The organism is Mycolicibacterium austroafricanum (genome assembly GCF_000612725.1).
Classification (GTDB): domain Bacteria; phylum Actinomycetota; class Actinomycetes; order Mycobacteriales; family Mycobacteriaceae; genus Mycobacterium; species Mycobacterium austroafricanum.
On sequence record NZ_HG964450.1, the window covers coordinates 968,054 to 1,083,396 of the forward strand.

A 115,343-nucleotide genomic window follows, 5' to 3' on the forward strand; every position below is an offset into this window, starting at 1 on the left:
CCGCCGGGCGCGGCCGGAACGTTTCGTACAGTGCCGCGGCCGCATCGATCGATTTCGTGGACACCGGGGTTAGACGCAATCCGGTGATGCAGCGGCTGTACCAATCCATCGCCACCGTCAGCTCGGCATTGATCCACGTCAATGTGTGGGGGTCCATCGCGAACACGTCCAGGCGGGTCGTGTCCATCAGCAGGTACTCCCCCGGCCGCATCGGAGCAAGCTTGCCGTACACCTCCTTCGACCGAGCAGCGACGTCACGGTTACGTTTCGTGCTGTAATTGAACAACGGCTGCTGATCTTCGAGCTCACCCAGAATCCGGTACGCGGTCCGCTGCGACGGCATCTTCACGGCGCCGACACCGAACCGGGCCTCCAGCCGGGCGCGGGTGCGCCGAATGACCAGATCCTCGTTGGGCTTCGACAGATCTAAATACTCACCCATGACCTCCAGCGCCGTCTCACGCCACCGCGGATCCTGACGTCCGCCGATACCGGGCTGAACCTCACGTTGCGAGACCAACCCTGCCTCTCCATGAGCACGGTATAGCTGCACCCACCGTTCGATAGTGCGGTAGGCCACGCGCTCCCCTGCAGCGCGTAACTCGAAGGCCTTCGCGCGGTAGCGCTCCGTCACCGGAACCTCAGAACGGTATTCAGGTTTCGGCTCCCACGGCAACGCAGTCTCGGCACAGCCGGAGCGGTATCCGGTCAGCACCTCTCGCACGTGCGCAGCACGGTCACAAGCTCGCTGCCGCGCAGCGGCAGGTACCGCAGCCAACGTGATGCTGGCCGCTTCCCCAGCACCCAGAGCGACCTCATCAGCTGCAGGCAGGACCACGCTGCGGTCACTCATGAGTAGTTCACGCAATGACAGACGCCTGATCGTCTCACCGCGTAGCGCTTTAGCGAGAACTTCCAAAGAGTCACCGGCGACGTGCATCTCGACGATCTCGTGCGCCATACCCTCATACAGGAAGCGGGTTCCGGTACTGATCGAAGTCGACGCCCGCGTCACCGCGACCCACCTATCACAGAGCACGGGCGCAACGGACGTTCCAGGTCAATCGAAAACTCGTGATTCCACAACGTATGCAGCAGCGCGCTACACACCACCGGGCGAGCTCCCGCCCTATCGAGCACCCGTAGCGCGTCGTCGAATCGTAGGCCGAACAACTCTCTACGACGAAACCGTATTTCGCGCAGCGTATCTCGTGAGATGTAGCGTGAACGCCGGTACCCAGCGAGGAATCGGATGTTTCGCATGAGTACGGCGGGCGGCTCGCTGCACACCCGGTACTCCCAACCCAGCGAGTTGACTACCTCACGCGTCCACGAACATAGCTCGCCGGCAGCCGGATCCTCTGCAAGCCGCCGCGCCCGGACAACATCGACCACTACTAAACCCGTTGTCGTGCGGAGCAAATAGTCTGGAATATGGCGGCGACGGTGACCGTTAACCACCGCCTGCAGTAAGAAGGGCTGAGCGACGATCTTAAGCACCGTAGGGTCAAAGTCGGCCATCAGAAGCGCTGATAATTCTAACCGCGACTCGTAGACGACATGGCTGGCTTCCGTTGCCGCCCAATAGCTGCCCGAATAATGGCGTTGCCCCTCGTACCACCGAAAAGTCCGCCACGGACTCGCGGCGAATAAGGCGGACTCCGACACGCCCACTACCGACGAACGCTCGATTTCACCAGTCGAAGACCGCACATCGATGGTCGCCGTGAGCACATCTACGGCAAGCCCGTCAGCGAGGTTCCAAGCCTGCGGCAGCGATCCACCGACCCACGGCCGCTCACCAACCGCGGTTGCAGATTTCAGGCCAACCGACGCCGACATCAGACTCATTCCGCCAATCAAAGGCGCGCAAGAGCAGCGTGCTCCCTCTGGCCGAACAACGCAATAGCTCAACCAGGACTAGCAGTATCCGGATCTGCAATAAGGCATACGATTTGCCATCCAAATGGCGGATCCGCCAACATCCGCCATTTCAAATGGCAATCCGCCATCCAGAATGGCAACCGACATCAACGGTGTGCCGACGATGGCGTCGAACGGCGCGTTCATAAGCGCTACTAATCCATATGAAGAATCTTTAGCTGTACTGCACCACCCGGGATCCCTAACGTAAGCCGGGTGAACCCCGCCTACGTAGTCGTCCTCAGCGGCTTCGCCACCACCATGGCGCTCATCGCCGCAATCGGCGCGCAGAACGCGTTCGTGCTGCGGCAGGGCATCCGCGGCGAACACGTGTTGCCCGTCGTCGCGGTCTGCACGGTGTCGGACCTGGTGCTGATCAGCGCGGGCATCGCGGGGTTCGGCGCGCTGATCGCCGCCCATCCCGACATCGTGACCGCCACCAAGTTCGGCGGGGCGGCATTCCTGGTCGGCTATGGCCTGCTCGCGGCCCGTCGCGCGGTCAAGCCGGGTGTGCTCACGCCGGCCGACGCCGCACCAGCCCGCCTGACGGCGGTGCTGGCCACCTGCCTGGCGATGACGTTCCTCAATCCCCACGTGTATCTCGACACCGTGATCCTGCTGGGCGCGCTGGCCAACGAGCATCAGGACAGCAAGTGGCTGTTCGGCGTCGGCGCGGTCGCCGCGAGCGCGCTCTGGTTCACCGGTCTGGGGTTCGGCGCCAAACGGCTGCGCCACCTGTTCGCGTCGCCGAAGACCTGGCGTCTGCTCGACGGCGTCATCGCCGCGACGATGCTAGCCCTCGGCATCTCGCTGGTCGTGAGCTGAGCCGCAGCCGAAAAGTATCGCCATGTAACGCGAGGCGTTAGCCTCGTCGATGTGACTGTTGTGCAGGTAGTCAAAATCGCGGCCTTGAACGCGCTCCTCGGCGGCGCCGCTCTGGCTGCCGCGACCCAGGCCGGGGCCCAGCCGGCCCCGGTGGATCCGGCGCTGCCGCCGGCCCCGCCCGTCGTGGCCGCGCCCGCTCCCGGCGCCCCGGTGCCGGGTGTGCCGGCGCCGGGCTCGCACTCGGTCACCGTGACCCCGCTGGACGCGGGCAGCATCCCGCCGCCCGCACCGCCGCCGGTCGGCGCGCCCGTCATCCCGGCGGTGCCGAACGCGAACTTCGGCAACACCGGCCAGCTCGATTTCCTGCGCGAACTGTGGAACATGCGCAACTCCGCGGAGTTCTTCCAGTCGGTCGGCCCCGGCTCGCTGGATCCGGCGACGTGGCAGCCGCCCACCCCGTACGGCACTCCCCCGCCGCCTCCGGCGGCCGCGCCCGGTTCACCCCCGCCGCCGGCGTCGGCGCCGCCACCGGTATGGCCGCCCGTCCCGGTCCCGGCACAGGTGCCGTAGCACTCTCTACTTCCGTTCTGTGGCCACCTTGGTGCCCCGGCGCCGGTTTCTGACGATGAGCGCCGGCGCGGCGGCGTTGCTGACCGCCTGCGGCTCCGAGAAGCCCGGTGCGATCGCGAGCGACGGCTCGGTGACCGTGCGCCACGCGTTCGGCGAGACGAAGATCCCGAAGCCGCCCACCCGGGTGGTCAGCGCCGGCCTGACCGACGCCGACGATCTACTGGCCCTCGGCGTCGTGCCGATCGCGGTGACCGATTGGTTCGGCGCCGAGCCGTTCGGTGTGTGGCCGTGGGCGCAGCCGCGACTCGGCGGGGCGCAGCCGGTGGTGCTGTCGCTGGCCGACGGAATCCAGGTCGAGCAGATCGCGGGTCTGACCCCCGACCTGATCGTCGCGACCGATGCCGGCCTCGATCAGGACACCTACACCCGGCTCTCGGAGATCGCGCCGACGATCGCGCAGTCGGGTTCCGCGGCGTTCTTCGAGCCGTGGCGCGATCAGGCCGGGGCGATCGGCCAGGCGGTGTTGCGCCACGACGACATGCAGAAGCTGATCACCGACGTCGACGCGAAGTTCACCGGCGTCAAGGACAGCCATCCGCAGTTCGCCGGGAAGAAGGCCCTGCTGCTGGCGGGCACGCTGTTCCGCGACAGCGTGCAGGTCAGCGGCCCGTCCTGGCGGCACGAGTTCCTGACCCAGATGGGGTTGACGGTCCTCGAGACCGACGACGCCCTGATCCCGCGCGACCGCATCGCCGAGGTGCTGGGAGCCGCCGACGTGCTGATCTGGACCACCGAGAGCGACCAAGAGCAGGCCGCGCTGCTGGCCGACCCGGCCATCGCCGGCATTCCGGCGCGGCGCCACGTGTTCACCGGCAAGGAACTCGCGGGCGCCATCGCCTACGCCTCCACGCTGTCGTATCCGGTGGTCGCCGACCGGCTGCCGCCGATGCTCGCCGCCGCCGTCGGCTGATCTAATGGGCCGGTGACAGACTCCACCGTCGACCAGGACCAGCACGCCTCGTTCGCCCGCGTCGGGTCGGCCTACTACCCGGTTCTGGTCGCGATCTTCACCGCGCTGGTGATCATCTCCAACGTCACCGCGACCAAGGGCGTCGAGTTCGGGCCGATCATCACCGACGGCGGGTTCATCGTGTTCCCGCTGACGTACGTGATCGGCGACGTGCTGTCCGAGGTGTACGGGTTCAGGGCCGCCCGGCGCGCCATCTACACCGGCTTCGCGATGAACGCCCTTGCCGCCCTCGCCTTCTGGGCCACCATCTACCTTCCCGCGGCCGACTTCTACCCGAACCAGGAGCACTTCGAGAACGTCGTGCACGCGTACACGGGCCTGATCGTCGCCGGGCTCGCCGGCTTCCTCGTCGGCCAGACCCTCAACGCGTGGTCGCTGGTCCTGATCAAGGAGCGCACCAAGGAGAAGTATCTGTGGGCCCGGCTGATCGGGTCGACGTTCGTCGGGCAACTGGGCGACACCGTGGTGTTCTGCGCGATCGCCGCAAGCGTCATCGGTATCACGTCGTTCAGCGACTTCCTGACCTACACGGCCCATGGCTGGCTGTACAAGACCCTGGTCGAAGTCGCGATCCTGCCGGTCACCTACCGCGTGATCGCGTTCATCAAGCACCGCGAGCCGAGCTACCAGCCGCTGACCGTTTGACTCCCGTCCCGCCGAAATTGCATTCCACGGGCGTTGTCAAGCTGCGTGGAGTCGGTTGGGGTCTTTTTCGGTGGGCAGGTTGATGCCGACGATGGCCGCGGGTGATTTGGTGTGCGGGCGTGCTCGGAATCGTTCGGGGTGGGCGTGGTAGTAGGCCTGCAGGATGTGGTCGCGGTGCATCCACTGTCGTGTCCACGATCCGTTGTGGACCTCGTCGGGGGTGAATAACGCGATGCCGCTGTGGCGGTGGTGCTGGTTGTACCAGCGCACGTAGGCCTGCACCCAGGCGTGAGCGGTGTTGAGATCGTCGAACACCCCGGGGTAGTTCGGCCGGTACTTCATGGTCCGAAACTCCGATTCGGAGAACGGGTTGTCATTGCTGACGTGTGGCCGGATGTGTGTCTGGCCGATGCCGAGGCCGGCGAGCAGGTCCTTGAGCACGGTGGAACGCATCGCCGGTCCGGAATCGGCGTGCACGACCGCTGGTGGTCCGTGTTCGGCGATCGCAGTCTTGAACATCTCCACAGCCAGGTCGTCGCACTCGCGTTCCTCCACACGCCAGCCCACGATCTTGCGGGAGAAAATGTCGACGATCGAGTACGTCTTGAACGACACACCGCGCCACGGACTGTGCAGGTCGGTGATATCCCAACTCCAGATCTGTTGCGGACCAGTGGCTTTGAGCACCGGCGCCGACCGGGGCGTCTTGTTCGTCGCGCGGGTCGGCGCGACCGGACGCAGGCTCTGGTCGATGACCGCCGCGATGCGCCACCACGACCGCCGCGAGGCCAACAGCACACCGGCATCCCACATCGTGGCGAAGGACTGGTCCACCGACACCCCCGCCAGCCAGCCGGCGATGATCTGTTCGGCGATTACCGCGCGGTCGGCCACACCGATGCGCGACGGGTAGGCCCGATCCTTGTGCGGCATCGGGTTGGCCACGCGCGGGCGCGGGTGTGATCGGTAGTGCCACGTCGAGCGCGACAACTCGATCATCGCCAGCGCGCGGCGCTGCGACCCGATCGCCGCGGTCAGCTCGGCGACGAGTTCGTTCTCGAGGTCGAGGAATCGTCGGGATCGTTGGTCATCGGGGTGGTGTCGGGCTCGTCGACGTTCATCTCGTGCAAGAGCCCGATAGCTTTTCCCAGGGCCTCATTGGTCGCCTCAAGCTGGCGCACCCGCTCTCGTAGCTGAGCGAGTTCGGCCTCGTCGCGCTCCTGTCTGGCCGCATCAACGTTGGCTAACGCTTTGCGCAGCGCCGGGGGAACTGTCATCGCACCACTGTCTCGCGGAATCAGGCCGCGGTCGAGGTCGCCACCAAACACCGCCGCCTGCCACCGCCTGAATCGACCGTTCGAAACCCCCTGAGCAGCAAGCCACGGCCCCTTCTGCCCATGAGGCACCCGCTCGTACTCAACAACGAACTCACGAATCTCGGCAACACTGAACCCTGCACTGATCGACACAACCCAACCCCTTCACACCGGCTCCAACTGACTCACATCGAGCCTGGCAAAGAGGGCCACCAGCGAAAGTTCGAGTGGCGACCTTGGGGTTGACCCCTGATGGTGGACACCTGACTGGTGGGACTGCTGGTCTCACGGGAAGGATGTCCGTATGTCGGGCAAGCGTAAGAAGTACACCCCGGAGTTTCGGGAGCAGGCTGCCCGCCTGGTGATCGAGACGGGTCGTCCGATCGCTCATGTGGCCGCCGAGATCGGTGTCGGTGAGCAATTGCTGGGCCGCTGGGTGCACCAGGCTCGGCGCGCCGCCTGCGCCGGGGATAATGGCGCGGTGCTTGATGCTGATGAGCGGGCCGAGTTGGAGCGGTTACGCAAGGAGAACGCCGAATTGCGTTTGGACCGGCAGTTTTTGAAAAAAGCCGCGGCCTTCTTCGCCTCCGAACAGAACCCGTAGACGCCTACGTTCTGATCGAAGCGGAGAAGGCCACCTACGCGATCACCCGGATGTGCGAACTGCTGGAAGTCTCTCGCTCAGGGTTCTACAAATGGCGCAAAACCCAGGCCGCGGGACCCTCGCTGGCGGCGCAGCGGCGTGCCGAGCTCGACGCCAAGGTCGCGGCCTTCCACAAGGCCTCTGACGGCGTGTACGGCGCTCCACGGATCCTGGCCGACCTGCGCGATGGCGGTGAGACGGTGTCGCGCAAGACGGTGGCCGCCTCGCTGCGTCGCCAGGGCCTGGCCGGGATCAGCCCACGTACCTTCGCGCCGGCGACCACGATCGTCGATCTGGATGCCCCGGTGCCCAAAGACCTGGTCAAACGCCGGTTCGACGTCGGCGAACTCGACCGGGTCTGGACGTCGGACATCACGTATTTGCGCACCGGTGAGGGCTGGCTGTACCTGTGCGCGGTCCGCGACGGCTGCAGCCGGCGGGTGATCGGCTGGGCCATCGATGAGCACATGCGCACCGACCTGGTCGAGGCGGCCGTGGCGATGGCGGTGGCGATGCGCGGCGAGTTGGCCGAGCAGGTCGTGCTGCACGCTGACCGCGGCTGCCAATTCACCAGCGCGCAGCTGGCCCGGTTCGCCCGCGATCACAACCTGGCCCGCTCAGTGGGCCGTACCGGAGTGTGCTGGGACAACGCCCAGCAGGAATCATTCTGGGGCACAATGAAAGTCGAGTTCTATGACCGCTACTTGTGGCCCACCAAGGCAGCCGCTAAGCTCGCCGTCGGCGACTGGATCGAACGGGTTTACAACCGCCGCCGGCGCCACTCGGCCCTCGGAATGACCTCACCGGTCGACTACGAGAACCGGATCACTCAGACGGCACAAGCCGCCTGACCCTGTGTCCACCAAACGGGGTCAAGCCCAACCTGCTGGAATGCAATTTCGGCGGGACGGGATTTTGAGCCTTCGGTAAGGGGGCTCTGGCAAGCCTCACAGAGCTTGGCCGAGGGGCAGATTTCGAAGCTACCCGACGGTAACGTAGCGCTATGAGCGTGACTGCGGATGCAATACACACAGTGCGCACCGGGGGCGTACAGAAGATTCTTGACTACGGCGATCGGGCGCTGCTCCTCGAGTTCGACGGCAGCGCAGAGGTTCTCGCATGGACCGACGCCGTTCGGGCAGCTGATCTGCCGGGCGTGGAAGACGTCGTGCCCGCCGCGCGGACCGTGCTGGTGAAATTGGCGGGCAGCCGCTACCGGGCCCCGACGCGGCAGCGGCTGGCAGCGGTCCGGCCGACCGCGCAGGCCCTGGCCGAATCGACGGCTCCCGACACCCCCGACGCCGTCATCGACGTCGTGTACGACGGCGAGGATCTCGACGAGGTCGCCCGGCTCACCGGGTTGAGCCGCGACGAGGTCATCGCCGCGCACACCGGGCGGTTGTGGCGGGTGGGATTCTGCGGGTTCGCGCCGGGCTTCGCCTACCTGGTCGGCGGGGACGAGCGGCTCGCGGTGCCCCGCAGGCCCGAACCCCGCACGAAGGTGCCCGTCGGCTCGGTGGGGCTGGCCGGTGAGTTCACCGGCGTCTACCCGCGGGAGTCGCCCGGCGGTTGGCAGCTGATCGGCCGCACCTCGGCGGTGATGTGGGACGTCCACCGGAAGGATCCGGCGCTGCTGACGCCGGGGATGTGGGTGCGGTTCCAGGCCGCGGACGCGGACGCGAGGAGCAGTTCAGCGGAGGTGACCTCGTGAACGGTGTGACGCTGGAGATCCTGCAGCCCGGTCCGCTCGCCCTCGTGGAGGATCTGGGCAGACCCGGGATGTCGCATATCGGAGTGACCCGCTCGGGTGCGGCCGACCGCCGCTCACACACGCTGGCCAACCGCCTCGTCGCCAACCCGGACGACTGGGCGACGGTCGAGGTCACGATGGGCGGGTTCACCGCACGGGTGCACGGTGGCGACGGTGAAGGGGTCGCGATCGCGGTGACCGGCGCCGACGCCGACCCCGCTGTCAACGGAATCCCGTTCGGCACCAACAGCATCCACTATGCGCGCGACGGCGAGGTGATCTCGCTGGGGTCACCCCGATCCGGGCTGCGTTCTTATCTGGCGGTGCGCGGTGGCATCGACGTGGAGCCGGTGCTGGGGTCGCGCAGTTACGACGTGATGTCGACGATCGGACCGCAGCCGCTGCGGCGCGGCGACGTGCTGACCGTCGGTGCGCACACCGACGACTTCCCCGAACTCGAGCAGGCGCCGGTCGCGGCGATCGTCGACGACGTGCTCGAGCTCAAGGTGGTGCCCGGGCCCCGCGACGACTGGTTCGTCGACCCCGACGTGTTGGTGCGCACCAACTGGCAGGTCACCAACCGCAGCGACCGGGTCGGCATGCGGCTGGTCGGCATGCCGCTGGACTACCGCTGGCCGGATCGCCAGCTGCCCAGCGAGGGCGCCACCCGTGGCGCGATCCAGGTTCCGCCCAACGGCTTTCCGGTGATCCTTGGCCCCGACCACCCGGTCACCGGCGGCTATCCGGTGATCGGCGTGGTCGTCGACGACGACATCGACAAGGTCGCCCAGGCCCGGCCGGGTCAGACAGTCCGGCTGCACTGGTCGCGGCCGCGACGCCCGTTCGAGGACGACGGCCGAGCCGTCAATTGGGCACTGACACCGCCGGACGATCGCTGGTAGAACCACAGGTGTGCGTGCACGCCTGATCCACACCTCCGATCTCGACGACGAGACCCGCGAGGACGCCCGCCGGATGGTCATCGACGCCTTCGACGGCGACTTCGCCGACGAGGACTGGGAGCACGCCCTCGGCGGTATGCACGCGGTCATCTCCCTGCGCGGTGACGTGATCGGGCACGCGGCCGTCGTCCAGCGCCGTCTGTACGTCGGTGACCGCGCACTGCGCTGCGGCTACGTCGAGGGTCTCGCCGTCCGGGAGGACCACCGCGGCAAGCGCCTGGGCCACGCGCTGATGGACGGTGTGGAACAGGTGGTGCGGGGTGCCTACCACCTGGGTGGGCTGAGCACGACCGACCTCGGCAAGCCGCTGTACACGGTGCGCGGCTGGGTTCCGTGGACCGGCCCGACGTCTGTGCTGGCCTTGGATGGGGCGACCCGGACACCGGAGGACGACGGATCGCTGTACGTGCTCCCGGGCGAGCTGCCGGCGTCGGTCACGCTGGACCCCACCGCCCCGATCGCCTGCGACTGGCGCAACGGCGACGTCTGGTGACCTCGCTCCGACCTCACAGCACCGGCCCGGCGACGGTGAACGGAATTTCACCCCGTGAGCGGGGGCGACACAACTGCGCAACGGCCGGTTAATCACCTCGAAACACGGCCTGCATAGACAGTTGGACATGAGTGAGCCGGACTGGGCGCCGCTCACCGGATTCCGGGTTGCGGTCACTTCCGCGCGGCGCGCTGACGAGTTGAGTGCGCTGCTGCGCCGCCGTGGCGCGACCGTCTGCAGCGCCGCCGCCATCGAGATGGTGCCCCTACCCGACGACGACGAACTGCGGCAACACACCCGGTCGCTGATCGCCTCCCCGCCTGACATCGTCATCGCCACCACGGGCATCGGGTTCCGCGGCTGGGTGGCCGCCGCCGACGGGTGGGGCATGGCGACCGAGTTGACCGCCGCGCTGAGCAACGCCCGGATCGTGTCACGCGGCCCGAAGGCCACGGGCGCCCTGCGCGCCGCCGGCCTGCCCGAGGAATGGTCACCGGAGTCGGAATCCTCCCGCGAGCTGCTGCACTACCTCGTCGAGGGCGGCATCGCCGGAACCCGGATCGCGGTTCAGTTGCACGGCGCCACCGCGGACTGGGACCCATTCCCCGAGTTCCTCGACGAATTACGTGCCGCGGGAGCCGAAGTGGTGCCGATCCGGGTGTACCGCTGGCATCCGGCGCCGCGCAACGGCGAATTCGACCAGCTGGTGGCCGGTATCGCGGACGAGAAGTTCGACGCGGTCAGCTTCACCTCTGCGCCCGCGGTCGCGTCGGTGCTGCTGCGCGCCACCGAGATGGGTCTCGAAGCGGAGGTGCTGTCGGCGCTGCGCACCAATGTCCATGCGATGTGCGTCGGCCCGGTGACGGCTCGGCCGCTGGTGCGATTGGGCGTGCCCACCTCGGCGCCGGAACGAATGCGGTTGGGCGCGTTGGCCCGTCACATCACCGACGAACTGCCGTTGCTGCAGACGCGCACCGTGCGCGTGGCCGGGCATCTGCTGGAGATCCGCGGCACTTGCGTGCTGGTCGACGGCACGGTCAAGGAGCTGTCCCCGTCGGCGATGGCGACGATCCGGGCGTTGGCGCTGCGGCCGGGCGCGGTGGTGTCACGCGTCGATCTGCTGCGCGCCCTGCCCGGCAGCGGCACCGACACCCACGCCGTCGAGACCGCCGTGCTGCGGCTACGAACCGCGCTGGGAGACAAGAAGATGGTGTCCACCGTCGTCAAGCGCGGCTACCGGCTGCCCGTCGACGAGGCGTTCGCGTCATGAGCCTGCTCCTGGTGGCGCACGGCACCCGCAAGCAGCGCGGGGTCTCGCTGATCGGTGACATCGCCGCGCAGGTGTCGACGGCCCTGGGCCGTCCGGTGCGGGTCGCGTTCGTCGACGTGCTGGGCCCGACGCCGGCCGAACTGCTCGGCGCGACGCGGCATGAGCCGACGGTGTTGGTACCGGCGTTTCTGGCGCGCGGCTATCACGTCAGCAGCGACATCCCCGCCCACGTCGCGGCGAGCGGGCACGACGACGTGCTCGTCACCCGGGCGCTGGGCCCCGATCCCGCGCTGGTTCGGGTGCTCGTCGACCGCTTGATCGAATCCGGTTGGCGCCCAGATGATTCAGTGATTCTTGCCGCTGCGGGTACCTCGGACCCGGCGGCGATGCGCGATCTGCACACCACCGCGACCTGGCTGTCGGCGACGATCGGCGCACGGGTGGAATTGGCGTTCGCCGCGACCGGTGAGCCCAGGATCGCCGACGCGGTGGCCGGGCTCCGCCGCCCGGGCAAGCGGGTGGTCGTCGCGTCATACCTGTTGTCCGAGGGCCTGTTCCAGGACCGGCTGCGCGACAGCGGCGCGGACGTGGTGACCGACCCGCTGGGGACTCACCCCGGGGTGGCGCGGCTGATCGCGAACCGGTTCCAACGGGCCGGGTTCGACACCGCCGCCGAAATTGCATTCCAGCAGCGGACTTTCGAGTACGCGCCTGCCGGAATGCAATTTCGGCGATAAAGGTCAGGGGTGCGGTGTCGTTGACGGCGGCAGCGCCGCCACCAACGGGGTGTCGGCGCCCACCCGGCCCACCTTCGCGGCGCCGCCGGGATCACCGAGCGGCGCGTCCCGGCCGGCCAGCGTCATAGTGAAGAACGCGGCGTTGTCCTCGAGGAACTCCATCTCCTCGTCGGGCAGGTCGGTCTCGTAGTAGATGGCGTCCACCCGGCAGGCGATGCGGCAGGCGCCGCAGTCCACGCACTCGTTGGGGTTGATGTACATCGCGCGATCGCCCTCGTAGATGCAGTCCGCCGGGCATTCCTGCACACAGGACTTGTCCACGATGTCCACACACGCGCTACCGATCACGTAGGTCATGCCTACGACGGTAAGTAGTCGACCCCCACGTGTCGTGGGCCAAAGGTCCCTTTTTTGGTCACGACGAGATTGCGATCGGCGCGGGGAAAGCGCGAAAAGACCGCGTGGAATGCCATTTCGGCGCTCGCCTCAGGAGGCGAGCTGGACCTCGCCGTCGGGAGTGATCCTGGTCTCGTACACCGCCAGCGAGTGGTCGGGGTCATCGAGGCAGGTGCCGTCGTCGAGCGCGAACGCCTGCTTCTTGATCGGAGACTGAACCGTCGCGCGGCCCCCTCGGTCCCCGACGATGCCGCGCGACATCACCGCGGCCCCGCTGAACGGGTCGATGTTGCCGACCGCGTGCACCGTGCCGTCGTCGAGGCGGAACAGTGCGGCCTGCGCGCCGTCGGGGAGCAGCACACCCACCCCGCGGTTCGGGATCAGGAAGTCGTACCGGCAGGCGGTCGTCCAGGTTTTGACGTCGTTGAGCAGCGTCATCTGTCGGCTACCTTCCTATCTTGGGCATACCGATGGAAACCGGTGCGGGCACCATCCGGCCTGCGTTCTCGGTGAACGTGACGGTCGGGTCGGGCACGTCGGGGGCATTGACGAACGATACGAACCGCGACAGCTTGTCGGGATCGGAGAGCACGCCCTTCCACTCGCAGGCGTAGCCCTCGACGTGGCGGGCGATCGCGGCCTCGAACTCCTCGGCCAGCCCCAGCGAGTCCTCGCAGACGACCTCGCGCAGGTGTTCCAGGCCGACCTGCTCCACCCAGGGTGCGGTGCGCTGCAGGCGATCCGCGGTGCGGATGTAGAACATCAGGAACCGGTCGATGTAACGGATGAGTGTCTCGTCGTCGAGGTCGCCGGCGAGCAGTTCGGCGTGCCGCGGGGTCATCCCGCCGTTGCCGCCGACATACAGGTTCCAGCCGGTCTCGGTGGCGATGACGCCGACATCCTTGCCGCGGGCCTCCGCGCACTCCCGTGCGCAGCCCGACACTCCCATCTTGATCTTGTGCGGGGCACGCAGCCCGCGGTAGCGCAACTCCAGGTTGATCGCCATCTGCACCGAATCCTGTTGGCCGTATCGGCACCAGTCGCTGCCCACGCAGCTCTTCACGGTGCGCAGCGATTTGCCGTAGGCGTGGCCGGACTCCATGCCGCCCTCGACGAGCCTGCGCCAGATCTCGGGCAGTTGCTCGACGCGCGCCCCGAACATGTCGATGCGCTGCCCGCCGGTGATCTTGGTGTACAGGCCGAAATCCCTGGCGATCTCGCCGATCAGGATCAGGTGCTCGGGGGTGATGTCACCGCCCGGCACCCGGGGCACCACGGAGTAGCTGCCGTTGCGCTGAATGTTGGCCAGGAAGTGGTCGTTGGTGTCCTGCAGCGAGGCCTGTTCGCCGTCGAGGATGTGCGTCGAGCTGGTCGACGCGAGGATCGACGCCACCACGGGTTTGCATATGTCGCAACCCTTTCCGGATCCGAACCGCTCGATCAGCCCGGAGAATGTGCGGACCTCGGTGGCGCTGATGAGCTCGAACAGCTCGGCGCGCGACTGGGAGAAGTGCTCGCACAACGCTTTCGACTGCTCGACACCTTCGGCCTCGAGTAGCTGCTTGAGCAGCGGTACGCAGGATCCGCACGACGTGCCCGCCAGCGTGCACTTCTTCAGCGCCGGCACGTCGCAGCAACCAGAGCCGATGGCCTCGGTCAGGGCACCCTTGGTGACGTTGTTGCAAGAGCAGATCTGCGCACCGTCGGGTAGCGCGCCGACGCCGAGCCCGCCGCCGCCCTCCGCTCCGGCCGGCGTGATCAGCGCCAGTGGGGCGCCCGGGAGCGGCTCGCCGACCATCGGTCGCAACAGTCCGTAGGAAGACGCGTCGCCGACGAGGATGCCGCCGAGCAGGGTCTTGGCGTCGTCGGAGAGGACCAACTTTGCGTACGTCTGGTTGACCGCGTCGTTGACCACCACCTCGAGGCAGTTCGGTGTGCGGCCCATCGCGTCGCCGAAACTGGCGACGTCGACACCGAGCAGTTTGAGCTTGGTCGACATGTCGGCCTCGGGGAACTCCGCGCCGCCGCCCAGCAGCCGGTCGGCCACCACCTCCGCGGAGGTGTAGCCCGGTCCCACCAGGCCGTAGCAGCGGCCCTCGATGGCGGCCACCTCACCGATCGCGTAGATGTTCGGATCGCTTGTCGCGCAGGAGACGTCGGTGAGCACCCCGCCACGCTCGGCGATCGCCAACCCCGCGTCGCGGGCCAGCTCGTCCCGCGGTCGCACCCCGGCCGCAAACACCACCACCCCGGCGTCGATGTTGGTGCCGTCGGACAGCGTCACCCGCACCGAGTCGTCCTCCTCGGACCGGCGGACCGGCCGGTTGCGTTGGGCTGGAGCGATAGCGTCGGTGCCGACGCCGGTGTGCACGGTGATGCCCAGCTCGGTGATCATCGTTCCCAGCAGAGCCGCGCCCGCCTGATCGAGTTGCTGGGCCATCAGTCCCGGCGATTTCTCCACGACATGGGCGCTCAGACCGAACCCGCGCAGCGCGTTGGCGGCCTCCAGGCCGAGCAGGCCGCCGCCGATCACCACACCCACGGGGGCACGGCCGCCGTCGGTGGCCGACATGGCGTCGGTCCGGATCGCGTCGAGATCGTCGAGGGTGCGGTAGACGTGGCAGCACGGCAGGTCGCGACCGGGAACGGGCGGCACGAACGCGTAGGAGCCCGTCGCCAGGACCAGCGCGTCGTAGTCGATCCGGGTGCCGTCGGCGGTCGTCACCGACTTCGATGCGGGGTCGAGGCGGGTCACGCGGCACCCGAGCCGGACGTCGACCATCGGATCCCCGGCATAGTCGTTGCCCGGCAGCGCAAGCCGCACCCTGTCCCAGTGCTCGGTGTAGCCCGTCAGCCCGACCCGGTCGTAGGCCGCGTCGAGTTCCTCGGCAAGTACGGTGACCCGCCATGTGTCCCCGGTGTCCCGGGAGCGCAGCGCCTCGACGAACCGGTGGCCGACCATCCCGTGGCCGACGACCACGACGTGCGAAGTGGAGCTCATGACGGCCACGTTAGGGAGCCGATATTGCCTTTATGTCGCCCTGTGTGAAGCGCCCATCACGGAGTGCTCACGTCAGCGGCGCGACCCCTGTGAGCCGTTCGCCGACGGCGAACGCCCAGGCGGAACATGAGCGCCATCGACTCAAGTTCTAGACAGTGAACCGGAACGAAACCGGTCACGACTCTAGGAGATGACGACATGAGCAACGTAGCCCTGTGGACGCGGCCGGCCTGGAACACCGACCGTTTCGTCCGGGACTTCTTCGGCCCCGCGACCGCCACCGAGTGGGCCAAGGGCATCAACCCGGCCGTCGAGGTCACCAAGGACGGCGACGACGCAGTGGTCCGCGTGGATCTGCCCGGTGTCGACGTCGACAAGGACGTCAACGTCGAGGTGGACAAGGGACGCCTGGTGATCCGCGGCGAACGCCGCGACCAGCGGTCCGAGGAAGCCGAGGGAAGGAAGATCAGCGAGGTCCGCTACGGCGCGTTCCACCGGTCGTTCGCGCTGCCGGCGCACGTCACAGGCGAGGCCGTGTCGGCCTCCTACGACGCCGGCGTGCTGACGGTGCGGGTCGCCGGAGCCCACCGGGGCGCCGAGGCCCACCGCGTCGCCATCGAGAGCAAGTAACCGTTGGCCCGGTACCGGTGGGATCCGTGTGGATCCCACCGGTACCGTGCTGCGCTATGGGCACACCTCTGGCCATCGACACGGCGCTGACCGTGCTCGCCGCCGGCCTGATCTTCATCTGGGCGCTGATTCTCGGGGTCTGGAAGTACCGGCAGATGGCCACCAGCCCCGATCACCTCGCCCACCCGTACGTCGACATCGCCCACCGTGCCGCGCTGCTGTACGCGTTCGCGACGATGCTGCTGGCCGTGTTCGTCGAGCTGAGCGCGTGGCCGACGTGGGTGAACCTGACGTCGGCGGCGGTGGTGGTGGCGTTCTTCGTGCTCGCGATCGCCACCTACGTGATGCACGGGATGCGGCGGGACACCACCAACCAGTTCGAGCGAATCGACACCACGGTGCGGGTTGCGATGGCCGCGCTGATCGTCGGCGAGATCGGCGGCACCGTCGTGCTGGTGGCCGGGTTCGCCGCCGCCCAGTTCTCCTGACCGCCGGGGCCGGGTTTCACCACCACTGAGGAGGTGGTTCACGAACGCGTTGCCTTGGCGACGAGCTCACTCACGTCCCTGAGGTGGTCTTCCATGGCCTGGCGCGCGGCGAGACCGTCGTGGGTCCGCACGGCATCGAAGATCTCCTGGTGCCCACGTACCGACGCGCAGCGCCCATGCCTGGTGGAATGGGAGTGCTTGCGCACTTCACCGGTCCACTCGCTGGCCAACGTCTGCAGCGCGGTCAGAAGCGGGTTCTGCGCGGCCTGCGCGAGCAGCAGGTGAAACTCGATGTCCAGGCGAAGCGACTCGGCCTGGAGAAGATTCTCGTGCGACTTGTCAAGCACATCGCGTAGCTGCAGCACGTTGGCCGACGTCGCCCGATGTGCCGCCAGTTCGGCGATCGACGGTTCGATCACGGAACGTAATTCGGCGGCGTGCTCCTGTTCGGTTCCGCCTCCGGCTATTGCGAGCAGTTCGTCGACGCTCGCGGTCGGCGCCAGCACGATCGTTCCGCGGCCGCGGGTGCGCGAGACGAGACGCTTCGACTCGAGTTCGTGCATGGCCTCGCGCAACGAGGACCGCGACACCGACATCGACGCCGCAAGCTCACGCTCCGACGGCAGTCGGGTGCCGGGCGAGATCTCCCCGGTCGCGATGAGCCGTTCGAAATGCGCTGCGAGCGCGACAGATACACTCTGCGGCCGCCGGATCAGCGGCGGGATCGCCTCTCCTCCAGGTGCGTTCATCGGGCTCCTGTCTCGTTGTGCAGGTCCCCAATATAGGTCTGATGGTCGGGCCAAGCAGTCCGCAAACCGCCCCTGGCCGTTTCCGGTCGGATAACTCCCCGTTACGCGTGTTACAAGACGCGTCCCCGGCGCGCTGCGTCGTTGGCGGCGACTTAATCTCGTCACCAGTTGGCCGGACCATCCGGCCATGATCGCCTCCCGTCCCCCTCCGCGTCAGTGAACAGGACCTGCCATGAAGAACTCGCGCACCGCACTTTTCGCCGTCCTCGCCGGTGTTGTACTTGCCGGCTGTTCGTCCACGACTGAGGCGGCGACCACCGAAACACCCAGCGAATTCGCCGATCTGGCAGCGTCACCGGCATGCACCGAGCTGCGCGCCGAGAATCCCGACCTCGCCGGCAAGACCCTCACCAACGCGATCAACCCCTACACGCCGGGCTACGAGACCATCAATCCGGAAAACCCCAGTGAATACCAGGGTTTCGACATCGATCTGGGCAACGCGCTCGGCGCCTGCCTGGGCTTCAAAAACGACTACCTCTCGGTCGGATTCTCCGAACTGATCCCGACGGTCGCCAGCGGCCAGGCCGACTGGATCATCTCCAACCTCTACGCGACAGAAGAGCGCGCCGCCGGCGGCGTCGACTTCATCAGCTACTCAAAGGTGTTCGACGGGATCCTGGTGGCCAAGGACAATCCGAAGAACATCACCGGCATCGACACCTCGCTGTGCGGACTCACGGTGGCGCTCAACAAGGGATATGTCGAGGTTCCGCTCGTCGAAGCCGTCGGGCCCGAGTGTGTGGCAACCGGCCTGAAGGCACCGACCGTCAGCCTGTTCGATTCCAGCGCCGACTGCACACAGGCGGTCCTCGCCGGACGCGCAGACGCCTACATGAACGACATCAACACCGTCAACGCGTTCGTCGCCGAGCATCCCGACGAACTCGCCTCCGCAGAAACCGTCATGCTCGACTACACGATCGGTATCGGGGTTCCCCAGGGCGACCACCAGTTCCGCGACGCCATCCAGGCGGCACTCACCGAGGTGCAGGCGAGCGGACTGCAGGACGAACTGGCCGCCAAATGGAAGCTGTCCGAGAACGCGGTAGCGGCACCCACAATCCTCAGCGTGGGCTGAGGAACACCCCAATACTGCTGCTACCGCTCGTATCTGACAGAGGCGACGTGAATACATGGACAAGTTCCTGCACTACCTGACGCTGCCGTGGCTCATCGACGGCATGCTCTTCACCCTCCAGCTCACGCTGTACGGATTCACCGGGGGGCTGTTTCTCGGCGTTCTCCTTGCCGCGCTGCAACTTACACGGTCACGCGCCCTCACCGCGATAGGGCGTACCTACGTCGTCATCTATCGCGGCACCCCGCTGATACTGCAGCTCGTCTTCGTGTTCACCGCACTACCCCACATCGGCATCACCCTGCCGCCAGTCGCCGCCGGCTCGGTCGCCCTCGCGATGAACGAAGCCGTCTTCATATCCGAGATCCTGCGCTCGGGGATCAAGGGCGTGGACCCCGGCCAGTCACTCGCCGGGCGAGCGCTCGGCCTGGAACCCCGCAAGCTGATGCGACGCGTCATCGCCCCGCAGGCATTCCGGTCGATGGTGCCCGCCCTGGGCAACGAGTTCATCTCCACCATGAAGAACTCTGCGCTCGCGTCGGTTATCGCCGTGCCCGAGCTCACCCTGCGCACCCAGCAGCTCGCCTCGTCCACCTTCGACTATTTCTCCATCTACTTCGCGACCGCCGTAATGTATCTCGCCCTCACCGCAGTCCTGAGCATCATCCAGCTGCTGCTCGAGGACGCGCTCAACCTCGACCGGGCGAACCGATCGCTGCTGTCCCGGTTGGACTTCCGGCGCCGGACGACCACGCCCACCCCTGTTGTGACCCCCGTCGTCCCGGCCGGTCCGCAGGTCGAGCGGCAGGAGATCGGCGACACCGTCCTCGACATCCGGGACCTCCACAAGGCGTATGGCGCCAACCAGGTGCTCAACGGCATCACGATGTCGGCGAGGCAGGGCGAGGTCATTGCTCTGCTCGGGCCGAGCGGATCCGGAAAGAGCACGTTGCTGCGCACGATCAACCACCTCGAGTCGGTCGACACCGGCACGATCCGTATCGCCGGGCAGACCCTCGGCTATGACGAGTCCGGCATGCCGCTTCCCGAGGGGCGGATCGCGAAGGCCCGGATCGACGCCGGTGTCGGCATGGTCTTCCAGCACTTCAACCTGTTCAACCACATGACGGTGAGGGAGAACATCGCGGCTCCGCTGCGCTGGATCCAGCGTCTGGGCAAGGAGGAGGCGGCCGAACGCGCTGACGCACTGCTGTCGCAGGTGGGTCTCGCGGACAAGGCCGACACCCTCCCTCACCGGTTGTCCGGCGGGCAGCAGCAGCGGGTCGGCATCGCACGCGCGCTGGCCGCCCGACCCCGAATCCTGCTGCTCGACGAACCCACAAGTGCGCTCGACCCCGAACTCGTCGCGGAGGTGCTCGGCGTCATCCGCGGCCTGGCCCACCACCACGGGCTCACGATGATCATCGCGACCCACCAGTTGCGGTTCGCTCTGGAAGTCGCCGACCGCGCCGTCTTCATGGCGGGCGGGGTGGTCGTCGAAGAGGGCAGCGCCGACCAGGTGATCAACCGACCCCAGGATCCGGCCACGGCCCGCTTCGTCAACGCGATGCAGCTGGCGGCCGGATGACCGTCAAGCAGACCTTCAATTTCACTGCTGCCGAAGGAGTTCCGCCAAAGGTCGGCCCGTTCGCACACGCCACCCGCTGGGGTGACACCCTCTATGTGACAGGCCAGATGCCCACCGATCCGGCCACCGGCACGCTCGTCGACGGCGGCCTCGCCGAGCAGGCGAACCGAGTCCTGGCGAACCTCTCGGCGGTGCTCGCCCAGTTCGGCGCGACCCTCGACGACGCCCTGATGGTGCGCGTGTACCTCACCGACTTCGACGACTTCGACGACTTCAACGCCGAGTACGTCAAATGGTTCAAGGGTCCGCTGCCCAGTCGCACGTGTGTGGGCACCACCGGCCTCGCGGTGGGAGCGGCCGTCGAAATCGACCTCGTCGTAGGCCTTTCCCACCCTCAGTCCACCCCCGCACCGGCACCTTCGGAGGCATCATGATCTTCCCGACCCTTCATCCCGGCGAAGGCCACATCGGTGGCGAGCACTACCTGCCCTCGCATCCCGACGAGGTGCTCTGGGGCTGGCTTCCCAACGCGCAGACCCGGCCGGCGCTCTCGGTGGCCTCCGGTGACACCGTGACGATCGACACGGTGAGCCACGAGGGAATCCTCGAAGACCAAGGCCGCGACCCGGTTTCGTACTTTGCGCAGTTCGGTGTCACCAACGTCCTCAAGGACGTCATCGACATCGCGTCAAGCCCTCTGGCGCATGACGACTCCTGCGGTCCGCACATCGTCACCGGGCCGGTCCGCGTCGCCAACGCCGATCCCGGTGACGTGCTCAAGATCGAGGTCCTGGATCTGGCGATGCGCGTGCCCTACGGGTTCGTCAGCAGCCGGCACGGTTACGGCGCGCTCGCCGGGGAGTTCCCGGAGTTCCCGGATTCCGAGCCGGTCCGTGAGGTCGACCAGATCGTCTCGATGGGCACGATCTGCCATTTCAGTTGGGTCGAGATGCTGCAGGGTAAGCCTTACGGCAAGATCGCTGCGGGCCACGGCAGCGGGCGCACCGTGCAGTTCCCGGTCAACCCGTTCCTCGGCATCATGGGCGTCGCCCGCGCCACCGAGGACCCGGTGCCGTCGGTGCCTCCCGGCACCCACGGCGGGAACATCGACATCAAGCACGTGGTGACGGGGTCGACGCTGTACCTGCCCGTGCAGGTCGAGGGGGCCAACTTCTTCGCCGGCGACCCGCATTTCGCGCAGGGCAACGGCGAGGTGGCGCTGACGGCGCTCGAGGCGTCACTGCGCGCCACCGTGCGACTGACGGTGCTGAAGTCCGGCGACGCCCACTCGGCGATCGGAGCCCTGACCAACCCGGTGGTGGAAACCGCGACGCACTGGATTCCGACCGGTATGGACGCCGACCTCGACGAGGCCATGCGTATCGCGGTCCGAAACGCCATCGCCTTTCTCAACACCCGGTTCGGCGTGCCGCGCGATGTCGCGCTGGCCTACCTGTCGGCGGCCGGCGACTTCGAGGTGAGCCAGGTGGTGGACGCGGTCAAGGGCGTGCACTGCATGATCCGCAAGGCCGACTGGGCCGCCTGGTTGTAGGCGCGGGCTGTGGGCGCGCGAGGGTCAGCTAGATCCAGCGCGCCAGGATCTCCCTGGCCCGCTCGGCCAGCGCCGCCTGCCAGAACGGGCCGAAACTGATCCGGGCCACCCCGAGCGGTCCGTATGACGCCGGGTCGGCCGACTCCGGCCGGGCGATCGCGTTCACCGGCAGCGGCAGCTCCGAGGTCAGACGCCGCATCACCTCCGGCGGATGGACACCGACCGGGTAGAGAACGTCCGCCCCGGCGGCGGCGGCTTCTTTCAGCCGCGCGATCGCGCGGTCCACCCGGTCGGACTCGTCGCCGTCCTGACGCAGGAACAGATCCGTCCTGGCGTTGACCACCACGTGGACGCCCGCCGCGTCCGCCGCCGCCCGCAGCGCACCAACCAGCTGCGCATGTTCGGAGGACGACCGCAGCCGCCCGCCTTCGCTGTGCACGGTGTCCTCGATGTTGAGGCCGACCGCGCCCACGGACAGCAGACCCTCGATGAGGCGGGTCGGCGCTTCGGCATATCCGGATTCGATGTCGACCGAAAGCGGAACGTCGACGGCGGCGGTGATCTGGGCGACGCGGGTCAACACGTCGTCGAACGTCATGCCCTCTCTGTCGGACTTACCGACCGAGTCCGCGAGCGGGTGGCTGCCCACCGTCAGCGCCGCGAAGCCGGCGTCGGTGGCCAGCTTCGCCGACCAGGCGTCCCACACCGTCGGCAGGATCACCGGGTTGCCGGGCTGGTGCAACGCCAGCAACGCCTCCGCGCGAGCCTTCAACACATCGTTCGTCATCGACCTCTCCGCTCATCAAAGTGATCTGTCTCACGCTTAACACCGGTGATTTAGCTAGCATCAGTTGCGTACTGTGATCCATGACACCCTTCAGCCCAAGGAGGTCGCTTGTCCAGCACCAGCACCACCGAACTCTCCCAGCTTCACGAACTGATCGGAAGCCTCCGGCGATGCGTGACATCGCTGGCGTCGCGATACGGGGACAGCCCAGCCACCCGTCGCATCGTCAACGACGCCGAACGGCTTCTCAACGACATCGACCGCCTGGACATCGACGCCGAAGAGTTGGAGCTCGTCCGCGGGGTCAGCCGGCACCCGCACGTCGCCGAGCGGATCGCGATCCCGGACACCCAGTACGACACCGAGTTCTGGCGCGGCGTCGACGACGAGGGCCTCGGCGGCACTCACTGAACCGTGCCGCCCGGGGGACATAACTTCATCGAAAGGTAACTGTGAGCGCACCCACCGCCGACCGCAACGCGACCGGCGTCTTCTCGCCTGGCCGTGCCCAGATCCCGCAGCGCACGCTGCGGACCGACCGGTGGTGGATGTCGCCGCTGATCATCAACCTGGGCTTCGCCACGTTCGTCATCTACGCGACCGTCCGGGCGTTCATGCAGAACAACTACTTCGTCGCGGAGTACGGCTACCTGACCCCGTTCTACTCGCCGTGCGTCAGCACCGGGTGCGTACCGGAGGCCAGCCACTTCGGCCAGTTCCTGCCCGACGTGTGGTGGTTGCCGTATGCGGCGCTGTCCCTGCCCTTCCTGCTGCTGTTCCGGCTCACGTGCTACTACTACCGCGGCGCCTACTACCGCACGGTGTGGCAGTCGCCGACCGCCTGCGCGGTCGCCGAACCCCGCGCGAAGTACACCGGGGAGACCCGCCTTCCGCTGATCATCCAGAACACCCACCGGTACTTCTTCTACATCGCCGCCATCATCTCGGTGATCAACACCTACGACGCGATCATCGCCTTCCACAAGCCCGACGGCGGTTTCGGACTCGGCCTGGGCAACGTCATCCTCGTGGTCAACGTGATCCTGCTGTGGACCTACACGGTCTCCTGCCACTCGTGCAGGCACGTCGCAGGCGGACGGCTCAAGCACTTCTCCAAACACCCTGTCCGCTACTGGATGTGGACGCAGATCAGCAAGCTCAACACCCGCCACAAGATGTATGCCTGGATCACCCTGGGCACCCTGATGTTGACCGACTTCTACATCATGTTGGTCGCCAGCGGAACCATTTCTGACCTGAGATTCATTGGCTGACAACGCATTGTCTCCCAGCGGAACGGTCAGACTGACAAGTGAGGATTAATGGCTGAACTAGAACGGCACGAGTACGACGTGGTCGTGATCGGTGCCGGAGGGGCCGGACTGCGCGCGGTCATCGAAGCCCGTGAGCGTGGCCTGCGGGTGGCGGTGGTGACCAAGTCGCTGTTCGGCAAGGCCCACACCGTGATGGCCGAGGGCGGCTGCGCGGCCGCGATGCGCAACGTCAACACCAAGGACTCCTGGCAGGTGCACTTCGGTGACACCATGCGCGGCGGCAAGTTCCTCAACAACTGGCGGATGGCCGAACTGCACGCCCAAGAGGCGCCGGACCGGGTCTGGGAGCTGGAAACCTACGGCGCATTGTTCGACCGCACCAAGGACGGCCGCATCAGCCAGCGCAACTTCGGCGGGCACACCTACCCGCGGCTGGCGCACGTCGGTGACCGCACCGGTCTGGAGATCATCCGCACCTTGCAGCAGAAGATCGTGTCGCTGCAGCAGGAGGACAAGAAGGAACTCGGCGACTTCGAGGCCCGGATCCGGGTCTTCCACGAGACGTCGATCACCGAGCTGATCAAGGACGGCGACCGGATCGCGGGAGCGTTCGGCTATTACCGCGAGACCGGCAAGTTCGTGCTGTTCGAGGCGCCCGCGATCGTGCTCGCCACCGGCGGCATCGGCAAGTCGTTCAAGGTGTCGTCGAACTCCTGGGAGTACACCGGCGACGGGCACGCGCTGGCGCTGCGCGCCGGTTCGGGTCTGATCAACATGGAGTTCATCCAGTTCCACCCGACGGGCATGGTCTGGCCGCTGTCGGTGAAGGGCATCCTCGTCACCGAGGGCGTGCGCGGCGACGGCGGAGTCCTGAAGAACTCCGACGGCAAGCGGTTCATGTTCGACTACATCCCCGAGGTGTTCAAGGGGCAGTACGCCGAGTCTGAAGAAGAAGCCGACCAGTGGCTCAAGGACAACGACTCCGCCCGCCGCACCCCCGATCTGCTGCCCCGCGACGAGGTGGCCCGCGCCATCAACGAAGAGGTCAAGGCAGGCCGCGGAACACCGCACGGCGGTGTGTATCTCGACATCGCGTCGCGCATGCCGGCCGAGGAGATCAAGCGCCGGTTGCCGTCGATGTACCACCAGTTCATCGAGCTGGCCGAGGTCGACATCACCAAGGACGAGATGGAGGTCGGCCCGACCTGTCACTACGTGATGGGTGGCATCGAGGTCGACCCCGACAGCGGCGGTGCCGCCACCCTCGGACTGTTCGCCGCGGGCGAATGCTCCGGCGGCATGCACGGCTCCAACCGGCTCGGCGGCAACTCGCTGTCGGACCTGCTGGTGTTCGGCCGCCGCGCCGGGCTCGGCGCCTCCGACTACGTCCGCTCCCTGCCCGATCGGCCGAAGGTGTCAGAAGTGGCGCTGGAGCGGGCCGAGAAGCTGGCGCTGGAACCGTTCGAGGCGAAGGACAACGCCGAGAATCCGTACACGCTGCACGCCGAGTTGCAGGAGTCGATGAACGACCTGGCCGGCATCATCCGCAAGCAGAACGAACTCGAAGAGGTCCTGCTCAAGATCGACGAGCTGAAGCGGCGCTACCGGAACGTCGTCGTCGAGGGCGGGCGCATCTTCAACCCGGGCTGGCATCTGGCCATCGACATGCGCAACATGCTGCTGGTCAGCGAGTGCGTCGCCAAGGCGGCGCTCAAGCGCACCGAGAGTCGCGGCGGGCACACCCGCGACGACTTCCCGCAGATGGACTCGAACTGGCGCAACAAGCTGCTGGTCTGCAAGACCGTCGGCGGCGGTGACGACCCGGTCATCCCGGAGATCTCGGTCGAGGTGGAGCCGCAGCCGCCGATGCGGCCCGATCTGCTCGCCACGTTCGAGCTGTCCGAACTGGAGAAGTACTACACCGCCGAGGAATTGGCCGAGCACCCGCAACGGAAGGGCTGACAATGGCTGCCTACCAAGGAAAGCTGCGCGTCTGGCGCGGCGACGACACCGGCGGTGGACTGCAGGATTTCACCGTGGAGGTCAACGACGGCGAGGTGGTGCTGGACATCATCCACCGCCTGCAGGCCACCCAGACCCCGGACCTCGCGGTGCGGTGGAACTGCAAGGCCGGCAAGTGCGGCTCGTGCTCGGCGGAAATCAACGGCCGCCCCCGGCTGCTGTGCATGACCCGGATGTCGACGTTCGGCGAGGACGAAGTCGTCACCGTCACCCCGCTGCGGACCTTCCCGGTGATGCGCGACCTGGTCACCGACGTGTCCTTCAACTACGAGAAGGCCAGGGAAATCCCGTCGTTCGCCCCGCCGAAGAATCTGCAGCCCGGCGAGTACCGGATGGCGCAGGAGGACGTGAACCGGTCCCAGGAGTTCCGCAAGTGCATCGAGTGCTTCCTGTGCCAGAACGTCTGCCACGTCAACCGTGACCACGAGGAGAACAAGCTGGCGTTCTCCGGTCCGCGCTACCTGATGCGCCAGGCCGAACTGGACATGCACCCGCTGGATACGCACGGGCACCGGGCCGAGCAGGCGCAGGACGAGAACGGTCTGGGGTACTGCAACATCACCAAGTGCTGCACCGAGGTGTGCCCCGAGCACATCAAGATCACCGACAACGCGTTGATCCCGATGAAGGAGCGCGCCGCCGACCGCAAGTACGACCCGGTGGTGTGGTTGGGCAACAAGCTGTTCCGCCGCCGCTGAGCGGCGAATCGGGCGCAGGAAGTAGTCGTATGACCCAGACCGACGACGGCGCGGAACGCGCCGTCGTCGGCTCGCTCCGTACCCAGAACAGCTACGTTGTCGCGGGGTCGATCGCGACGACGGACAGCGCGGTGGTCGCGGGATCCATCGCCACCGCCGGCAGCGCCGCCGTCGCGGGATCCATTGCCACCGCGGGCAGCGCGGCAGTCGCACGGTCGATCGCGACCGCCGGCAGCGCCGCCGTCGCCGGGTCCATCGCCACCGCGGGCAGCGCCGCGATCGCCGGCTGCATCCTCGTGGTGCTGTCGATCGCTTGCCGGGGATGCCTGGCCTGTCTGGGGTGCATCGCGTGCATCAAGTGCAAGGCCTGTGTGGGCTGCATCGACTGCGAGGACTGCATCGGCTGCGTGGGCTGCGTGAACTGCTCCGGGTTACGCAACGCGGTCGGACTGCGCAACGTGCACGCCGCCTAGCGAATCGCGCGCAAAACGCGACACGTGGGGTGCTTGAGCGCGCAGAATTCGCCGGAGAGAAGGAGGCGACCCATGCCGGAGACCCCGCTGCTGCTCGACCCGAACAACTTCGACCCGAAGCGGCTCGACCCGGAGTCACGGCGCCTCCTCGCAGCCCTGATCGACTGGTTCGAGCAGCGCGGCAAGGTGCGGTTGCTGCGCGACGACCTGAATGCGGAATGGGTGACCGACTTCCTGGACTTCGTGAGGCGGGAACGGCTGTTCGCGACGTTCCTGACCCCGTCGGAGTTCGCCAACGGTGACCCGAACAAGCGCTGGGACACCTCGCGCAACGCCGTGCTCAGCGAGATCCTCGGGTTCTACGGCCTGTCGTACTGGTACGCCGAGCAGGTCACCATCCTCGGCCTCGGACCGATCTGGCAGAGCGGCAACGTCAAGGCCAAGGAGCGGGCGGCAGAGCAGCTCGAGGCCGGCGGTGTGATGGCGTTCGGGCTCTCCGAGCGTGACCACGGCGCCGACATCTACAACACCGACATGCTGCTCACCCCCGCCGGCGATGAGCGCTCGCGCGAAGAGCAGACAACTGCCGACGGGGACGACGACGGCGTCTTGTTCCGCGCCTCCGGCGAGAAGTACTACATCGGCAACGGCAACGTGGCGGGCATGGTGTCGGTGTTCGCGCGACGCACCGACGTCGAGGGCGCGGACGGTTACGTGTGGTTCGTCGCCGACAGCGGCCACGAGCGCTACGAGCTGATCGGCAACGTCGTGCACGGCCAGATGTTCGTCAGCAACTTCGCGCTGCACGACTATCCGGTGCACGAAGAGGACATCCTGGCCACCGGGCCAGACGCGTTCTCGGCGGCCCTCAACACGGTCAACGTCGGCAAGTTCAACCTGTGCAGCGGCTCGATCGGGATGTGCGAGCACGCCTTCTACGAGGCGATCAACCATGCCAACAACCGCATCCTCTACGGCAACCCGGTGACCGCTTTCCCGCACGTGCGGGCCGGCTTCGTCGACGCCTACACCCGGCTGATCGCGATGAAGCTGTTCAGCGACCGCGCCATCGACTACTTCCGCAGCGCCGGGCCGGACGACCGCCGCTACCTGCTGTTCAACCCGGTGACGAAGTCGAAAGTCACGTCCGAGGGCGAGAAGGTCGTCACGCTGCTGTGGGATGTGCTGGCCGCCAAGGGATTCGAGAAGAACACCTACTTCTATCAGGTCACCCGCCTGATCGGGGCGCTGCCGCGGCTGGAGGGAACGGTGCACGTCAACGTCGCGCAGATTCTGAAGTTCATGCCGAACTTCATGTTCAACCCGGCCCCGTATCCCGAGATCGGCACCCGCGACGATCCGGCCGACGACGTGTTCTTCTGGTCGCAGGGCCCGGCTCGCGGCGCGTCGAAGGTGCGGTTCGCCGATTGGGCGCCGGTCTACGAACGCAACACCGGCATCCCCAACGTCGCCGTGTTCTACCAACAGGTGCAGGCGTTCAAGGACCTGCTGGCCACCGCGGCGCCCGATGCCGACCAGCAACGCGACCTGGACTTCGTGCTCGTGGTCGGGCACCTGTTCACCCTCGTGGTGTACGGCCAGCTGATCCTCGAGCAGGCCGAGCTGACCGGACTGGAAAGCGACCTCGTCGACCAGATCTTCGACGTCCAGATCCGCGACTTCTCCGCGTACGCGGTCGCGCTGCACGGCAAGCCGAGCTCCACGCTCGAGCAGCAGGAGTGGGCACTGTCGGCGGTGCGCAAGCCGACCGTGGACGCCGTCCGCTTCGACCGGGTATGGGACCAGGTGAGGAGCTACGACGGCGCCTACGAGATGCGGCCCTGAACCGGATCTGACGCAGTCAGGTGTACCGGCGGGATCCGGGGGTACGCTGCGGAGAGCAGCCAATCACCGACGAAAGGCAGCTCCGATGTCGCTTCGCGAGCCCCACAGCATCAACGACATTCGCACCGCGATCCGCGAACTCAGTACCCGCGCGGACCTGGCCCGCAAAGAGGGCCGCAACGCCGACGCCGCCGAACTGGATCAGCGCGTCAAGAACTACCGCGAAGAACTCGCCGCCCGGCCCTGACGGCAGGGCGGTATCGGTTCCTCAGGCACCGAGGCGGCGGAACGTGCTGCGGTGGAACACAATCGGCGGCACATCCGGATGCACCGTGATGTCGCTGACTCGCAGCACCACGATGGTGTGATCGCCGGCGGCCACCAGCTGTTCGATGCTGCTCTCCAGCCACACGCTTGTGCCGTGGATGAACACCGCGCCACGCGCTGAGGATGCCGTCTCCAGACCGGCGAACCGGTCGCCGGTCTTGGCGGCCAGTGTGCGTGCGGCCGCATCGTGGGCCTCGCCCAGCACACTGATACCGAGGTAGGGCACGTCCTTGAGTTTCGGCCACGTCGTCGACGTGTTCTGCACGCAGAAGGACACCAGCGGCGGATCCAGCGACACCGGCACGAACGTGCTCGCCGCCAGGCCGACACGGGCGCCGTCCACCTCGGCCGCGATCGCGATGACGCCGGAGGGGAAATGTCCGAACGCCTCGCGCAGAGACGCCGCGTCGAGGTTGGTCTGCGAGTGGGTTCCTGAACCGCTCATCGACGCCATCATCCCACGTAACCGTGCGCCGCGGCCACGTCCGGGTGCGCCCGCAACCGGCTCTTCCACGCTTTGCGGCCGTACACCGGGAAGATCCGCTCGTCCGACGGGTCGGCGGTCACGCCGCGGGCGACCCGCCGTAGTTGGTCACGCAGCGTGTCGAGGTCGTCCCGCAGATCGACGACGGGCAACGCGGTGCTCAGAGCGGTCACCGCGCCATCATCGCCGCCTCGCCCCGGCCCGGCCAGGGTCCGGATCGGCGTGAACGTAAGCCGGGCGGAGGCGGTTCGACGGTAACGTGACGCCATCATGTGGTTCCCGCTCCTGGTGATGGCTGCCGCGGTGAGCCTGGAGCCGTTCCGGATCGGGATGACGGTGGTGATGGTGAACCGGCCGAGACCGGTGCTGCAGCTGCTGTCTTTCCTGGCGGGTGGCTTCGTGATGGGCACCGCGGTGGGGCTGATCGTGCTGTTCGTGTTGCGGCCCGCGCTGGGGTCTGCGCATTTCACGTTGCCCAGGGTGCAGCTCGGGGTCGGCGCGGTGGTACTGGTCAACGCGGTGTTGCTGGCCACCGGTGTGCTGGGAGGTAACCGGGACGGTACGGCCGCCGGACGCTGGGCCCCGTTGGTGACGCGGGCACGCCGGTTGCTCGAAGGGCGCTCGCTGTGGACGGCGGGCGTGGCCGGGCTCGGCATCGCGCTGCCTTCCATCGACTACCTGGCCGCGCTGGCCCTGATCGTCGCGTCGGGCGCCGCGGCGGCGGTGCAGTTCAGTGCGCTGATCGTGTTCAACGTGGTGGCGTTCGCGCTCGTGGAGATCCCGCTGCTGTGTTACCTGGTGGCCCCGGACCGCACCCGCGCCGCACTTTCGTCGCTGTACGAGTGGGTGCGGGCGCAGGGCCGTCGCGGCGTCTCCCTGCTACTGGCCGTGGTCGGCTGCGTGCTGGTCGCCGTCGGCTTCGCCGGACTGTAGGCAGTGGCCCAGGACTACGGCGGATTGTTCAGCACGTACTGAAGCCCGGACAGCAGCTGCGACACCGGGTCGGCGGCGCCGCCGAACGCGGCCTGCGTCGCCGGGGCGGTGACCTCTGCGGGGTCGTAGCCGTTCACCGGGTCCACGGTGATCGGCGCGGTCAGCGGATCGTCGTTGCGCGAATACCCCGCGTCGACGAACGGCTTGAGCACCGCGTCGAGTTCGATGAGAGTCTCGGTGGGCACCCCGAGGTATTTGAACGGCAGCACCAGCGGAAGGTGCTCCTCGGGGATCATGTACGTGGTGGTCTTCGCGCCCCTGGAGTTGACGGTGGTCCGGATGTTCTGCGGCGGCACCATACTCGGCTCGGTGAAGGCGACCGCGGTGTGACCGGTGGCCAGGCCCACGATCGCATTGGCGACGGATATCCAGTTGTCCGGGCGGTCCGGCCAGTCGGCGATGCTGTCGTATGCGGAGACGAATTGATAAGTGTCGTACTGGCTTTCGACCGGAGGCGGAATCCGGTAATCGAGTGACGGGACGACGCTGCCGACGGGGAAGTTCTGGGTCAGGAAGCTCTCGCCGAAGGCGTGCCGGGCCACCGGGTCGCCGTACATCGCGAAGCTCAACTGGTCCGGCGGCGGGGCGGCCGGATCGTAGGCCAGCTTGGCCTGCACGTCGTTGAGCACCATCGCACCCTCGGACAGCCCGATCGCGGTGCCGCGTCCGCCCTCCCGGATCGCGGTGATGACATTCGGGGTTCCGACGTCGACGGACTCGCCGACGCTGGGGCCGTCGATCCCGATGCCCGGGAAGGAGTCGTCCAGCCGACCGATCCCCGGGAACAGCCGTTCCAGGGTGTGGCCCTGGACCTGACCCGCGGGGTAGTCGACGATCTGCCGGTCCAGCCCGGGGAACCAGTCCGCGCCCGTGCGCATGATGTATTCGTCGTAGGGGATGCCCAGCACGTGGGCGCCGCCCAGCGCGTACGCCCTGCCGGGGGTTCCCAGCGGCGGCGGAGCGTCGGCCGGCGTGGGGCTCGGTGGCACCGCAGGTGCTTCGTCGGCCGCGGCGATGCCGAATCCGAGACAGCCCGCGGCGCCGATGGTGGTCAGCGCGGTACCGAATGCGAGTAGTCGCTTCATAGCTTTGACACACCACCCCGACCTGCTCGGCTGCACTGCCTCGAACCCTACCCGCCTGACCGTCCGGCGCAGCTGACAACCGCGGATGGGATCGCCCTGTCACGCGACTCGGCCGACTGTGTTGCCTGCTAGGAGGCGTCAGTCGCCTGACGGATGAGCGCGCGCAGTTCGCGAGCGACGTCGTCAATCGGTTGGGTGTTGCGCTCGACGCGGCTCAGCGCCACGGCGCCCTCGACCGCGGCGACGATCAGGGTCGCCAGTCGGCGGGCGCGGGCCGGCGGGACACCCTGGTGCCGCAGCACCGTGTTCAGGGCGTCGCGCCAGCTGCCGAACGCGCGGGCTGCGGCCTCGGTCAGCTGCGGCGCGTCGTCGTTGGTCTCGACGGCGACCGCGAGGACGGGGCATCCGGCACGGAAGCCCGAGGCCTCCAGACCGGCCTTCCAGGTGGAGATGAATACGTCGAACGTGGTGGCGGGTGTCGCGTCGCCGGCGTCGCCGAGTATTGCGGCGAGTGCGCCGCCGGCCCGGTCCACCACTTCTTCGATGAGCTGTGCGCGACCGCCGGGGAAGTGGTGATAGACCGATCCTCGGGGGGCACGACTGTGACGGAGTATGTCGTCCAAGCTGGTGCCGGAGGCGCCGTGTTCGCGGATGAGCGTCGATGCGCTGTCGAGCATTCTTTCGCGTGCGTCGGAGGTGCGTGGGCTCATGCTCGATCTTCAGTGGCCGGAGTATCGGCGGTGGCCGAGGTCAGGGGCACCAGCTCGATGTAGTGCACGTCGGTGAGGGGGCGCGATGCGGCCGCGAAGGCCTTTCGTTTCCATCCCCATTGGGAACGGATGACCGCTTCGGCGTGTGCGCGCTCGGCTGCCGTCTCGAGGATGCGACCGCGCGCGGCGATCGGAGGAGCGAGCGGCTTACCCCGAAATGAGCACGGGGCGATGAGCGCTTCGGGATTGCGGCGGAGCCGCTTGGCTTTGTACGCCTGGACTTCGGTCCACAGATAGACACGGTCGCCGTCGTAGCCGGGCCATACGGGTTGAGGCATCGGTGTGCCGTCCTTGCGGTAAGTGACCACCAGACAGTGTTCGTATCGCCGCAACTCGTCGAAACCGTTGAACCGAATCGGCATGTCGAGAACCGTGTTCGCCTCGGGGGAACGCAATGCCCCTAAGAACCTCTTGTTCGCTCCGACGAGGGCGCGCCTGAGCCCGTCCATCGGGCCGCGATGCTGTGGGGACATGTCTGGTCTTCCATTCGGGGTCGTCGTTGTGGGGTGTCCGGCCGTCCGGGTGTCAGGTAGCCGGCTTGATCGAGCCCCACCGCTGCGGCCGATACTATGCAACATGGCATAGAACATATAGCGTTGCCCTGCAGTCGACAAGGCTTGATGTCGCGCCCGATAACGGTGGGCGCCTGCCGCTCGTCGTCGGGGTCGCCCCGGGCGGCACCAGGGCGTGTCCGCAACGTCGCCCCGAGACCGCCTTCACCAAGGGCGAGGATTTCATCGAGGAACCACTTGCGGATCATCCCGGCATCGGGAGCCGAACTTCGCGTAGCCGTTTTTTGTCAGTGGCTGGTGCTTGGATGGGGTTATGTCCTTGAGGGTTCCGGTGGGTACTGGCACTGGTGGTGTGGTGCGTCAGTCTGATCGGCTTGAGGTGTGTTTCGAGGAGTTGGCGGAGTTGGCGGGTCAGCGCAATGCCATTGATGGGCGTATTGCGCAGATCGCTGCCGAGATTGATGGTGCCGGGTTGTGGGCGATCACCGGGGTGAAGTCGTTGGAGGGCCTGCTCGCGTGGAAGTTGGGGACCTCATTTCGTAACGCTGAGACGATCGTGGCGGTGGCGCGCCGGTTGGAGCAGTTCCCGCGGTGTAGCCGGGATTTGCGGGAGGGTCGGCTGTCGTTGGATCAGCTCGGGGTGATCGCCGAGCGTGCGGGGGCGGGTTCTGATGATCATTACGCCGATTTGGCCGCTCATTCGACGGTGGCCCAGTTACGCACCGCGGTCAAGCAGGAACCCCGCCCCGAACCCGAACCCGACCCAGAATCCGAGTCTGGTGCCGACTGCGACCCTGAATCCGAATCTGAGGCCAAGCCCCGGCGTGATCCGGCGCCGCGGGCGTCGATCACCAAGACCAGTGATGAGCAGTACACCTATTGGCGGATCGCGTTGCCCCATGAGGAGGCGGCGACGTTCGACACGGCGCTGCGCTCGCATCACGAGGCGTTGGTGGCGCAGTGGAAACGCGACCACAACATCACCGACCACACCGACGACCACAACCACGACATCAACAGCGACCCCGGCCACGGGGACGGCCGCGACATCACCAACCCCGGCCCCGACTACGACGGTGGCGGTGGTGAGGGTGTGGGGCGGGCGCCGTTGCCGGACACGGTGGCGGCGTTCTGGGCGCTGGTGAAGGCCGGCTGGGATGTTGAGGTGGCGCGGCGCCCGCATGGGCAGCACACCACGGTGGTGATGCATGTCGACGTGAAAGACAAGATCGCCGCGCCCTGCATTTGGGGCCGGCGCTCTCGGCGGCTGAGCGCCGGTATCTGTCCTGTGATGCCACCTGTGAGGTGTGGTTCGAACGCCACGGGCAGGTCATCGGTTCCGGGCGCACCACGCGGGCGATCAGCCGGCGGTTGCGGCGGGCGCTGGAGCACCGTGACCGTACGTGTGTGGTGCCCGGCTGCGGGGCGACACGGGGGTTGCATGCCCATCACATCCGGCATTGGGAAGACGGTGGTCTGACCGAGTTGGACAACCTGGTGCTGGTCTGTCCCCATCACCACCGGCTGCACCACCGCGGGGTCATCACCATCACCGGACCCGCCGACCAGCTGACAGTGACCGACAGCGTCGGGCGCCACCTGGAACCGGGATCACTGGCCCGGCCCCCGACCCAATCCCCACCCGCAGTCGCGCCCTACCAAGGACCACCCGGGGAACGCGCCCAATGGAAGTGGTACACACCCTTCCAACCCCCACCACCCACCACCAACTAGGTCGCCCCGCGGGGAGCGCTCCCCTCGGCAAGGGCTTGGAACGGCTCGGACGGCTGGAGGTCAGTACCCAATCCAGCTCTCAAATGGATGGGCATATAAGGACATTCGGTTCGCGCCATCCGCTGCAACTGCGTTATCGATCGTCGCGGCGTTGCCGAAATCCGATGCGGACAGCCGGAACACCGGACAGCCGGAAAACCGAACTGTCGAAACGCCGAACTGTCGGGCTACCGCACTGCCGGGCTCAGGCGTCCAAGCGAACGAACTGGTCCTGCCGGTACTGCTCCACGCACGCGGCACGACGGATCTTGCCGCTCGTCGTCGTCGGAATCGACCCGGATGGCACCAGCACCAGGTCCTCGACGTTCAGGCCGTGCGCATTCGAGATCGCAGCGGTGACATCGCTCTTGACCTCACTGAGTTCGCCGAGGTGAGCGGGCTTCTTGAGTTCGATGACGGTGACCAGCTTCTCGGTGCTGTTCACCGGGATGGAGATCGCCGCGACCCGGCCCCGGGTGATCTCCTGCACCGTCGCCTCGATGTCCTCGGGATAATGGTTACGCCCCCGGATGATCAACAGATCCTTGATCCGGCCGACGATGAACAACTCACCCCCGTCGATGAAGCCGAGGTCCCCGGTACGCAGCCAAGGCCCGTCCGGCACACCCGGCGCAGGATCGACAAGTGTTGCGCCGAAACAGCTCTGGTCTTCGGAGGGTTTGTTCCAGTAGCCGGCGGCGACGTTCTCACCGTGCACCCAGATCTCCCCGATGACATCCGAAGGACATTCGCGGTGAGTATCGCCGTCGACGATCCGCAGCAACGGCGATTGCGGCACTTTGTATTTGACGAGCGCGGTGCCCTTGCCGGCAGCGCACGGTTGAACGCGGCCCGCGGCCAGTCCCTCGGTGTCGAAGTGCGCCGCCGGCGACGATTCGCTCCAGACGCCCGACGCGACGAACACCGTCGCCTCGGCGAGACCGTAGGACGGACGCATCATGTGATCTTGAAAATTGAAGTGCGCGAACCGATCCACGAATCGATGCAATGTGGCCGGCTCCACCCTCTCGGCACCGCTGATGATGCCGACCACGCCACCGAGGTCGAGCCCGGCCAGATCGGCGTCGGTGGTCTTGCGGGCGGCCAGATCGAACGCAAAATTCGGCGCCGACGACCACGCATGCGGATTCTCGGCCAGCGCACGCATCCAGCGGGAGGGCTTCTCCAGGAACGACACCGGGCTCATCAGCTCGGCGCGGCGGCCGCACAGAATCGGTGCGCAGACCCCCAGCACCAGCCCCATGTCGTGGTAGAAGGGCAGCCACGACACCAGCGTGGCGTCCGGCGGCAGCGGTTTCTCCGCGAAGAAGCTGCGCATCAGCTGTTCGAAGTTCACGGTGAGGTTGCGGTGCGAGAGCATGACGCCGGCCGGCAGCCGCGTCGAACCCGAGCTGTACTGCAGGTACGCGATGCTCGGCAGATCAGCCGGCTCCAGGCTCAGCCCGCCCCCGGCGTCCAGATCCAACGCGTCGACCTCGACAATCGTCGGCGCGGCATCCAGACGCGACGAGGCGACGTAGTCGCCGACGTCATTGGCCGTCGCGGACGTCGTGAGAACCACCGACGGCTCGGTGTCGTGGAGGACCGCGCCCACTCGGTCGTGACCGGAACCGGGATGAGGCAGGGGCAGCGGCACCGCGACGAGTCCGGCCTGCATGGATCCCAGGAACGCCAGGATGTACTCCAGGCCCTGCGGGGCCAGGATCAGTGCCCGGTCCCCGACCGCCCCGTGCCTGCGGATCTCGCGGGCCAGGTTCAGCGTCCGGATCGACAGCTGCGACCAGGTGAGGGTCTGCCGGACACCCGCCGGGTCGACGGCGTAATCGGTGAACGTGAAGGCGACGTCGCCGGGGCGCATGCTGGCGCGCCCGTGCAGCATCGACAGGATCGACGACTGGGACGTCATGTCATGTCCGTATCGACGGGTCGAACTGGTTCAGCGTGGCCTCCGGGATCGCGATAACCGCCCAAGCGGGGCTCAATCATATGCGCGCCCACCTAACCGCTGCCTGCCGATTCCACCGCCCGCGGCGCCGCCTGCTGCGGCCCGACCTTGGACGGCCACCAGTTCGCCCGCCCGACCAACGCGGCGATGGCGGGCACCGTGATGGTGCGCACCACGAAGGTGTCCAGCAGGATCCCCACGCCGATCACGAAACCGCCCTGCACCACGATCCCGATGCTGGAGAACAACAGACCCGCCATCGAGGCAGCGAAGATCAGGCCCGCCGCGGTGATCACACCACCCGTCGAACCCAGCGTGCGGATGACGCCGTAGCGGACGCTGTGCGGGGATTCGTCGCGCAGTCGCGACACGAAGAGCATGTTGTAGTCGGCACCGACGGCGACCAGCACCACGAACGCCAGCGGCGGCACGCTCCAGTGCAGTTGCTGACCGAGAAGCAGTTGGAAGGTCAGGACACCGATACCGATGGCCGCGAAATAGGAGACCACCACCGAGCCGACCAGGTAGAGGGGTGCGACGAGGGAACGCAGCAGCACGCTCAACGTCACCAGCACCACGATCAGGGCCGCGATGATGATGAACCGGATGTCGCGCTCGTAGTAGTCGCGCGTGTCCCGTAGCGCGGCGGGAAAGCCGCCCATCGATATCGAGGCGTCGGCGAGCGAGGTGTTGGGTTGGGCGCCCCTGGCGATGTCGTTGATCACGTTGACCTGATCCATCGCCTCGGGGCTGAACGGGTTGAGGCGGGTCTGCACCAGATACCGCACCGAGTGGCCGTCCGGCGAGATGAACGCCTCGGCGGCCTTCTGGAACTCCACTGCGTTCAGCACCTCGGCCGGGATGCTGAACCCCGCCATGTTCGCGCTCGCCGCGTCGTGCCGCATCGTCAGGAGAAATGCCGCGGCCTGGTTAAGGCCATCCGCCATTACTCTGACCTGCTCGACCAGTTGGTCGACTCCGCCCGCCACCTGCCGGCTGCCGCTAGCGAGCCGGTCGGTGCCCTGCCGGATGTCGCGCAGGCTCGTCTGCGCGCCGCCCGGCGAATCCAGACCCAGCTCGTCGACGGCCTTGACGATGTTGGTCATCGCCGCGTTCAGTGTCTTGACCGTCGAGTTCAGCGACTGCGTGTCGTCGAGGCCCTCCAGTTCGCCGGCCAGCGTGTTGATCCGTTCCAGCCGTCCGTCCGCACGCGCGTCCATCAGGCGCTCGAACTGCATGCGGGTGTTGACGCACGACGGATTCGCGTCGCAGACCGCGTTGCCGTGCAACGCCGCCAGGACGGGCCCGATCCAGCCGAACATGTCCCGCACCGCGGCGAAACTGATGCCCATCGACAGGCCGAGTTCGTTGACGCTCTGGACCAGCTTGGCCGCGGTCTCGACGTCGCGTACCAACCTGTCGCCGCCGTACTCGACGCGCACCCTGGTGACCGCGTCCAGCAGCGTCTGCAGGCTGGGCGCGATCTTGTTGACCTGCGCCCGCACGTCGACGAGGGTGTCGGCCAACGTGTCGGCCCCGGTGGTCAATTCGTCGAGGTCGTCGTCGCGCGCCCCGATCTGGGCGGACCCGGCGGCCAGCCGGTCACCGACGAGGCCGGCCTGGAACGTGGCGCGGAACTCCCGCGGCACCTCCCCCAGCGGCCTGGTGACGCCACTGACCAGGGAGATGTCCGGCAGCTGGGCGATCCGCGAAGCCATCTGCTCCAGGTCCGCGAGGGCCTGCGGGCTGCGCAGGTCACGTGGGGACTGGACGAGGATGTACTGCGGAATGGACTGGCTGATCGGGAAATGGCGTTCCAGCGCGGCGTAACCGACGGAACTCGGCGCCGACGCCGCCACGGCTTTGCGGTCGTCATAGTTGAAGGTCGCAAAGGCCGCGCAGCCGGCCAGCAGGATCAGCACCAGCACACTGGCCACCAGATGCGGCACCGGCCGGCGCACGATGCGGATGCCCGAACGTCTCCAGAACCGGGCGGTCAGTTCGCGTCGCGGCTTGACCCAACCGCGCGGCCCGGCGAGCACCAGGATTGCCGGCAGCAGGGTCATTCCGGCCAGGAACGCGACGCCGATGCCGATCGCCGACGAGACCCCGATCGTCCTGAACACCCCCATCTGGGCGAAGCTCATGACGAGAAAGGTGACGCCCACGGTGGCCGCGGATGCGGTGATCACCTTCCCGATCGAGATCATCGCCGCCCGGACCGCGTCGTCGAAGTCGGCGCCGGACCGCAGATAGTCGTGATATCGGCTGATCAGGAAGACCGCGTAGTCGGTGCCGGCACCGGCCATGATCGCGCTCAGGAACACGATCGACTGATTGGAGACGCCCGAGCCGGACAGCTGCGAGTATCCGGCCACCACGGCCTGCGCGATCACCAGCGACGACCCGATCGTCACCAGCGGCAGCAGCATCGTCACCGCACTGCGATACACCAGCAGCAGCACGCCGAGCACCAGGACGGCGATCGCGATCTCGATGGGCAGGCGGTCCTGCTCGCCGGCGACGGTGAGATCGGCGACGGTGGCGGCGGGACCCGTCAGATACACCTGCAGTGGACCGTCACCGAGGTGGTGTTTGACGACGTCGGAAACCCGGTTGAACGAGTCGAAGGCCCGCGGGGTGCCCAGCTCCCCCTCGAGGCTGACCGGAAGCACCCAGGTCGTCTTGTCCTCGCTGGTCAGGAACTGACGCAGTTGTGGTGTGCTGACGAAGTCCTGAACGGACACGACGTCCGTGACGTCGTCGCGTAGGGCGTCCACCACCTTGCGGTACGTGGCTTCGTCGGCCGGCTCGAGCCCGGTCTCGTTGATGAACGCAACCAGCAGAAGGTTGTCGTTGCTCGTTTCCTGGAACGCCTCGGCCATCTTCGCAGCGGTGACGCTCGACGGCGCATCGCTCGGCAGGATGACGAGCGGGTGCTTCTGTGCCATCTCGCCGAGGGACGGGAAGGACAGCGGGAGCGCGACGGCCATCGCGACCCAGACGGCGATCACCGCCCAGGGCCACCGCACCACGAGATCCGCTAGCCGCCGCATACTGCCCTCACCCCTCGCCGCGCCACGCTATGCGACGAGCCCCCAGGTGCCGCTGTCGGCGACCAACCCGGCCACCGACTTCATGACCTTCATATAGCGCGTCACCGATTTCTTGGCGACCGGATTGTCGGGATGCATGATCGCCATCACCGTGCCTTCGCCATACCGGAATATGTAAATGGTGAGCTGATAGGAGAAACGACCGTCCGGGTAGATACCGATGTTGTTCGCCAGACCCATGTCTGCGGCGGCGAGAATGGCGTTGAGCGGAGCCGCGCCGCCGTGGAAGAAATTCGACACCGGGAAATTCGGCCGCGGCCAACTCAACCACGGCGCCAACTCCAGTACCCGGTAGTACGGCACTTTCGCCATAAACAGATTCGAATCGAACGACGCCTGCGCTGCCCACGCGGCATCGGCGAAGGAGGTCGCACCGATCGGCACGGTGATCGGGATCAGACCGGTGAACCAACCCTGGGTCATGAAATTGTCCGAGGCGGAGCGGGAATCCCTGGGAGTGAGCCCGTAATACGGGCTCTTCGCAGTTAGCAGTGGCATTGGTGCCGGCTGGGTGTGACTCGCCGCGATCGGCGGGTGCAGGCCCACCGTACGCGGCGGCGTTGGTTGTCGGGGTTGCGGAATCCGAAGGCGATGCGCCCGACGTGCTTGACGATGCGGTTGTAGCCCTCGCTGCGAGCGTTGGTCAGCCCGGTTTGCAGGGCGGCGATGATCGGGGCCTGCCAGGTCTCGATGGTGCGGGCGAATCGGATGACCTCGGGCACCTTGCAGGCCGCGCAGAAGCGGTAGAACCGGTCTAGCGCGGCGGCGATGTCGTAGCGCAGCCCTCCTCGGTCGGCACAGGAAAGCAGTTCGCGCAGCAGTTCTTTGGCGATCCACGCCGCAGCGATGTCCTCGTTCGGATCAGCGCTCAGCAGCTTGGCGAACAGGTTGCTGCGCTGGTCTGCGGTGAGCCGCTCAGCACCGCGCAGCAGCCGGCGGCGGTTGATCCACTCGACGTCGGCCTTGCGACCGCGTCGGCCCCGCTGGGCCCAGGTGACCCGGCGGCGCACCGCGTCGAGCATGTCGTTGGCCTTCTTGACCAAATGGAACCGGTCGGCGATCACGATCGCCTGCGGCAACGCCTCGCGGGCGACCCGGGCGTAGGCGGGTGAGAGATCGATGGCCACGTGGGTGATCTGCGCCTTCCAGGTGGGGTCCTGGGTCGCCAGCCAGTCGATCACCGCCCCGGAGTTTCTGCCGTTGACCTGGGTCAGCAGGCCCTGATCGCCGGTGACGTCGACCAGGCCGGTGTCCCAGCGATCCACCCACACCCTCCGGCCGAGCGCCGGGTCGTGCTCCCATTTGGCTTTGCCGCGGCGGGTCTCGTCGATGCCGAGCACCGCAACCGGCTCCAGCTCGACCTCCAAGGCCTCCTCGGCGACGGTGATGACGTGGTCATGCACGGTGTGCCAGCCGCAGCCGTACTGCCCGGCTACCGCAGCCACGGAGCGGTCCTCGTCGAGCACCGCGCTGGCCATCGACGCCTTGGCCCGCGGGGTAACCCGCGCTCGCGCCGGAACGCCAGGCACCGACTCGGTGAACACCTTGCGCTCGCAGACCATGCTGGGGCACAACCACTTTCGCTTACGCCAGCGCAGCACCGGACGATCCGGGCCGACCTGCACATCACGCGGGCCGGTGTACACCCAGCCCTTCGACCTGCTGGAGCGCTCCCCACACGCGGGGCAGATCCCAACCCACTCCGGGGCGGTCAGTACATGCACCAACCGGGTACCGTCCTCGAGGCGCTGCACCGACTCGACGACCACACCGTCGAGATCGAGCAGCAATGAACTACCGTCAACCATGCCCGCGTTCCTTGTCCTGGATGCCTGAGAACACCCAGCTCACAGGGGCGCGGGCCCCTAATCAATCACCGACACGACACGATGTCGGACAACACCAGACCCCTATCAAGTGCGAAGAGCCGTAATACGTGAGGGCACCGGTCAGCTCGTGCTCCACCTGGGCGAGGCAGGCGAACAACCCGCCGACGAAGCGGGCGCCGGCCGCCGTGCACGCCGATTCGAAGCGTTCCGTCTGCGCGGTGTCCATCAGGATTTCCGACGTCATGCAACTGCGGGTCGACTCCGCCGGATTGCCCAGCGGAAGCGGGAATTCCGGAAAGCCGCCGCCGCTGTTTTCGGCGAATTCGATCCACGCCCGCACCTCGGGCGAATCCTCGGTCAACTCCGAGGTGTGCGCGCGCTCGCGGACGCAGAATTCGTCAAAGCTCCCGGCATCGGGAAGCGTGAGTGCCGCACCGCCGCCACTCAGCGCCGAATACATTCCGTTGGCTTCCATCATCGTCGTGCCGATCAATGTCGCGTCACCGTGCACATGATCCATGGAAGCGAAAAACGTGAAGTGGCCGTCATGCTGGATTACTCCGAAAGTGAAGCAGCCCCACTCCAGCGGGCTCGGTATGTCCACCACATGCGCGAATATCTCGTCGACCGTCATGTCGCCGTGTTCGATCGGGACGAATTCGATGTCGGCCGGATCGGCGATGGCGCGACGGAGAAACTCGCCCTCCTCGGTCCGCTCGAACCAGCTGCGGAAGGTGTCGTGCCGGCGCAGGTAGGCGTTCACGGCATGGTCCATCGCCGCGATGTCGCACTGTCCGGGCACTTCGCAGCTGGCGATGATCTGCCGGGAGAAGTTCAGCCCCGCGGTCGTCCGCTCCCAGTAGTTACGCAGATGCTGGCCCTGCATGTAGCTGACCGGCACCGAACTGACCTGCGCCCGGCGCGCCGTCTCGACAGCGGCGGCGGTCGGGTGCCAGGAGGTGACAGAGCCCGGATTCAGCGACCATTCATCAAGTGCGCCAACCGTGATCTTGCCGATGCGCAATACTGGGTCCTCCCCCGTGTGGCCGTTCCTGATTCGGCGTCAGCCCGTTGCTGGATCAACATACCCTCGCTTCCTGGGCGGTCGCCCGGCGCTGGCTGAATCCCGCACAGCAACACCGCGCACACGGCAGGTGCGCATGCAATAGTGTCCGTCGGGGGAAGGTGGTCGCCGGGCGCGTCAGGCGTCGCACAGGACCATTTCTGACCGCTGATGTATGGGGAGGACAACGGATGGGATCCGCTGAACATCCGAACGGACCGGCCCCGCGTTTCGCCATCGTCGGCTACGCAGCGCGTTTCCCGGGCGCCCCGGATGCCGACGCGTTCTGGGACGTGCTGCGCGAAGGCCGCGACGCGATATCGGACGTCCCGAGGGACCGCTGGGATGCCGAGGAGTTCTTCGACCCGGAACCCGGCGCTCCCGGCAAGGTGGTGACCCGTCGTGCCGGTTTCGTCGATGACGTGACGGGGTTCGACGCGCCGTTCTTCGGCATGTCGACCCGCGAGGTCAGGATGATGGACCCCCAGCATCGGCTGTTGCTGGAGACGGCGTGGCGGGCGGTGGAACACTCCGGGACCGCGCCGACGGCCCTGGCCGGTAGCAACACCGGGGTGTTCGTCGGTCTGGCCACCCACGATTACCTCGGAATGGCCTCGGACGAACTGACCTACCCCGAGATCGAGGCCTACATGGCCATCGGGACGTCGAACGCGGCGGCGGCGGGCCGGATCAGCTACCGGCTGGGGCTGCAGGGTCCCGCGGTCGCCGTCGACACCGCGTGCAGCTCGTCGCTGGTGGCGATCCACCAGGCCTGCCAGGCGCTGCGCCTGGGCGAATGTGACCTCGCGCTGGCCGGCGGCGCGAACGTCCTGCTCACCCCGGCGACCATGATCACGTTCTCCAACGCGCACATGCTCGCACCCGACGGCCGGTGCAAGACGTTCGACGCGGCCGCCGACGGGTACGTGCGCGGTGAGGGCTGCGGCGTCATCGTCATCAAGCGTCTGGAGGACGCGGTCCGCGACGGTGACCGGATCCGCGCGGTGATCCGCGGCAGCTCGATCAACCAGGACGGCGCATCGGGCGGCTTGACGGTTCCCAACGGCGTTGCCCAGCAACGTGTTATCGCCGATGCGCTGAAGCGTTCCGACCTCGAGCCCAAGGATGTCGGATACCTGGAAGCCCATGGGACCGGGACCTCGCTGGGCGACCCGATCGAGGCGCAGGCCGCCGGTGCGGTGCTCGGCGCCGGACGTGAACCCAGCCGGCCGCTGTTGATCGGGTCGGCCAAGACGAACATCGGGCACCTGGAAGCGGCCGCCGGGATCGCGGGCGTCATCAAGGTCATCCTGTCGCTGGAGCACCGGACGCTGCCCAAGCACCTCAACTTCGAGAACCCGTCGCCGCACATTCCGTGGGACCGGCTCGCGGTGGAGGTGGTCAAGGAGACCATCCCCTGGGAGCGCGACGGCGGTCCCCGCATCGCGGGGGTCAGCTCGTTCGGGTTCGCCGGGACCAACGCGCACGTCATCCTCGAAGAAGCGCCCGAGCAGGCGGCGGCGCCCGGTCCGGTGCAGCAGCCCGACCGCCGCTTCAGCCTGCTGCCGCTGTCCGCGCGGACTCCCGCCGCCCTCACGCAGCTCGCCGGGCAGTACCGCGACTGGTGGACCGCTCACCCGGAGGCCACCCTGGCCGACGTGTGCTTCACCGCCGGCGCTGGGCGCGCCCATCTGGAACACCGGGCCGCGTTGGTGGTCAATTCCGCCGAGTCCGCCGTCGAACTGCTCGGTGCGCTCGCCGACGACCGCCCGGCGCCCGGCCTGGTTCGCGGCGAGTCGCATGACACACCGAAGACGGCGTGGCTCTTCACCGGCCAGGGTAGCCAGTACCCCGGGATGGCACGGGAGTTGTACGACACCGAGCCGGTGTTCGCCGAGACGCTGAACCGGTGCGCCGAGGCAGTGGCCGATGTTCTCGAAAAGCCCTTGCTCGACGTCATTTTCGATGCAGAGGCGGACGACGCCGAGAAGACCCTGCAGAACACCTGCTACGCGCAGCCCGCCCTGTTCGCCGTCGAGATGGGGTTGGCCCGTCTCTGGCAGTCCTGGGGTTTCGAACCCGACGTGGTGCTCGGGCACAGCGTCGGCCAGTATTCGGCGGCCTGCGTCGCGGGCGTGTTCAGCCTCACCGACGGCGCGCGGCTGATGGCCGAACGCGGGCGCCTGTTCGGAAGCCTGCCCGAAGGTGGCCGCATGGTCGCGGTGTTCACCACCGCCGAGCGGGCCGAAGCCATGACCGACGAGTTCCCGAGCCTGTCGGTCGCCGCTTACAACGGCACCAACACCGTATTGTCCGGGCCCGCAGGGGATCTGGAGAAAGCGGTGGCCACGCTTTCGGCCGACGGTGTCCGGTGCGACTGGCTGGACACCAGCCACGCGTTCCACTCGGCGCTGCTGGACCCGATTCTCGACGACTTCGAGTCGTATGCGAATCAGTTCGATTTCGCGGCGCCGCAACGGATCCTGATCGACAACCGCACCGGTACCGCGCTGGGCCGGAGCGTGCAGCTCGATGGCACCTACTGGCGCAGACACGCACGTCAACCGGTGGAGTTCGCCAAGAGCGTACGCACCCTCGCCGAGATGAACTGCAAGCTTCTGGTGGAGATCGGGCCTCGACCGGTGCTGACCGCCGCGGCCCTTGGGGCATGGCCCGACCCCGCCACCGCGCCGAGGGTGATCGCGTCCCTGCGCCGAACCGCGGCCGACCACCGGCAGATCACCGAAGCCGTCGCCGACGCATACGTGTTGGGCCACCTGCCCGAGTTCGGCGCGTTTCGAGACGCGGGCGCGCGAAAGCTGGACCTGCCCACGTATCCGTTCGAGCACCGCCAGTACTGGTTCAGAGACAACCAGGATCCCGACGGGTCCGAGGCGCTGCAGCCGCGCACCCCGAGCACCGAGGCCGTCCGGCTCCTCGAGGACGGCCGCATCGAGGAGCTCGCGACACTGCTCGACGGCGCCGCCGGCGACCAGCAGACCCTGGACGTGCTGAGCAGGCTTGCCGCACAGCACAATCAGCAACGCAGCAGCCAATCGATCACGAACGACCGTTACGAGATCCGCTGGGAGCAGTCCGCGGCGGCGCTCTCGGGCGCGGAGACCGACGAGGTGTCGTCCTGGATCCTTGTCGGCGACGACACCGAGGCGACCCGGCCGCTGGTCGACGTGCTCAGCGCACGCGGGCAGCGGTACCGGATCTTCGGCCTGCCGGTGTCCGACGCGGACGAGGAACAACTCGGCGAAGCGCTACGCCTTGCGGCAGCGGAGGATTCGACGCTGCGCATCGTCCATGTCGGCGGGCTCGATTCCGACCCCGACCCCGGTACGGCACCCTCGATGCGGTCACTGTTGCGGATGCAACACCGGATCCTGGGCGGAACCCGGCGACTGTTCCGGGCTGCGGCCGCCGCGGAACTGCGCACCCCCATCTGGGTGGTGACCCGTCGGGCGCAGCACGTCACCGCCACCGACACGGTTGCCCCGGACCAGAGCTGCCTGTGGGGTTTCGGTCGTGCCGCCGCCCTGGAACTTCCGCAGTTGTGGGGCGGACTCGCAGATCTGGCCGACGGCACCGCCGACGAGTGGTCCCGACTGCTCAACCGGATCACGGCACCGCACGGGCCGGCCGTCAGGGAAGACCAGATCGCGCTGCGCGATCACGCGGTGTATGTGCCCCGGCTGGTTCGACGGGCCGGCCGGCCGGCCGGCAAACCGCTGCAGCTGCGCGACGACGCCACGTATCTGGTGACCGGCGGTCTGGGCTCGATCGGGCTGGAGATCGCCGGATATCTCGCCGCGCACGGCGCCCGCCACCTGGTGCTGACCAGCCGGCGCGCACCCGGTGATGCCACGCAGCAACGTATCGACGCGCTGGGCGCACAACACAGTTGCCAGATCCGGGTCGTCGCCGCCGACGTCGCCGACGCGCACGACGTCGCGCGCCTGCTGGCAGCCGTGGCCGCGGAGCTACCGCCGTTGGCCGGCATCGTGCACGCCGCGGGCGAGATCGGCACCACCCCGCTGGTCAGCCTGGAAGACAGCGAAGTGGATCGCGTCTTCGCCGGGAAGGTATGGGGTGCTTGGCATTTGAGCGAAGCGGCGGCTGACCTGCAGCTCGACTTCTTCCTCGGCACCTCGTCCATCGCATCGGTGTGGGGCGGGTACGGGCAGACCGCCTACGGCGCCGCCAACGCCTTCCTCGACGGGCTTGCCTGGCGGCTGCGCGAGCAGGGCATCTCCGGCGTCAGCATCAACTTCGGCCCGTGGTCGGCCGGCATGGCCGACGCGGAGTCGCGTGCCCGACTGGACCGGCGCGGAGTCCGGACCTTGTCACCCGCCGACGCATTGGCGGGGCTGGCCGACGTGGTGACAGCCGCGGAGGCACCGGGCCCTGCGCAGGGGATCGTCGCCCGCATCGACTGGGAGCGTTTCCTTCCGCTGTACCAGCAGGCGGGGCGGCGGGCGTTCCTGGCGGAGTTGGAGCGCGAGGTGCCGGACACCGCCCCGGCTGCCACGCCGTCGGGCAGGACCGAACTGGTCGAACGGCTCACCAACGCCCCGGTGCAGCAACGCAAGAAGCTGCTGACCGACTACCTGCGTACCGCGGTGGCCGAGATCACCCGGGTGGATGCCACGGAGATCCGCGAGGACGCGGGGTTCTTCGACCTCGGCATGGATTCGCTGATGGCCGTCGAACTGCGGCGCCGCATCGAACAGGGCGTGGGCCGCGAGATCCCGGCCACCCTGGCGATGGATCATCCGCGCCTGTCCGACGTGGCCGACTATCTGCTCGGCGAGGTGCTCGGGCTTGCCGAGCAGGCACCCGCCAAGGCGGGGTCGCAGCCGACGTCGGCGGCGGCGAACCGCACGGACGAACCGATCGCGATCGTCGCGGTGTCGTGCCGCTTCCCCGGCGCACCGGACCCGGAGGCCTTCTGGGAGGTACTGGCCGGCGGTGTCGACGCGATCCGCGAGGTCCCCGAGGACCGGTTCGACATCGACGAGTTCTACGATCCGGATCCCGACGCCGCGGGCAAGACCTACACGCGTTTCGGCGGATTCCTGGACGGTATCGACGGATTCGATCCCGAGTTCTTCGGCATCTCCCCGCGTGAGGCCGTCTGGATCGAGCCGCAGCAGCGGTTGATGCTCGAAACGGTGTGGGAGGGCCTGGAGAGGGCTGGGCTCGCGCCTGCCGACCTGCGAGGCAGCCGCACCGGAATCTTCGTGGGCGTGGCCGCCAACGAGTATGCGCATCTGCTGTCGTCGGAGTCGATCGAGAAGATCGAACCCCACTTCATCACCGGCAACGCGCTCAACGCCATCTCCGGTCGGGTCGCGTTCGCGTTGGGACTCGAAGGCCCGGCGGTGGCGGTCGACACCGCATGCAGTTCGGCGCTGGTCGCCGTCCACCAGGCATGCCAGGCACTGCATTCCGGCGACTGCGACCTGGCGCTGGCCGGCGGCGTGAACGTCCTGCTGAGCCCGGTGACGAGCGTCGCCGCATCCCGCGCCCGGATGCTGTCCCCCGTCGGGCGGTGCAAGACCTTCGACGCCTCCGCCGACGGCTACGTGCGCAGCGAAGGCTGCGGGATCCTGGTGCTCAAGAGGCTCGGCGACGCGGTGCGCGACGGCGACCGGGTGTGCGCGGTCATTCCCAGCAGCGCGGTGAACCAGGACGGCGCTTCCAGCGGCCTGACTGTGCCCAATGGTGGTGCACAGCAACGCCTTATCGGGATGGCGCTGGCGCGCGCCGGCCTTTCGGGCGGGGATGTCGACTACCTCGAGGCGCACGGGACAGGCACCCCGCTGGGTGATCCGATCGAGGTGCAGGCGGCCGCGGCCGCCTACGGCGCCTCACGTGACGCGGACCGCCCGCTGCTGATGGGATCGGTGAAGTCCAACATCGGCCACCTCGAGTCGGCTTCCGGGGCAGCGGGTCTGATCAAGGTTGTGCTGTCGCTTCAGCACAACCTGCTGCCGCAGAGCCTGCACTTCGAGAATCCGTCGCCGCACATCCCGTGGGATTCGCTGCCGGTGCGGGTGGTGGACAAGGCGATTCCGTGGCAGGCCGACGGCAGGCCGCGGCGCGCCGGGGTCAGCTCGTTCGGGTTCACCGGCACGAACGCGCATGTGCTGATCGAGGAGGCGCCACTCCCGCAGGCGGCCGACCCGGTCGAGGAACCGGACACCCGCGCGCTGCCCGTCGGTGTGCTCGCGCTGTCCGCCCGGTCACCGGAGGCGCTGACGGCGCTGGCGCAGCGCTACGAGGCCTGGCTGGGCGCCCACCCCGACGCCGATCTCGCCGACGTCTGCCGCACCGCCGGAACGGGCCGGTCGCATTTCGAGCACCGGGCCGCGCTGGTCGTCGATTCGGTCGCGGCCGCGCGCGAGGGCCTGGCCGAACTGGCGCAGAACCGGCTGCGGCCCGGCGTCGTACGTGGCGAACACACCCACCACCCCACCACGGCGTGGCTGTTCACCGGACAGGGCAGCCAGTTCCCCGGGATGGCCCGTGAATTGTTCGAGACCGAACCGGTTTTCGCCGACGCCGTGACACGCTGCGCGGACGCAGTCAAGGACATACTGCCGCGCCCATTGCTGGAGGTGTTGTTCGCCGCCGATCGGGAATCCGGGGAAGCGTTGCGGCACACGTCGTTCGCCCAGCCGGCGATCTTCGCCGTGGAGATGGGGCTGGCCCGGCTGTGGCAGTCGTGGGGCATCGAGCCCGACGTGGTGCTCGGGCACAGCGTGGGCCAGTACGCGGCGGCCTGCGTGGCCGGCGTGTTCAGCCTCGAAGACGGGGCACGGCTGATGGCCGAACGCGGCCGGATGTTCGGAAGCCTGCCCGAGGGCGGGCGGATGGTCGCGGTGTTCACCGACGCGAAGCTCGTCGAGGAGATCGCAGGAGACTTCCCGCGGGTGTCGGTCGGCGCCTACAACGGACCCAACACCGTGCTCTCGGGCCCTGGCGAGGATCTGGAACAGATCGTGGACAGGTTCGGCGACGACGGTGTCCGTTGCACCTGGCTGCAGACCAGCCACGCCTTCCACTCGGAGCTACTGGATCCGGTGCTCGACGAATTCGAGTCCTATGCGGCACAGTTCCAGTTCGCCACCCCGACCTTGCCGCTGGTCTGCAACCGTACCGGCACCGTGCTCACGGCCCAGACCCCCCTCGACGCCCAGTACTGGCGGCGGCACTCCCGCCAACCGGTGCAGTTCGCCGAAAGTGTGCGCACCGTGGCGGCGCTGGGATGTTCGGTGCTGATGGAGATCGGTCCGCAGCCGGTGTTGACCGGGTCCGCGGTGCAGGTCTGGCCGGAGCACCTGGCCGCACCCCGGGCGATCGTCTCGCTCCGCAAGGGTGTCAGCGACCGCCGCCAGATCACCGAGGCGCTGGCCGCGGCCTACGTGGGCGGCCACCGGCCCGATTTCGGTGCGCTGTATCGCCGGCCGGGTCGCGCAGTCGCGTTGCCCACGTATCCGTTCCAGCGTCGCCGGTTCTGGCCCAAGACGTCCGGAATCACCACCGATGGTCCGGCGGTCTCCGGCATCCTCGGCAGCGCCAAGGACCTGGCCAGCGGTGACACGGTCTACACCAGCAGATGGTCGGTCAGATCGCAGCCGTGGCTCGCCGACCACGTCATCTACGGCACCGTCGTCGTCCCCGGCGCCACCTACGCGGCGATGGCGCTGGCCGCGGTCGGCACCCCGGCCCGGGTGAAGGACGTCTTCTTCTACGAGCCGATCATCCTGCCCGAGAAGGCTTCCCGCGAGGTGCAGCTGACTCTTCACCCGTCCGAGGACGGCGGACAGAAGTTCCAGGTGCACAGCCGGGAGTACGGCGAACGCGGCACCGAATGGTCACTGAACGCCGAAGGCACCGTGGCCAGCGGTGTCGACGAGAACCCCCAGGCCGAGCCGTCAGGTCCCGTCGACGAGGCCATCGAGCGACTGAACCGGATGCGCCCACAGGACCTGTTCGAGACGTTCGCCGACATGGAGCTGGCATGGGGCCCGACCTGGTCCGGTTCCCTGAAATCGCTGTGGCTCGGCGAGGGCGAGGCGATCGGCGACATCCTCGTCGGTGAAGAACTCGCCGAGCAACTCGGCACCGAGCCGATGCACCCGGTGCTGATGGATCTGTGCACCGGCGTCGCGTTCCCGGCGTTCCCCGCGCTCCTCGCGGCCGAACAGGGCGTCAGCGACCTGTTCCTGCCGCTGCGCTACGGCCAGGTGACGTTGCGGGACAAGATGCCACGCAGGTTCTACTGCCGCGCCACCTGGCACACCAGCGAACTCGACAGCGAGACCCAGGTTTTCGATCTCGACTTCCTCGACCGCGATGGCCGTCACCTCGGCGGGATTCGCGAGTTCACGGTCAAACGCGCCCCCCGCGAGGCGTTACTCCGCGGCCTCGGCGGCGACGCCACCCGCCTGCTCTACACCCTCGGCTGGCACGAAGTGCCGGCACCGGCATCCGGTGACGCCGCGCTGAACGGCAACTGGTTGATCGCCGGGTTCGACGAACTGGCAGCCGGCGTGCCTGGCTGCATCCCGTTCGACCGGAGCACCGATCCGGAACCCCTGGGACAGCTGCTGGCACAGGCGCACGAACGCGGGATCGGCTTCTCCGGCGTCGTCTGGCGCGCCGCGGCGCCGAGCGCCGACGAGTCGAGCACCGCGATGGCAGCGCGGATCGAGACCGAGATCGCGGACCTGCTCAGCGCGGTGCACACGGTGCAGAACGGCGCCGTGAAGCTGCCCGGCGGACTGTGGATCGTCACCGAACGCGCCGTGGCCACCGAATCCGGTGAACCCGTCGATCCGGTGCAGGCCGCACTGTGGGGATTCGGGCGCACCACCATCAACGAGGAACCGGCGCTGCGCTGCAGGCTGGTCGACGTCGACGGATCACCGGAGGCCGTACTGGCGCTGGCCGGCCTGCTGGCCGCTCCGGTCGACGAGCCGGAACTCGCTGTGCGCCAAGGGAAGTTGCTGGCCTCGCGGTTGCTGCCGTGGGCGCGCAGCGGTCACCTCACGGTGCCCCGGTCCGCCGACTACGTGCTGGCCCCCACCGAACGCGGAGCGATCGACAACCTGCGTCTGACCGAGACGGACGTGGCACCCCCGGCAGAGGGTTACGTGCAGGTGCGGGTGGAGGCCGCGGGCCTCAACTTCCGCGATGTGCTCAACGTCCTCGGCCTCTACCCGGGCGACCCCGGACCGATCGGCGGCGACTTCGCGGGCACCGTCACGCAGTTGGGCAGCGGCGTCACCGGGCTCGAAGTGGGCCAGCGCGTCTACGGTTTCATGCAGGGCGCCTTCGCCAGCCGGTTCAACGTGCCCGCACAGCTGCTGGCCCCGATTCCCGACGGGATCGGCGCGGTGGACGCGGCGACCATTCCCGCCGCGGCGCTCACGGCCCGCCTCGCGTTCGACTGGGCGCAGCTCAAGCCCGGCGACCGTGTGCTCATCCATGCCGCCAGCGGCGGCGTCGGGCTGGCCGCCATCCAGATGGCGCAGCAGCACGGCGCCGTCGTCTTCGCCACGGCCAGCACCTACAAACGCGCCACGCTGCGCAAGCTGGGAGTCGATCACGTCTACGACTCGCGCACCACGGAATTCGCCGACCAGATCCTGGCCGACACCGACGGCGAGGGCGTCGACGTGGTCCTCAACAGCCTCACCAACGAGGGCTTCATCGAGGCGACCGTGCGGGCCACCGCACAGAACGGCCGGTTCGCCGAGATCGCCAAACGCGACATCTGGACACCGGAGCAGATGGCGGCGGCCCGACCCGATATCGCCTACGAGATCGTGGCGCTGGACACGGTGACCCTGCTGGAGCCCGAACGCATCCGGGGCCTGCTCGGTGAGGTGTCCGACGGGCTGGGCAAGGCCGATGGCTCCTCGCGCGCCGAATGGGTGCCGCTGCCCGCCGAGATCTACCCGCTGACCGAGGCCAGGGCCGCGTTCCGCCGCATGCAGCAGGCCCGGCACGTCGGCAAGATCGTGTTGCAGATGCCGAAACCGTTGCAGCCGCGCGCCGATCGCAGCTACCTGATCACCGGCGGTCTCGGTGCGATCGGTCTGCACACGGCGGCATACCTGGCCCAACTCGGCGCCGGTGACCTCGTGTTGACCAGTCGGCGCGCGCCCGACGCGGACGCGCGGCGCGCGATCGAGGAGATCACCGAGCGGTACAAGTGCCGCGTGCACACCTTCTGCGCCGACGTCGGGGACGAGTCCCAGGTGGCCGAGCTGCTGGCGCGAATCCGCGCGGAGCTGCCGCCGCTGGCCGGGGTGGCGCATCTCGCGGGCGTGCTCGACGATGCACTGCTCTCCCAGCAGAGCCTGGAGCGCTTCCGGACGACGTTGGCTCCCAAGGCGTTCGGTGCCTGCCACCTCGATCGCCTGACCGCGGGCGACGATCTGGACTTCTTCATCATGTCCTCGTCGGTGTCCAGCCTGTTCGGTTCGCCCGGCCAGGCCAACTATGCGACGGCCAATGCACTGCTCGACGGCCTGACCGCGCACAGACGCGCCCGGGGCCTGCCGGCCACGGGCGTCAACTTCGGTCCATGGGCCCAGGGCGGGATGGCTTCGTCGGAGGCCGCGACCGCCAACATCGGTGCGCAGGGCCTGGTTCCGCTGGAACCGTCGGCAGCGCTGGGCGCCCTTGCCGAGGTGCTCGCCAACGGAACCGGGCAGGCGGCCGTGCTCAAGGCCAACTGGCAGCGCGCCGCGAAGGTGCTGGGAAGTTCCCGGCCACCGATTCTCGATCTGGTGCTGCCTCGCCCGGAGGGCGAGGTGGCCGGGGACAGCGAACTGCTACGGCAGCTGCAGGAGATACCCGTCGCGCAGCGGGCGGGATTCGTGACCGAATTCCTGCAGCGGGAGGTGCAGAACTTCCTGCGGCTCGCGCAGCCCCCGGCCGCCACGAGCCGGTTCCTGGACCTGGGCACGGACTCACTGATGGCGATCGAGCTTCGCAACCGGTTGCACAGCCAGTTCGGCGGTGCGTTCACCATCAACGCGACCGCGGTGTTCGACTATCCGACCATCGGGGGGCTCGCCGAGTACCTGGTGGGTCAGCTACCCGACTCCGACGCTGCGGCGGGCGAGACGCCGGCCACCGAGACGTCACCGATTGACCACAATCACCCTGACCGGGAAGCTGATTCGCCGGGGTAGCCTGCGGACATGGTCGCCGACGCTTCCCCCACGCGCCCTAAATCGTGGCTGGCGCTGACGATCTCCATCGTCGCGGTCGTCGCCGCCTCGACGATCGGTGGTCTAGCGAGCCGCACCGCCGCCGACGATTACGGCCGTCTCCAGCAACCCGGTTTCGCGCCGCCGTCCTGGGTCTTCGGTCCGACGTGGACCGTTCTCTACCTCCTGATGGCTGTCGCGGCGTGGCTGGTGTGGCGCACCGGGCCGTCGCCCGAGACCAGGCGCGCGCTGACCTGGTACGCCGTCCAGTTGGTGCTCAACACCGCCTGGACACCGCTGTTCTTCGGTCTCGGCTGGCGCGGAATCGCGTTCGCCGAACTGAGCGTGCTGCTGGTGGTCCTGATCGCCACGGTGGTCCTGTTCTGGCGGCGCAGTGCGATCGCAGGGGCCATGCTGCTGCCCTACCTGGCATGGTCAGGGTTCGCCCTGTGCCTCAATTTCGCGGTGTGGCAGCTCAACTGAACCCAGACGAGGAGTCGGCATGACGAAATCGGTGTTCATCACCGGAGCCGCCACGGGAATCGGGCGTGCGACGGCGCTGCTGTTCGCGCAGCGCGGGTACCGCGTCGGCGGATACGACATCGATGAAGCGGGGCTGCGACTGCTGGCCGCCGACATCACCGCCGTCGGCGGCAGGCCGGTGGTCGGGCGGCTGGACGTCACCGACGCCGACGAGGTGGCGCACCGGTTGGCCGAGTTCGTGGACGCGGCGGGCGGCCGTCTCGACGTTCTGATCAACAACGCGGGCCTGCTTCAGGCGGGCCGTTTCGAGGACATCCCGCTGCCGGTGCACCACCGCGCGATCGAGGTCAACGTCAAGGGTGTGGTGAACGGTTTGCACGCCGCGTTCCCGTATCTCAGGGACACTCCCGACGCGGTCGTCGTCAACCTCTCGTCGGCGTCGGCGATCTACGGCCAGGTCGAGTTGGCCAACTACAGCGCCACCAAGTTCTACGTCCGCGCGATCACCGAGGCGCTGAACCTGGAATGGGCGCAGCACGGCATCCGCGTCATCGACATGTGGCCGCTGTACGTGAACACCGCGATGACCCAAGGCGTCAAGACCGGCACCACGCAGTCGCTCGGCATCCGGCTGACCGCGCAGGACATCGCGCGCGACATCGTCACCGCGGTCGAGGCCACCTGGCCGCGGCGCCTCGTCAAGCAGGTGCACTTCCCGGTCGGCGGGCAGGCGAAGGCACTGGCGCTGGGGTCACGCTTCTCCCCCGCATGGCTCACCCGGCTCATCAACAAACGGCTGGCCGGAAGCTAACTCCAGCGGGTGGCTTCCAGTTCCGGCGCCAGCGGCGGATGCAGCGGAACGTCGAGGCCGTCATAGATTCCCGGCTTCTGGGCCGCCAGCCAGCTGATCGCCCCGAGTAGCCGGTTGGCGGCGGTCGTGTTGCCGCCGTCGGCGCGGGTGCCGCCCGGCACATCCGCGCGCGTCACGATGGTCAGCTGCGGATCACCGTCGACGATGACGCGGTGATCGCCCACCCCTTGATCGGGTTGCGGCCAGTGCGGCGCACACGACGGGTCGATGCGGGTGATGTGCTCGACGATGACGCGCTGCCTGCCGCCGGACCAGCCGATGACCCGCAGGAAGAACGCGCCCTGGGTGCCCTCGTCGAATCGGCCCATGACGGTGTCGACGGAGTCGGCCAGCGGGAGCCGCTCGACCTCCTCGGTGATCTCGTCGATCTCCAGGCCCAGCCCGCGGCCGATGAGCCGGATGTTGCCGCCCCACACTATCGTCGGGATGGTCGGCAGCAGCATCATCGGTGTCTCGTCCATCGGGCCACCGAAACCGCAGGACACCCGCACCGCGTACGGCTGGTCGTAGGTCGAGTAGTCGAAGATCTCCTGGCAGGTGATGGTGTTGATGCGCGTGCACAGCCCCGCCGCGGTGACTGCGAGCGCGTCGTTGGCCCAGCCCGGGTCGACACCGCTGACCAGCAGCGCTGCCCGGCCGTCCTCGGCGGCGCCGGTGAGGCGCTGCACCCATTCCGGGGGTGCCGAGCGCGGATCGTAGAGCGAGTACAGAGACGGCGTGACGACGTGCACCCCTGCCCGCAGACACCGCTCGATGTCGGCGACCGCCTCGTCGGGACGGATGTCGCCGGAAGCCATGTACGCCACCGCGTGACAGTCGGCAAGGACCGCGTCGACGTCCGTGCTGGCGGAGATCCCCGTCGGCGCGTCCAGCCGGGCGAACGACGCGGCGTCACGGCCGGCCTTGTCCTCGGACGAGGTGATCAGCCCCGCCAGATGCAGCCCCGGAAAGGCGGTGACCGACCGGATCGCGGTGGCGCCCATGTTGCCCGTACCCCATACCGCCACTGCGGTCGTCGCACCCATCACGACACCCTATCCGGGCTAAACGTGAGTATCATCACAGACGGATAAAACCCCTGTTCAGGGCCTATTTTGTAGCCAAATTCGCACCCCGGCCAACCGCTGGGTTGGTCCAGGGGGGGAAATTGCCCACACTCGTCTTGCGTTGAAGTTACCGGGCGGTATAGTTAGGCACAGTTACTGGTGGGTAACTTAGCCGACAAGTACCCAACCGCATGTGGCGTTCTCGACGAGGAGGAACTAGTGAGCCACTACAAGAGCAATGTCCGTGACCAGGTATTCAACCTGTTCGAGGTTCTCGGCGTCGACAAGGCGCTCGGTCAGGGCAGCTACTCCGATCTGGACGCCGACACCGCGGTGGAGATGCTGGGTGAGATGGCCCGCCTCGCCGAGGGCCCGGTGGCCGCGTCGTTCGAGGACGGCGACCGCAACCCGCCGGTCTTCGACCCCAAGGCCCACACCGTGACGCTGCCGGAGTCGTTCAAGAAGTCCGTGCGCGCCGTGATCGACGGCGGCTGGGACAAGATCGGCGTCGACGAGGAGCTCGGCGGTACGCCGATGCCGCGCGCGCTGTTCTGGGCCATCCAGGAGCACATCCTCGGCGCCAACCCCGCCGTCTACATGTACGCGATGGGCGCCGGATTCGCCGACATCTTCTACCACCTGGGCACCGACGAGCAGAAGAAGTGGGCCAAGCTCGCCGCCGACCGCGGCTGGGGCTCGACCATGGTGCTCACCGAGCCGGACGCCGGCTCCGATGTCGGCGCCGGACGCACCAAGGCCGTCCAGCAGCCCGACGGCACCTGGCACATCGACGGCGTGAAGCGGTTCATCACCTCCGCCGACTCCGATGACCTGTTCGAGAACATCATGCATCTGGTGCTGGCCCGCCCCGAGGGCGCAGGGCCGGGCACCAAGGGCCTGTCGCTGTTCTTCGTGCCGAAGTTCCACTTCGACCCCGAGACCGGCGAGCCGGGTGAGCGCAACGGCGTGTTCGTCACCAACGTCGAACACAAGATGGGCCTGAAGGTCTCCGCCACATGTGAGCTGTCCCTCGGCCAGCACGGCGTCCCGGCCGTGGGCTGGTTGGTCGGCGAGGTGCACGAGGGCATCGCGCAGATGTTCGACGTCATCGAGCAGGCCCGAATGATGGTGGGCACGAAGGCGATCGCCACGCTGTCGACCGGTTACCTGAACGCGCTGGAGTACGCCAAGGAGCGTGTCCAGGGCGCCGACCTGACCCAGATGACCGACAAGACCGCCCCGCGCGTGACCATCACGCATCACCCGGACGTCCGTCGTTCGCTGATGACCCAGAAGGCCTACGCCGAGGGGCTGCGCGCGCTGTACCTGTACACCGCGACCCACCAGGACGCCGAGGTCGCCAAGGCGCTGTACGGCATCGAGCCGGAGCTCGCGCTCAAGGTCAACGACCTGATGCTGCCGATCGTCAAGGGTGTGGGTTCGGAGCAGGCGTACGCCAAGCTCACCGAGAGCCTGCAGACCCTGGGCGGATCCGGCTTCCTGCAGGACTACCCGATCGAGCAGTACATCCGCGACGCCAAGATCGACTCGCTGTACGAGGGCACCACGGCCATCCAGGCGCAGGACTTCTTCTTCCGCAAGATCGTCCGCGACAAGGGTGTTGCCCTGGCGCACGTGGCCGGCCAGATCGAGCAGTTCGTCAAGGCCGAGACCGGCAACGGCCGGCTCAAGGCCGAGCGTGCCCTGCTGGCCACCGCGCTGGAGGACGTCCAGGGCATGGCCGCGTCGCTGACCGGCTACCTGATGGCCTCGCAGGAGGACGCCAAGAGCATCTACAAGGTGGGTCTGGGTTCGGTGCGCTTCCTGATGAGCGTCGGCGACCTGGTCCTCGGCTGGCTGCTGCAGCAGCAGGCGGCGGTGGCGATCGAGAAGCTCGACGCCGGCGCCCAGGGTGACGACCGTGCGTTCTACGAGGGCAAGGTCGCGGTGGCGTCGTTCTTCGCGAAGAACTTCCTTCCGCTGCTCACCAGCACCCGGTCCATCGTGGAAAACCTCGACAACGAGGTCATGGAACTGGACGAAGCGGCCTTCTAGACCCTTCCACCGCTTCGGACCCGAGACGCCCCCGGACTCTTCACGGGGGCGTCTTGCGTTGTGGGGCAAGGTCATCGCGAGACGCAGGCACTGAGCGCGCTACTTCTCCCGATTCTTCGCAAAGGCCACGGCGGCACCCACGAGAACCGCGAGCGCGATCGCACCGAACACGTAGCGGGACCATCCGACCCGGTCGGCGGCGATGGCAGCCATGAATGCGGCCCCGGCGATCAACGCCCACCCCGAGTACAGCCGCGCCTGGCGACGTCGCTTCGCGGCATTGGCGTCGCGGGGCGCGAAGACCGCATAGGCAGCCAGGCCCAGGAATGCCACGAACGTCAGTAGCTGCGCGACATTCAGGGCCGTCATGCCTACTTTTTAGCAGGATGTTCAGCTGTCGAGGTAGGTGAGCACCGCCAGTACGCGGCGGTGGTGCGCCTGCGACGGCGCCAGGTCGAGCTTGGTGAAGATCGCCGACACGTGCTTCTCGACGGACCGCTCGGTGATCGAGAGCTGTCGCGCCAGACTGAGGTTGGAATGCCCCTCGGCCATCAACGCGAGCACCTCGCGTTCGCGCGGGGAGAGACGGTCCAGCGCCGACGTGCCGCGGCTCCCCATCAGCTGACGCACGACTTCGGGGTCGAGAGCGGTGCCGCGCGCGGCGACGCGCTGCAGGGCGGCGTCGAACTCCGCGATGTCGGCCACCCGGTCCTTGAGCAGATATCCCACTCCCTCGGCATTGCCTGCCAGCAGTTCGGTGGCGTACCTGGTTTCCACCCACTGGGAGAACACCAGCACGCCGACCTCCGGATGGGACCGCCGCAGCGACACCGCGGCCACCAGGCCCTCGTCGGTGAACGTGGGCGGCATCCTGATGTCGACCACCACCACGTCGGGCGCGAATTCCCGAACCGCCCCCAGCATGTCGTCGGCGTTGCCCACCGCGGCGACCACGTCGTGGCCTCGCTCGGCGATCAGCTGGGCCAGGCCCTCGCGCAGGATCGCGCTGTCCTCTGCGATCACTATCCGCGTCATTGGCCGGCCCCGGGTGGCACCACCACGGTGACCACGGTGGGACCACCGGCCGGGCTGTCGATCTCCAGCCGCCCGTCGACCATCGCGAGCCGTTCCGCGAGCCCAGTCAGACCCGAGCCGTTACCCACCTGCACACCCCCGGATCCGTTGTCCTCGACGTCGATTCGCAACTCGGTCGCATCACCTGCGACCCGCACGGCCGCAGCGCCGGCCCCGGAGTGCTTCGAGACGTTGGCCAGCAGTTCGGCCACACAGAAATACGCCATCGTCTCCACGCCGATCGAGGGGCGCACGGACAGGTCCACCGTGACGTCCACCGGGATGGGGTTGCGCGCCGCCAGCGTGTGGATCGCCGGTCCGAGGCCGAGATCCAGTGCGGGCGGACGTATTCCGCGGATCAGGTCGCGCAGCTCGGCCAGCGTGTCCTTGGTGTTCGCCAGCGCGTCCGACACCAGCATCCTGGCCTGCGCCGTGTCGCCGGCCTCCGCAAGGTGCTCGTCGGCGCGGGCCAGCGCCATGGCGACGGTGATGAGTCGCGCCTGGGTGCCGTCGTGCAGGTCTCGCTCGACACGCTGCAGCCTGGCGGCGGCATCGTCGACCACACCCGCGCGCGCGTTCTCCAGTTGGGCCACTCGACGTTCGCGTCCGGTCGGGCCGAGCAGCGCCGCGGCCACCCGCACATGCACCCGGCTGATTCCGATCATCACCCAGCCGAGGAGATACAGCGCCAACACACCGGCGACCGACAACACCACGTATACCGCGAGGGAATCGACCGGCTCGACGAGCGAGATGAACGGCTCCCCCGTCACCAGCCAGACCACCGGCGAGACGATCAGGAGCGCGGAGGCGACCACGCCGACGACGACGGCGGAGCCGATCGGCGTCATGAGCACCGCGTGCAGGGTGAGGAAACCGAGGCTGCGCCAGCCGACCGAGTCGGTCAGGGCTGCGGTGACGACCTGCAGTCGCCCGGCGGGACGCTCGAACTCCGGCGGGGCGTCGATCTGCGCCCCGACCAGCTGCGCCAACGCCCGGTACAGCCGGTTCCAGGCTCTGCCGCTCATCACCAGCAGCGCGAGCAGCGGGATACCGATCACCGTCAGGATCATCAGGGCCGACGCCAGACCGGCAGCGAACAGGAACGCGATGTCGACGATCGCCAGCACGCTGACCAGATGCACGTAGAGGTAGGCGCGCCAGGCGGCGGGCGCCACCGGGGCGAGGAGCAACCGGGGCCAGTCTGTCCCCGTTCTCGTCGGCGGCATGTCGGTCACGGTGGTCGGGTCGGTGGGTGGGCTGGTCGGCACTGTCACACCACCATGCTGGTCCGGCGGCGAGGGAAGTCGCGACAGTGGAGCCCAGCGTCTTGAGGGTGGGGCTGGCCACACCATCGGGGCCCCGGACACAAGGGCGGGTTCGGGAGGACACATGGGCGCGTCTCATTTAAGTTCACGCGGCCGACTTTCATCCCTTGTCGGCTCTTCGGATAGGTCACTCCCGAACCCGTCGTGCGATCGATGCTACGCCTGGTACGGCCCCTGCAACAGAGGGAATTTCGAGATTTTTCAGCCCCCGGAACGCATGTCCCGCAGCAGGGCGCGGGTGCGGTCCCGGCCCTCGGCGGAGCTGTCGAACACCGCGCCCACGTACTCGTCGACGCCCGCCTCCGCCAACTCGGCGAGGCGGTCGCGGACGGTCGCCTCGTCACCGATGATCGCGGCGTCCTCCGGACCCGCGTAGCCCTCACGGTCGAGCATCGCGCGGTAGGACGGCAGCGTGCCGTACACGGCGAACTGTTCGGCGGCCTGCTTGCGCGCGGCTTCGACGTCGTCGGTGACGGCCACCGGCAATGACGCGACCACCCGCACCGAGCCCTGTGGGCGTCCGGCATCGGCGGCCGCCTGCCGCAACGCCGGGCTGACGTGGTCGCGCAGAGTCGCCGGTCCGGTCATCCACGTGCAGGTGCCCGCGGTCCTCCGGCCGGCCACGCGCAGCAGTTGCGGTCCCAGCGCAGCGATGTAGACGTCGGGCCGCGGGGCGCCGGGGATGACGAGGGCACCCCTGGTCGTCACCGTCTCGCCGGTCGCGTTGGCCGGCTCCCCGGCCAGCAGCGGCAGCAGCCCGTCGAGGTACTCGTTGAGCCGGCGCACCGGCCTGTCCCACGGGATGCCCCACATGCCCTCGGTCACGGCGGCGTGTGTCATGCCGAGACCCAGGATGAAGCGACCACCCGAGGCCAGGCTCACGGTCAGCGCGCGCTGGGCCATCTGCATCGGGTGCTGATTCTGGATCGGCACGACGCCGCTGGCCACCTCGATGGTGTCGACCTCGCGGAGCGCGACCGCGAGGATCGTCAGAAGGTCGGGCTCGTAAGGCAGCTGACTGATCCAGACCCGGGCGAAGCCCTCGTCACGCAATTGGGAGAGATAGGCGATCGTCGCGTCGATCGGATTACCGCCGAGGCCACTGATCTGTCCGAACATGCTGATCTGCATGCCTGAAATCTACTGAAAAAGATGAGAGCCCCGTGTTGCCGTCGGGTCGGGGGGTCAGACGGCAACACGGAGCTATCCCCTGTATCGGCGCCTCCGCCCGGGGCGTTACAGCGATCCGAAACTTTTTTTCAGGAGCTTTTTCTACGCCTCCAAGATGGCCGTCACACCCTGCCCACCTGCGGCGCACACCGAGATCAGGCCGCGCACGGGCTTGCCTGTTTCAGCCTTCTTCTCGGCCAGCTGTTTGGCCAGCTGCGCGACGATCCGGCCGCCGGTCGCGGCGAACGGGTGGCCCGCGGCCAGCGACGAGCCGTTGACGTTGAGCTTGGACCGGTCGATGCTCCCCAGGGCCTTGTCCAGGCCGAGCCGTTCCTTGCAGTACTCATCGGATTCCCACGCCGCCAGGGTCGCCAGCACCACGGACGCGAACGCCTCGTGGATCTCGTAGAAGTCGAAGTCCTGCAGCGTCAGGCCGTTGCGCGCCAGCAGCCGCGGCACCGCGTACGTCGGCGCCATCAGAAGGCCGTCGCGGCCGTTGACGTAGTCCACCGCGGCGGTCTGGCCGTCGACGAAATAGGCCAGCACGGGAATCGAGTGTTCGGCGGCCCACTCCTCCGACGACAGCAGCGCCACCGAGGCTCCGTCGGTCAACGGCGTCGAGTTCCCCGCCGTCATCGTGGCGTCGCCGTTGCGCACGCCGAACACGGGTCGCAGCTTCGCCAGCTTCTCGACCGACGAGTCCGCGCGCAGGTTGTTGTCCCGGTAGAGCCCGAGGAACGGGGTGACCAGGTCGTCGAAGAACCCGCGGTCGTAGGCGGCCGCCATGTTGCGGTGGCTGGCGGCGGCCAGCTCGTCCTGATCGACGCGTTTGACGCCCATCTCCTTGGCGGTGACGGCGGCGTGCTCACCCATCGACATCCCGGTGCGCGGCTCGCTGTTGACCGGGATCTCGACGCCCAGGGCAGCCGGCAGCTTGCCGACCAGCTTGAGACGCTCGACGTTGGACTTGGCGCGTCGCAGCCCCAGCAGCACCCGGCGCAGGTCGTCGCCGAACGCGATCGGGGCGTCGGACGCGGTGTCGACTCCACCGGCCGCCGCCACCTCGTAGCGCCTCCGGGCGATGCCGTCGGCCGCCGCGATCGCCGCCTGAAGTCCGGTGCCGCAAGCCTGCTGCAGATCGAACGCCGGCGTGGCGGACGACAGCGAGCTGCCGAGCACGCACTCGCGCATCAAGTTGAAGTCGCGGCTGTGCTTGAGCACCGCACCGCCGATCACGGCGTCGAGCTTCTCGCCCTTGAGGTTGAAGCGATCGGCCAGTCCGTCCAGGGTCGCGGTGAACATGTCCTGGTTGGAGGCCTTGGCGTAGGCCCCGTCTGCGCGGGCGAACGGAATCCGGTTGCCGCCGAGGATCGCTACCCGGCGGGTTGTGTTGGTGTCAGCCACGTCTGCCTCCCGGCTCACTGATGGGGTGTCGAGGGTCATACTACCCACCGTTCTTACTCTGGAGTAAGTTCGTGATGGATGCGACAGTGCTGGGTAACCCCATCACCGTCGACAACGATGTACCCAGATCCTCGAAAGGCAGCGCCGTGGCTTCCGATCTCCTCTCCCAAGTCGTCAACTCCGGGCCGGGCTCGTTCCTCGCCAAGCAACTCGGTGTGCCGCAGCCCGAGCCGCTGCGCCGGTACAAGCAGGGCGAGCCACCGCTGGCCGGGTCGCTGCTGATCGGCGGCTCCGGCGCCGCCGGCGGTGGCCGCGTGGTGGAGCCGCTGCGCGCCGCGCTGGCCGACGACTACGACGTGGTCGCCAACAACCTCGGCGGTCGCTGGGCCGACTCGTTCGGCGGGCTGGTGTACGACGCGACCGCCATCACCGAACCCGAGGGCCTCAAGGGGCTCTACCAGTTCTTCACCCCGCTGATGCGCAACCTCGGCCACTCGGGCCGCGTCGTCGTCATCGGCACCACCCCCGAGGAGACCGGCTCCGTGCACGAGCGCACGGCCCAGCGGGCCCTTGAGGGCTTCACCCGGTCACTGGCCAAGGAGCTGCGCAACGGGTCGACGGCCTCGCTGGTGTACCTGTCGCCCGACGCCAAACCCGCGGCGACGGGCCTGGAGTCCACGCTGCGCTTCCTGCTGTCCGGCAAGTCGGCCTACGTCGACGGCCAGGTGTTCCGGGTCGGGGCCGCCGACGCGACCCCGCCCGCCGACTGGGACCGGCCGCTCGAGGGCAAGGTCGCGGTCGTGACGGGGGCCGCGCGCGGGATCGGCGCGACGATCGCCGAGGTGTTCGCGCGCGACGGGGCGAAAGTGATCGCCGTGGACGTCGAGGGGGCGGCCGAGGCGCTTGCCGAGACCGCCACCAAGGTCGGCGGCACCGCTTTGACCTTGGACGTGACCGCCGCCGATGCCGTCGACCGGATCGCCGAGCACGTCCGGGAACACTACGAGGGCAGGCTCGACATCCTGGTCAACAACGCCGGGATCACCCGCGACAAGCTGCTGGCCAACATGGACGAGGCCCGCTGGGATTCCGTGCTCGCGGTGAATCTCCTTGCACCACTTCGCCTTGCCGAAGGACTGGTCGCGAGCGGGCTGATCGGGGACGGCGGCCGGATCATCGGACTGTCGTCGATGGCCGGCATCGCGGGCAACCGCGGGCAGACCAACTACGCCGCCACCAAGGCCGGTATGATCGGCCTCACCGACGCCCTGGCGCCGCAGTTCGCCGAGAAGAACATCACCATCAACGCGGTCGCCCCCGGGTTCATCGAGACCAAGATGACCGACGCCATTCCCTTCGCCACCCGCGAAGTCGGCCGCCGGCTCAACTCGCTGTTCCAGGGCGGGCAGCCGGTGGACGTCGCCGAGGCCATCGCCTACTTCGCCAGCCCGGGATCGAATGCCGTGAGCGGCAACACCATCCGGGTCTGCGGCCAGGCCATGCTGGGCGCATAGGAATGAACGAGAGCAAGCAGCCCTCGGGGCTGAAGAACCTGGCACTGGCGGTGGCCGGAGCGCTGCCGCTCGTACCGCGCGGGGACACCCTGCCCACCCGCACGCTGACCGTCGAGGATCTGACCATCGATCCGGTCAACGTCGCCGAGTACGCCAACGTCACCGGGCTGCGCTTCGGCAACACCGTGCCGCTGACCTATCCGTTCGCGCTGACATTCCCGACCGTGATGGCACTGCTGACCGGCTTCGACTTCCCTTTCGCCGCAATGGGTTCGGTGCACCTGGAAAACCACATCACGCAGTACCGGCCGATCGCGGTGACCGACACCGTGTCGGTCGGCGTGCACGCAGAGAACATGCGGGAACACCGCAGGGGCCTGCTCGTCGACGTCGTCACCGACGTGAAGGTCGGCAACGACCCGGCGTGGCACCAGATCACGACGTTCCTGCACCAGCAGCGCACCAGCCTGTCCGATCAGCCCAAGCCACCACCGCAGAAGCAGCCGAAGCTGCCTCCGCCCAACGCGGTGCTGCGCATCACCCCGGCCCAGATCCGGCACTACGCGTCGGTGGGTGGCGACCACAACCCGATCCACACCAACGCGATCGCCGCGAAGCTGTTCGGGTTCCCGACCGTGATCGCCCATGGAATGTTCAGCGCCGCTGCGGTGCTGGCCAACATCGAAGGTCAGCTGCCGGATGCGGTGAAGTACTCGGTGCGGTTCGCCAAGCCGGTGGTGCTACCCGCCCGCGCCGGCCTGTACGTGGATCGCAGCGCCGACGGCTGGGAGCTGACATTGCGGCACCTGACGAAGGGCTACCCGCACCTGCAGGCGACGGTCACTAGCTTGAGATGACCGCGGTGGCGTCGACGTCTGCGGCCGACGGCGCGCCCTTGAGGCCCAGCCAGAACAAATTGATCATCAACTCGGCGGCTTCGTCGACGTCGGCGTCGCCGGTACTGACGCGGGAGGCGATCGCCTCGCCGGCCCCCACGAGTGCGACCGCCATCAGCTCGAAGTCGGTGTCCGGCTCCGGGAACTTGGTGCCCGAGCGCAGCAGGCGCCCGACGAGTTCGATGATGCGCTCGCGCCCTTCGCGCACGGTGTGGGCGAACGCCTGAGAGCTGGTCGCCTGGGTGTAGAGCACCATCCACGACGCCCGGTTGGCGTCGATGTACTTCAGGAACGCCAGCACCGCGGTGCGCAACAGCTCCTTGGGCGCGGCGCTGAAGTCGATGTTGCTGTTGACCTCGTCGACGAAGCGGCCCAGCTCGCGGTTCAGGCAGGCGCCGAACAGCTCCTCTTTGGACCCGTAGTACAGGTAGAGCATCGGCTTGCTGATCTGCGCCTCGGCGGCGATCGCGTCCATCGACGTCTCGTGGTAGCCGTTCACCGAGAAGATCTCGACCGCGGCGTCGAGCATCTGCTGCTCACGGACGGCACGCGGCAGCCGCTTGGTCCCACCTGCCATGCGCGTGCCTTCCTGACCGATAAGCGACAAAACTCCTACCCCAGGGTAAGCACTGGCCCAACAATCAGCCGCCGCAGCGTGGTGACGGGCCTTTCATCGCGATGACCCGGGTCACGGCCTCGTCGATCCGCGGCATCGTCAGCTCCCCCGCCGCGACCGCCTGCTCCAACCGGTCCAGCACCGCGGGCACCTCGGCGGTGCTGAGCCACAGCGCGACGTCAGCGCCGGCCTGGAGACTGCGCAGCACCGCATCGGCGACACCCAGCCGGTCGGTGATGGCCTGCATGCCGGACAGGTCGTCGGTGAACACCGGCCCACCGAACGGCGGGCCGCCGTAGTCGCCCGACCGCAGCAGCGCGTAGGCGGGTGGGCTGAGGCTGGCGGGTTCGCTGCCGGTCAGACCGGGGACCTCCATGTGGCCGACCATGACACCGACCGGCCCCTGCGTGGTCAGCGTGCGGTACGGAACCAGGTCGCGGGCCACAAGATCGCCGAGCGGCGGGGTCACGACGCTTCCGGCGTGGGTGTCGCCGCTTCCGCTGCCGTGTCCCGGGAAGTGCTTGAGCACCGGAAGCACACCGGCGTCGCGGAGGCCGCGGGCGTAGGCGCCCGCGTAGTCGACGACCGCGGTGGGGTCGGCGCCGAAGGACCGGTCCCCGATGACGGTGCCGTCCGGCGCGTCGGTGACATCGACGACGGGCGCGAAGTCGATCGTGATGCCGAGCCCACGCATCTTCCTGCCGCGTTCGAGCGCGATCTGGTAGACCTGCTCCGGGCTGCTGGTCGCCGCCAGCCGGCGCGGCGACGGCTGGGCTCCGATCAGTCCGGCCAGCCGCGACACCCGGCCGCCTTCCTCGTCGACGCTGACCGCGGGCGGCAACGGCGCGGCGGTGGCGGCGATGTCGGCCAAAGAGTTGTCGGACAGCATCGACAGGTCGGTCCAGCTGCCGACCATGATGCCGCCGACGTGGTGGGCGTCGACCACGGCGCGGGCGTCGGCGGCGCCGGTCACCCCGACCATGAGGCGCTGGGCGAGCTTGTCGCGGGTCGACATCGACGCGACGATCGCTGCGGGGTCGCCGCACGCCGGGGCGGCGGGCGCGGGGGCCGCGGGCAGGTTGAGGGCGGGCCCGGCAGCCATCGACGGCGTCGCGTGCAGCACGTGTGGCGTGGGCTCCGGCGCAGTGGACGACGTGCAGCCGACCAGAAGTGCCGATGCCGCCAGGACTCCGACGAGGGCCTCGGGGGCGGTCCGTGGGTTGGCCATACGTCCCGACCCTAACGGCAGTCCGGGCCTCGATCCATGCCCCGCCCTATGCCCCGTCGTCGAGCAGTCGTCGCATCGACCCCGCTCCGACCGAATATTCTGGCGCCGGCGACGAGCGGCGAACAGGAGCGGCGATGACGGGCCCCGAACCCCGGGACAAGAAGTCAGTGCTGGTCATCGCGTTCGACGGCTCGCCGACCGCCCGCCGCGCCGTGCAGTACGCGGGCCGGTTCCTCACCGCCGACCGCGCCGTGGTGTTGACGGTGTGGTCGCCGTTGGACCGGGGTTCGGACCCGGGGTCCTACAACTACGACCTGGACGGACCGCCCGACCCTCGAGACGACGACGAGATCGACATTGCGCTCGCCGAGGCGCAGCGCATCAACGACGAAGGTCTGGAACTCGCGCTGGCGGCCGGCCTTCCCGCGGAGCCGCTGCGCCGCGCGGCGACCTTCACCGTGTGGCAGGCCATCATCGAGGCCGCCGACGAACTCGATGCCGATCTGATCGTCACCGGCACCCGGGCGACCACCGGTCTCCGGTCGCTGATCCAGTCCAGCGTGGCCGATCACGTGCTGCGCCGCGGGGGCCGTCCGGTGCTCATCGTGCCGCCGGAGCCGTGACCGGCCCCATGCTAGGTTTGGCCGCATGGATCGGTTTCTCGTGCCCGCTGCAGCCAGCATCGTCGTCGGCCTGCTGCTGGGCGCGGCTGCCGTGTTCGGGGTGACGCTGATGGTGCAGCAGGACACCAAGCCTCCGCTGCAAGCGGGCGATCCGGCGTCATCGGTGCTCAACAGGGTCGAGTACGGCGACCGCACCTAAGCCCATCCGGCCGCTTCCGCGGCGCTGGTTGTGGGTGGCCGCGACGGCGGCGCTGGTCCTGACATTCGCCCAGTCACCCGGCCAGATCTCGCCCGACACCAAGCTCGATCTCACCGCGAACCCGCAGCGCTTCCTGGCGCGCGCGTTCAATCTGTGGAACAGCGAGCTGCCGTTCGGGCAGGCACAGAACCAGGCCTACGGCTACCTGTTCCCGCACGGCACCTTCTTCCTGGCCGGCGACGTCCTCGGCGTCCCGGGCTGGGTGACCCAGCGGTTGTGGTGGGCGCTGCTGCTGGTCGTCGGATTCTGGGGGATGCTGCGACTGGCCGAGGCGCTCGGTATCGGCAGCACGACGTCGCGGGTGATCGGCGCGCTCGCCTACGCGCTGTCGCCGAGGGTGCTGACCACGATCGGCGCCATCTCCTCGGAGACGCTGCCGATGATGCTGGCTCCGTGGGTGCTGCTGCCGGTTGTGCTGGTGCTCCAGGGCGGGTCCGGAGGGGTGGGAGAAACACAGGGCGGGTCCGGAGGGGTGGGAGAAACACAGGGCGGGTCCGGAGGGGTGGGAGAAACACAGGGCGATACCAGGGTGCGTCAGTTGGCCGCGCGGTCGGCGCTGGCGGTCGCGCTGATGGGGGCGGTGAACGCGGTCGCGACGCTGACGGCGTGCCTGTGCGCGGTGGTGTGGCTGCTGTGTCACCGGCCCAACCGCACGTGGTGGCGCTTTGTGGCGTGGTGGCTGCCGTGTGTGGCGCTCGCGGTGACGTGGTGGGTGGTGGCACTGCTGCACCTGGGCCGCATCAGTCCACCGTTCCTGGACTTCATCGAGTCGTCCGGCGTGACGACGCAGTGGATGTCGCTGACCGAGATGCTGCGCGGCACCGGCGCCTGGACTCCCTATGTCGCACCGACCGCCACGGCGGGCGCACCGCTGGTGACCGGGTCGGTGGCGGTACTGGCCACCACACTGGTGGCTGCGGGCGGTCTGGCCGGTCTCGCGCTGGCGACCATGCCGGCCCGCGGCAGGCTGGTGACGATGCTGCTGGCCGGCGTGGTGCTGCTGGCCGCCGGGTACTCGGGCGGTCTGGGCTCGCCCGTCGCGCAGCACGTTCAGGCGTTCCTGGACGCCGACGGCACCCCGCTGCGCAACCTGCACAAGCTCGACCCGTTGCTGCGGCTGCCGCTCGCGCTCGGGCTTGCCCACCTGCTCGGACGCATCCCGCTGCCGGGCAGCGTGCCACGGCCCGTCTGGCGCGACGCGTTCGCCCACCCGGAGAACGACAAACGCGTCGCGGTCGGCATCGTGCTGCTGTCGGCGCTGACCGCAGCCACCGCGCTGGCCTGGACCGGCCGGCTCACCCCGCCCGGCGCGTTCGACACGATCCCGCAGTACTGGCACGACACCGCGGCGTGGCTGGACGACAACAACTCCGGTGGCCGGGTGCTCGTCGCTCCCGGCGCACCGTTCGCGACCCAGGTGTGGGGTAACAGCCACGACGAGCCGCTGCAGGTGCTCGGCGACAGCGCCTGGGGGGTGCGCGACTCGATCCCGTTGACCCCGCCGGAAACGATCCGCGCGCTGGACTCCGTGCAGCGACTGTTCGCCGCCGGGCGTCCGTCCGCGGGCCTCGCCGAAACCCTTGCCCAGCAAGGCATTTCGTACGTCGTCGTGCGCAACGACCTGGACCCGGACGCATCCCGGTCGGTGCGGCCCATCCTGGTGCACCGCGCGATCGACGCGTCCCCGGGGCTGACGAAGGTCGCCGAGTTCGGTGACCCGGTGGGGCCGGGAACGGTGGAGGGTTTCGTCAGCGACAGCGGTTTGCGCCCCCGCTACCGTGGCGTCGAGATCTACCGGGTCGACCGGCCGGGGTCGCTGCAGCCGTATGTCGTCGACACCGACACGATGGCGCGGGTGGACGGCGGGCCGGAGGCTCTGCTGCGGCTCGACGAACGGCGCAGACTGGCCGGCGAGGCCCCGCTGGGGCCGATGCTGCTGACCCAGGACGCGACGCGGGCCGGGCTGCCGGCGCCGCTGGTGACCGTCACCGACACCCCGACCGCGCGGGAAACCGACTACGGCCGCGTCGACGACCACTCGTCGGCGATCCGCGGACCCGACGACGCCCGCAACACGTTCAACCGGGTCCCCGACTATCCCTCCACCGGAGCCGATCTGGTGTACGGGCAGTGGGACGGCGGCCGACTGTCGGTGTCCAGCGCGGCATCGGATTCCACGGCACTGCCGAACGTCTCGCCCTCCTCCGGGCCGGCCTCGGCGATCGACGGGGATTCCTCGACGAGTTGGGTGTCCAACGCGCTGCAGACCGCGGTGGGACAGTGGCTGCAGGTCGACTTCGACCACCCGGTCACCAACGCCACGCTGACGATCACCCCCAGCGCGACCGCGGTGGGGGCCCAGGTGCGGCGGCTGGAGGTGTCGACCCCCAACGGCACCAGCACCGTCCGCTTCGAGCGGGCGGGCGAGCCGCTGACCGTGGCGCTGCCCTACGGCGAGGCGCCGTGGGTGCGGATCACCGCCACCGCGACCGACGACGGCTCACCCGGGGTGCAGTTCGGCATCACCGACATCAGCGTCACGCAGTACGACGCGAACGGGTTCGCCCACCCGGTGAACCTCAGACACACCGTCGACGTCCCCGGGCCGCCGCCGGGTTCGGCTGTCGCACAGTGGGATCTGGGTTCGGAGCTGCTGGGCCGGGCCGGTTGCGCGCAGAGTCCCACCGGTACCCGGTGCGCGGCCGCGATGGCGCTGGCCGCCGAGGAACCGGTGAACCTCAGCCGCACCCTGACGGTGCCCGGACCCACGCCGGTGACACCGACGGTGTGGGTTCGCGGACGCCAGGGTCCCAATCTGGCCGACCTCATCGCGCAGCCGGGCCGCACCCGGGCCGTCGGCGACTCGGATCTCATCGACGTCCTCGGCTCCGCCTACGCCGCCGCCGACGGTGACCCCGGCACGGCATGGACGGCGCCGCAGCGCATGATGCAGCCGCGCACCCCGCCCTCGCTGGTACTCAAACTGCCTGAGGAGAAAGAGGTTTCGGCGATCCGGGTGACGCCGAGTTCGTCGCCGCTGCCTGCCCGACCGACGCTGATCGCCGTCGACCTCGGTGACGGTCCGCAGGTGCGCCGCATGACCGCAGGTGCCGAGACCTTCCGGCTGCATCCCAGGACCACCGACTCCGTCACGATCTGGCTGCTGGACTGGGACGACGTGATCGACCGCACCGCACTGGGTTTCGATCAGCTCAAACCGCCGGGCCTGGCCGAGATCGTCGTGCTCGACGACCGCGGCGCACCGATCGGGGCGGCCGACGCGACGGCCAACCGGGCACGGACCGTGAGCCTGCCGTGCGGACGCGGCCCGGTGATCGGGGTTGCCGGAGAGTTCGTCCAGACGTCGGTGACCACCACGGTCGGCGCCCTGCTCGACGGCAGGCCGATCCCGGCCCGCCCGTGCCGCACCGAGCCGATCCCGCTGCCCGCGGGCCAGCAGGAGCTGCTGGTCAGCCCCGGCCCCGCGATGATCGTCGACGGCGTGCAGCTGGCCACCCCGCGAACCGGTGAAGTCGGTTCTGCGACAACGTCTCCGGTGTCCACCGGCGCATGGGGAAGCGCGCACCGCGAAGTCATCGTGGAGGGGTCGGGGGTTTCGCGGATCCTTGTGGTGCCCGAAAGCGCCAACCCGGGCTGGGTGGCGCGCAGCGCCGACGGCGTCGCACTGACCCCGGTAGCCGTCAACGGCTGGCAGCAGGGCTGGGTGCTGCCGGCGGGGACCTCGGGAACCGTGACGCTGGATTTCGCGTCCAACGCCACCTACCGCGCCGGGTTGATCGGTGGGCTGGCGCTGCTGCCACTGTTGCTCGTGCTTGCATTCGTTCCTGCGCGCCGCCCGGGCCCGGCAGCGCAGCCGGTGCACCCGTGGCGGCCGCGCCCGCTGGCGATCGCTGCGGGTACCGCGGCGGCGGCCGGCGTCATCTCCGGGTTCGTCGGGGTCGTCGTGGCGTGCGTCGCCGTCGGCATCCGCTACCTGCTCCGCGGGCGCGCCGGGGTCAGGGACGCGCTGACCGTGGGCACCGCGGCGTTCGGGCTGATCCTGGCCGGTGCTGCGCTCAGCCAGAACCCGTGGCGCTCGGTGGACGGTTACGTGGGCCACTCGGCCGGGGTGCAGTTCCTCGCCCTGCTGTCGGTGGTCGCGGTGGCGGTCTCGCTGGTGACGTTCCCCGATTCGCGCCGTGTGCGGCCGCGCGAACGCGAGGATGACTGACATGACGGCAGCACCGGTTCCCCCGATCGGCACCCAGGTCTCGGCACTGGCCGCGCAGGCGCCCGACGCCCCGGCCGCGACGTGTGACGGCGTCACCGTCACGCGTCGGGAGCTGGACGCGACGAGCAACCGACTGGCCCGGGCGTTCGCGTCGCTCGGCGTCGGCGTCGGCGACTACGTGACGATCGTGCTGCCCAACTCGCTGGACTGGGCCTACTCGGTGCTGGCCTGTTGGAAGCTCGGCGCCGTGCCCCAGCCACTGTCGGCGCGGCTGCCCGACGCCGAGTTGGCCGCGCTGCTGGAGTTGCGCCGTCCCGCGCTGCTGGTCGGCAGGCCCGACCCGACCGGCGTCACCCCCGATGTCGCGGTGGAGTTGGCGGCCGAGTTCCCGGATTCCCCTCTGCCGGAGGCGGTCTCGCCGGTGTGGAAGTCGATGGCTTCGGGCGGAAGCACCGGCCGTCCCAAGCTGATCGAGGCGGGCAACGACAGCCGCGTGCCGCCCGCGATCGGCTATCCGCTGGGCGCGCAGGAAGGCGACGTCACCCTTGTCTCGGTCCCGTTGAGCCACAACACCGGGTTCACGACGTTCGCCGTCGGGCTGTTGCAGGGCCACCATCTGGTGGTGATGCCGCGGTTCGAGCCGCACGAGTTCCTGCGGTTGGTCACCGAGCACCGGGTGACGTTCCTGACCACGGTACCGACGATCATGCAGCGTCTGCTGCCGGTGTACCGGGCCGATCCCGATGCCTACGACCTGTCGTCGATCCGCCGGTTCTGGCATCTGGCCGCCCCGTGCCCGCCCGCGGTCAAGCACGCCTGGATCGAGCTGCTGGGCCCCGATGCCGTGTGGGAACTGTACGGCGGCACCGAATTACAGGCGCTGACCTTCATCTCCGGTGACCAGTGGCTGACCCACCCCGGGTCGGTGGGGGTCGTCGTCGCGGGCGAGATGAAGGTGCTCGACGACGACGGCGACGAATGCCCGCCCGGGGTCGCCGGTGAGATCTACATGCGGTCCGCGCCGGGCGGGCCGCCCACCTACCGGTATGTCGGCAGCACCGCCAAGTCGCGGGACGGCTGGGAATCCCTGGGCGATCTCGGCTATTTCGACGAAGACGGCTTCCTCTACCTCAACGACCGCAGGGTGGACATGTTTACCGTCGGCGGGCGCAACGTCTATCCGGCCGAGATCGAATCGGCGCTGGCCGAACACCCGCGGGTGTTGTCCAGCCTGGCGATGGGCCTGCCTGACGACGACCTGGGCCAGGTGCCGCACGCGATCGTGCAGGCGCACGGCCTCGACGAAGCGGAGGTGATCGCGTTCCTGGCCGAGCGGATCGCGTCCCACAAGCTGCCGCGCTCGGTGGAGTTCACCGACCGTCCGCTGCGGGACGACGCGGGCAAGGCGCGCCGGTCGGCGGTGCGCGACGAGGTGATCGCGCGGCGGTCGTCCTGATTTTCGCCGAAATTGCATTCCGGCAGCGAAACTCCGAGTGCAGACCTGCTGGAATGCAATTTCGGCGCTGAGGTCAGCGTGCCCGGGCGGGTTCGATCTCGTCGCTGACCGAAGAGTCCAGCGGCGTGGGGTGGTTGCGCCTTTCCCAGCGGCGCAACGCGTTCCGGCACGGCGACTCGACCAGCGCGTAACTGACCGCGGCGATGGCGAACCCGAACAGCACCGTCAACACCAACACCACGGTGAAGTGCCCGTTGAACGGGAACGCGCCGATGATCGGGAACACCATCGCCAGCGCGGCCAGATGCCACACGAACAGGCCGTAGGACCAGCGACCCAGGGTCACCATCACCGGGCTGCCCAGGATGCGGTGCGGGGTGTCGATCCGGTCGAGCACCAACGGGGCCAGCAGCGCCCCGGCGACGACCGCGCCCATCGCCGTCTTCAGCGTCACCTGACCGACCGAGCCCGGGTGCAGACCTTCCCGGCCGGCCAGCGGAGACGCCGCGATCAGGAACGCCGTCACCGCCAGGACCGCCATCAGCACCCGCCGCCGGGCCAGCCGGTGCGCCCAGCCCACCGGCCCGACGGTCAACTCCGCGAGCACCATGCCCGCGGCGAACCACGAGAAGAAGGCCGGCGGCCAGTTCCACAGGTTGTGCCCGGAGTCGGGATCGAACGGGATGCGTACCCAGAACAGGCTGGCGGCGGCGACCACGACGATCGCCGGGATCCGCGCGCGCACCGGCAACCGGCGGGCGAGCAGGGCCAGCAGGGGCAGCGCCAGGTAGAAGCTCATCTCGACCGACAGGCTCCACATCTGGGTCAGCCCCGAGGTCAGCGTCAGCGGCACATAGATCTGGGTCAGCGTGAGGTTGGCCAGCCACACCGTGAAGTCGGCGTTGACGTCCGGCAACAACGTCATGATCACCACCACCGCCACCAGGTAGCCGGGCATGATGCGCACCACACGCGACCGCAGGTAGTGCCCGGTGGTGGGACGTGACCGCAGCCCCCGCGCCGCCGCCGCATGCCCCCGCCACAGCAGGAAACCCGACAGCGCGAAGAACACCGCCACAGCCAGGTCGAAGCGGCCGAGCACGCGCCCGACCACCCCACCGCTCTGCCCGGTCTGGAACGCGACGTGGGTGACGACGACGCCGATCGCCGCGCACGCGCGCAGCCCTTCCACGGCGGGCAGGAACCCACGCGTCCCGCCGACGACGCTCGGGTCGGCCGGCGCTGCGGTCACGGTCACGCCGACAAGTGTGCCCGCCTCGACCCGCCCGCGTGAATCCGTGGGCTGACGGGTAGTCCCGCCCTGCCGCTGTACGGCCTCGTAGTAAGCGACGACCTTAGGCTGTGCTGTTAGGGTCGAACGGGTTTTGCCGCCACCGCCACACCCCGTGGCGGCGCGCGAAGGGAGACACGGTATTGAACCGCGCAGTTGCGCTGAGGATCGCCGCGTGCGGAATCATGGGCCTCGGAGCCGCGCTGCTCATCGCTGCGCTGCTCCTGTCCACCTACACCCAGGGCAAGATCGCCAAGATTCCGCTCGACATCGACGCCACCCTCATCAGTGACGGCACCGGCACCGCGTTCGACCCGGCCTCGCTGCTCGGTGAACGGTTCGTCATCAACGAAGACGTCCCGGTGGTGATGCAGCAGCAGATGACCGTGGAGTCGCCGGCGAACGCCGATGTGGTGACGCTGCAGGTCGGCACCACGCTGAAGCGCTCCGATCAGCAGAAGGACGAAGGCCTGCTGTTGGCGATGGTCGACACCGTCACCGTCAACCGGCAGACCGCCATGGCGGTGTCCAGCGAGACCAATCCCGGCGGTTCGGTGCAGAAGCCGCGCGCGATCGAGGACGAGAACCCGCCGACCAGCATCGCGCTGCCCCACGAAGGTCTGACGTACCGCTTCCCGTTCGACACGGAGAAGAAGACCTACCAGGTGTTCGACCCGATCGCGCAGAAGGCGTTCGACGCCAACTATTCGGGCGAAGAGGACGTCAACGGGCTGACCGCCTACAAGTTCACCCAGAACATCGGTTTCGACGCCGACGGCAAGCTGGTCGAGCCCGTCAAGTTCGCGTCGCTCTACGACGACGACGCCGACAGCCAGGCCACCGCGACCGCGAAGCTGTGGGGCCTTGAGGGCGATCCCGAAGAGTCGATCACGATGACGCGCTACTACGCCGCGCAGCGCACCTTCTGGGTGGACCCGGTGTCGGGCACGATCGTCAAGAAGACCGACCGCGGCTACCAGTACTACGCGCGCGAGGCCCTCAAACCCGAGGTGACGTTCGTCGACTACACCGTGACCAGCAACGAGGAGACGGTCGAGGCGCAGGTCGCCGCCGCGCAGGACGAGCGCGACCGGGTGTCGCTGTGGGGCCGCATCCTGCCGATCACGTTCACGGCGCTGGGTCTTGTCGCCCTGGTCGGCGGCGCACTGCTCGGGACGTTCAGCCTTCGCGCGGAATCCCTGCTGATCGACCCCGGCCTCGACGACACCGGCGGCCGGTTCTTCGGCAGGCGCGGCGACGAGGGCGAACCCGTTCCGGGCGCCGAGGCGATGACCGAGAAACTGCCCGCGCAGCGTCCGTCCGATCTGCCACCGGACAAACCGGTCTGATCGCGTCGTCAACCGCACCCGGGTGGCGCTCGTTCGTCGCGCCGGGGTATGCGCTGGCGTTGACGCTGGGCGTGACCGCGCCGCTGCTGGCGCCGGGTCATCTGCTGCTGCGTGATGCGGTGTCCACACCGCGGTCCTACCTGACCGACGGCGCGCTGGGCCTGACCCAGGCGGCGCCGAGGGCACTGCCGCAGGATTTCGCGGTGGCGCTGGCCTCGACCGTGGTCGATGGCGGTGTGGTGGTCAAGGCGCTGCTGATGCTGGGGCTGTGGCTGGCCGGTTGGGGCGCCGCGCGGCTGGTGGCCACGGTGCTGCCTGACGCCGGGACGGCCGGCCAGTGTGTGGCCGTCACGATCGCGATCTGGAATCCGTATGTCGCAGAGCGGCTTCTGCAGGGGCACTGGAGCCTGTTGGTGGGCTACGGCTGCCTGCCGTGGGTGGCCCTGTGTTTCGCGCCGAAATTGCATTCCAGCAGCGGAAGTGCGAGTGGGCCCCTGCTGGAATGCAATTTCGGCCGGGTGGGGGCGCTGCTGTTCTGGATCGCCCTGGCCGGGCTGACGCCCACCGGGCTGATGCTGGCCGCGACGGTCGCGCTGGCGTGCTCGATGGCTGCCGGCAGGTCGCGGTGGCGGTGCGCCGGTCTGAGCCTGGCCGCGTCGATGATCGCGGCGCTGCCGTGGCTCGTCGCCTCGGCGGTGGGCGGCGGCTGGGCCGCCGCGGCCGACCAGCAGCCGGGGGTGGCGGCGTTCGCGGCGCGCGCCGAACCGGGGCTGGCCACCCTCGGCAGCCTGGCCAGCCTCGGCGGCATCTGGAATTCCGAGGCGGTACCTGCCTCCCGGACAACACTTTTCGCGCTGGCCTCGGCGGGCGTGCTGCTGGCGATCGTCGCCGCCGGGGTACCGCTGCTGATTCGCCGCCGGACCGCGTTACCGCTGCTCGTCGTCGCGGCGGCCGCTGTCGCGATACCGACACTGATGGCCACCGGCCCCGGCCTTGCCGCCGTGGACGCGGTCATCGGCGCGGTGCCCGGGCTCGGGGTGATCCGGGACGGGCAGAAGTGGGTGGCGCTGGCGATGCCCGCCTACGCACTGGCCGGGGCCGCCGCGGTCATCGCGCTGCGCCCGCGGGTGCCTGCCGCGGCCACCGCCGCCGTCTTCGCTGCCGCGCTGGTGGCGACGCTGCCCGACCTCGCCTGGGGGGTCGGCGGCCGGGTCAACCCCGTGCAGTACCCGGCGGGCTGGTCGGCCGCGGCCGCGGTCATCAACGCCGACCCGGCACCCGTCGCGGTGCTGCCCGTCGACAGCATGCGCCACTTCTCCTGGGCCGGTGAGGCGCCGGTGCTCGATCCGCTGCCGCGGTGGGTCCGTGCCGACGTGCTCAGCACCGGTGACCTGACGATCGCCGGACGCACCGTGCCGGGTGAAGGCACCCGGGCGCGCGAGGTACAGCAGATGCTGATCTCGGGCGCCGACGCCGACCAGCTCGCCGCCGCGGGCGTGGGCTGGGTGGTGGTCGAGGGTACCGCGGATGGCACGCCCGAACTGCGGCTGCCTGTCGCCTACCGCGACGACGACCTCACGGTGTACGCGGTCGGCGGGGACGCTGCCGGCTCACCACACCGGACCGTTCTGCTCGCCGCGCACACGGTGTGGCTCGCTGCGCTGGGCGCCGGTCTCATCGCGATGCTGGTCGGGCTGCTGCGGTCACGCCACGCACACCGCAGGCAGCAGGACGTGGACGGGCCAGAGCGCGGCGACCAGTAGGTAGGCGAGCATGCCGCCTCCCGCGGGCAGCCGGGTCTGCAGCAGATCCTCCAGGTGCCGGACCTCCTCGACGTGGAAGAACGCCCACGCCAACCCGATCGTCACGTACGGGATCGCCAGCCACAGCCCGAGCTCGACGACGTCGGCGACCGACATCCGCCTGCTCAGCAGGCCGCGGGTGGCGGTGCGGATACCCGGCATGCGCAGCCTCTCAGACCAGCCGGCGCTGCCGGCGGACACGCATCCGGACGTCGGCGAGCAGCACGTGGCTGCCGCCCTGACGGATGAAGCCGGGGATGAAGCGGTTGACGAGTGCCACCACCAGGAACAGCCGCTCGAAGCACCATTGGCGCCCGCCACCCCACGTCACGCCAAGCGCATCGCGGAACACCGGGGCCAGGAATCCTGCGGTGAGGAACTTCAGCAGCGGCCGGAACGGTAGCGCCAGAACCGGATTGATCATCCGCAGGTTGATCAGGTCGGTGAGGTAGGACCGCACCACGTCGTCCATCTCGACCTGTTGGCATGCGGTGTCCCAGTAGCGGTCGAAGTCGGTGCGGGTGAGTGGCCACTGCTCGGCGCTGACCTGCAGCGTGGTGCCCAGCGTTGCGGCCGACAGATAGAACTGTTCGGACTGTTCGCGGGTCATCTCCCCGCGCAGCAGCTGGTAGGTGTCCTCCAGCCCGACGAACAGGCAGGCCGCCACCCACATCTGCAGGTCACGGTCGAAAGCGTTGTAGCGCACCGGACTCGACGGGCCGGACTTCACATGTCGGTGCACACCGTCGACGGCCTCCCGGAAGGCGGCGCGGTCGTCGTCGGACCCGAAGATCGCGACGGCAAGGTACTGGAATGTCGTGCGGGCCCGCTTCCACGGGTGCTTCGACAAGTTCCCGGAATCCACCTTGCTCTCGACCACGCCGTAACCCACTGCGGGCCGGGACAACTGCATGATCACATTGGCCGCACCTGCGGCGAACGACCAGAAGTCCATCGCGTCGGCGACCGTCACCGGGTCGTCGCTCCAGCGGGCGGTGCGGCGGTCGATCTGAATCCTGTTGCGGCTCATGAGGTACAGACGTCCGTGACCAGCAGTACGGGCCAGAACGCCACGGAGCCGACGAACGCCACCACTCGGGGCAGGCCGTCGGCGTTGGCGAAGTGGTCGGGCTTGAGTACCGCGACGACGATCCCGAGCACCCCGTACGGGGCGCCGAGCAGCAGCGCGGTGCCGACCCACTCGGCGATGGTCATCTCGTAGCCCAGGATCCGGCGCACCACGCTGAGCATGCCGCTATGTTAATGGCCATTCGCGCTGCTGTCCGCAATACCACCGAGATTCGCCGCCGTCGGTACTACTGTGCGAGGCGGGAGGTGCCCCGATGGCCACGGACGCGATCAGCATCGGCGGTGTCGATCTCGCCGACCCCGACACCTACGTCGGAGGCATGCCGCACGGCGCCTTCCGCGAGCTTCGCCGACACGCACCGGTGGCCTGGCATCCGTACGGCGACAATCCCGGCTTCTGGGCGTTGACCGGTTACGACGAGGTGCTCGCCGTCTCGCGCGACAGCCGGACGTGGTCGTCGCAGACGACAGGGGTGTTCCTCGACGTCCCCGCGCCCGAGGACTCCTATCAGCTGTCCCTGATGATGCTGACGATGGATCCACCCCGGCACACCGCGCTGCGGGCGCTGGTCAGCCGCGGCTTCACCCCGCGGCACGTCGCGCGGCTCAACGCCCGCACGGCGGACATGGCGCGCGACATCGTCGACGCCGCGCTGCAGCGCGGCGAGTGCGAGTTCGTCGACGACGTGGCCGGGGCACTCCCGTCGTACGTCATCGCCGAACTGCTCGGCATCCCACTCGACGACGGCCGCCGGCTCTACGCGCTCACCGAGATCATGAACACACGTCCGCTGCACGACCCGGAGCTGATGCAGACGCAGGTCGAGCTGTTCGGATACGCCGGCGACCTGGCCGCCTCCAAACGGGCGGCGCCGGGCGACGACATCGCGACCGCGCTGCTGCACGCCGAGGTCGACGGTCAGCGGCTCACCGACCTCGAATTCAACCTGTTCTTCATGTTGCTGCTCAACGCCGGCGGTGACACCACACGAAACCTGGTGGCCGCAGGCACTCTCGCGCTGGTCGAGCACCCCGAGCAGTGGGCGCGGCTGGCCGCCGACCCGTCGCTGATGCCGACCGCCATCGAGGAGATGTTGCGCTGGACCAGCCCGGTGAATGTGTTCACCCGCACCGCTACCCGCGACACCGAAGTCGGCGGGGTCCCGTTGCGCGCCGGTGAGCGGGTCGCGATGTTCTATCCGTCGGCAAACCGCGACGAGAAACATTTCGCCGACCCGGACCGTTTCGACATCGGCCGCGCCCCGAACCACCACCTCGCGTTCGGCGGGGGCGGCACGCACTTCTGCCTGGGCGCCAGCCTGGCCCGGGTCGAGGCCACCGCGATCTTCGGTGAAATCCTCACCCGCACAGCGCACATTGAGCTCGCAGGGCCGGTGGAACGGGTTCGGTCGGTGCTGATGAACGGGATCCGGTCGATGCCGGTGCGCCTCACCCCGGCGTCGGTGCCCGCCGCAGGGAAGGCCGGGCCGCGCAGCACGCATTGTCGAGGGCCCGATGCGCGCCGCTGAACGGATGTTTCTGACCAGATCACCTTCCTCCGGAGTCGGCCGCCGGTATGCGGTTGACACTTTTCACGCGGGCTCGGATCGGTTCTGCGGCAACTGTGGTGAAGGGCACGATCATCGGGAAGTGCGGATCCGAGGATCGGATCTCGGCGCTTCGGATGATGGTGGCGAGCGCGAGAGTGGCTTCGAGCATGGCAAAGTGGTCGCCGATGCAGGAGCGTGGTCCCGCGCCGAAGGGTAGGTATTGCCAGCGGTCGCGGCCTCCGGAGTTCTGTGCGCTGAAGCGGTCGGGGTCGAATACCAGCGGGCGCTCCCACAGCGCAGGATCGCGGTGGAGGGCATAGATGCCGACCGCCATCATCGAGCCGGCCTCGATGCGGTAGCCGTCGACCTCGACGTCGCGCATGGCCATCCTGGCGGTCGCCGCCGCAGGCGGGCACAGCCGCAGCGCCTCGTGCAAGACCTGAATCGTGTATCCCAGGGCGGGAACGTCTTCGGGTGTGAGCTCACGATCGCCGATCCCGACGACCTCGGCGCGGACCCTGTCCTGCACGTCGTGGTGGTGGCCGAGAGCCCACATGGCGTAGGTCAGCGTGGTGGCCGTGGTGTCGTGACCGGCGAGCATGAAGACGATGAGCTCGTCCCGGATCTCGTCGTCGGACAGTGGCCGTCCGGTTGCGGGGTCGCTGGCTGCGATCAGCGCCTGCACCAGTGGTGCGTCGCGGGCTGGGTCGGTGCGGCACGCCTGCAGGATCTTGTCGGCGAGCTTGTGCAGCGTGGAGCTCGCGGCACGGGCGCGTCGTCGCGCAGGGGTCGGCAACCAGCGCGGGGCGCTTATCGGTTGCAGCGCGCGATCCGCGATGTATTCCAGCGCTGTGCGAAGCGGCTCGGCGATGGCATCGGAGTGCTCGTCCAGGTCGAGCCCGAGCACGGAACGGCCGAGTGCACGCAGCGTCAGCTTGCGGCATTCGGTGTCGAGGTCGAGTCCGGTGCCGTCGGCCCAGCTGTCGGCGACGGTCTGCGCGGCCGTTGCCATGTGCCCAGCAAACTCTCGAACGTGCTGTTTGGTGAAAATCGGTTGCAGCGCGCGGCGGCGCGGGAGCCATGGCTCGTGGGTGAGGTCGAACAGGTTCGCGCCGAGCAGCCGGCGCATTTCGTGATGCACACGCGTCTTGTCGATATGACCTCCACCCCGGGCCAGGATGTCGCGGGCACCCTGGGGCGAGGTGGCGACGACCATCGGAGGCATCAGCCATTTGGGCGCAAGCTTGAGCCGTGTCACCGGTCCGCCCGCATCACGCAACGTTTCCAGCCCGGTATGGAACGTCCTGATCGCCCTCACCTGCTGCCGGTAGGGCAACGGATTCCTCGGCGCCAGCGGCAGTGCACTCAGGTCTTCTCGTTCGACCGTCCCGACCATGGTCGACTCCTTCCAAGCAGCCGGAGTAGAGGGCGTGCTCGAGGGTCCCGCCGAGACTGGTGCGGCGCATAGAGTAGACGACTACTCGAATTTTCCAGGTATGGCCAAAGCAATGGCCTGAACTGGGTATTCACTCACTATGATTCGGCTGTGGCAAGTGCATGGCCGCTGATCGGGCGACGTCACGAGCTAGCTCTGACGCATGCTGCGATCGCGGAATCTGGCGCGGTGGTGCTGACCGGGGCGGCCGGCGTCGGCAAGAGCCGGGTGGCCCGCGAAGTCCTGGAGCGATCTCAGTACCGAATCGCACGATGGATCGCCGCCACACAGACGGGTCGGTCCGTCCCGCTGGGGGCACTCGCACAGTTCGCGGGGGACTGCGGGCCCGATCCACTGCGCCGGGTACAGGAGGTCATCGACGCGCTGATCGGTGATGAGCCGCCGATGACCGTGCTGGTCTGCGTCGACGACGCGCACCTGCTCGACGAGCAGTCCGCCTTCGTGGTCAGTCAGTTGGTGGAGCGCCGGATCGCACCAGTTCTGATGACCATTCGTGACGGCGAAGCCGTCCCGGACGCGATCGCATCGCTGTGCGCGGATGGACGACGGCCGCGTATCGACATAGCCCCGCTCACCGCCGGTGACGTGACCGCACTGCTCGAGAGTGTGCTGGACGGACCGCTGGAATCGGCGAGCCTGCAACGCTTCTGGTCGTACACCCGGGGGAATGCGCTGCATCTTCGCCAGTTGATCGCTGATGAGGTCGCTGCAGGCCGGTTGGCCCAACGGTCCGGCGTGTGGATATGGGACGGCGCGCCCCGGCTGTCTCCGTCGTTGGTTGAGCTCATCGGGTCGAGTATCGGACGGCTAGCCGAATCGGTGATCGACGTGATCGACGTTCTCGCGGTCTGCGATCCGGTGGAACTCACTGTCCTGCATGGCCTCGCGGGCGCGTCCGAGTTGGGCGCGGCGGCCGAGCACGGACTCGTCGCCGTGGACCAGGTGGCGGGGCTGGTTCATCTCGCGCACCCGCTGTTCGGTGAGGTGCGCCGCGACCAGGCCGGTACGGCGCGCCTGCGGAATCTGCGACGCCAGGTTGCGGATGCGATCGGGATGCTGCCCTCGCAGTCCCCGGTGCAGCTGGTTCGTCGTGGGGTTCTGGCGATGGATGCCGACGGCAACCGAGATCCGGAGCTGCTGCGGTCCGCCGCCGAAGCCGCGCTGCAGCTGCTCGATCTGGATCTGGCCGTACAGCTTTCGCGATGTGCGGTGCAGGCCGGTGGCGGCCGAGCCGCGCAACTCACCCACGCGCTGGCACTGGGCATGGTCGGTGGCGGAAGCGGGTGCGACGACATGCTGGCTGCGCTGATGGCCACGGCCGAAGGTGGCGAGCTCGCACAGATCGCGTTGATGCGGGCGGCGATCCTCACGTGGAACATGGGCAAGCCCCATACGGCTGAAGCCGTGCTAGACAATGCATCAGAGGCTGCAGCGGGGTGTGGCCTGGCACCGTCGTGTGATGCGCTTCGTGCCTCGATTTGGGCTCAGCTGGGACGGTCGCAGGCGGCAGTGGAGCTTGCCGGGACGGCCTTGGCGGCCAACGCTGTGCAGCCGCTGGCGGCGATGTTCGGAATCTGGGCGTTGGTCATCGGGCACGGAGATCTGGGCAATGTCGATCATCTGCGCGAGGCCGCCGCAAGAGGGTACGACCTCGCGCTGTCGGCCCCCGAGGCCTCACAACTGCGATTCTCTCTCGGCTTGATGGAGATCGCCGGGCTCCGCTTGGCCGGCGCGCTCGAGTCGGCGCGAAGCGTGGCCGCACGACTGCGCGGGCAATCTCAGGATGTCGATGTCTCCCACGCCGTTACGGCCATGCTGACGGGTCTCGCCGAATTGTGTTGCGGCGAACTGATTTCTGCGCAGCATTGGTTTCGGGAATCGCTGGCCCGGGCCGCCAAGTTTCCGGATCTGTCTGTGTCGGTGTGCGAGCTGTCCGGTCTGTGGCTTACCACTGCACTGGCCATGTCCGGGAATCGTGTGGCCGCACAGGACGTCTACGACCGGACGCTGAAGACATTCGACGGTGAAATTGTGCTCTGGCAGTCCGAGGCACGGCTGGCCCAGGCGTGGCTTCACGCAGCCAATGGCTCGACCAGTCTGGCAACGGCAGTCGCGATCGACGCCGCGCGCGCCGCGCGTAGGTACGGTCAGCCGGCTCGCGAAGTTGTCTGCCTTCAAGCCGCGACACAGTTTGGCAGCGCCAGTTCTGCCGATCGCCTGCGTGAGCTGTCGTCGACGGTGCGAGGCCCACGCGCCGATGCGGCGTACGCTCATGCGAGAGCACTTCGCAAAGCCGACGGGCATGGCCTACTTGCGGCGGCGGGACGCTACGAGGCCTTCGGCGATCGCGTCGCAGCGGTCGATGCGGCCGCGCAGGCCGCAGTGGTGTTGGACAAACGGGGACAACGCGAGGCATCGATCGCCGCTGCCGCAACAGCCCGCCGCTTGGCCACCGAATCCGGTGCGGACACAGTGACCTTCCGCTCGATGAGGTGCTCGGCCGTCTTGACTCGTCGCCAGCGGGAGGTGATAGCGCTTGCTGCGAGCGGGCTTTCAAATCGGGAGATCGCAACCCGACTCGTCACATCCGTACGAACCGTCGAGAGCCACTTCCTTCGCGCCTGCCGAAATACCGGGACGAACACGCGTGATGAGCTGATCGCGTTCTTGCTGGGCGATGACCCGGCACCGTCGTGATCTGAACACAGTAGGTGGTCAGGTAGCGGGGCGGATCCGGAAGAGCCGAGCGAGCTGTTCGCGGTCCTCAATGCCCAGCTTGGCGTATATCCGATAAAGGTGGCCATCGATGGTGCGCACCGACACCCCGAGTCGTTCGGCGATCTCGCGATTGGTCAGACTCTCGCCCACCAGGACGGCGATTTCACGTTCGCGGTCAGTAATCGGTAGCGGCTCCTCGATCGCGGTGACTGCCGGGGTTCGCACGCAGTTACGGCCGGCCAGCCAGTGAGCACGGGTTGTCGCCTCCAGTTCCTTGACCCGCGCACCCGCCCGCGCGTGTTCACGGGCTGCGTGGGCCGAGGCGTCCGCGGCCATCGCCGCGGCTCCGAGCCGGTCGAACATGTCCGCCGCAGCGTCGAGACGGTCGCCGTCGTGCTCGGACAGACCGCTACTGTGCGCCGCGATCGCCTCGGCCAAGGGACTGTCCAGCTGTGCAGCGCATTGGCGGAGCCGCGCGGACTGGGACCTGTCACCGAAGCGGACCGCGGTATGCAGTGCGCACATCTCCACCGCCAACATTCCTTTCATGCGGGCCGTCTGGGCGGCGCGCAGCGCGTGATCTCTTGCCGTGGTCGTCTGTCCTACACAGGCACGATGCCACGACCGCGCCAGCTCCAGCTCCGGCACGAACACGGCGACCTGCGGTCCGTTGGCGTCCTCGGCTCTGGCCAACGCCGCAGCGGCACCGTCGGCGTTGCCGCGGGCCGCTTCGGCCTGGGCCAGCCACGCGGCAACCAGCATCACCCAGCCCGACGGCAGTGACTCCGACATTGTGCAAAGCGACGTATACAGCGCGTCGCATGCTGCCGCAAGCCGCCCCCACGCGAGATTCACGCGGCCGACCAACGCGTTGACGATCGCCTCAGCTTGTGGCACACCGCAAGTCATCGCCGAATAGCGCTTGCACGCAAGTTCGGCGGCGTCCAGGTCGCCCGATGCGGTGTATGCGAGCACTTCGGCCAATCCAATCGTGTAGTGCTGCGGCCCCGATTCGCAGTATCGGGCAGCTTGCAGGCCTTGCCGTGCGATCGGTCGAACCTCGTCGAGCCGACCCGACAACGAAAGCGCCCCAGCTGTGGCCATCGCCGCCCACACCGTGGCGATCGGCATCCTCTCCGTGGCGAGCGCGGCCCGCCCGAGGCGGACCGCAGCCGGCACATCACCGCTGAAGAAGGCGAGCGAGACCTCCATTGCGGTGACCAAACTCAGCAGCTCCTCTGATGCGATTCGCTCGCGCACCGTGGCCAGTGCCGCCTTCGCCCCGGCAGCGTGCCCGCAGCCGAAGAACAGGTTCGCCCCCCGCAGGCATCCCCAGCGGACCGTCGTCAATGCATCGGCGCCGTCGGGATCGAAGGCGGCGAGTATCGCCTCGGCTTCCTGCCCTCGGCCCTGCCAGCTGATGGCGTCGGCCAGCACAATCGCCGACGGGAGGCCGCCGCCGCGGTCACAGGCGAAGCGTGCAAGCTGTTCAGCGAGAACCAGATTCGACATCGTCACGGCATCAGCGGCTGCAGCGGTGATCAACTCCAGATCCGGTTCCGCGTCGCTGCACGTCATGAATCGGGCCAGCTGGATCCGACTGCGTACATCAGCACCGGTGGAGTAGGGGTGCGTCGCGTCTGTGCGCAGGAAATCGGAGATACTTTGAGCCAACATCGTGTTGAGCTGCCGTGTGCGGGCCACTCCGCAGCGTTGGCGGACCACTTCCCCGAGGATCGGATGGCCTGGCCTGATCAGCGTGTGCGATCCGTCATCGACGAACTGGATCACGCCGCGGTGTTCTGTCCGTGCGATCGCTTCCGCATCGCACAATCCGCGGAGAATATTCCAGTCCAATACCTCAGCGGCAGAAACGATCTCGACAACCTCGAACTCATCTGCGGTGAGACCGGCGAGCTGTGTCTGCACGAGCTCATACACATCCGCGCCCACGCGTAACCGACCGTGGAGCCGCCAACGTCCGCCCTGGCGCACCAGCACCCCGTCTTCACGTGCTGCACCGATCAGACCTCGCAGTACAAGCGGGCTCCCGCCAGCCAGATCATGCAGGCGGTCAACCACGCTGCTCTCGATCTCACCGTCGAGCACTGCATCAACCAACTCCTGAGTCTGCGTGCGGTCGAACGCATCCAGATCGACACGCAACAGCAGTTGCTCCTTCCACAACGCGGTCACGGCGTCAGGAACAACCCCTCCCGACCTGATAGTCACGATCAAGCGCGCCGTGTCGCTGGTCGCAACCTGTTGAACCAGCAATGCCGACAATGGATCAAGCAGATGTGCGTCGTCGATGGCAAGTACCAGGTTGTGTTCACACGCCAAGGCGCGATGGGCCGCCGCCAACATCACGGCCGGCTCGTGGGGGTCCTCAATCGACAGCGTGCGGTGAAACGCGCCCAGCGGCACCGCCTGCCCTGTGTCGGTGCCGAGCACAAACCGCGTCGTCTCCCCCTCCGAGTGCAGTGTCGCAGCGATTGCCCGTGCCAGCGTTGTCTTGCCCGATCCGGGCTCACCCACGAACACAACGCCACGAAACCCCGAGCCCGGCCGCAAAGCGTCGATCGCCCGACCGAGCTCCCCGGCGCGCCCGACCAGAGGCCAACCTGAAGACCCAGTCCACTTTTCAGTCACGGGCATCACTCCGTCCGCAATGCGCGTCCACAAACCTTACGGCGACGTAAGGCGCTGGGTGGCTGAAACCGATCGCCCGGCAACCCTGCGAAGCGCGGGAGCCTCAGATGACGCCGCTGGACGCGCGGCCCGCGCGCACCGCGGTCAGCACCGCGCGCATCGCGTCCGCACTCTGCTTCCACGAGAAGTCGCCGCTGCGCACCTGAGCCTTGGCGCCCAGCTGCTCGCGCAGAACGTCGTCGGTCAGCACCCGTTCCAGGCTGTCCACCAGTTCGTCGAAGTCGTCGACCAGCATCCCGGTGACGCCGTCGATGACCGAATCGGTCAGACCGCCGGAGGACCGGTAGCCGATGGTCGGCACCCCGTGCTGGGCAGCCTCGACCACCGAAAGTCCCCATCCCTCCTTGCGTGACGGCAGCACGTGAACCCAACCACGTTGCAGCACAGCGTGCTTGGTGGCATCGTCGACGTGGCCGTGGAACGTGACGGCATCCGAGATCCCGAGCCGTGCCGCGTGGTCGACCAGGCGCTGCGCCCACCAACCGTCGCCCAGCACGTCCAGGTGCACATCGGGGATCCGGGTGCGCAGCCGCGCCACGGCGTCGAGCGCGTCCTCGATCTGCTTGTGCGGCACCAGCCGCGACAGCACCACGACGCGCGGTGACTCCGAACGCGGTACGGCCAGCGTCGGCTCGGGTGCGGCGTCCACGCCGTTGCGCACCACCGCGATGCGCTCCGGCTGCACGCCCAGCAACGCGAGGTCGCGGGCCGACGGCAGCGACACCGTGACGTACTGGTTGCGCCGGTGCAGACGGGGGGACAGCCGGGATTCGACGAACCACCCGATCCGGCTCATCACCGGTCCGGCGACCGGCCACTGCTCGCGGTGGCAGTGATGGACCAGCACCACCGTGCGCCGCCCGTGCACCAGCCGGGACAGGAACGGCAGGCCGTTCTGGGTGTCCACCACGATGTCGGGCCGGATGCGGCGCATCGGTCCCAGACCGATTCTGGCGGCGGCCATCGCCAGCCCCGCCCACACATACACCGTGTAGGGGCCGCCTCTGCGCTGGATCTGCACACCGTCGACGATCTCCCGGCGCGCGGCGCCGGGGTAGCGCGCGGTGCGCAGCGTGACCCTGGTCCCGGATTCGGCCAGCTGCGTGCCGATCCGCTGCAGATAGGTTTCGCTGCCGCCGCCCTGAGGGTGGCCGGTGTCGCGCCAGCAGAGCAGCAACACCGAGCGGAGGGGCAGGTCAGACATCCGTGTCAGCCTAACCGGACGATCAGTAGGGTGACCGGGTGCCCGCCACCGACCGCTTCTCCGACCGGGCGACGCTGGCGCGGTCGGTGCGGCTGCTGACGGCGTTCCGGTTCGAGCAGAGCGCGCCCGACCGCTTCTACGGTGCGCTGGCCGACGACACCGTCGCGATGGTCGGTGACCTGTGGGAATCCGCCACCGGGGAATCGCAGGCCGGCCTGACGCTGCTCGACGTCGGCGGCGGGCCCGGCTACTTCGCATCGGCGTTCACCGCCGCCGGCGTGAACTACATCGGCGTCGAACCCGATCCCCGGGAGATGCATGCGGCCGCGCCGCGCACCCATGAGCGGGCCGGGACCTTCGTGCGGGCGTCGGGGACCGCGCTGCCGTTCGCCGACGACAGCGTCGACGTCTGCCTGTCGTCGAACGTCGCCGAGCACGTCGCGCAGCCGTGGCGACTCGGCGACGAGATGCTGCGCGTCACCCGTCCCGGCGGGCTGGCGGTGCTGTCCTACACCGTGTGGCTGGGGCCGTTCGGCGGCCACGAGATGGGGCTGACGCACTACCTCGGCGGTCGCCGCGCGGCCGAGATGTACACCCGCAGACACGGCCACCGGCCCAAGAACGACTACGGCTCGTCGTTGTTCGCTGTGCATGCGCGCGACGGGCTGCGCTGGGCGCAGGGCACGGGCGCGCTGCTCGCCGCATTTCCCCGCTACCACCCGCGATGGGCGTGGGGCCTGACCAAGGTGCCGGGCCTGCGGGAATTCCTGGTGAGCAATCTGGTGCTGGTGTTGCGGCCGTGTTGACGGCTGTCTTGCAACAGGTTCTCGTTTCGCTTCTCGATCGGTAGTGTGACGCCTATGACACAGAGCACGACGTTCAGGACCGAATGGGACAAGCTGTTCATCGGCGGCAAGTGGGTCGAGCCTGCCACCTCGGACGTGATCGAGGTGCACTCTCCGGCCACCGGCGAGCTGGTCGGAAAGGTGCCGCTGGCGTCGGCCGCCGACGTCGACGCCGCCTGCGCGGCCGCCCGCGAGGCGTTCGACAACGGGCCGTGGCCGCACATGTCGCCCGCAGAGCGCGGCGAGATCCTGGGCCGCGCCGTCAAGATCATGGAGGAGCGCGCCGACGAGCTGAAGTTCCTGCTGGCCGCCGAGACCGGGCAGCCGCCGACGATCGTCGACATGATGCAGTACGGCGCCGCGATGTCGTCGTTCCAGTTCTACGCCGGGGCCGCGGACAAGTTCACCTGGCAGGACATCCGTGACGGTGTCTACGGCCAGACGCTGGTGGTGCGCGAGCCCGTCGGCGTCGTCGGTGCCGTCACCGCGTGGAACGTGCCGTTCTTCCTCGCCGCCAACAAGCTCGGCCCCGCGCTGCTGGCCGGCTGCACCGTCGTCCTCAAGCCCGCCGCGGAGACGCCGCTGTCGGTGTTCGCGATGGCGGAGATGTTCGTCGAGGCCGGCCTGCCCGAGGGCGTGCTGTCGGTCGTGCCCGGCGGCCCGGAGACCGGTCAGGCACTGACGGCCAACCCCAATCTGGACAAGTACACGTTCACCGGGTCCTCCGGCGTCGGCAAGGAGATCGCCAAGATCGCGGCCGACAAGCTCAAGCCGTGCACGCTGGAGCTCGGCGGCAAGTCCGCGGCCATCATCCTCGAGGACGCCGACCTGGATTCCACGCTGCCGATGCTGGTGTTCTCGGGCCTGATGAACTCCGGCCAGGCGTGCGTCGGCCAGACCCGCATCCTGGCGCCGCGCTCGCGTTACGACGAGGTCGTCGAGAAGTTGGCGGCGGCGGCGGCCGGCATGGCGCCGGGCCTGCCCGACAACCCCGCCGCGATGATCGGCCCGCTGATCAGCGAGAAGCAGCGCGACCGCGTGGAGGGCTACATCAAGAAGGGCATCGAGGAGGGCGCCCGCGTCGTCACCGGTGGTGGCCGCCCCGAGGGCCTGGACAGCGGCTGGTACGTGCAGCCGACGGTGTTCGCCGACGTCGACAACTCGATGACCATCGCGCAGGAGGAGATCTTCGGCCCGGTGCTCGCGGTGATCCCCTACGAGGACGAGGACGACGCCGTACGCATCGCCAACGACTCGGTGTACGGCCTGGCCGGGTCGGTGTACACCACCGACAACGACCGGGCGCTCAAGATCGCGCGACGCATCCGCACCGGCACCTACGCGGTGAACATGTACGCGTTCGACCCGTGTGCGCCGTTCGGCGGCTTCAAGAACTCCGGCATCGGCCGCGAGAACGGGTGGGAGGGCATCGAGGCCTACTGCGAGCCCAAGAGCATCCTGCTGCCGTTCGGCTACACCCCGGCCACCTAGCGCGACAAAGGACCGCCCCCCTTGCGGGGAGACACAAACTCGCACGCTCACCGCTGTGGGCGTGCGAGTTTTGTCTTGTCGGCTCAGCCGGTCATCGGGAACGAGTGGTGCTCGTGCGCGATCATCCAGCGACCGTCGACCTTGCGCAGTCCGATCGTGGTGCGTAACCGGTTCTCGGGATTGGCGGCGATGTCCTCGGGTGTGCCGCACCGTAGCAAGCCTCGGGCGAATGCGACGTCATCCCCAGCGGTGACGTCGAGCTCGAGCAGCTGTAAAACCGCTCCGTTCCTGATGAATTCGAAGAAGTCCGGCCAGCTGTCGCGATAGCCCGCGATCCCGCGGATCCCGTCGTGGGGTGGCGGGACGTCGAACAGCACCACATCGTCGGTGTGCGCCGCGACGACACCGTCCAGGTCGCATGCGCTTATCGCATCGACCCAGCGCTCGATGGTTTCCCTGACCTGCTTCTCGTCATCGCTCATGCCGGTACAGACCGACACCGCGACCGAAACTCACCGCCGCCGCTCAGAACCCCGCTTCGGACAGCTCCATCGCGGTCAGATCCACCGCCTGCAGGATGCCGCGCTGGGCGGTCAGGCGCGGCAACACGTTGCGCGCGAAGAACTTCGCGGTGGCCACCTTGCCGGTGTAGAAGGCACGGTCACGTTCGCTGACGTCACCCTCCAGCGCCGTCAGCGCCGTCTCGGCCTGCTGCAGCAGCAGCCAGCCGAGCAGCAGGTCCCCGACTGCCAGCAGGAACGGCACCGACTCCAGCCCCAGCCGGTAGAGCTCGCGCGAGTTCTGCTGGGAGTCGACGAGGTACTTCGTCATCGCGGCGACCATCTCCTGGACGTCGTCGACGGCGGTGCCCAGCAGCGCCCGCTCGGTCGCCAATTCCTCACGGGCCGAAAGATCGTCGAGGAACCGTCGCAACTGGGACACCACGTGCAGCAGAGCGCCGCCCTGGTCCCTGGCGATCTTGCGGAAGAAGAAGTCCTGCGCCTGGATCGCGGTGGTGCCCTCGTACAGGGAGTCGATCTTCGCGTCGCGGATGTACTGCTCGATCGGGTAGTCCTGCAGGAATCCTGAGCCACCGAACGTCTGCAGCGACTCGGTCAGACACTGGTAGGCGCGCTCGGAGCCGACCCCCTTGACGATCGGCAGCAGCAGGTCGTTGACGCGGTCGGCCATCGCGGCGTCGGCACCGGACACGATGTCCGCGGCCGCCGGGTCCTGGTGCGCGGCGGTGTAGAGGTAGAGCGCGCGCAACCCCTCGGCATAGGCCTTCTGGATGAGCAGCGCGCGACGCACGTCGGGGTGGTGGATGATCGTGACGCGCGGAGCGGACTTGTCGGTCATCTGCGTCATGTCCGCACCCTGCACCCGCGTCTTCGCGTACTCCAGCGCGTTCAGGTAGCCGGTCGACAGGGTGGACATCGCCTTGGTGCCCACCATCATCCGGGCGTACTCGATCACCTTGAACATCTGGGCGATGCCGTTGTGGGTGTCGTTGACCAGCCACCCGACCGCCGGGACGCCGTGCTGACCGAAGGTGAGCTCACACGTCGCCGACGCCTTCAGGCCCATCTTGTGCTCGAGGCCGGTGACGAACACCCCGTTACGCTCGCCGGGCTCACCGGTCTGCGGGTCGAAGTGGAACTTCGGGACCAGGAACAGGCTCAGTCCCTTCGTTCCCGGTCCGGCCCCCTCCGGCCGGGCCAGCACGACGTGCAGGATGTTCTCGAACAGGTCGTCGGCGTCGCCGTTGGTGATGAAGCGCTTGACGCCGTCGATGTGCCAGGTGCCGTCGGGCTGCTGGACGGCTTTGGTGCGGCCGGCGCCGACGTCGGAGCCGGCGTCGGGTTCGGTGAGCACCATCGTCGCTCCCCAGTTCCGCTCGATCATCAGCGCGGCCCAGTGGCGCTGCTCCTCGTTGCCGATGGCGTTGATGATGTCGGCCATCTTCGGGCCTGCCGCGTACATGAACGCCGCGGGCTGGGCGCCGAGCGCGAGCTCGTTGATCGCCCATTCCAGCATCGACGGCGCGGGCACACCCCCGATCTCCTCGGCCATCCCGACCCGGAACCACTCCCCGTCCAGCCAGGCCCGGAACGACTTCTTGAACGGCTCGGGGATGCTCACCACGTGGGTGGCCGGATCGAAGGACGGCGGGTTGCGGTCCGTCTCGGCGTAGGCCTCCGCGAGGGGACCCTCGGCCAGCTTGGCGGCCTCGTGGAGCATCTCGCGCACCGAAGGGCCGTCGAGATCGCCGAACTCTCCGGTGGCCAGCACCTTCTCCAACGCGAGCACCTCGAAGAGGTTGAACTCCAGGTCGCGAACGTTGCTCTTGTAGTGACCCATGGGGACCCCTTCAGAATCATGCCGGTTCGCTCACCCTACGACGGTCGCGTCAGGCGCGGCGCCAATGGGCACACACGAAATCCGCGTTGACGGCCGAGGAGACCAGAGCCCATTCCGACCGCATCGGGAGCACCCGGGATCCGGCGCCCAGCGTGCACGGGGCGTAGGAGACGATCATCTCGTCCACCAGTCCCGCGGCGACGAACTGGGCGGCGACGTCGCCACCGCCCACCAACCACACGTTCCGGCCCGCCGCCGCGTCCTCGAGCACCGGATGCAGGTCGGCGACGTCCCCCGCGAACGTCCGGACGTCGTGGCCGTCGGCGATGATTCCCGGCCGGTGGGTGAGCACCCACGTCGGCTGCGGATACATCCATTCGCCCGGATGGTTCTCCAAAATCCATTCGTAGGTGTCGGCGCCCATCACCAGCGAGCCCACCGTTTCCATGAACGGGTCGATCGCGAACGGCCCGTCGGCGGCGATCTCACGCGAGATCAGCCAGTCCAGGCTCTTGTTCTCGTCGACGATGTAGCCGTCGAGGCTCGAGGCGGTGTAGTACACGGTGGACATCTAGTTTCCTCTCATCCAATCCAACGGGTCCCCGAGACGGGTCGTCACGCCGTGGCCCGCCAGCATGGACCGGGTGAGCCCCCGGCGGTGCGCCGAGTAGGTGAGCACGTGCGCGACGATGCCGTAGAGCTGGAAGGACTCCGGCGGATCACAGAGCGCGTCGATCACGGTGTCGCCGAGCCGTCCCGCCACCGCGTACTCGGACACCATTGCGCGCCAACGATTCCCGACGTCATCGTGGTGGGCCGCCAATGTTGCGGCGTCGACGAACTCCGGTTGCGTGCAGGCGCGGGATGGGAAGTCGTCGCCGGCGATCGTCGCAAGCCACACCTGTTTGGTCCACACGATCGCGCCGAGCACCGCACCGACACTGGGTTCGGGCCCGTCCCATTCCAGCACCGTCTGCCCGGGCGCGACCTCGGCAACCCACTGCTGGGGGCTCAGCAGCGCAGCCTGCCCGAGAAGGTGCGACGTGTCGGCGATGTCGTGGTCGATCATGAGCTGCGCGATGTCGGGTGTGTGCATGCCGGGAGGAGTGCGGTCACCGGGATCACTGTCCAGCCAGAGTGATTGCGGCGGATGGAAGTGCAGGCCGTTGGGGGCGGGCAGCCGGAAGTGGACGTCGGAGGCCTGTGACGGCGGCAGCCCGTACATGCGCCGGAACGCCCGGGAGAACACCTCCGCCGACGACCAGCCCTCGTCGGCGGCGACCGCGGACACCGCCTCGCCCCGTTGCAGGCGCCAGGCGGCGCGCTCCAGCATGACGCGGCGGCGCAGAGCGGCGGGCGACTCGCCGGTCAGCCGGCGCACCTCGCGCGAGAAGTGGAATTCGGAGGCGTAACTGCTGCGCGCCATGTCCCCCACATCGGCGTTGGCCGAATCGGTTACGGCGTCCAGCAGTTCGCGGAGCCGGTCGCGGCGATGAGCGCTTGCGCGAAGAGCAGAGGGGTCCGGATGAGCGCTTGCGCGAAGAGCAGAAGGGTCCGGCAGAGCCGCGTGCTCGGGCGAGGGATCGTCGGTCACGGTGTCCGAGTATCGTCGGTCGCCACCGTCAGGAACATGACAATTCCTGCTGCACTTCAGCTGTCGAGGACCCGCCCGACGCGCGCCTCGAGTTCGGCGCGGTCGCCGAGGTCGGCCAGGTTGATGCCGAACCGCCCTTCCAGCACCTCGAGCACATCGGCCGCACTGCCCAGCCGCGTCTTCTCGGAACCGCCGGCCCGGTGCACCGCGAGGCGGCGGCCGCGCAGGTTCCATCGCGCGTCGTCGGTGACCAACGCTGCGGTCAGCCCCCGGACGAACACCGACTCCGGATACGTGGACACGTACCAGCTGCCGACCTCCAGGTCGATGCGAGGCCGCGGGATCGGGTCGAGCAGATAGAGCGACTCCCAGACACCGCCGACCCGGGCCTGCAGCTCGAACCCTTCCGGATGGTCGAGCAACCGGTAGGGCTCGTGCCGGGTCTGCTGCACCGGGCCGGGTGCGAGACGGATCGGAGAACTCAACGTCTGACCACCGAATCCGACGTCGACGAGGTACGGGCCGTCGCCGTCGGGCAGTGTCACCGACAGCACCTGGTGAGTCTGTGCGGGCAGCGTGTCGTCGTCCTGCATCCAGATGACGCGTCCGACGAGGCGCTGCACCCCGAAACCGAGGTCGTCGAGCACGTAGCCGAGCAGCCCGTTCTGCTCGTAGCAGTACCCGCCGCGCCGACGTCCGAGGAGCTTGTCCGCCAACGCTTCCGCCGAGAGGTCCACGACCGGGATGCCGGTGACCGGGTCCAGGTTTTCGAACGGAATGCTGCGGTTGTGCCCGGCGACGATGTCACGCAGGGCGTCGAGGGTGGACTCGACCGGCATGGTGAGGCCGATTCGGGTGAAGTACGCGTCGAGCAGGGTGGACATGTCCGCCATGGTGCGACCTCAACGGCGGTTCAGGTCAATTCCGGCTTCTGACCGCAGGCCCCCGAAAGCACTATGGCGGAATCCCCCGACCGGGTTCCGCCACAGTGGTTCGAACCTACAGCGGCCGGTCCGGATCCGTCGGGCGTTTGGGACTACCTGCCAGCTGCAATTTCGCGTCGCCGCGGGATTGCGCCGCCGGCCTGTCGCGTTGACGCCATCATGACCGACACCGAACACACCACCGCCCTGGTCACCGGGGCCAACCGCGGCCTGGGCCGACGTTTCGCCGAGGCGCTGGTGGCCCGCGGCGCCAAGGTCTACGCGGCCGCACGGCGGCCCGAGACCATCGACATTCCCGGCGTCGTGCCGATCCAACTCGACATCACCGATCCCGAATCGGTGCGCCGGGCCGCCGAACAGGCCACCGACGTCACCGTCGTCATCAACAACGCCGGCGTCTCGACGCGGGCGGGGCTGCTCGACGGCACCCTCGAGGACATCCGGCTCGAGATGGACACGCACTACTTCGGCACTCTCGCCGTCACCCGTGCGTTCGTGCCCGTCATCGAACGCAACGGGGGCGGCGCCATCCTCAACGTGCTGTCGGTCCTGTCGTGGTTGCATCCACCGACCAGCGGCGCGTACTCGGCGGCCAAGGCCGCCGGCTGGGCGATGACCGATGCGTTGCGTGCGGAACTAGCGCCCCGCGGGATTCACGTGGCGGCGCTGCATGTCGGCTTCATGGACACCGACATGGTCAGCTACATCCCGGCCGACCAGAAGACCGACCCCGCGGTGGTGGCCGAACTCGCGCTCGACGGTCTCTTCGCCGGGCAGCCCGAGATTCTCGCCGACGAACTGACCCGCAACGTCAAGGCGCAGCTGTCGGCGGCGCCCGCCTGAGCAAGGCCGACAATCAAGATCAACGTTGCGATCGGGTGACCGGCCTTGACGACGGCCCCGCCGGTACTGGATTCTTCGGACACGTGATGCTGCTCATAACGCGGTGTCGATGCCTGTGAGCAGCGGGTAGGCTAGCAAAACTAGAACACGTTACAGTCCGACGCTGTAGTCAGCTGAGCCAGTCAAGGGGGCCGCCGTGAGCGCGACCGACATCGACACGTCCGAGATCACCAAGTGGGATCCCGTCCTCACCGAGCGGGTGATGGGCCTGCTCAAACCCTTCCTGAAGGGCTGGCACCGCGCCGAGGTGCGCGGCCTCGAAGACTTCCCCAACGGTGGTGCGCTGGTGGTGGCGAATCACTCCGGCGGGCTCTTCCCCATGGACGTCCCGATCTTCGCCAGCGGCTTCTACGAGAAGTTCGGCTACGACCGGCCCGTGTACACGCTCAGCCACGACATGTTGATGGTCGGCCCGACGGGCGCCTTCTTCAAGAAGACCGGTTTCATTCCGGCCAACCACCGCAACGCCGACGAGGCGCTGCGCTCCGGCGGCGTCGTCGTGGTCTTCCCCGGCGGCGATTACGACGTCTACCGGCCGACGCTGGCGGCAAACAAGATCGACTTCGGTGGCCGCACCGGCTACGTGAAGGCGGCGATCAATGCGGGCGTCCCGATCGTGCCGACGGTGGCCATCGGCGGCCAGGAGAGCCAGCTGTTCCTGTCCCGCGGGACGGAGCTCGCCAAGGCGCTGGGTCCGGTGGCGCGGGCGTTTCGCACCAAGATCCTGCCGGTGTCGTTCGGCTTCCCGTTCGGGCTGTCGGTCGTGCTGCCGCTGAACGTGCCACTGCCCGCCAAGATCACGATGAAGGCGCTGCCGCCCATCGACATCGTCGCCGAGTTCGGCGAGGACCCCGACATCGACGAGGTCGACGCCCACGTGCGGCGGGTGATGCAGCGCGCTCTCGACGAACTGGCTCAGGAGCGCCGACTTCCGGTGCTGGGCTGAACGCATGGGTATCACCGACCCGGTCACCAAGACACTGGGCCTGCTCTCGACGATGGTGCGCGCCGGCGTCATCGCGCCGATGCGGCCGGACAAGTACCTGCGCATCGCGGGTGCGATGCAGCGCGAGAACATGGCGATCACCTCAGGATTCGCCGCAGCCGCGCAGCGCTGTCCCGACCGCGCCGGCCTGATCGACGAACTCGGAATCCTGACGTGGCGCCAGATCGACCAGCGCGCCGACGCGTTCGCCGCGGCATTGCAGGCGCTTCCCGGTGGTCAGCCGGAGGTCATCGCGCTGATGGCGCGCAACCACCGCGGATTCGTCGACGCGCTGATTGCGGCCAACCGCATCGGTGCCGACGTGCTGCTGCTCAACACCTCGTTCGCCGGCCCGGCACTCGCGGAGGTGATGGAGCGCGAGGGTGAGGGCCGGTCCGTCGCGGTGGTCTACGACGAGGAGTTCACCGACACCGTCGACCGGGCACTGGCCGGCCGGCCCGACACCACCCGCATCGTCGCCTGGACCGACACTCCGGGTGACCGGCTCACGGTCGAGGGCATGATCGCCGAGCACGGCGGACAGGAACCCGTGCGTGCGCCGGAGAAGAGCCGGGTCATCCTGCTGACGTCCGGCACCACCGGAACACCCAAGGGCGCCAGCCATTCCGGTGGCGACCCGAGCGTGCTCAAGGCGATCCTGGACCGCACCCCGTGGCGCGCCGAGCAACCGGTGGTGATCGTCGCACCGATGTTCCACGCCTGGGGGTTCTCCCAGTTGGCGTTCGCCGCGTCGATGTCGTGCACGATCGTCACCCGCCGCAGGTTCGACCCGGAGGCGACCCTCGAGCTCGTCGACAAGTACCGCGCCACCGGGCTGTGTGTGGTTCCGGTGATGTTCGACCGGATCATGGACCTGCCCGACGAGGTGCTCGACAAATACAGCGGGCGCTCGCTGCGCTTCGCGGCGGCGTCGGGTTCGCGGATGCGCCCCGACGTGGTCATCAAGTTCATGGACCGGTTCGGCGACGTCATCTACAACAACTACAACGCCACTGAGGCCGGCATGATCGCCACCGCGACACCGCGTGACCTGCGGGCCGCGCCGGACACCGCGGGCAGGCCGGCCGAGGGCACCGAGATCCGGATCCTCGACGCAGATTTCAACGAGGTGCCCACAGGCGAGGTCGGCGGCATCTACGTGCGCAACTCGACACAGTTCGACGGCTACACCACGGGCAAGACGAAAGACTTCCACGAGGGGTTCATGTCCTCCGGTGACGTCGGATACTTCGACGAAGCCGGACGGCTCTTCGTGGTCGGCCGCGACGACGAGATGATCGTCTCCGGGGGAGAGAACGTGTACCCGATCGAGGTGGAGAAGACACTGGCCGCCCACCCGGACGTGGCCGAGGCCACGGTGCTCGGCGTCGACGACGAGAAGTTCGGCCAACGCCTTGAGGCGTTCGTGGTTTTGACCGCAGACGCCGCGGCTACTCCCGAGACACTCAAGCAGCATGTCCGCGACAACCTCGCGAACTACAAGGTGCCAAGGGAGATCACGATTCTCGATGAGCTGCCGCGTGGTGTCACCGGCAAGATCTCCCGCAAGGACCTCCAGGACCGACTCGACAATGCCTGACCATGCCTAAGCGCCGTCCGCTGCTGCGGGCCGTCGCAGAACTCCTCAACGCCGCCAACGGCCTTCGCCCGCTGGCCCGCGACGGCTACCTCACCATCCCGGTCTTCGCATTCGGCTGGCCGACCTCGGAGGTGTCCCCGCTCTACATGGCGGGTTCGATGCTCGACGCGATCCGGCGCGGTGTTCGTGGTGACTTCCGCGGCGCCCGCGGCCGGATCGCGCTGCTGCTCACCGCGGCCGCCTGGGCGCTGCTGTATCTGATCCACCGGCGCAACGTGGCCGCACAGCCGTACTTCGAGGACCCGCTGCGTGAGGCGCTCGGCGAGAACTACCAGCGGATCGCCGAGGCCGCGAAGTCGAGCAGGCGGCGGCGCGTCGGGGTCTTCCCACCAGACCTGGTCCGCCGCCGCTACGTCGAGAGCGTCGTGCAGTACGGCCCGCTGCGGGTGAACAGGGCCGACATCTGGCGCCGTGCCGACCTGCCGCGTGACGGCAAAGCGCCTGTGCTGCTGCAGGTTCCGGGTGGCGCGTGGGCGATCGGGATGCGTCGTCCGCAGGCGTATCCGCTGCTGAGCCACCTCGCCGACCACGGCTGGATCTGCGTGTCGATCGATTACCGGGTCAGTCCGCGCAACACCTGGCCGGATCACATCGTCGACGTCAAGCGGGCGCTGGCGTGGATCAAGGAGCACATCGCCGAGTACGGCGGTGATCCGGACTTCGTCGCGATCACCGGCGGCTCGGCGGGTGGGCACCTGTCCGCGCTGGCCGCGTTGACCGCCGACGATCCGCAGTTCCAGCCGGGCTTCGAGGATGCCGACACCTCCGTGGCAGCAGCGGTGCCGATCTACGGCCGCTACGACTGGGTGTCCGGACGCGGCAGCGGCCGCAGGGAGTTCATCGCTTTCCTGCAGGAATTCGTTGTCAAGAAGCCGATTTCGGGAAACCGGCAGCTCTACGTCGACGCGTCACCGCGTTACCGGCTGCGGGCCGACGCGCCGCCGTTCTTCATCCTGCACGGTCGCGACGATTCGATCATTCCCGTCCCGGAGGGCCGGGCGTTCGCCGAGGCACTGCGGAACGTGTCGACATCGCCTGTGGTGTATGCCGAGATCCCGCACGCGCAGCACGCCTTCGACTTCTACTACGGATCGCCGCGGGCGCACTACACCGCGCAGGCGGTCGAGGAGTTCCTGTCATGGGTGCAGGGCGAGCGCATGCTGGCCCGCAAGGCGGGTTAGTCGTTGGCCGCGGCGTCGAGGACGCCGTCGAGCACGGCCGCGATCCTGGCGGCCCACCCATCGTCGATCGAACCGGTGCGGGCCAACTCTGCGACATAGCTGCCGACGATGATGTCGACGAGCGTGTCCCCGACGCGGTCGCCGATCGCCAGCGCATCGATCGCCTGCCGCCGATAGGCCACCAGGATCGCGCGGAACGCCTCGCTGAATTCCGGGTCCTCGTCGGTGAGCAGCGCGGCGAAACCGCCTGCGCCGATGCCGGCGGCGATGACGTCGACCGACTGGGTGATGACCCACTGCAGCCGCTCGGCCCGACCGGATTCCGGAGGCGCCGACGGGCGCTCCCCCAGCGTCTCGAGCGCGGCGGTGAGTAGCATTCGCCGGTTCTGATGGCGCCGGTAGATGGTGGTCTTCGCGATGCCCGTGGCGTCGACGATGGCCTGCATCGTGACCGCCCGGGGACCGCGCGCCCGGAGCAGCTCCAGGGCGGCGTCGAGTATCCGTGCGCCGACCTCGTCGGTGCTCTGCGCTGCCATCTGGCGCCTCCTGTGCTGCTGCCGCCGCATATGCGGAACCTCGCCCGAGACGCTACACTCTCAGTAGCGCTACGCTACGCGTAGCGTGCTATAGGAAGGTTGGCGTCATGCGCACATCGTTCAACAAGGCCCCGCTGCCGGTCATCGGCTACATCCTGACCCTGGTCGGATTCATCAGCCTGGGCTCGTTCACCGCGGCCCTCGCCTTCGGGAGCAACCTGGCGGTGATCCTGGGCGTGGCAATGCTCGTGAGCTACGCGCTGGCGGCGGGCTGCTTCATGCTTCGCGCGCGTCAGATCGCGGCGGCAGACCCGACCGACCCCGTTGTTCTGGGCCTGGACCCGATCCGCGGTGACATCGACCGGCGTACCGCCGAGCGCTACCTGGCGCGATACCGGAGTCAGGATGCCGCGGTGTCCGATCCGGGCACCGGCGCCCGTGAGGCCGGGGTGACTCCGCGACTAGCCGACGCCGCCTGATTCCGCGCCGAAATTGCGTTCCAGCAGCCAGAGTCCGAGTAGGGCGCTGCCGGAATGCAATTTCGGCGTCGGCGGTGCTCGGAGCTAGTTGGCCATCGCCGTTTCGATCACCGTCAGCTCCGTGGAAAGTCCTGCGGCACGGCGTATCTCGATGAACTCGTCGACCATGGCCGTGGTGAGCTCATGGGGATCGTCGAGCGTCTTGCCGTCCGAAAGCACCGAGATGTTGATCTGGTCGACGTAGCTCCACACGGTGATGTTGAGGCCGCTGCCCGCGGTGAGCGGGCCGACGGAGTAGATCTCGGTGACCAACGCACCGCCGACACGGGCGCGCTCGCGGGGACCCGGCACGTTGGAGATCGGCAGGTTCATCACCTTGTTCTGGCCATCCTTGTTCGACAGCCAGCGGAACATCGCCTCGGCCGGGGCCGGCGGGAAATAGGCCGACCACCGGCTGACCAGCTCGGGACCGATCAGGTTGTTGCTCTCCTTGCCCGCCGCCGCGGCGGTGTGGGCGGCGCTGACCCGTTCCAGCGGATCCTCGACGTCCACCGGGAGGCTGACCAGCACACCGGTGAAGTAGTTACCGGAGATCCGGTCGCGGGAGAAGTCGAAACTCACCGGCACCGACGCCAGCAGCGGGTGATCGGCGCGACCGTCGTACCGCAGCAACAACTTTCGCAATGCCCCTGCGGACATCGCCAGCACCATGTCATTGATGGTGACGCCCAGCTGCTTGCCGGTCTGCTTGACGTCGTCGAGCGCCACGGTGGCGGTGGCGAACCTGCGGGTGGCGTCGACCATGTGGTTCATGAACGTCGGCGGCGGGGTGAACGGTCGCGTCAGCTCGGGCGAGAGCTTGCGCTCGCTGCGCTGCACCCGACGCACCCCCTGGGCGGTGTAGCGCACCACCCCGGGCAGCTTGGCGATCTGCCGGAGATGATCGGTGAACGCCGACCGGACCAGCTCGCCCCGGGTCGGGGCCGGGTCGGTGGCGTAGGAGTCCCGGTCGGCCTGCGGGCTGTCCTGCAGATCCATGCCGCGCGCCAGCAGGTTCGCCGACGCGACACCGTCGGCCAGGGCGTGATGGATCTTTCCGAGTACCGCGATCCGGCCGCCCGCCAGACCTTCGATCAGGTACATCTCCCACAGCGGTCGGCTGCGGTCCAGCGGGGTACTCGCGATCCTGCCCACCGCCTCGTCGAGCTCGCGACGACCGCCCGGCGCATCGACACGGCATGACCGAACGTGGTATTCGAGGTCGACCTCGGCGTTCTCCCGCCACATCGGGTGGTGGAACTTGAACGGGATGTCGATCAGCTGGTAGCGGAACGGGTCGAGTTTGTAGAGCCGTCCGTGGATGACCTTGCGAAGCTCCTCGACACCGAAGGTCGCACCGCCTTCCCGGGCGAACGTGTCGTCGAGCTCGATGACGGCCAACTTGAGCGTGTGCATGTGGACGTTCGGGGTCTCGCTGTACAGCAGCACAGCGTCCCAGCCACTAAGCCTCTTCACCGCGCCGCCTTCCGATCGGAGGTGACTATATAACCTCTTTGGCCCCGATGAGGGTCCGGTTTCGGTGAATATGGTTGAGGAACAAGCCGATTGCTGTCGACGCGGCACCGGTGCGCGCGCCGTCGGTCATGTCGAACCCGTGGCCCGCACCGGGGAGCTCGACGTAGCCGACCACCGAACGGGACACGCCGCGCAGCCGCTCGACGAAGCTCTGGGCCTGCGCCACCGGTATGACGCTGTCCCCGGTGCCGTGGACGACGAGGAACGGTGGCGCTTCCGGATGAACCCTGGCCATCGGGGAGGCCTTCCGGAACAGCTCGGGATGCCTGTCGAACTTGCGTCGCACCACCACCCGCTCCAGGAAGTCCATGAAGCGGACGCGCTCGACCGTCGACTTGTCCTCCCAGTCGTAGCGTCCGTAGATCCCGACGACCGCGTCGACCGAGGTGTCCGACCCCTCGGGCAGCTCGTCCTGCATCTCGGGATCGTTGGCCGTCAGACCGGCCAGCGCCGCGAGGTGCCCGCCTGCCGACGCTCCCGAGATCGCGACGAAGTTGCGGTCGCCGCCGAACTTGTCGACGTTGGCACGCGCCCACGCGATCGCCGTCTTCACATCGGCGACATGGGCCGGCCACGGATTGTGCGGCGCGACCCGGTAGTCGATCGACAGGCACACCCAGCCCCTTTCGGCCAGGTGCGACATCAACGCATAGCCCTGGAGCATGCGGCTTCCATGCACCCACGCTCCGCCCGGCACGAAGATCAGCACCGGGGCAGGCTCGGCGGGCAGATCGTCACGACGCCACACGTCGAGCAGTTGCGTCGGGCGCGGGCCGTAGCGCACCGAGGTGCGGTGCACGTGGCGCCGGTGCTCACGCATCCTCCACACCGGCGGGGTGCGCTCGGCCGCCGGCCATTCGATCTCGAGATCTTTGGGCCCGACGACATCCCGCAGCGCGGCCTCGGTCACCGCGTTGGTGCAGTCCCGCTCCTGCTTCTTGCGCTCGGCGTCGTTCGGCGTTATCAGCGACTTCGCCAGCGCACCGACGAAGTCGGGGGCGTGCCGGGTTCCCCAGATCCCGGCGGCCGTCAACGCTCCAAGTGGCTCAAGGTGTTTGCCGATCACCGGTAGCGATGCCGACGCCACGCTCATCGCCAGCATGAAGTCGGAGGGACCCGCGTTCAGCAACCATTGCAGGCGGGTGGTGAGAGTAGGTCCGGGATACCTGATGTCCGGCCGTTCCGTCATTGCGCGAGCGTACCCTTGGGCGGGAAGACGAAACGACAATCCGGGCGAAGATGTCTACTCAAATTTGCATCGTAGTCGTTTTGTGATGTGGATCACAGGTTTCCCGGGTCGACGGTGCGCGATAACGTCGGTTGCCGACCGTCAACTTCAGCAGTGAGGCCTTCACTTGAGCAAGACCGTTAGCGCGACCGTGACTGCGTCCAGGCTCGCCATCACCGACGACCACCAGGACCTCGCTGCCGCGGTGTCGGGCCAGCTCACCCGGCTGCAGACGCCGGCCAAGGCCAGGGCCGCGCTGGCCGGCGGCTCCACCCACCCGGCCGACATCTGGTCGGCCGCAACCGAACTCGGCTGGACCGGACTCGCCCTGCCCGAAGACGTCGGCGGCTCGGGCTTCGGGCTCGAGGAGTTGGCGGTGGTGATCGAATGCCTCGGCAGTCAGCTCGCGCCCGGGCCGTTCCTGTCCAGCGCGGCGGCTTCGGTGGTCATCGACCGGAGCGCACCGGATTCCGTTCGCGCCGAACTGCTCCCGGTACTGGCCGGCGGGGAGACGGTGGCCGCCCTCGGCGTGTCGGGCAGCGTCGTCGTCGGCACCGATCTGATCGTCTCCGGGGAGAGCCCGGTGGTGCTCGCAGCACCCGACGCGTCTGTGCTGGTGCTGACCGCCGGTGAGGACGTGGTGATCCTCGACGCCGGTCCCGCATCGGCGGCCGGCGGTGTCACCGTGACCCCGCTCGATTGCCTGGACCCCACCCGCAGCATCGGATCGGTGACGCTGCGCGACGTGCCCGTCGCCGCCGACCGCGTCCTGCGGGGGGCGGCGCGCAACGCGAGGACCGTGTTCCGGATCCTGGCCGCCGCCGAGGCCGTCGGCGTCAGCTGGGCGGCGCTGGACATGGCCGTGGGCTACGCCAAGGTGCGCGAACAGTTCGGGCGCACCATCGGCACCTTCCAGGCCGTCAAGCATCACGCCGCCAACATGCTGGTGGCCGCCGAGGTCGCCACCGCGGCCACCTGGGACGCGGCCCGCGCTGACGATCTCGACAGCGCCTGGTTCGCCGGCGCCGTCGCCGCCGCGCTGGCCATCCGCGCCCAGGTGTTCAACGCGCAGAACAACATTCAGCTGCACGGCGGTATCGGCTTCACCTGGGAGCACGACTCCCACCTCTACCTTCGCCGGGCCCGGACGCTGGCGGCCCTGATGGCCGACGGCGTGGACCCGCTGCTCGACATCGTCGACGGCCAACGCAACGGCCGGGCGCACGGCGCGTCCTTCACGCTGCCGCCCGAGTCCGAGGAGTACCGCAGCCAGGCGCGCGAGGCCGCCGCCAAGGTGCGGTCGCTGCCCGCTGGCCAGCAGCGCGACTTCCTCGTCGAGTCCGGATACCTGGTTCCGCACTGGCCGCAACCGTGGGGGCGGGCGGCGAACGTGCTCGAACAGCTGGTCATCGAGGAGGAGTTCGCCGGCGTCGACCGTCCCGACATGGGCATCACCGGCTGGGTGGCGCTGACGATCGCCCAGGCGGGCACCGACGATCAGCGCGAGCGCTGGGTGGAGCCGGTGCTGCGCGGACAGGTGATGTGGTGCCAGCTGTTCTCCGAACCCGGCGCCGGCTCGGACGCCGCGGCGGTACGGACGTCGGCCAAGAAGGTCGACGGCGGCTGGCGTGTCACGGGACAGAAGGTGTGGACGAGCCTGGCCCACCTGTGCCAGTGGGGCCTGGCCACGGTGCGCACCGACCCCGACGCCCCCAAGCACGCCGGTGTCACGATGATGGCGATCGACATGAACGCCGAAGGTGTGACGGTGAACCCGCTGCGGGGCATCACCGGCGACTCGCACTTCAACGAGGTGTTCTTTGACGACGTCTTCGTCCCGGACGCCGACGTGGTCGGCGACGTGAACAAGGGTTGGCTGGTCGCGCGGGCCACGCTGGGCAACGAGCGCATCTCCATCGGCGGCGGCTCCGGTGGGCCGGTGGGCACCACCCCGGACCATCTGATCAAGTTGCTCGACAGCTCACCGGCGACGTCGGCGATGTATGTCCGGCAGGCGGGCGAGGTGATCGCCGAGCTGCACAGCCTGCGGCTGCTCAACCTGAGGCGGGCGACCCGCGCGATCGCCGGCGCCGAGCCGGGGCCCGAGGGGAACGTGACCAAGCTGCTGGTCGCCGAATCCGGGCAGCGTCTCACCGAGCTGGCCTTCGAGCTTGCAGGCACCGCCGCCGTCGTCGGGCAGACACCGCAGCTGACCCGCAGTTATCTCGGCAACCGCGCCATGACCATCGCAGGCGGAACCTCGGAGATCACCAGGAACACCATCGCCGAGCGGATCCTCGGATTGCCACGCGACCCGCTACTTCGCTGACGGGTGCCCTTGCCGCACACGCATACTGAGCGGGTGCCAGACATCGAATTCCATCCTGAGCTGCGTCGCAGCGCCCGCTTGCTGCCCAAGCAGGTCATCACGCCCCTCACCCTGCCGTTCATCCGGGCGGCGTCGCGGCTGATGTGGCGCCGCAACGACAGCCCTGCGGACGTGGAGGTGCTCACCCTCTCCTCGGGGGTCGGGGTCCGGCTGTTCCGCCCCAGCGGAGTGGCGCCGGGCCGGGGGCCCGCGCTGCTGTGGATCCACGGCGGCGGGTACGTCATCGGTGACGCCGCCCAGGACGACGTGCTGTGCCGCCGGTTCGCCCGTGAGCTCGGCGCGACGGTCGCCTCGGTGAACTACCGGCTCGCGCCCGAGTATCCCTACCCGGTTCCGGTCGAGGACTGCTACTCGGCGTTGCACTGGCTCACCCAATTGCCTTCGGTCGATCCGGCGCGGGTGGCGATCGGCGGAGCCAGCGCCGGCGGCGGGCTGGCCGCCGCGCTCGCGCTGCTCACCCGTGACCGCGGCGAAATCGAGCTCGCCGCACAGCTTCTGGTGTATCCGATGATCGATGACCGCACCGTGCACCGGAAGGGGCTCGACCACCCGGGCCACCGGCTGTGGAACCAGTCCAGCAATCGCTTCGGTTGGCGCGCATATCTGGGCGACGCCGACCCGAACGAGGCCGTCCCCGCCCGTCGTGACGACCTCGCCGGCCTTCCGCCCGCCTGGATCGGCGTCGGGACGCTGGATCTGTTCCACGACGAGGATCTCGCCTACGCCGAACGGCTCCGCGTGGCCGGGGTGCAGTGCGAGGTCATGGTGGTCGACGGCGCCTTCCACGGGTTCGACGGGATCGCACCCAAAGCCGATGTGTCGCAGTCGTTCTTCAACAGTCAATGCGCACTGCTGCGGACCGTGTTCGCTTCTGCGGCGCCCTGACGGGTCACCCGCGCTGGTAGACGACTTCACCACCGATCACGGTGGCGGCCACGGCCGCGGCGTCCAGTTCCGCCAGCGTCGCCTCCGGCGGTGTGGACAGGATGCACAGGTCGGCGGCGGCCCCGGGTTCGACCCGGCGTGGGGTGGCCGGGCGGCCGGGGTCACCGAGGAACATCTGAAGGGCCGCTGACGCCGGGACGCATTCCGCCTCCCCCAGGACGTGTCCGGCCGGGGTACGACGGAACACCGCGGCACGCATCGCCGCCCACGGATCGGCGTCGCCGAACGGCGCGTCGGTGGACAGCGCGACCGGCACCCCGGCCCGCAGCAACGACGCCACCCGCCACAGTTCGGGTTGCTCGGCGGGCGCGACATCGGCGAGGTACTGGTCGCCGCGTTCGGCCACGAAGTTCGGCTGAGTCACCACGGTCACCGCGCGGCCGGCCAGGTCGGCGAGGCTGCCGTCGGGGACCACGGCGGCGTGCTCGATGCGGTCGAGGGGATGGGTTCCGCTGCTGCGCAACGCTTCCAGCGTGACGACGAGTTGGGCGGCCGTGACACAGTGCACCGCCACCGGGAACCCCTCGGCGTGCCGGTCGCCGATCCACCTGCTCAGCTCGTCCGGGTCGAGCTCGTCGTCGTGCAGAATGCGCTTGCCCGGCGCCAGGCACCGGACCCGCTGCCGCATCTCGCGCTGCAGCGCTGCCACGTCGCCCGCGGCCAGATCCGGTGTGGCATCGGTGACCCCGGTGACCCCGTAGCGGCACAGCAGCGCGCCGAGCTCGTCCAGGCCCGGGTCGCTGCGCAACGTCGCCGCCCAACTGCCGTCCGCACTGGGCAGTCGGCCGTCGGGATGATCGGCGAGCCCGACGCGTCGCAGCGCTGCGGTGTTCAGAATCCACTGGGCCCCGCTGCGATGCTGGATACGCACCGGCACGGACGGGGCGAGCTCATCGAGCACATGCCGGTCCAACGGCCCCGCCGCGGCATCGTGGTAGCCGACGGCGCGGATCCATCCGTCGGCACCGACCGTTGCGGCGGCGAGCGTTTCGGCGAGTTCTGCCCTGCTGTGCACTTCGTCGGGTCCGACCCGTACCGAGTGCAACGCCGCCGCGGCCGCGCGCAGATGGATGTGGTGGTCGTGCAGTCCGGGGATCACGGCGCCCCCGGCCGCGTCGTACTCCGTTTCACCCGGCTCGGCCGTCAGCCCGTCGGCCATCCCGGTGATCCGCTCACCGACGCGGATGTCGGTGCGGGTGCCGTCCAGGAGCGCCGCGCGCCGGATCAGCATGGTGCGGCCAGCCGATCGGCGACCAGGCGGTCGACGACGTCGTTGTCTGAACCGAGTTCGGGTCCACTGTCCGGCACCGACGGCGTTGCAGCGCAGTCTCTTTCATCGTCACCAGGCAGTCCCGCGTAACCGGCGGCCACCGCCGCCATCGAGATCTCCACCAGCTCACCGCCGCCGCGGGCATGTGACTCCAGCACGGCCAGCGCGGCGTGCAGTCCGGTCAGCGGGTCGGCGATCGCGTCCCCGCAGAACTCCGGGGCATCGGCACTACCGCCCACCAGTCCGCCCGACACCGCGGCGTCATCACCGAAGGCCACCCAATCGGCGCGGTCACCCGCCGTACCGTGGCCGGTGACGCGCAACCAGATCCGACCACGGCGGGCGGGGACGTCCGCCGGTCCCAGTCCGCGCCGTTCCAGTGCAGCGGGTCGCGACGACTCGATCACCACGTCGGCCACGGCCAGCAGTCGGCGCACACCATCCGGACGGGTGAAATCGGCACGGTAGGAGAGCTTTCCGCCGTTCATCCAGTCGAAGAAGGCGGGTGGCCCCTGCCGTGTCCCGTCGGGCCTGGTGGCGCTCTCCACCTTGACGACGGTCGCTCCCGCCCGGGCCAGCAGCTGTCCGCACAGCGGTCCGGCCCACATCGACGACAGGTCCGCCACCAGCAACCCGGTGAGCCCGCAGGGCTGAACCGGATCACCGGAACGTCGGAACACCGGTGCAGCGGAACCCGTTTCGCCCAACACTCCGACCGGTAGGCCGAGCAGCCGGGCCCGTTCGGCGAACGCGACCACACCGCGGTCATGCACGTTGCGTTCCACTGCGGGCCACGGGTCACCGACGACCGCGTCGGCCTCGACAAGGGCCGGGACGGCCGCGATGTCGTCGGGCCGGGACAGGGTCAGCGCGCACCAGCCGTCATGCGCGGCCATCAGCCGGGAGGCGCCCCCGGCGGAGACCCGGCCACCCGACCGGAGCCCCAGCAGAGCAGCCCGCCCGCCGAGCAGTTCGTCCGTGTCCGCCGCGATGCCCGCCCGCGCGGCCGTCGAGCGGGCGCGCTCGAGCACGGCGGCGGGAATGCGCACGGACGTCACCGGACCATTGTGGGTCACGGCGCCACGACGGTGCACCGACAGGACAGCACGACGGTGAACCGTCAGAAATGCACGACGGTGAACCGTCAGAAATGCAGGGCGCTGAACCGCCACTCCAGAACCTGCCTGTCCGCCCCGGGTTCGTCACCCGCCGCGTGGACGACCGAGCGCAACCGCAGCACCGCGCCGCGGCCGTCCGGGAGCGGGTCGGCGCTCTCGACGGTGAGATCGCTGTAGAGCGTGTCGTTCTCGTACACCGGCCCGGTGTGATCGCAGGACTCCCAGCCCAGCACCGTCACGAGGTTGGGCAGCAGCCGGGTCGCCTGCGCCAGGGCCAGGCCGATGGTGTGCCCGCCGTAGACCAGCCGGCGACCCGCGACACGTGAATCATGATGTGTGGCAGCGATATTCAGTGACAGCCTGGCCAACTCCGGGGCGCTGCTCACCACGTCCGCGGTGCTCCGACCCACCGTACCCACCAGCGCCGGGTCGAAATGCGGTCCCGGCACCCGCGTCCGGAACGCCTCGGCATCCCAGTCGGCGGTGGGATCGGCCACCGGAGCAGCGCCGGCCCCGATCGCGGAGAGATCGTTGTCGTGACCGGTCTGGGCGGTGTCATCACTGAGTGGGAGCATCGCGCACCGGTAGAAATCCAGGATGAGCCGCCCCACACCGTCGATCGTCGTCATGCGCAGTGCGGCAAGCCCGGTGGGCGCCCGGCCGGGCTTGGCGGTGTTCTGCCTCAGGCCCACCACCTCGGTGCGGGTGAACAACGAGTCACCGATGACGGGATAGCGGTAGAAGGTCAGGCCGCGGTAGAACAGGTTGGCCTTGACCCGCTGGGTGGCCAGCGTCGACTGGCCGATCGCGACGTCGCAGACCAGTGCCGGATGCGCCAGCGGCGCCGTCGCGCCGGCCACGGACAGGGACAGTTCGCCGTCGAGGGGCAGGCGCATCCGGTCGCCGATGATCGCCTGATGTGTCGCGGCCACTCCCGCCGTCAGCGTCATCGACGGAGCGGAGTCGAAGACCTGTCCGACCCTCAGGTCGTCGAAGTGGGGACCACCGGACATTTGGCCGCACAAAGTCACAGAGGGTGATGCTGGCACCGGCCCGGTCCGCATGTCAATATGGCGGGGCGAAATGGCCGTACATTTGCGAAGCAACGGAGGCGTGGGCATGGTCGAGGGTCTGAGCAGCGAAGAAGCCATGCTGGTGGAGACGGTCCGGACGTTCATCGACCGCGAGGTCCGGCCCACCGTGCGCGACGTCGAGCACGCCAACACCTACCCGGAGGCGTGGATCGAGAAGATGAAGCAGATCGGGATCTTCGGGTTGGCCATCCCCGAATCCGAGGGCGGCGCACCGGTTTCCACGCGCTGCTACGTGTTGGTCACCCAGGAGCTGGCCCGCGGCTGGATGAGCCTGGCCGGCGCGATGGGTGGGCACACCGTGGTGGCCAAGCTGCTGTCGCTGTTCGGAACCGATGAGCAGAAGCAGCGTTATCTGCCGCCGATGGCGACCGGCGAGCTGCGCGCGACGATGGCGCTGACCGAGCCCGGCGGCGGCTCCGACCTGCAGGCGATGAGCACCGTGGCCCGCCGTGACGGCGACGAGCTGGTGATCAGCGGGGCCAAGACGTGGATCTCCAACGCCAGACGTTCGGGGTTGATCGCACTGTTGTGCAAGACCGACCCCGAGGCCACCCCGAGGCATTCGGGCATCTCGGTCGTTCTGGTGGACAACCCGACCGACGGTCTCACCGTGTCGCGCGACCTGCCCAAACTCGGCTACAAGGGCGTCGAATCCTGCGAGCTGACCTTCGACGGGTGCCGGGTTCCCGAATCCGCGATTCTCGGCGGTGCGGCGGGTCGGGGGTTCGCCCAGATGATGAAAGGCCTTGAGACGGGCCGTATTCAGGTCGCCTCCCGCGCCCTCGGGGTGGCATCGGCGGCGCTGGCGGATGCATTGGCCTACGCACAGGACAGGGAGAGCTTCGGGCAGCCGATCTGGAAGCACCAGGCGGTCGGCCACTATCTCGCGGACATGGCGACGAAGTTGACCGCTGCGCGCCAGCTGACGCTCTACGCCGCCGACCGCTACGACAGCGGGGCGCGGGCCGACATGGAGGCGGGGATGGCCAAGCTGTTCGCCTCCGAGGTCGCAATGGAGATCGCGCTCAACGCGGTGCGAATCCACGGCGGCTACGGCTACTCGACCGAATACGACGTGGAACGGTACTTCCGCGACGCGCCGCTGATGATCGTCGGCGAAGGCACCAACGAGATCCAACGCAACGTGATCGCCGGACAACTGGTGGCCCGGGGCGGCATCTGATGCCGCCGGCCTATCAGGTGCTGCGAGAACGGCTTCGCGACGACATCGCCGCGGGCCGCTATCCCGACGGCACACGGCTGCCGACGGAATCGGAACTGGTCGCCCGGCACGGCCTGTCCCGCCAGACCGTACGACGCGCATTCCAGGATCTCGTCGCCGAGGGCACCGTGTACCGGGTGCCCGGGCGTGGGAGCTACGCGAGCGAGCAGGGCCGTCGCTACCTCCGGCAGCTGGGGTCCATCGAGGACCTGATGAGCCTGTCCGACGACACCACGATGGAGGTGGTCGACGGGCTGCGTCGACGCGTCGACATCGAGGCCGCCAGCCGCCTACGGCTGGACGGGGACGTCGTCTACTCGGTGCAGTTCCGTCGACTGCACGGTGGTATCGCGTTCGGGCACACCACCGTTGCACTCCCGCCTGCGGTGGCCACCTCCGTGCTCACGTCCCCGCATCTGGTCACCGGCGCCACGAGCACTCACACCGTGATCGGGCTGCTCGAGCCGCATCTGGAGAAACCGATCGCCGAGGCGGCGCAATCGATCACCGTCGCTGCCGCGGACGAGGCGGCCGCCGCGGCGGTGGCCTGCCCGCCCGGACATCCGATGCTGCGGGTGGACCGGCTCTACGCCGACGACGAGGGCCACCCGGTCGAGTTGGCCGTCAGCCAGTTCCTGCCCGAGCAATACACCTACCGGGTCACGTTGCGCCGCTCCAGTTAGGGAGTCCGCTCGAGCACCCCCGGTTGTCGCTCGCGCGCCGAGTTCACCCGACGGCGTCGACGAGGCCCCACCGCAGCGCCGTGCCGGCGTCGATCGGCCGCCCGGAGAGCACCAGATAAGCTGTGCGCCAACGTCCGATGCGGCGGGTGACGCTGACCGTGCCGCCGGCACCGGGGATCAGACCGAGCGTGAGCTCGGGCAACCCGAGAACCGCGTCGGCGTCGCAGGACACCCACCCGCAGAATGCCGCCATCTCCAGGCCGCTGCCCTGAACCTGGCCGTGCAACTCGGCGCGGCAGCCACGGCCCAGGCGCGCGGTGATCTCGTCGAGGACCAGGGCGGGGCTGTGCCGGGTGCGGGCCAGGTGCGCGCAGGCAGGATCGGTGAACGTGCCGAACTCGGCCAGGTCGCCGCCACTGCAGAACGACGGACCGTTGCCGGCCAGCACCACCTCGTCGACCGACGGATCCAGCCGCGCCACCTCGAGCGCTTCGAGCAGCGCCGCCCGCGCGTCGGTCGAGAAGGCGTTGTGCCGCTGTGGCCGGTTGAAGCGGATCGTCAGTCGGCCGTCGTGGCGTTCCGCCACCACGGGATCCGAGATATCCGGAACCCGCGCCGGCCCTCGCTCGGCGAGCCAGCGGGCGAACTCGGATCCCGACTGCAACGTCGAGTAGGCCAGCGACTCGGTGATCACTCCGGCGAAGGTGCTTCCCCCGGGGTCGAATGCGCGCAGCACGTCGTCACAGACCGCGGCCGCCTGCGGCCACCGCCGGCAGCGCTCCTCCAACTCCGCCAGGGTGTCGGGCACCGAGGTGACGGTGACCGCCCGGCGGTCATCGACGTCGTCCTCGGTCACCGTGAAAGTCGCGTCGTCGGAAGGGGTTCCGACAGCGACGCGGACACCGCCCCCCAGTTCGACCCGACTGTTCACGAGTGCTTCTTCACCAGCTCCTGCTTGTAGAGCTTGCCGGTGTCGGTGCGGGGCAGCTGCGCCTCGAACGACAGGGAGCGCGGGCACTTGTAGTGGGCCAGGCGATCCCGCAGCCAGGAGATGAGTTCGGCGGCGAACTCCTCGGTGGCGTCGGCGGGATCCACCGTCTGGACCACGGCCTTGACGCTCTGCCCCATCTCTTCGTCGGGGATGCCGAACACCGCGGCGTCCATCACCTTGGGGTGTGTGACGAGCAGGTTCTCGGCCTCCTGCGGGTAGATGTTGACCCCGCCGGAGATGATCATGTGGTGGCGACGGTCGGTCAGGTAGAGGTAACCCTCGTCGTCGAGATATCCGATGTCGCCCACCGTCTTCCAGCCCTGCGGATGGCGTGAGGAGGCGGTCTTGTCGGGGTCGTTGAGGTATTCGAAGTCGTAGCCGCCTTCGAAGTAGATCTCGCCGGCCTGGCCCGGCGGGAGCTCCTCGCCGTCCTCGCCGACGATGTGGACGACACCGGT

General features: G+C 68.4%; 93 protein-coding genes and 4 pseudogenes (2 of these 97 running past the window's edge). 50 read left to right on the forward strand and 47 right to left on the reverse strand.

The genetic code is table 11. The annotated features are described in order from the left end of the window. Together BN976_RS04695 and BN976_RS32420 are read right to left on the reverse strand one after the other, a co-directional pair. Nucleotides 1–1,015 carry the start of a TnsB C-terminal domain-containing protein gene (locus BN976_RS04695; protein WP_036368360.1) on the reverse strand. The gene continues 1,154 nt to the left of window position 1, outside the view, so 1,015 of the gene's 2,169 nt are visible here — the first part of the coding sequence; the start codon lies at nt 1,013–1,015; the stop codon falls past the left edge of the window. Continuing rightward, complete coding sequence (locus BN976_RS32420; RefSeq protein WP_235621971.1) at nt 1,012–1,851, reverse strand: TnsA-like heteromeric transposase endonuclease subunit; 840 nt, start codon at nt 1,849–1,851, stop codon at nt 1,012–1,014. The genes BN976_RS04695 and BN976_RS32420 overlap by 4 nt, the downstream gene beginning before the upstream one ends. Nucleotides 1,852–2,139: 288 nt before the next feature. Between BN976_RS32420 and BN976_RS04700 the strand changes: the two genes are divergently transcribed. Genes BN976_RS04700 through BN976_RS04715 form a run of 4 tightly spaced genes read left to right on the forward strand, consistent with a single transcriptional unit; the run spans nt 2,140 to nt 4,993 of the window. Continuing rightward, the gene (locus BN976_RS04700; protein ID WP_011777632.1) at nt 2,140–2,748 is read left to right on the forward strand and encodes a LysE/ArgO family amino acid transporter; all 609 of its coding nucleotides are present in this window, start codon (nt 2,140–2,142) and stop codon (nt 2,746–2,748) included. Nucleotides 2,749–2,799: 51 nt separating this feature from the next. Beyond that, nucleotides 2,800–3,318, forward strand: a complete 519-nt coding sequence (locus BN976_RS04705; protein ID WP_109489539.1) for a hypothetical protein — start codon at nt 2,800–2,802, stop codon at nt 3,316–3,318. Nucleotides 3,319–3,337: 19 nt separating this feature from the next. Beyond that, complete coding sequence (locus tag BN976_RS04710) at nt 3,338–4,288, forward strand: ABC transporter substrate-binding protein (RefSeq protein WP_011777630.1); 951 nt, start codon at nt 3,338–3,340, stop codon at nt 4,286–4,288. 12 nt (nt 4,289–4,300) lie between these two features. Beyond that, the gene (locus BN976_RS04715) at nt 4,301–4,993 is read left to right on the forward strand and encodes a queuosine precursor transporter (protein ID WP_036368363.1); all 693 of its coding nucleotides are present in this window, start codon (nt 4,301–4,303) and stop codon (nt 4,991–4,993) included. Between the two features lie 36 nt (nt 4,994–5,029). Here the strand turns inward: BN976_RS04715 and BN976_RS04720 are convergent, their stop codons facing one another. Together BN976_RS04720 and BN976_RS04725 are read right to left on the reverse strand one after the other, a co-directional pair. Beyond that, entirely contained in the window at nt 5,030–5,926 is an 897-nt protein-coding gene (locus tag BN976_RS04720; RefSeq protein WP_162144934.1) for a DDE-type integrase/transposase/recombinase, read from the reverse strand. Nucleotides 5,927–6,027: 101 nt separating this feature from the next. Next, complete coding sequence (locus tag BN976_RS04725) at nt 6,028–6,462, reverse strand: hypothetical protein (RefSeq protein ID WP_036368369.1); 435 nt, start codon at nt 6,460–6,462, stop codon at nt 6,028–6,030. Nucleotides 6,463–6,613: 151 nt separating this feature from the next. Here BN976_RS04725 and BN976_RS04735 point away from each other — a divergent pair. The 6 genes from BN976_RS04735 (at nt 6,614) to BN976_RS04760 (ending at nt 12,164) form a co-directional block, all read left to right on the forward strand. After that, a protein-coding gene (locus BN976_RS04735; protein WP_109489527.1) for an IS3 family transposase occupies nt 6,614–7,803 on the forward strand; the annotation gives its coding sequence in 2 pieces (ribosomal slippage) (nt 6,614–6,884 and nt 6,884–7,803; 1,191 coding nt in all). A gap of 152 nt (nt 7,804–7,955) precedes the next feature. Then, complete coding sequence (locus BN976_RS04740; protein ID WP_011777626.1) at nt 7,956–8,663, forward strand: 5-oxoprolinase subunit B family protein; 708 nt, start codon at nt 7,956–7,958, stop codon at nt 8,661–8,663. After that, nucleotides 8,660–9,604, forward strand: a complete 945-nt coding sequence (locus tag BN976_RS04745) for a 5-oxoprolinase/urea amidolyase family protein (RefSeq protein ID WP_036368373.1) — start codon at nt 8,660–8,662, stop codon at nt 9,602–9,604. Before BN976_RS04740 ends, BN976_RS04745 begins: the two co-directional genes overlap by 4 nt. After that, a complete protein-coding gene (locus BN976_RS04750) occupies nt 9,594–10,157 on the forward strand; it encodes a GNAT family N-acetyltransferase (RefSeq protein WP_234935609.1) in 564 nt (187 codons plus the stop codon). The genes BN976_RS04745 and BN976_RS04750 overlap by 11 nt, the downstream gene beginning before the upstream one ends. A gap of 127 nt (nt 10,158–10,284) precedes the next feature. Then, nucleotides 10,285–11,427 carry a uroporphyrinogen-III synthase gene (locus tag BN976_RS04755; protein ID WP_011777623.1) on the forward strand — a complete coding sequence of 381 codons (1,143 nt, stop codon included), beginning with the start codon at nt 10,285–10,287 and terminating at the stop codon, nt 11,425–11,427. After that, complete coding sequence (locus BN976_RS04760) at nt 11,424–12,164, forward strand: sirohydrochlorin chelatase (RefSeq protein ID WP_036368376.1); 741 nt, start codon at nt 11,424–11,426, stop codon at nt 12,162–12,164. The genes BN976_RS04755 and BN976_RS04760 overlap by 4 nt, the downstream gene beginning before the upstream one ends. 3 nt (nt 12,165–12,167) lie before the next feature. On the opposite strand, the gene fdxA is transcribed toward BN976_RS04760, so the two are convergent. The 3 genes from fdxA to nirB all read right to left on the reverse strand — a co-directional run bounded on the left by fdxA (nt 12,168) and on the right by nirB (nt 15,561). Next, nucleotides 12,168–12,521 (reverse strand): ferredoxin, encoded by a 354-nt coding sequence (gene fdxA, locus BN976_RS04765; RefSeq protein WP_011777621.1) that lies wholly within the window; start codon nt 12,519–12,521, stop codon nt 12,168–12,170. A 129-nt stretch (nt 12,522–12,650) separates the two neighbouring features. Beyond that, nucleotides 12,651–12,998, reverse strand: coding sequence for a nitrite reductase small subunit NirD (gene nirD, locus BN976_RS04770; protein ID WP_036368379.1), 348 nt, complete (start codon nt 12,996–12,998; stop codon nt 12,651–12,653). 7 nt (nt 12,999–13,005) lie between these two features. Beyond that, a complete protein-coding gene (nirB, locus tag BN976_RS04775; RefSeq protein WP_036368382.1) occupies nt 13,006–15,561 on the reverse strand; it encodes a nitrite reductase large subunit NirB in 2,556 nt (851 codons plus the stop codon). A 198-nt stretch (nt 15,562–15,759) separates the two neighbouring features. On the opposite strand from nirB, the gene BN976_RS04780 reads away from it, so the two are divergent. Both BN976_RS04780 and BN976_RS04785 read left to right on the forward strand, forming a co-directional pair. Next, nucleotides 15,760–16,191: an Hsp20/alpha crystallin family protein gene (locus BN976_RS04780; protein ID WP_011777618.1), complete on the forward strand. Its 432-nt coding sequence runs from the start codon at nt 15,760–15,762 to the stop codon at nt 16,189–16,191. Between the two features lie 56 nt (nt 16,192–16,247). Continuing rightward, entirely contained in the window at nt 16,248–16,679 is a 432-nt protein-coding gene (locus tag BN976_RS04785) for a hypothetical protein (protein ID WP_036368384.1), read from the forward strand. A gap of 38 nt (nt 16,680–16,717) precedes the next feature. On the opposite strand, the gene BN976_RS04790 is transcribed toward BN976_RS04785, so the two are convergent. Further along, on the reverse strand, nt 16,718–17,428 hold the full coding sequence (locus BN976_RS04790; protein WP_011777616.1) for a FadR/GntR family transcriptional regulator: 711 nt from the start codon (nt 17,426–17,428) through the stop codon (nt 16,718–16,720). 232 nt (nt 17,429–17,660) lie between these two features. On the opposite strand from BN976_RS04790, the gene BN976_RS04795 reads away from it, so the two are divergent. Genes BN976_RS04795 through BN976_RS04810 form a run of 4 tightly spaced genes read left to right on the forward strand, consistent with a single transcriptional unit; the run spans nt 17,661 to nt 21,709 of the window. After that, nucleotides 17,661–18,569, forward strand: coding sequence for an ABC transporter substrate-binding protein (locus tag BN976_RS04795; protein WP_011777615.1), 909 nt, complete (start codon nt 17,661–17,663; stop codon nt 18,567–18,569). Nucleotides 18,570–18,624: 55 nt separating this feature from the next. Then, nucleotides 18,625–20,157, forward strand: a complete 1,533-nt coding sequence (locus BN976_RS04800; RefSeq protein ID WP_011777614.1) for an amino acid ABC transporter permease/ATP-binding protein — start codon at nt 18,625–18,627, stop codon at nt 20,155–20,157. Continuing rightward, complete coding sequence (locus BN976_RS04805; RefSeq protein ID WP_011777613.1) at nt 20,154–20,591, forward strand: RidA family protein; 438 nt, start codon at nt 20,154–20,156, stop codon at nt 20,589–20,591. Before BN976_RS04800 ends, BN976_RS04805 begins: the two co-directional genes overlap by 4 nt. Then, complete coding sequence (locus BN976_RS04810) at nt 20,588–21,709, forward strand: acetamidase/formamidase family protein (protein ID WP_011777612.1); 1,122 nt, start codon at nt 20,588–20,590, stop codon at nt 21,707–21,709. The genes BN976_RS04805 and BN976_RS04810 overlap by 4 nt, the downstream gene beginning before the upstream one ends. 28 nt (nt 21,710–21,737) lie before the next feature. Here BN976_RS04810 and BN976_RS04815 read toward each other — a convergent pair whose 3' ends face one another. Next, entirely contained in the window at nt 21,738–22,496 is a 759-nt protein-coding gene (locus BN976_RS04815; protein WP_011777611.1) for an isocitrate lyase/PEP mutase family protein, read from the reverse strand. A 108-nt stretch (nt 22,497–22,604) separates the two neighbouring features. Here BN976_RS04815 and BN976_RS04820 point away from each other — a divergent pair, with 108 nt between their 5' ends. From BN976_RS04820 to BN976_RS33140, 7 genes are all read left to right on the forward strand, one after another. Continuing rightward, nucleotides 22,605–22,907 carry an Rv0250c family protein gene (locus BN976_RS04820; RefSeq protein WP_036368389.1) on the forward strand — a complete coding sequence of 101 codons (303 nt, stop codon included), beginning with the start codon at nt 22,605–22,607 and terminating at the stop codon, nt 22,905–22,907. A 41-nt stretch (nt 22,908–22,948) separates the two neighbouring features. Further along, nucleotides 22,949–23,770: a succinate dehydrogenase subunit SdhC gene (locus BN976_RS04825; protein WP_011777609.1), complete on the forward strand. Its 822-nt coding sequence runs from the start codon at nt 22,949–22,951 to the stop codon at nt 23,768–23,770. A gap of 48 nt (nt 23,771–23,818) precedes the next feature. After that, a complete protein-coding gene (locus tag BN976_RS04830) occupies nt 23,819–25,732 on the forward strand; it encodes a fumarate reductase/succinate dehydrogenase flavoprotein subunit (protein WP_036368394.1) in 1,914 nt (637 codons plus the stop codon). A 2-nt stretch (nt 25,733–25,734) separates the two neighbouring features. Then, nucleotides 25,735–26,490, forward strand: a complete 756-nt coding sequence (locus BN976_RS04835; protein WP_011777605.1) for a succinate dehydrogenase/fumarate reductase iron-sulfur subunit — start codon at nt 25,735–25,737, stop codon at nt 26,488–26,490. Nucleotides 26,491–26,519: 29 nt separating this feature from the next. Then, nucleotides 26,520–26,963, forward strand: a complete 444-nt coding sequence (locus tag BN976_RS04840; protein ID WP_011777604.1) for a hypothetical protein — start codon at nt 26,520–26,522, stop codon at nt 26,961–26,963. Nucleotides 26,964–27,035: 72 nt separating this feature from the next. Beyond that, nucleotides 27,036–28,808: an acyl-CoA dehydrogenase family protein gene (locus BN976_RS04845; RefSeq protein ID WP_011777603.1), complete on the forward strand. Its 1,773-nt coding sequence runs from the start codon at nt 27,036–27,038 to the stop codon at nt 28,806–28,808. 85 nt (nt 28,809–28,893) lie between these two features. After that, the gene (locus tag BN976_RS33140) at nt 28,894–29,055 is read left to right on the forward strand and encodes a hypothetical protein (RefSeq protein WP_011777602.1); all 162 of its coding nucleotides are present in this window, start codon (nt 28,894–28,896) and stop codon (nt 29,053–29,055) included. Nucleotides 29,056–29,076: 21 nt separating this feature from the next. On the opposite strand, the gene BN976_RS04850 is transcribed toward BN976_RS33140, so the two are convergent. Further along, nucleotides 29,077–29,589, reverse strand: a complete 513-nt coding sequence (locus tag BN976_RS04850; protein ID WP_370501480.1) for a flavin reductase family protein — start codon at nt 29,587–29,589, stop codon at nt 29,077–29,079. After that, complete coding sequence (locus BN976_RS04855; protein WP_011777600.1) at nt 29,589–29,792, reverse strand: hypothetical protein; 204 nt, start codon at nt 29,790–29,792, stop codon at nt 29,589–29,591. Before BN976_RS04855 ends, BN976_RS04850 begins: the two co-directional genes overlap by 1 nt. A 97-nt stretch (nt 29,793–29,889) precedes the next feature. On the opposite strand from BN976_RS04855, the gene BN976_RS04860 reads away from it, so the two are divergent. After that, nucleotides 29,890–30,552: a GAP family protein gene (locus BN976_RS04860; RefSeq protein ID WP_011777599.1), complete on the forward strand. Its 663-nt coding sequence runs from the start codon at nt 29,890–29,892 to the stop codon at nt 30,550–30,552. A 14-nt stretch (nt 30,553–30,566) separates the two neighbouring features. On the opposite strand, the gene pe is transcribed toward BN976_RS04860, so the two are convergent. The 3 genes from pe to BN976_RS33735 form a co-directional block, all read right to left on the reverse strand. Next, the gene (pe, locus tag BN976_RS04865) at nt 30,567–31,697 is read right to left on the reverse strand and encodes an acyltransferase PE (protein WP_036368399.1); all 1,131 of its coding nucleotides are present in this window, start codon (nt 31,695–31,697) and stop codon (nt 30,567–30,569) included. 128 nt (nt 31,698–31,825) lie between these two features. Then, nucleotides 31,826–32,407 carry a TetR/AcrR family transcriptional regulator gene (locus tag BN976_RS04870; RefSeq protein WP_011777597.1) on the reverse strand — a complete coding sequence of 194 codons (582 nt, stop codon included), beginning with the start codon at nt 32,405–32,407 and terminating at the stop codon, nt 31,826–31,828. Continuing rightward, entirely contained in the window at nt 32,404–32,829 is a 426-nt protein-coding gene (locus BN976_RS33735) for a PPOX class F420-dependent oxidoreductase (RefSeq protein WP_011777596.1), read from the reverse strand. Before BN976_RS33735 ends, BN976_RS04870 begins: the two co-directional genes overlap by 4 nt. Nucleotides 32,830–33,292: 463 nt before the next feature. Between BN976_RS33735 and BN976_RS04880 the strand changes: the two are divergent. Continuing rightward, nucleotides 33,293–34,713: pseudogene (locus tag BN976_RS04880) on the forward strand (HNH endonuclease signature motif containing protein). A gap of 244 nt (nt 34,714–34,957) precedes the next feature. Here the strand turns inward: BN976_RS04880 and BN976_RS04885 are convergent. The 5 genes and pseudogenes from BN976_RS04885 to BN976_RS04905 all read right to left on the reverse strand — a co-directional run. Next, entirely contained in the window at nt 34,958–36,679 is a 1,722-nt protein-coding gene (locus BN976_RS04885; protein ID WP_011777594.1) for an AMP-binding protein, read from the reverse strand. Between the two features lie 92 nt (nt 36,680–36,771). Continuing rightward, nucleotides 36,772–39,774 carry an MMPL/RND family transporter gene (locus tag BN976_RS04890; RefSeq protein ID WP_011777593.1) on the reverse strand — a complete coding sequence of 1,001 codons (3,003 nt, stop codon included), beginning with the start codon at nt 39,772–39,774 and terminating at the stop codon, nt 36,772–36,774. Between the two features lie 27 nt (nt 39,775–39,801). Further along, nucleotides 39,802–40,323: pseudogene (locus BN976_RS04895) on the reverse strand (acyltransferase); the annotation flags it as partial. Beyond that, nucleotides 40,320–41,685: pseudogene (locus BN976_RS04900) on the reverse strand (ISL3 family transposase). The pseudogenes BN976_RS04895 and BN976_RS04900, both read right to left, overlap by 4 nt. A 75-nt stretch (nt 41,686–41,760) precedes the next feature. Continuing rightward, nucleotides 41,761–42,687: pseudogene (locus BN976_RS04905) on the reverse strand (condensation domain-containing protein); the annotation flags it as partial. Between the two features lie 230 nt (nt 42,688–42,917). On the opposite strand from BN976_RS04905, the gene BN976_RS04910 reads away from it, so the two are divergent. Genes BN976_RS04910 through BN976_RS04920 form a run of 3 tightly spaced genes read left to right on the forward strand, consistent with a single transcriptional unit; the run spans nt 42,918 to nt 55,260 of the window. Next, nucleotides 42,918–53,948: a type I polyketide synthase gene (locus BN976_RS04910; protein WP_036368406.1), complete on the forward strand. Its 11,031-nt coding sequence runs from the start codon at nt 42,918–42,920 to the stop codon at nt 53,946–53,948. A gap of 9 nt (nt 53,949–53,957) precedes the next feature. Further along, nucleotides 53,958–54,449: a TspO/MBR family protein gene (locus BN976_RS04915; protein WP_011777590.1), complete on the forward strand. Its 492-nt coding sequence runs from the start codon at nt 53,958–53,960 to the stop codon at nt 54,447–54,449. Nucleotides 54,450–54,468: 19 nt separating this feature from the next. Next, a complete protein-coding gene (locus BN976_RS04920) occupies nt 54,469–55,260 on the forward strand; it encodes an SDR family oxidoreductase (protein WP_011777589.1) in 792 nt (263 codons plus the stop codon). Here BN976_RS04920 and BN976_RS04925 read toward each other — a convergent pair. Next, nucleotides 55,257–56,345, reverse strand: a complete 1,089-nt coding sequence (locus BN976_RS04925) for an NAD(P)H-dependent amine dehydrogenase family protein (protein ID WP_036368410.1) — start codon at nt 56,343–56,345, stop codon at nt 55,257–55,259. The genes BN976_RS04920 and BN976_RS04925 overlap by 4 nt on opposite strands. Nucleotides 56,346–56,585: 240 nt before the next feature. Between BN976_RS04925 and BN976_RS04930 the strand changes: the two genes are divergently transcribed. After that, nucleotides 56,586–58,421 (forward strand): acyl-CoA dehydrogenase, encoded by a 1,836-nt coding sequence (locus tag BN976_RS04930; RefSeq protein ID WP_011777587.1) that lies wholly within the window; start codon nt 56,586–56,588, stop codon nt 58,419–58,421. Nucleotides 58,422–58,520: 99 nt separating this feature from the next. On the opposite strand, the gene BN976_RS04935 is transcribed toward BN976_RS04930, so the two are convergent. The 5 genes from BN976_RS04935 to BN976_RS04955 form a co-directional block, all read right to left on the reverse strand. Then, on the reverse strand, nt 58,521–58,790 hold the full coding sequence (locus BN976_RS04935; RefSeq protein WP_011777586.1) for a hypothetical protein: 270 nt from the start codon (nt 58,788–58,790) through the stop codon (nt 58,521–58,523). A 21-nt stretch (nt 58,791–58,811) separates the two neighbouring features. Further along, on the reverse strand, nt 58,812–59,456 hold the full coding sequence (locus tag BN976_RS04940) for a response regulator (protein ID WP_011777585.1): 645 nt from the start codon (nt 59,454–59,456) through the stop codon (nt 58,812–58,814). After that, the gene (locus tag BN976_RS04945) at nt 59,453–60,772 is read right to left on the reverse strand and encodes a sensor histidine kinase (protein WP_235621972.1); all 1,320 of its coding nucleotides are present in this window, start codon (nt 60,770–60,772) and stop codon (nt 59,453–59,455) included. The genes BN976_RS04940 and BN976_RS04945 overlap by 4 nt, the downstream gene beginning before the upstream one ends. 252 nt (nt 60,773–61,024) lie before the next feature. After that, on the reverse strand, nt 61,025–61,954 hold the full coding sequence (locus tag BN976_RS04950) for a TIGR03564 family F420-dependent LLM class oxidoreductase (RefSeq protein ID WP_036368416.1): 930 nt from the start codon (nt 61,952–61,954) through the stop codon (nt 61,025–61,027). Between the two features lie 141 nt (nt 61,955–62,095). Further along, nucleotides 62,096–63,436, reverse strand: a complete 1,341-nt coding sequence (locus tag BN976_RS04955; RefSeq protein WP_105387010.1) for an acetyl-CoA C-acetyltransferase — start codon at nt 63,434–63,436, stop codon at nt 62,096–62,098. A 107-nt stretch (nt 63,437–63,543) separates the two neighbouring features. On the opposite strand from BN976_RS04955, the gene BN976_RS04960 reads away from it, so the two are divergent. Together BN976_RS04960 and BN976_RS04965 are read left to right on the forward strand one after the other, a co-directional pair. After that, complete coding sequence (locus BN976_RS04960; RefSeq protein WP_036369240.1) at nt 63,544–64,911, forward strand: 3-oxoacyl-ACP reductase; 1,368 nt, start codon at nt 63,544–63,546, stop codon at nt 64,909–64,911. Between the two features lie 2 nt (nt 64,912–64,913). Further along, a complete protein-coding gene (locus BN976_RS04965) occupies nt 64,914–65,768 on the forward strand; it encodes a MaoC/PaaZ C-terminal domain-containing protein (protein ID WP_036368424.1) in 855 nt (284 codons plus the stop codon). Here the strand turns inward: BN976_RS04965 and BN976_RS04970 are convergent. Next, nucleotides 65,755–66,384 (reverse strand): TetR/AcrR family transcriptional regulator, encoded by a 630-nt coding sequence (locus BN976_RS04970; RefSeq protein ID WP_011777579.1) that lies wholly within the window; start codon nt 66,382–66,384, stop codon nt 65,755–65,757. The genes BN976_RS04965 and BN976_RS04970 overlap by 14 nt on opposite strands. A 64-nt stretch (nt 66,385–66,448) precedes the next feature. Next, nucleotides 66,449–67,651 (reverse strand): glycoside hydrolase family 3 N-terminal domain-containing protein, encoded by a 1,203-nt coding sequence (locus BN976_RS04975; protein ID WP_011777578.1) that lies wholly within the window; start codon nt 67,649–67,651, stop codon nt 66,449–66,451. A gap of 134 nt (nt 67,652–67,785) precedes the next feature. On the opposite strand from BN976_RS04975, the gene BN976_RS04980 reads away from it, so the two are divergent. From BN976_RS04980 to BN976_RS04990, 4 genes are read left to right on the forward strand one after another with little or no spacing between them, the layout of a single operon-like run. Next, entirely contained in the window at nt 67,786–68,274 is a 489-nt protein-coding gene (locus BN976_RS04980) for a universal stress protein (RefSeq protein ID WP_036368427.1), read from the forward strand. A gap of 25 nt (nt 68,275–68,299) precedes the next feature. Beyond that, nucleotides 68,300–68,473 (forward strand): DUF2613 domain-containing protein, encoded by a 174-nt coding sequence (locus BN976_RS32425; RefSeq protein ID WP_003933939.1) that lies wholly within the window; start codon nt 68,300–68,302, stop codon nt 68,471–68,473. Nucleotides 68,474–68,477: 4 nt separating this feature from the next. Next, nucleotides 68,478–72,764: an alpha-(1->3)-arabinofuranosyltransferase gene (locus BN976_RS04985; RefSeq protein ID WP_199558903.1), complete on the forward strand. Its 4,287-nt coding sequence runs from the start codon at nt 68,478–68,480 to the stop codon at nt 72,762–72,764. A 1-nt stretch (nt 72,765) separates the two neighbouring features. After that, nucleotides 72,766–74,220: an AMP-binding protein gene (locus BN976_RS04990; protein ID WP_011777575.1), complete on the forward strand. Its 1,455-nt coding sequence runs from the start codon at nt 72,766–72,768 to the stop codon at nt 74,218–74,220. 73 nt (nt 74,221–74,293) lie between these two features. On the opposite strand, the gene BN976_RS04995 is transcribed toward BN976_RS04990, so the two are convergent. Then, nucleotides 74,294–75,478 (reverse strand): acyltransferase family protein, encoded by a 1,185-nt coding sequence (locus tag BN976_RS04995; protein ID WP_011777574.1) that lies wholly within the window; start codon nt 75,476–75,478, stop codon nt 74,294–74,296. Between the two features lie 176 nt (nt 75,479–75,654). On the opposite strand from BN976_RS04995, the gene BN976_RS05000 reads away from it, so the two are divergent. Then, complete coding sequence (locus BN976_RS05000) at nt 75,655–76,860, forward strand: cell envelope lipid trafficking protein PgfA (RefSeq protein WP_011777573.1); 1,206 nt, start codon at nt 75,655–75,657, stop codon at nt 76,858–76,860. Nucleotides 76,861–76,913: 53 nt separating this feature from the next. Next, on the forward strand, nt 76,914–78,623 hold the full coding sequence (locus tag BN976_RS05005; RefSeq protein WP_409366010.1) for an MmpA family trehalose lipid delivery protein: 1,710 nt from the start codon (nt 76,914–76,916) through the stop codon (nt 78,621–78,623). Here BN976_RS05005 and BN976_RS05010 read toward each other — a convergent pair. From BN976_RS05010 to BN976_RS05020, 3 genes are read right to left on the reverse strand one after another with little or no spacing between them, the layout of a single operon-like run. Beyond that, nucleotides 78,564–78,824, reverse strand: coding sequence for a hypothetical protein (locus BN976_RS05010; protein ID WP_036369246.1), 261 nt, complete (start codon nt 78,822–78,824; stop codon nt 78,564–78,566). The genes BN976_RS05005 and BN976_RS05010 overlap by 60 nt on opposite strands. A 10-nt stretch (nt 78,825–78,834) precedes the next feature. Next, on the reverse strand, nt 78,835–79,692 hold the full coding sequence (locus BN976_RS05015) for an oxygenase MpaB family protein (protein ID WP_036368438.1): 858 nt from the start codon (nt 79,690–79,692) through the stop codon (nt 78,835–78,837). Further along, complete coding sequence (locus tag BN976_RS05020) at nt 79,689–79,913, reverse strand: hypothetical protein (RefSeq protein WP_036368445.1); 225 nt, start codon at nt 79,911–79,913, stop codon at nt 79,689–79,691. The genes BN976_RS05015 and BN976_RS05020 overlap by 4 nt, the downstream gene beginning before the upstream one ends. Nucleotides 79,914–80,005: 92 nt before the next feature. Here BN976_RS05020 and BN976_RS05025 point away from each other — a divergent pair, with 92 nt between their 5' ends. Continuing rightward, on the forward strand, nt 80,006–81,280 hold the full coding sequence (locus tag BN976_RS05025) for a cytochrome P450 (protein ID WP_051558290.1): 1,275 nt from the start codon (nt 80,006–80,008) through the stop codon (nt 81,278–81,280). Nucleotides 81,281–81,299: 19 nt separating this feature from the next. Here the strand turns inward: BN976_RS05025 and BN976_RS05030 are convergent, their stop codons facing one another. Beyond that, nucleotides 81,300–82,697 carry a cytochrome P450 gene (locus BN976_RS05030; protein WP_036368448.1) on the reverse strand — a complete coding sequence of 466 codons (1,398 nt, stop codon included), beginning with the start codon at nt 82,695–82,697 and terminating at the stop codon, nt 81,300–81,302. Between the two features lie 444 nt (nt 82,698–83,141). On the opposite strand from BN976_RS05030, the gene BN976_RS05035 reads away from it, so the two are divergent. Continuing rightward, the gene (locus BN976_RS05035) at nt 83,142–85,454 is read left to right on the forward strand and encodes a helix-turn-helix transcriptional regulator (protein WP_145977916.1); all 2,313 of its coding nucleotides are present in this window, start codon (nt 83,142–83,144) and stop codon (nt 85,452–85,454) included. A gap of 18 nt (nt 85,455–85,472) precedes the next feature. Here BN976_RS05035 and BN976_RS05040 read toward each other — a convergent pair whose 3' ends face one another. Together BN976_RS05040 and BN976_RS05045 are read right to left on the reverse strand one after the other, a co-directional pair. Then, entirely contained in the window at nt 85,473–88,133 is a 2,661-nt protein-coding gene (locus tag BN976_RS05040) for a helix-turn-helix transcriptional regulator (RefSeq protein ID WP_084182211.1), read from the reverse strand. Nucleotides 88,134–88,230: 97 nt separating this feature from the next. Further along, complete coding sequence (locus BN976_RS05045) at nt 88,231–89,391, reverse strand: glycosyltransferase family 4 protein (protein ID WP_036368451.1); 1,161 nt, start codon at nt 89,389–89,391, stop codon at nt 88,231–88,233. A gap of 38 nt (nt 89,392–89,429) precedes the next feature. Here BN976_RS05045 and BN976_RS05050 point away from each other — a divergent pair, with 38 nt between their 5' ends. Together BN976_RS05050 and BN976_RS05055 are read left to right on the forward strand one after the other, a co-directional pair. Then, nucleotides 89,430–90,197 carry a class I SAM-dependent methyltransferase gene (locus tag BN976_RS05050; RefSeq protein WP_036368453.1) on the forward strand — a complete coding sequence of 256 codons (768 nt, stop codon included), beginning with the start codon at nt 89,430–89,432 and terminating at the stop codon, nt 90,195–90,197. Nucleotides 90,198–90,251: 54 nt separating this feature from the next. After that, nucleotides 90,252–91,727 (forward strand): aldehyde dehydrogenase, encoded by a 1,476-nt coding sequence (locus tag BN976_RS05055; RefSeq protein WP_036368456.1) that lies wholly within the window; start codon nt 90,252–90,254, stop codon nt 91,725–91,727. A gap of 83 nt (nt 91,728–91,810) precedes the next feature. On the opposite strand, the gene BN976_RS05060 is transcribed toward BN976_RS05055, so the two are convergent. The 5 genes from BN976_RS05060 to BN976_RS05080 form a co-directional block, all read right to left on the reverse strand. Further along, the gene (locus tag BN976_RS05060; protein ID WP_036368458.1) at nt 91,811–92,209 is read right to left on the reverse strand and encodes a YybH family protein; all 399 of its coding nucleotides are present in this window, start codon (nt 92,207–92,209) and stop codon (nt 91,811–91,813) included. A 43-nt stretch (nt 92,210–92,252) separates the two neighbouring features. Beyond that, nucleotides 92,253–94,088: an acyl-CoA dehydrogenase gene (locus BN976_RS05065; RefSeq protein WP_036368462.1), complete on the reverse strand. Its 1,836-nt coding sequence runs from the start codon at nt 94,086–94,088 to the stop codon at nt 92,253–92,255. A 49-nt stretch (nt 94,089–94,137) separates the two neighbouring features. Continuing rightward, on the reverse strand, nt 94,138–94,659 hold the full coding sequence (locus tag BN976_RS05070) for a dihydrofolate reductase family protein (RefSeq protein ID WP_036368465.1): 522 nt from the start codon (nt 94,657–94,659) through the stop codon (nt 94,138–94,140). Then, nucleotides 94,660–95,559: a helix-turn-helix domain-containing protein gene (locus tag BN976_RS05075; protein ID WP_036369255.1), complete on the reverse strand. Its 900-nt coding sequence runs from the start codon at nt 95,557–95,559 to the stop codon at nt 94,660–94,662. It abuts the gene before it with no gap. 179 nt (nt 95,560–95,738) lie between these two features. Then, a complete protein-coding gene (locus BN976_RS05080) occupies nt 95,739–96,566 on the reverse strand; it encodes an arylamine N-acetyltransferase family protein (RefSeq protein WP_084182234.1) in 828 nt (275 codons plus the stop codon). 219 nt (nt 96,567–96,785) lie between these two features. On the opposite strand from BN976_RS05080, the gene BN976_RS05085 reads away from it, so the two are divergent. From BN976_RS05085 to BN976_RS05100, 4 genes are all read left to right on the forward strand, one after another. Then, entirely contained in the window at nt 96,786–97,469 is a 684-nt protein-coding gene (locus tag BN976_RS05085) for an SDR family oxidoreductase (RefSeq protein WP_011777557.1), read from the forward strand. A gap of 196 nt (nt 97,470–97,665) precedes the next feature. Continuing rightward, nucleotides 97,666–98,475, forward strand: coding sequence for a 1-acyl-sn-glycerol-3-phosphate acyltransferase (locus BN976_RS05090; protein ID WP_011777556.1), 810 nt, complete (start codon nt 97,666–97,668; stop codon nt 98,473–98,475). A gap of 4 nt (nt 98,476–98,479) precedes the next feature. Then, nucleotides 98,480–100,114, forward strand: coding sequence for an acyl-CoA ligase FadD12 (gene fadD12, locus BN976_RS05095; RefSeq protein ID WP_011777555.1), 1,635 nt, complete (start codon nt 98,480–98,482; stop codon nt 100,112–100,114). 2 nt (nt 100,115–100,116) lie between these two features. Next, nucleotides 100,117–101,355 (forward strand): alpha/beta hydrolase, encoded by a 1,239-nt coding sequence (locus BN976_RS05100; RefSeq protein WP_011777554.1) that lies wholly within the window; start codon nt 100,117–100,119, stop codon nt 101,353–101,355. Here BN976_RS05100 and BN976_RS05105 read toward each other — a convergent pair. Beyond that, complete coding sequence (locus BN976_RS05105) at nt 101,352–101,891, reverse strand: TetR/AcrR family transcriptional regulator (protein ID WP_036368472.1); 540 nt, start codon at nt 101,889–101,891, stop codon at nt 101,352–101,354. The two genes, BN976_RS05100 and BN976_RS05105, sit on opposite strands and share 4 nt — an antisense overlap. A 107-nt stretch (nt 101,892–101,998) precedes the next feature. On the opposite strand from BN976_RS05105, the gene BN976_RS05110 reads away from it, so the two are divergent. Then, entirely contained in the window at nt 101,999–102,370 is a 372-nt protein-coding gene (locus BN976_RS05110; protein ID WP_011777552.1) for a hypothetical protein, read from the forward strand. Nucleotides 102,371–102,454: 84 nt separating this feature from the next. Here BN976_RS05110 and BN976_RS05115 read toward each other — a convergent pair whose 3' ends face one another. Together BN976_RS05115 and BN976_RS05120 are read right to left on the reverse strand one after the other, a co-directional pair. Then, nucleotides 102,455–103,885, reverse strand: coding sequence for a WS/DGAT/MGAT family O-acyltransferase (locus BN976_RS05115; RefSeq protein WP_036368475.1), 1,431 nt, complete (start codon nt 103,883–103,885; stop codon nt 102,455–102,457). 25 nt (nt 103,886–103,910) lie between these two features. After that, entirely contained in the window at nt 103,911–105,134 is a 1,224-nt protein-coding gene (locus BN976_RS05120; protein WP_011777550.1) for an alpha/beta hydrolase, read from the reverse strand. Nucleotides 105,135–105,324: 190 nt separating this feature from the next. Here BN976_RS05120 and BN976_RS05125 point away from each other — a divergent pair, with 190 nt between their 5' ends. Together BN976_RS05125 and BN976_RS05130 are read left to right on the forward strand one after the other, a co-directional pair. Next, nucleotides 105,325–107,502 (forward strand): acyl-CoA dehydrogenase family protein, encoded by a 2,178-nt coding sequence (locus tag BN976_RS05125; protein WP_036369260.1) that lies wholly within the window; start codon nt 105,325–105,327, stop codon nt 107,500–107,502. Nucleotides 107,503–107,535: 33 nt separating this feature from the next. Then, on the forward strand, nt 107,536–108,447 hold the full coding sequence (locus BN976_RS05130; RefSeq protein ID WP_036368479.1) for an alpha/beta hydrolase: 912 nt from the start codon (nt 107,536–107,538) through the stop codon (nt 108,445–108,447). Between the two features lie 4 nt (nt 108,448–108,451). Here BN976_RS05130 and BN976_RS05135 read toward each other — a convergent pair whose 3' ends face one another. From BN976_RS05135 to BN976_RS05145, 3 genes are all read right to left on the reverse strand, one after another. Then, on the reverse strand, nt 108,452–109,738 hold the full coding sequence (locus BN976_RS05135; RefSeq protein WP_011777547.1) for an amidohydrolase family protein: 1,287 nt from the start codon (nt 109,736–109,738) through the stop codon (nt 108,452–108,454). Then, nucleotides 109,732–110,835, reverse strand: a complete 1,104-nt coding sequence (locus BN976_RS05140) for a CoA transferase (protein WP_036369262.1) — start codon at nt 110,833–110,835, stop codon at nt 109,732–109,734. Before BN976_RS05140 ends, BN976_RS05135 begins: the two co-directional genes overlap by 7 nt. 86 nt (nt 110,836–110,921) lie before the next feature. Continuing rightward, nucleotides 110,922–111,908 carry a hotdog family protein gene (locus BN976_RS05145; RefSeq protein WP_036368482.1) on the reverse strand — a complete coding sequence of 329 codons (987 nt, stop codon included), beginning with the start codon at nt 111,906–111,908 and terminating at the stop codon, nt 110,922–110,924. Between the two features lie 106 nt (nt 111,909–112,014). Between BN976_RS05145 and BN976_RS05150 the strand changes: the two genes are divergently transcribed. Continuing rightward, a complete protein-coding gene (locus BN976_RS05150) occupies nt 112,015–113,172 on the forward strand; it encodes an acyl-CoA dehydrogenase family protein (RefSeq protein ID WP_011777544.1) in 1,158 nt (385 codons plus the stop codon). Further along, nucleotides 113,172–113,894 (forward strand): GntR family transcriptional regulator, encoded by a 723-nt coding sequence (locus BN976_RS05155; protein ID WP_011777543.1) that lies wholly within the window; start codon nt 113,172–113,174, stop codon nt 113,892–113,894. The genes BN976_RS05150 and BN976_RS05155 overlap by 1 nt, the downstream gene beginning before the upstream one ends. Nucleotides 113,895–113,937: 43 nt before the next feature. On the opposite strand, the gene BN976_RS05160 is transcribed toward BN976_RS05155, so the two are convergent. Both BN976_RS05160 and fadD4 read right to left on the reverse strand, forming a co-directional pair. Beyond that, entirely contained in the window at nt 113,938–114,825 is an 888-nt protein-coding gene (locus BN976_RS05160; RefSeq protein ID WP_036368485.1) for an enoyl-CoA hydratase/isomerase family protein, read from the reverse strand. Continuing rightward, nucleotides 114,822–115,343 carry the 3' portion of a fatty-acid--CoA ligase FadD4 gene (fadD4, locus tag BN976_RS05165; protein ID WP_011777541.1) on the reverse strand. It continues 1,029 nt past the right edge of the window, so 522 of the gene's 1,551 nt are visible here — the last part of the coding sequence; its start codon lies beyond the right edge, outside the window; it ends in the stop codon at nt 114,822–114,824. The genes BN976_RS05160 and fadD4 overlap by 4 nt, the downstream gene beginning before the upstream one ends.

What these genes read in the sequence shown, in the direction of transcription:
- BN976_RS32420 (WP_235621971.1), bottom strand. Translation starts at nt 1,851, where the DNA reads ATGAGTCTGATGTCGGCGTCGGTTGGCCTGAAATCTGCAACCGCGGTT.
- BN976_RS04720 (WP_162144934.1), bottom strand. Translation starts at nt 5,926, where the DNA reads ATGCCGCACAAGGATCGGGCCTACCCGTCGCGCATCGGTGTGGCCGAC.
- BN976_RS04740 (WP_011777626.1), top strand. Translation starts at nt 7,956, where the DNA reads ATGAGCGTGACTGCGGATGCAATACACACAGTGCGCACCGGGGGCGTA.
- BN976_RS04755 (WP_011777623.1), top strand. Translation starts at nt 10,285, where the DNA reads ATGAGTGAGCCGGACTGGGCGCCGCTCACCGGATTCCGGGTTGCGGTC.
- BN976_RS04760 (WP_036368376.1), top strand. Translation starts at nt 11,424, where the DNA reads ATGAGCCTGCTCCTGGTGGCGCACGGCACCCGCAAGCAGCGCGGGGTC.
- fdxA (WP_011777621.1), bottom strand. Translation starts at nt 12,521, where the DNA reads ATGACCTACGTGATCGGTAGCGCGTGTGTGGACATCGTGGACAAGTCC.
- nirD (WP_036368379.1), bottom strand. Translation starts at nt 12,998, where the DNA reads ATGACGCTGCTCAACGACGTCAAAACCTGGACGACCGCCTGCCGGTAC.
- nirB (WP_036368382.1), bottom strand. Translation starts at nt 15,561, where the DNA reads ATGAGCTCCACTTCGCACGTCGTGGTCGTCGGCCACGGGATGGTCGGC.
- BN976_RS04780 (WP_011777618.1), top strand. Translation starts at nt 15,760, where the DNA reads ATGAGCAACGTAGCCCTGTGGACGCGGCCGGCCTGGAACACCGACCGT.
- BN976_RS04785 (WP_036368384.1), top strand. Translation starts at nt 16,248, where the DNA reads ATGGGCACACCTCTGGCCATCGACACGGCGCTGACCGTGCTCGCCGCC.
- BN976_RS04790 (WP_011777616.1), bottom strand. Translation starts at nt 17,428, where the DNA reads ATGAACGCACCTGGAGGAGAGGCGATCCCGCCGCTGATCCGGCGGCCG.
- BN976_RS04795 (WP_011777615.1), top strand. Translation starts at nt 17,661, where the DNA reads ATGAAGAACTCGCGCACCGCACTTTTCGCCGTCCTCGCCGGTGTTGTA.
- BN976_RS04800 (WP_011777614.1), top strand. Translation starts at nt 18,625, where the DNA reads ATGGACAAGTTCCTGCACTACCTGACGCTGCCGTGGCTCATCGACGGC.
- BN976_RS04805 (WP_011777613.1), top strand. Translation starts at nt 20,154, where the DNA reads ATGACCGTCAAGCAGACCTTCAATTTCACTGCTGCCGAAGGAGTTCCG.
- BN976_RS04810 (WP_011777612.1), top strand. Translation starts at nt 20,588, where the DNA reads ATGATCTTCCCGACCCTTCATCCCGGCGAAGGCCACATCGGTGGCGAG.
- BN976_RS04815 (WP_011777611.1), bottom strand. Translation starts at nt 22,496, where the DNA reads ATGACGAACGATGTGTTGAAGGCTCGCGCGGAGGCGTTGCTGGCGTTG.
- BN976_RS04830 (WP_036368394.1), top strand. Translation starts at nt 23,819, where the DNA reads ATGGCTGAACTAGAACGGCACGAGTACGACGTGGTCGTGATCGGTGCC.
- BN976_RS04835 (WP_011777605.1), top strand. Translation starts at nt 25,735, where the DNA reads ATGGCTGCCTACCAAGGAAAGCTGCGCGTCTGGCGCGGCGACGACACC.
- BN976_RS04840 (WP_011777604.1), top strand. Translation starts at nt 26,520, where the DNA reads ATGACCCAGACCGACGACGGCGCGGAACGCGCCGTCGTCGGCTCGCTC.
- BN976_RS04845 (WP_011777603.1), top strand. Translation starts at nt 27,036, where the DNA reads ATGCCGGAGACCCCGCTGCTGCTCGACCCGAACAACTTCGACCCGAAG.
- BN976_RS33140 (WP_011777602.1), top strand. Translation starts at nt 28,894, where the DNA reads ATGTCGCTTCGCGAGCCCCACAGCATCAACGACATTCGCACCGCGATC.
- BN976_RS04850 (WP_370501480.1), bottom strand. Translation starts at nt 29,589, where the DNA reads ATGGCGTCGATGAGCGGTTCAGGAACCCACTCGCAGACCAACCTCGAC.
- BN976_RS04860 (WP_011777599.1), top strand. Translation starts at nt 29,890, where the DNA reads ATGTGGTTCCCGCTCCTGGTGATGGCTGCCGCGGTGAGCCTGGAGCCG.
- pe (WP_036368399.1), bottom strand. Translation starts at nt 31,697, where the DNA reads ATGAAGCGACTACTCGCATTCGGTACCGCGCTGACCACCATCGGCGCC.
- BN976_RS04870 (WP_011777597.1), bottom strand. Translation starts at nt 32,407, where the DNA reads ATGAGCCCACGCACCTCCGACGCACGCGAAAGAATGCTCGACAGCGCA.
- BN976_RS33735 (WP_011777596.1), bottom strand. Translation starts at nt 32,829, where the DNA reads ATGCCGATTCGGTTCAACGGTTTCGACGAGTTGCGGCGATACGAACAC.
- BN976_RS04885 (WP_011777594.1), bottom strand. Translation starts at nt 36,679, where the DNA reads ATGACGTCCCAGTCGTCGATCCTGTCGATGCTGCACGGGCGCGCCAGC.
- BN976_RS04890 (WP_011777593.1), bottom strand. Translation starts at nt 39,774, where the DNA reads ATGCGGCGGCTAGCGGATCTCGTGGTGCGGTGGCCCTGGGCGGTGATC.
- BN976_RS04910 (WP_036368406.1), top strand. Translation starts at nt 42,918, where the DNA reads ATGGGATCCGCTGAACATCCGAACGGACCGGCCCCGCGTTTCGCCATC.
- BN976_RS04915 (WP_011777590.1), top strand. Translation starts at nt 53,958, where the DNA reads ATGGTCGCCGACGCTTCCCCCACGCGCCCTAAATCGTGGCTGGCGCTG.
- BN976_RS04920 (WP_011777589.1), top strand. Translation starts at nt 54,469, where the DNA reads ATGACGAAATCGGTGTTCATCACCGGAGCCGCCACGGGAATCGGGCGT.
- BN976_RS04925 (WP_036368410.1), bottom strand. Translation starts at nt 56,345, where the DNA reads ATGGGTGCGACGACCGCAGTGGCGGTATGGGGTACGGGCAACATGGGC.
- BN976_RS04935 (WP_011777586.1), bottom strand. Translation starts at nt 58,790, where the DNA reads ATGACGGCCCTGAATGTCGCGCAGCTACTGACGTTCGTGGCATTCCTG.
- BN976_RS04940 (WP_011777585.1), bottom strand. Translation starts at nt 59,456, where the DNA reads ATGACGCGGATAGTGATCGCAGAGGACAGCGCGATCCTGCGCGAGGGC.
- BN976_RS04950 (WP_036368416.1), bottom strand. Translation starts at nt 61,954, where the DNA reads ATGCAGATCAGCATGTTCGGACAGATCAGTGGCCTCGGCGGTAATCCG.
- BN976_RS04955 (WP_105387010.1), bottom strand. Translation starts at nt 63,436, where the DNA reads ATGACCCTCGACACCCCATCAGTGAGCCGGGAGGCAGACGTGGCTGAC.
- BN976_RS04965 (WP_036368424.1), top strand. Translation starts at nt 64,914, where the DNA reads ATGAACGAGAGCAAGCAGCCCTCGGGGCTGAAGAACCTGGCACTGGCG.
- BN976_RS04970 (WP_011777579.1), bottom strand. Translation starts at nt 66,384, where the DNA reads ATGGCAGGTGGGACCAAGCGGCTGCCGCGTGCCGTCCGTGAGCAGCAG.
- BN976_RS04975 (WP_011777578.1), bottom strand. Translation starts at nt 67,651, where the DNA reads ATGGCCAACCCACGGACCGCCCCCGAGGCCCTCGTCGGAGTCCTGGCG.
- BN976_RS04980 (WP_036368427.1), top strand. Translation starts at nt 67,786, where the DNA reads ATGACGGGCCCCGAACCCCGGGACAAGAAGTCAGTGCTGGTCATCGCG.
- BN976_RS32425 (WP_003933939.1), top strand. Translation starts at nt 68,300, where the DNA reads ATGGATCGGTTTCTCGTGCCCGCTGCAGCCAGCATCGTCGTCGGCCTG.
- BN976_RS04990 (WP_011777575.1), top strand. Translation starts at nt 72,766, where the DNA reads ATGACGGCAGCACCGGTTCCCCCGATCGGCACCCAGGTCTCGGCACTG.
- BN976_RS05010 (WP_036369246.1), bottom strand. Translation starts at nt 78,824, where the DNA reads ATGCCGGGTATCCGCACCGCCACCCGCGGCCTGCTGAGCAGGCGGATG.
- BN976_RS05015 (WP_036368438.1), bottom strand. Translation starts at nt 79,692, where the DNA reads ATGAGCCGCAACAGGATTCAGATCGACCGCCGCACCGCCCGCTGGAGC.
- BN976_RS05020 (WP_036368445.1), bottom strand. Translation starts at nt 79,913, where the DNA reads ATGCTCAGCGTGGTGCGCCGGATCCTGGGCTACGAGATGACCATCGCC.
- BN976_RS05025 (WP_051558290.1), top strand. Translation starts at nt 80,006, where the DNA reads ATGGCCACGGACGCGATCAGCATCGGCGGTGTCGATCTCGCCGACCCC.
- BN976_RS05030 (WP_036368448.1), bottom strand. Translation starts at nt 82,697, where the DNA reads ATGGTCGGGACGGTCGAACGAGAAGACCTGAGTGCACTGCCGCTGGCG.
- BN976_RS05035 (WP_145977916.1), top strand. Translation starts at nt 83,142, where the DNA reads ATGACCGTGCTGGTCTGCGTCGACGACGCGCACCTGCTCGACGAGCAG.
- BN976_RS05040 (WP_084182211.1), bottom strand. Translation starts at nt 88,133, where the DNA reads ATGCCCGTGACTGAAAAGTGGACTGGGTCTTCAGGTTGGCCTCTGGTC.
- BN976_RS05045 (WP_036368451.1), bottom strand. Translation starts at nt 89,391, where the DNA reads ATGTCTGACCTGCCCCTCCGCTCGGTGTTGCTGCTCTGCTGGCGCGAC.
- BN976_RS05055 (WP_036368456.1), top strand. Translation starts at nt 90,252, where the DNA reads ATGACACAGAGCACGACGTTCAGGACCGAATGGGACAAGCTGTTCATC.
- BN976_RS05060 (WP_036368458.1), bottom strand. Translation starts at nt 92,209, where the DNA reads ATGAGCGATGACGAGAAGCAGGTCAGGGAAACCATCGAGCGCTGGGTC.
- BN976_RS05065 (WP_036368462.1), bottom strand. Translation starts at nt 94,088, where the DNA reads ATGGGTCACTACAAGAGCAACGTTCGCGACCTGGAGTTCAACCTCTTC.
- BN976_RS05070 (WP_036368465.1), bottom strand. Translation starts at nt 94,659, where the DNA reads ATGTCCACCGTGTACTACACCGCCTCGAGCCTCGACGGCTACATCGTC.
- BN976_RS05080 (WP_084182234.1), bottom strand. Translation starts at nt 96,566, where the DNA reads ATGTCCACCCTGCTCGACGCGTACTTCACCCGAATCGGCCTCACCATG.
- BN976_RS05085 (WP_011777557.1), top strand. Translation starts at nt 96,786, where the DNA reads ATGACCGACACCGAACACACCACCGCCCTGGTCACCGGGGCCAACCGC.
- fadD12 (WP_011777555.1), top strand. Translation starts at nt 98,480, where the DNA reads ATGGGTATCACCGACCCGGTCACCAAGACACTGGGCCTGCTCTCGACG.
- BN976_RS05100 (WP_011777554.1), top strand. Translation starts at nt 100,117, where the DNA reads ATGCCTAAGCGCCGTCCGCTGCTGCGGGCCGTCGCAGAACTCCTCAAC.
- BN976_RS05105 (WP_036368472.1), bottom strand. Translation starts at nt 101,891, where the DNA reads ATGGCAGCGCAGAGCACCGACGAGGTCGGCGCACGGATACTCGACGCC.
- BN976_RS05110 (WP_011777552.1), top strand. Translation starts at nt 101,999, where the DNA reads ATGCGCACATCGTTCAACAAGGCCCCGCTGCCGGTCATCGGCTACATC.
- BN976_RS05120 (WP_011777550.1), bottom strand. Translation starts at nt 105,134, where the DNA reads ATGACGGAACGGCCGGACATCAGGTATCCCGGACCTACTCTCACCACC.
- BN976_RS05135 (WP_011777547.1), bottom strand. Translation starts at nt 109,738, where the DNA reads ATGCTGATCCGGCGCGCGGCGCTCCTGGACGGCACCCGCACCGACATC.
- BN976_RS05145 (WP_036368482.1), bottom strand. Translation starts at nt 111,908, where the DNA reads ATGTCCGGTGGTCCCCACTTCGACGACCTGAGGGTCGGACAGGTCTTC.
- BN976_RS05150 (WP_011777544.1), top strand. Translation starts at nt 112,015, where the DNA reads ATGGTCGAGGGTCTGAGCAGCGAAGAAGCCATGCTGGTGGAGACGGTC.
- BN976_RS05155 (WP_011777543.1), top strand. Translation starts at nt 113,172, where the DNA reads ATGCCGCCGGCCTATCAGGTGCTGCGAGAACGGCTTCGCGACGACATC.